Raw genomic sequence first — 115,343 nt, forward strand, 5'->3', positions numbered from 1 at the left:
ATCAAGCCCACTACTGCACCGATCGCATACACCAGATCACATCCCGTATCAAAATAACCCGACACCTGATCCGCCGCAGCCCTGATCCGTAGGATAAGAACCCAGCGCCTTTTTATATTTCTATAATAGGTTTCCGAGGTCTCTCCCCCAAACCGTACGTACACGTCTCCATGTATACGGCTCTCCACTAATATTCGCAGTCTAACCTCCGTGATGAATCTTTTTATGGCAGGGTATACACACTGCCATTGTCTTCCTTGCTCTGGCGATCATTTTAATTTGCCAAGGCGCTTTGCCTTGCTTATTAATGTCACTCATCTTTCTTATATGGTGCATCTGAAGTTCTCCTTCCGAACCACACAATTCACATTTTTGAGCTTTCAACCTGTCTATTAAACTGGTTGTAGAAAACATATCATCCCACTTTGGAAAACTATCCACACGGGATGTCATAGCTTCATCTTTCTTTTTGAAACCTCTGTTGTATAAGACTCTGATTCTGTTTTCACCTTTTTTATTTGTGTACCTTATGGTGAACTCACCATTAATTTTGTACTTCTCAATTACTCGTGGAATGAACAGTTGATGTTTTCTCCCGTAGGTTTTATACATACTGTATTCCATGAAGTATTTGAAGGTGTTAATCGCTCCAGCGTTTAACGCTATTGAATAGTAGTTATAAAACCCTATGATTTCGGAGTTGTATTGACTTATAATTTCCAGATCGTCATTATTAAATAACCTTGGTCTTGCTGATGGCTTCCACCGTTGTTCCCCTTGATACTGATCAAACTTGACAGCACCATATTCAATCAACTTGTCCCTCATCGCATTTTCAGGCATTTTTAAAACGACCCTTTTACTATAAACACGATCTAAACTTCTAGTCTTCTCATCCCTTTTTGCTAGATTGGATTTTCTTACAGTAATATTGTATGATAAGAATTTAGCAGGAGTTTCTGAATAGGTGATCAAAGTCTTTTCGTCTGATAGTTCAAGCTTCAGCTTATCATTGAGGAAGTCTTTAATTTCCTTTTTGATTTGCCTGCAATCTTCCAGATTACCAATTACACCGATCAGAAAATCATCTGCATATCTTACATATTTTAATCTTCTGTAATTCCCATCCATTTCATTTGCATAAGGAATTAGGGTTCTTTCTTTTTCAATAGTTCTTATCTCGCTGATAAGAGATAACTTTTCAGTTTCATCCTCTACAATTTTTAGTTTCTTGACCAGTAAAGCTCTTCTACTTTGAAGTTTAGCTGTTTCAGGATTTGCTTTCCGTTTTTTTCCTTTGTCGAATTTCTGGATGTATTCGTTCATATACTTGTCCAGTTTGTCCAGGTATATATTAGCCAGAATTGGACTAACAATTCCACCTTGCGGAGTTCCACTGTACGTTTTATGAAAAATCCAATCTTCAACATACCCAGCATTTAGAAACTTCCTTATAAGCCGAATGAAACGGTCATCTTCTATGCGTTCTCTCAGGACATTGATTAAAACATCGTGGTCGATGTTATCAAAGAAACCTTTAATATCGCCTTCAACAAACCATTTTACTCCACGGTAAGTAGTTTTAACTTGCATTAGTGCAGTATGGCAACTTCGTTTGGGTCTGAAGCCATGAGAGCAATGTTCAAATTGTCCCTCATAAATCGCTTCCAACACCAATCTGATTACCTCTTGTACCAATTTATCATCAAATACTGGTATCCCCAGAGGACGTTTTTTTCCGCTTTTTTTCTTTGGAATATATGTCCTCCTTGAAGGTTTTGGTTGGTACGATTCATCACGAATGGCACCGATTAGCTTTTCAATCCTTGCAAGGCTCATTTCGTCGACAGTACTGCCGTCAGAACCTGCTGTCATATTACCTGGCTTCGCATAAATACGTTGATAGGCAACATAGTACATCTCAGGATTGAATAAAATCCTGTATAGTTTCTCAAACTTATAGTTTGGAACCATACTGTGTCTTGTTAGACTGTTTAATACATTTTGCGGACTTCTCATAATGTCTCACACATTTTCCTTTATTAGTATTAAAAAATATTAGCTGTCTTCCTTCGCCATGTACAAGGCTTTCCCTTGCTCGGACTACTACGAAGACTCCGTTACCATACCGGATATTCAGAGACTACTCTCATAGCCACGCCAGTGGCATTCCGATTTAGGTAATCCCCATTTAGTTGTTAATAATTATGGCGCAACAGATTATCGGATATGACTTCCACCTTTTACTGCATATTGCAGTTGTGCTGTAATTTGTTCTAGCTCCCACGATAGGCAGGGAATCTGGGAGTATTACAGTATGACGATTTTAGTTATCTTACGTCATAAACACGGCAAAGAACACTCAGGCTATCATTCAATCAATCAGGACTTTATCCTTATATCTGTTTTTTCATCTCACTATTCAGTCGCAGTCTGATAACTAACTGACTTATAGCTTTATCAGCAGGCTATGTTTCCCGTTATTGGTTTCCCTCACGAGTTAGCTGATTAATGTTGGGTCTTTTGAACACTAACCCAATGCCTTGCCAAAGGCACATTTATTAACAACCCTATATGGGCGCACCAGCCTCTCCATCCTGCGCCCTGGCAACGACACTACTCAACACCCCATACACCGACAAACACATCGCCAGTAAAACGAACCGGCCTGATAATTTTCTTCGCTTCCCAAACTCCAAAGCATCACTGTTTTTTTTCTTCATACATCTTATTTAAAATTCCCTGATCAGCAGTCCAATCACCGCCATTACCTATGTGGCAGGGATTTCAAAAAAGAAGACTCAACAAGAACCTACGAAAAGAACCAACAAAACTACCTAGTCCAAAAGACCAGCCAGCTCATCCTCGGAAAGCTCAAAAGGCAAATGCTCCACAATAAATTCCGCCAGTTCAACCCTTACACCACCCTCAAACACCTTCGGGTACTTTTCTCGAATCATCGCAAACAGCGCAAAGAAATCCGCCCTGGTTCCATTCTCCATCTCCAACACCGAGCAAATGCCCTTAATTTCATCCTGCACATCCGCCAGATCACCCAAAGGATCTAAATCCCTATCCACAGACTCCCTGGGCACAAAACTGAACTCATCCGCTTCCAGCACACTCACCCCAGACTCCCCAGCAACACCACCCATCAGATCCAACTCCAGCTCATCCACCTGATCCTGCCAGCTATGCGCCAAAGGCTCAGAACTCTTTCCCCTACCCGATAAAAACCCCAAAATCTCCCCCCGGTAAAACAGCAGCCCAACCCCCGCATACCAGAGCACACTCAACACCAACGCAGCAATCAAAAACTCCTGCCAGGTAAACACTTGTAACATCATATCTTTTAATTTTTATCCGCCACGACATTGTAGCCGATTCACCACACAAAATTTCAAAAGCCCAAAATCACTTGGTCACTAGTAGAGATCAATAAATTGAAAAAAACAACCAAAATCCAAGCAAAACCCACCCAAAACCACCACCAAGCCCCAAAAATCAAACCTAACCCTCCAGATCATTATCCATATATTTCAGCAAAGCCTGCTGCAACAAATCCAAAAAATGCGTCCGGCTGATCCTTTTCCTGCGCTTAATCTCCCTGAAACGGTTCGCAGGAATCCCCACCTCCACCCCAAAACTCTCCTCCAGCCAGCGAAAAATCTCCGCCAGCGACACCTTACCATCCCCAATCTGCCTGGATACATACAGCGCATAACCCAACTCCACCAAATTCACCACCTCCCCCGTCCAGTCAAACCACTTCTTATCCCCATTCACAGACGAAACCACAGCAGCAGCCCTCACCTCCAACACCCGAAGCTCCCCCAGGATAAACTCCCGCAAACTCTCATACGCAATAAACTTGGAAAACAAATAATCCCCTGGCGTAGAAAACTCCCCATCCAGCTCCCAAAACTCAGGCAGCAACACATCAGGAACCATCCCATCCCTGAGAAACAACAACTCATCCATCTGCGTAAAACCAGAGCGGTAATACTCATACAAAAAAGCATACTGCTTAAAAAACCGAGAAATAAAAGCCAGTTCCTCCACATAATAATCCCGAAGCATCTCATCGGTACCCACCGGACGCTGATTCAGCATCGCAAACAAAGACACCTGGTAAATCTTTAGCGCATAATACTCCGGCTTTTCGAACTTAAAAAAATAGATCTCCTCCAGCTGATCCCGAAAAGCAACAGTCGTCACCCGCTCCCTAACCACAGCCAGAAAAGCATTAATCAAAGAAATCGACTCATTAAAACGAGACAGCAAAGAATAATCCCCACGAGAGGCAATCCCCTTCAACCTCAACCGGAGATCCCGGAACTCCTGCTTCGCATTATTGTTTTTACGCATAGCATTATAAATTTAGATAAACCCCACCGGCACCCGTTAACTGGCATTAATTCATCACCCCGGCAAGAAAAAATTAAACAAACCACATCAGCCTAAAAAAGCTTTAAGCCCACAATCTAGCCACACAGAAAAAAGAAAACGTAAGGGAAAAAACGTAAAATAAATAATACGGGATTACCCGTACAAACACCGAAAAAAAAGAAAGAAACTCCTGATCGATTCTCTGAAAATCACCATAATTTCAGGTTAATCAATAGAGAAATGACGCATTCACTGACAGCACCAAACCAGAAAAAATGGTAAAAATCTATTTATCAGTGTTTTTTACTATTTTTCTGAAAATTAGAAACTCCAGAACAGCACAAACCAAATAAATAATCGAGAAGCAAAACGGTATTATTAGCGGACCAGCAGGCGCAAGGCTATACTCGTAAAAACCCATCAAAACATTAACACCCAAAAAACCAACCCAAACCAAAGGGACTGCTAAAAACGTCAGTAAAGACAAAAAATAACTCCGCTTAACCTTTTCAATTTGATTTAGAAAAACAAATAAAGAACCCGCAATCATCACAGCAAGATAGATCAATGAATAACCCAGGTTTATCAATACATCCATAAAATTAAAAAACCTTTCTAAAAAACTAGTATCAGCAGGCACTAAACCGTCAATAACAAACCTGTACAGCATAAACAGCCCGAGACTTAGCACCACATTAACCAGCCAAAACCTAAATACAATTTTCCTCATATCTTATCCATAGCACCATCCAGATCGAGCAAGGCAATGCAAGTTGAAGATTCAAGCGCAATCCCTTCTTCCAGTAACCAAACCAGCCAACCAGTATGGGGAGCAATAACTTCAACCGAAACTTTGTCAGCACTTATTTCACATTCAGCATGTATTTTATAATAATCCTGCATAACATTGGCTAATCGAAGATAGATAAATTAGCGAATATTCATAACTAGGCCGGATCTGATGGTAGAATCAATTCACCGGCTTTCTTTTTTATGATCTCCTCTGATATTTTCCGAATCACTCTTAAACCTGATCCTACTAAAATCTCTGAACATTCTATACCTGGCCACTCAGTGATATGCGTTTTTAAATCGTAGCCCCAATACCTTGAAGCAATTCCCCACATATTGTCAGGATATCCCTTTGGAATTCCAACAGCATTAAAGTCACCTTTATGCATTGGCGCATGAGGATCGACAGCTTCTACCTGATAGATAAACCCCTCAGGGTTTTCCTTGACATGGTAACAAACCATCGTATCTAAATTATCACAAGCAAATGCACATTTTAATCTGGAGGGCTTTTCGGCAAAATTCCAGATCCTCATCGCCTCAATTGTCATTTCTCTTTTCCAAAGATGATGGTCAACCTTGGAGTAAAATACCATTTTCCCCCAATTACCAGGTGGAATAATATCGCCAGGTGCAAGATCATTATTTGATGAGTGATAAAGCGTCATTTTTGTAAATACCAATTCCTAAATGTACTAAACATATACATTGGATACTTAGAATTGAAAATAATTTTGTGGCATTCATTAGAATCTTAGCAATTCCACGGGTCGGATTACCCAGCCAAATAGCTCAAAAAAACACTCTAAACATCAAATCGAATTTCGACTTTATCTACCGATCCCCTATTGTTTTTTTGGTTATGGGCTCGATGCTTATAACTTCAGTCAACTTTTTTTTAGAGGTTGATCCATCCTTGTTAATCTTATTTGCTCTTCTCAGAGTTAATCTAATCTGATCGTATTTCGGGGTTTGCTTTGGTAGAACATCTTTAATTTCACATTCAAGTGCTATCGCTAAAAGAGGTAAATGGCGAATGCTGTACTTCGCTCGTTCACCAAAGGTTTCGACTTTTGAAACGAAACCATCAGCAAGTTTCATCCTCTGGGAAAGCTGTAATTGAGTTAATCCTTTTTGTATTCTAAGAGCTCGTACAAAACATATTAGAAGATAATCCATCTCGGATATCTCAACATAAATAATATCTTCTGTATTGTTTGCCATTTGATTGGCAATAGACATAAATAATTAACTTACATCAACTCCACTTGTGGATTTAGAATATTTTCATTATCTTAGCTAATAACAATCAATTAATTATAACTATTGTAAAAAGACATATATAAAAATATCATCCAGTTAACTGGAATGAGTTAATTACCGAAAGAACTTGTGACGAAAAGTAGGACGTTTGAACACAAGAGGTAGGTTAAAACTCATTTCCTATGTTATCTTTGCATAACATAAGGATTTGGGTCGCCTGCTTTTCTGTGTTCGGCCGCTGAAAAGCGGTGGCGGTCCTACGCCTTCGTCTCAGAATAAGCATTAAGGCGGCCCTTTCTTATTTTTCTGAATTTCAAATCTTTCGGTATCAAATCAAAATTAGATCATGATACTAAGTCCTTCCATATTTATTCTTTCAAAAGGAAACTTTAAAAGACTCCTATGGCTAAAAAATTCTTATTCCAAAATTTGTAAAACTACGTTCAATAACTGTGATCGATTCCTTAAAAACCTATTTAAGAACATCATAAAAGGGCCAGATTAAATCCCTTGCACAAAGAAGACAGCTCATATGTATTAGGGAGCAGACATTTCTGTCTCGCTTTACACCTCCACTTTTCTCGAAAAAACTAACCACTAATCATTCATAAAAACAGTATGAAAAAATCGATACCAATCATCGTAATGGCCGCGCTTTGCCTTTTTTTCAACGCAAACGCACAGCAACAAGCCACAATCCTAAACGGCAAAGTAACCGATCAAAAAGGCATCCCCATTCCGGGCAGTACTATCAGAATTAAAGACGAAAAAGTTACTGCCCAAACAAATACAAAAGGTGAATTCAATATCGTCTCCACAAAACAAACGGGCATCTTACAAATTAGTTACCTAGGTTATAATTCCATAGTAATCCCCTTCAATCCAGCAAAAAAAACATTTAACATCATCCTAACAGAAGATCAAAGCGAATTAAAAGAAGTTGAAATCGTTAGTACCGGTTACCAGACACTGCCCAAGGAACGCTCAACCGGCAGCTTTGTACTCATAGATAGCACCCTGATCAACAGAAGCCTTGGCACCAATATTCTATCAAGACTAGATGGTGTTGCAAGCGGCCTGATCTTCAACAGAAACAATGCTGTGGGAGGCGTAAAATCTGACCTATCCATCAGAGGACGCTCCACCTTATTCGGTAATCCCGATCCATTAATTGTACTGGATAATTTCCCCTATGAAGGTGACCTCAATAACATCAATCCAAATGATATAGAAAGCATCACCATATTAAAAGATGCAGCTGCCGCATCCATATGGGGAACCAAAGCAGGCAATGGGGTAATCGTAATTACCACTAAAAAAGGATCACGAACAGGGAAGTCCAACATTAGTTTCAACAATAGCATCACCATCGGGCAGAAACCCAGACTATTCACACAAACTCAATTAACCAGCAAGGAATACATTGAAGTGGAGCAATACCTTTTTGATAAAGGCAAATACAATTCCACCATTAACAATGGTTACGGATCGCTCTCCCCCGCTGTAGAAATCATGTTACTACACAGACAAGGAAATATCAGGATCGACAAACGAAACCAGTTGCTGGACTCCATCAGCCAATATGATTATCGAGAAGATCAGCTGGAATACTTATACAGGATTCCTGTGATACAACAACACCAGATAAACCTTTCCGGTAGAAGCGAACAACAAAAATACTACCTCTCTGCTGGCTATGATAAAAACCTCATGAACGACATTTCCAGTTCAAATGATCGCTTTACTTTCAACGCAAATCATACCTATGCATTTCTGGAAAATAAACTAGAACTTCAGACAGGCCTGTCCTTCACTAAAAGCAAATCCGGCTTTAACCACCAGTCAAAAAATGCCAGATATCCCTATGAAAACATCGCAGATGAAAACGGAAACCATTTAGCAATCACAGACGGAAACTTAAGTTTAAACTATGCTCAAAATGCAGGCAACGGAAAACTACTGGACTGGATGTACAGGCCGCTGGATGAACTAGATCAAACAGTCGTCACCCATCTGACAGACTACAGATTTAATAGTACCGCCACCTACAAGATCATTCCCGAACTTGATTTTAGCTTATCCTACCTCTATCAAAAAGGTAGCAATCAGCAAAATACGAATCACGACCAGTATTCCTATTATGCAAGAAATACCATCAACACCCTCACCCAGATCAATACTACAAGTGGAGAAGTCATCCGGCCAATCCCCCTTGGCAACATCCAATACACAACAGCAAGTGAATATAAAAGTAACTACGGTAGGGCATTGATCAGCTACCAAGATACTTTTGGAGAAGACCACTCCCTAAATGGAATTCTGGGTTTTGAAGTCCGCGACTACCAAAGTCTTAGTAATTCCAATATATTGTATGGTTATGATCCTGAAACAGGCATCAATCTCAATCAGCAGGTAGATTTCAGTAAAACGTTTCCTTACTTCTATAATTCCACAACAGCAAGAATCATTAACGGGGCAACTACCCGAGGAACCACAGACCGCAACAGGTCTTATTTTTTCAATCTCTCCTATACCTACAAAGAAAGATACATTTTAAGCGCAAGTGCCAGAAAAGATGAAAGTAATCTCTTTGGCGTAAAAGCCAATCAGAAAGGAGTCCCGTTATGGAGCGCAGGAGGTCTATGGAAAATCTCCAATGAACCTTTTTACAAACTAGATATACTTCCTAAACTCTATATCAGAACCACCATTGGCTATAACGGAAACGCAGACAAATCCACATCCGCCTACCTAACTGCCGCAGTAAGAGGCAATAGCTGGTTTGGAGGTCCCTTTTCAGCCATTGAAAATCCACCGAATCCCGCTCTGAGATGGGAAAAAGTCCGTAACATCAATCTGGCACTGGATTTCGCGACAAAAGAAAACAGAATTTCAGGAAGCATTGAATACTACATCAAAACCGGCCTTGATCTGATCGGGAACTCCCCCATTGCTCCCCAAACCGGCATATCAGAATTTCGGGGAAATTCAGCAAATGTCAGAACAAATGGAATTGATTTTAATTTGAACACTACAAATATCCGGGGACGACTTACCTGGAATACTATGATTCTTTTGAGTTTTGTCAAAGATCAGGTAACAGCCTATCACAAAGATCCCGGAAATAACTATAACGTCCTTGCAACCTTATACGACAACCCCATTGTAGGCTATCCCTATCAAGCCATTTTCAGTTATCCATACGCTGGCCTCGATCAACAGGGCAATCCACAAGGTTACCTGAACGGAATAATCAGTAAAGACTACACCGCAATCAGAAATTCAGAAAACCGCAATAACCTGATCTATCATGGATCGGGAACACCAACCTTTTTTGGCTCCCTTTTGAACACCTTTTCTTATGGACCATTGAGCCTTTCAGGTAACATCACTTTCAAAAGCGGTTATTATTTCAGAAGAGCCTCCCTTGATAACGGTACATTGTATAATGGCGCATTTAACATGCCTGATTATGGTAAACGCTGGCAGCAAGCAGGAGATGAGTCATTTACTTCAGTTCCCCGATTGGTTTATCCGGCGGTGGCAAACCGTACCAGCCTTTACACTTACTCTAAAGTACTTGTAGAAAACGGCAGCCATGTTAGGCTCAGAGATATCAGACTGGACTATGAACTAAAAAAGAATATCCCCAGTCTTCCTTTCAAAAATTTCAGATTATTCTTTATCGCTGATAACCTGGGCATCATATGGCGAGAAAACAAGCACCATATCGATCCTGACAGCAGGAACATAGCCACCTCAAAAACCTTCGCCCTGGGATTAAAAGCAGACTTATAACTAAAACATAGACATATGAAACGAAATTTATCTTTAACCATCCTACCAGTACTGGTATTAACCTGCAGCCTGATCAGTTCCTGTAAAAAAGACTTTTTAGATGCAAAACCAAGTACCGATATCATTGTCCCCCGTACCCTATCAGATTTTGAAAACTTACTCAACAATAATCAACTCAATCTGACCGCTGCACTGGGAAACCTTTCCAGTGATGATTATGAATTCAACAACTTTGCGAGCTGGCAGGCTGCAAGCGCAACAGAGAGAAACGCTTATATATGGGCAAAAGACATCTTTGAAGGTGAAATTGACAGAATGGATTGGAATAAACCTTATTCCTCGATCTTTTATGCCAACAATATCCTACAAGGGCTTGATGAACTCAATGATAAAAACAGTCCGACATTCAAACAGATCAAAGGCTGGGCATTATTCGTACGCGCCTATTCACTCTATGATCTGCTTCAGCATTTTTCAGAACCTTATGACCAAAGTAATTCAAATAAAGCCCTCGGCGTCCCGATCCGACTCAAACCCGGTATTGACGAGCTGTCTCAAAGGTCAACTGCAGCCGAATGTTACCAACAAATTTTCCAAGACCTCAACAGCGCCTTAAACCTGCTTAGTTCCGAATTCCAGATTAGCAACCGCTTTAAACCAAGTAAAGTCACGGTGTATGCCTTTCTTTCACGCATCTATCTAAACATGAACAATTATACCGAGGCAGAACGTTTTGCTGAACTCACCTTAAGTATATACGACAAGCTGATTGACTACAATTCCATCTCTCAAACCAGCACTACTCCTTTCAGCCGCTTGAATGAGGAAGCCATTTTTACCAGTTCACAAGTACTAACTTATAGCAGCACCAATACCATAAGCAGTAATACTTCCATACGTGTCAACCCGGAAATACTTAGCAGTTATGCCAAAGATGATCTGCGTCTACCGATCCTGTTTGGTCAAAACACGACAGGCAGCTATTTTAAAAGAGGGTATTTTGGTGGCGGGAGTTATCCTTTCTCGGGACTGGCTACAGATGAAATCTATCTAATCAAAGCTGAATGTCTAGCCAGAAGAAACCAAACCATCCTTGCTATGGAATGGCTGAACAAACTGCTGGTCATGCGATTTAAAACCGGAAGCTTCCAACCAATCTCAGCTGAAAGCCCCGAAGAAGCACTTTCCATCATTCTTTTAGAACGCAGAAAAGAACTGATCTGGAGGGGAATCAGATGGCAAGACATCAAACGGTTGAATAAAACCGGAGCTGAAATTACCCTGAAACGGACCTTAAACGGTCAGCAATATTTACTACCTCCAAATGATCTACGCTATACCTTTCCCATCCCTGAAGATGAGATCAGCAGAAGCAAAATCCAACAAAACATTCGTTAACAGCAGTCTAAAACTATAAAAATGAAGATTATACAAATCACCCTGATCTGGTTATTATTCATATCCAGCTTAAACAATTCATCGGCAAAGCAGCCTGCCATTACCATTAACGGAACACTGAAAGGAACATCTATCCTTAAAAATTCCAGCCTGACTATTAACCTGTATGCAGATTATATTCCCAGCGCATTAGCAGAATTTAAAAACAGTCAAAACTGCCTTATAGACAGCCTTGGTAAATTCAGTATCACGCTTAATCCATCAGCTGAGTTAGTCTACATCAGCTTTTCTCTGCAAATTCCCGGACAACAGCCTGTAAACGATTTAACCAGTAGTTTTCTGGTAAAACCTTTCCTGTTTTCCGCAGGTGATGTAGTCAATATGGATCTCAATATGAAAAGTGCAAAGATTCATTTTTCAGGAAAAGGCGCAGCAAAACTTAACTGTCAGGCACTGATCTCCAGTGTATCGTTACCTGCTGGGATAACTGATCGGGTGATGCAACTGCATAACCAATCAGCACATATTCCAGCTTACCAATTGTTGCACGAAAGCCTTGAAAATCTACTGGTACTAAAAGCAGGAATCTTAAACAGCTATAAAGACAGCCTTGCTGCTGATCAATACCAACTCATTGAAACTGATATGGCCGCCGAACAAAGATTTAAGTACCTGAAATCTCTCAGCATTTCTTATACTGTTAGCACAAAAGTTAAGAAAAATGCCATCAGCACGTTCTTTAATGACTATCTATTAAAATCAACTCAGCTGCCCATAACGTCAGATGAAACACTTTTAAAATCTGCTTTTGCATTAAATCTCGCTTACCAGATGGAATGGCTGACACTGAATTTTAAGTATGAAGGTCAGAAGATAACACTACAACAGATTTTTGATCATATTGTAACTAAATATAAAAGCCCGATCAGAGACCGGTTATTACTAATATGCCTGCTGACCCTGGCAAAAAAAGAACCAGCTGAAGTCTTTAAATATGCGGCTATCGCTTTAAAAACAATGGATCATTCAAAAGAAAAAGATTTGCTTATCAACTGGACCACAAAACATACAGCGGGTTCCAAAGTATACAACTTTACACTGCTGGATGAAAATGGCAAGACAGTCCGCCTAACGGATTTTAAGGATAGTATTTTATTAATTGATTTTTGGTTTCTAGGTTGCAAAGGATGCACACAAATGCCAAAAGCATTGGAAGGAATAATGGAAAGGTACAAACATAAAAAGGATGTAAAATTCATCAGTCTGAATGTCGACCGGTCCAGATCAAGTTGGATGAAAGGACTTGAAAGCGGTTTATATCATTCCAAAGGACAAATTAACCTGAATACCGGGACAATGGGTACTGATCATCCCCTGATCCGATATTACAACTATAACAGTTATCCTCAATTGTTGATAATCGGAAGGAACCAGGAACTCATTTCTTCAAACCCTATAGACCCCAGAATTGATCAGGGAGCAGAAATTAAATCACTGATCGATAAAGCGATATAATGTAAAGGGCGGAAAAATTATTCCGCCCTTTACATTTATTATAATCCCTGATATTCAGCAGGTGCTGAAGAATCATAAGCCTCCCATGAGAAATCATCCAGATCATCATAGCTGAAATTCGTTCCCTTGTTCACGTTTGTTTCAATGATACAATTGTGCGGACTGGTACCTCCACAACCATCAATTACTTCAGCATCGGATTTCAACTGGTAATCTGTGCCAGTATTCACATAACGATAAGTAAGCACATTTTTTTTACCTGATACTTCTGCTTTAAAAGCACTGAATCCAAACGCAAGAACTGTTACCAACAATCCTAAGGCGACTTTTCTAAAATTTTTCATTCTTTATTTTTTTAAATGTTAAGATTTAAGATTTGTATTCTTTATTTTTCACTAACCAAAGTGCCCATGCCGCAAGGCCAATAAAGACCATGTTAAATACCACATGCTCACCCCAGCTCAATTTTTCCACAATCAAATTACAGTGACAAGGAAGGTTTTCTGCCCATAACCACATACCAAGTATATAGATGGTAAACCCCACCATTGTTATCAGAAAAGCCCAAAGCCCAAACTTTTGGGTCGAAGGAACCAACAGCAATACAGCCACAATAACCTCTATCATTGGAACCAGCCAGGCAATCGTCCCGGCATAAGCACCAATTACAGGAACAGTGGCTAAGCCCTTAACAAACCTTTCATTGTCAGCAACTTTATCATATGCAGCAATTATAAAAAGTGCCAGACAGATCAAGCTAATGGCAAATGCTAACCACTCCTTTGTCTTGGGAGATAAGCTTAATGGGTGTATGCTAAGTGTTGAAATGTTCATAGCTTTAAAATTTGATCAATGGATTGCTTGCCCTTCAGGTGAGCATCCCGAGCCCATTTAATCCCTTGGATAAAATCTGCTCCTGTAGCTTTTCATTTGGTGCCACCTCGGTACAAAGCATTTTTGCGATCGTGTACAGCCGGTAGTCCGACAGCATCCTGGTTTCCATTCATAACATTGATATTTGGTTACCCTAAATTCTAAAATGAAAAACCGGAAAGGCACGATCCAGATCGCAAAAAAACACGATTCAGATCGTGTCTAAAAACTATCGCATCCGGTCATAATACTTCGAGCGTAAACGACCAAGGGTAGCAGGCGCCATCCCCATAAAATCCGCAATATAATTCAGCTGCGTTCTTAAAAACAAATAATCTAGCGTCGCCTCCAAATCCAGATAACGCTCATCCACACTCAGCAGCTTCATGTCTTCCATATGCTCAAAACGTAACTGACTATAATCCCCCCTGATCCGCTCAGTAATCACCTCCACCTCCACAAAAGCAGCTTTCAAAACCAGCCAATCTTCATAACTCATCAAAATCAAATCACAATCCGCCTCCGCCTGAATCGCCCTAAGGGAAGGCTGCTGACCAAAATACCCCGGATCTGTATACACAAAACTCCCGGGGAGCCAATACCAGCATGTTTTCTCCTTCAGCGTCACCTTATTTATCCTGATCTCCCTGAGCAAACCCGATAATATAAACCAAACCACCTGCTGGGTCCCACCAAAATTCAAAATCCGGGCATCCTTCTCATACCTGGTTTCATACAACATCCTTCTTAATTCCAGCTTAAACTGCACACTCAATACCATCACAGTTTCCAGTACCTTCAACAGCCGCTCAAAAGCAATATCAGAAACAGGTTTAATCAATTCATTCATCACAAAAGCATTAATTTGAAAAGCCCAGCACCTGCTGCAGCTCAATTTTATTTCTAACCTCCAACTTGTAATAAATCCTATGCGCATGTGTATCCACCGTCCTTGCAGAAATATGCAGCAAATCACCAATCACCTTATACTCAAAACCCTGACAAAGCATCAGCGCCACTTCTGCCTCTCGCAAACTCAAGCCCATCTGTAAACAAGTCTGATTAAAATCCGCCCGCTGCTTCTCCTCCATCGCCTCACGCTCCTCCCTATGCCTGCGCTGCTTACGTTCATACTTACCAGACTGAAACAAAAACAACACGGCAATCACCACAAAGCCAATATTGGCAAAAAGTACCCTGCCCCATTGATCCATTTGCAGATAAATAAAAAATGGCATAAAACCCCAGGGAAAAACAGCCCAATACACCGCCTGCATCTCTAAACAGGTAAAATCATCAGGTTGAGACTCCTTACTGGAAACCCTGAAACTAATCGCACGAAAAATCACTACCATTAAAACCAGAGAATACAGACCCGGAATCAAAACCCCATAACTGATTGCATAATCCAGATCCCCATGTAAAATGTGTAAAAACACAAAAAAAAACAAAAAAGGTAAGAGTAAAAAAATGGGAGCCCCATATAATGCATGAAAGCGCAGCGGAGAGAGGTCAAAGGAAATGTAAAAATAATATGGAAAGTAAGCTGCCATTAAAAAGGCCATACCATGAGCGATAATATTCTGAGCAGATAAGGAAAGCCATCCTATATCCCGATCGGGGAAAAAGCCTCCAGCCAGATTGTAAAAGATCAGTAATACCAGCAGAACCAGATAAGTAAACCGGCTACGGTGATAAGGCCAAATCAAATAAAAATATAATTGTACACTGAGCATCATCAGTTCCAGTACAATAATTACAGCAGTCAGCGGATGCATTTCTCCAAAATCCATCACCATATCAAAAAATAAGAACATGAAAGGTTAATTAATTTAAAGAAAACAAAAAGTATAGCCCATATCCAGGGCTATACACAATTACTTAATCATTTCCGCTAAAAAATGTTAGGCAATTGAACGACTCATACAGATACTATTTTCTGCATACTCGTAAGGAGGATAATTTGGCTCAATAGTATATCCTGCTTTTAAATAAAGTGTTATTGCCGCCGGAAAATTTCTTCCGGTTTCTAAAATCGACTTGGTAAATGACATTTCCAATGCCCAATTTTCCAACTCATTTAGTATTTTTAAAGCAATCCCCCTATTTCGAAATCGAGGTAAAACATACATCCTTTTAATTTCCACTACACCAACCCCGTATTTTTTTATCGCCCCACAACCAACTGCGATATCATCTTTGAATGCAATGACCACATGATCAACTTTCTCTATAGAATTATGTGATGCATAAAAATCATTAGCATTTCTATTCTTGGTTTTTAATTCAGCATCCAGCTTAATAACCAGTTCTTTGAAATCTACACTACTTGCATCTATCCTTGTTATTTTTAGCAAGTTCTCATTTGTATTAGACGCTATCATTTCTTATTTTTTTAGTTCATAAATCTGTGTTGTCTTCCCCGGTATAAGCAAATCTTTTTCAATTGAAAAAATACTATCGGTAATCACGTTCTCAGCCCGAGTAAAATCCCCTATCCGTTGGAAAAACCTATTCATTTTAAGCGTAACAGCATCAGCATTGGAGTTTGTAACGACCATAACCGTTTGGTCATCAGTATACCTGAAATATACATACATCCCCATTTCAGGTACATATTGCATTAAATTACCAAACTGAAGCGCCCTACAATTTTTCCTGAAATTGGCTAACTTTCTAAAATAATTAAAGGCTTCGTTCTCCATATCAGTACGACCTTCTGATACAAACTTATTATTGGGATCCCCCTTCCATCCACCAGGAAAATCAAACCTCACCAAACCATCAGGATCAGAAAAATTCTTCATCAATATTTCCATCCCATAATAAACCTGTGGGATACCACGCATCGTAAAAAGAAGTGCAAGTCCAGATTTATACTTATTAATGTCTTCTTTGATCATTGAGTAAAAACGGCTCATATCATGGTTATCCAAAAAAACCACGTTTTGAGTCGCATCCTTATAAATCACATCCTGGGAAAGTATTGAATAAAGGTGATTTACTCCGGTTGTCCAACCGAACTCACCGTTTAAAACTTCATAAATCGCATCTTTAATCTGTACATCAATCACTCCAGGCAAGTTAGTTTCTACTCCCAGGTTTAATCGGTCACCTTGAGTAAAGTAAGCCTGACTGACCACACTATTCACCAATGCTTCACCAAACATACTTAGCTTTGGAAATTCAGTTTTCATTTGCTTAGCCCATTTAGCCATATACCCCAGATCATTATAGGGGTAAGTATCTATTCTCAGCCCATCAATACCTGCATATTCGACCCACCAGATCAAGTTTTGAGTAATGTAGTTTTGTACAAATTCATTTCTTTGGTTAAAATCCGGCATTGTATGCGCAAACCAGCCATCCAACATTTTCTTCCTGTCATCCGATGCGGCGTAGGGATCCATTAAGGTCTGGTCTCTAAAACTGGTTTGCGTATACACCGGCCATTGATTCAACCAGTTTTTCATAGGTAGATCTTTAACCAGCCAATGTTCACTTCCGAGGTGATTGGGGATAACATCTTTAATTACTTTTATACCTCTTTGATGACATAAGCCAACAAATTCTTTATAAAGTTTGTTTGTTCCGAACCTTGGGTCAATTTTATAATGATCAGTAATGGCATAGCCATGATAAGAAGCCTCATACTGGTCGTTTTCTACCTCAGGGGTTAGCCATAACGCCGTTACTCCCAAATCATTTAAATAATCCAAACGGTCAATTAAGCCCTGCAGATCCCCTCCATGTCTGGAGATCAGCCCATTTCGGTCAATTTTTGCTTCCTTCATGCCAGGAACAATGTCATTGCCAGGATCACCATTAGCAAAACGGTCGGGCATCAATTCATAAATGAGATCTCCCTGATTAACACCAGATATTCGGTTAACATCCGTTGATTTTCGTTTCAGTTCATAAATATATTCCAGTTTTCTTTTCTTATCCTTGATAAACTTGATCGGAAACTTTCCCGGTTTTACATTTTCTGAAAGTTCAAGATCCAAAAACAAATAATTTGGGTTTTCAACCTGGTTTATCTTAATGATTTTAACTCCTGGATAGACAATTTCCACATCCATTGCCCCAATATCTTGACCATAGACCATCAACTGCAATTTGGGATTCTTCATACCCACCCACCAAAACATAGGCTCTACCTTTTTCAATACCTGGGCATTTGCCCAGGCATTGAAAAAAAGCAGCAACAAAACGGCTAAACTTCTCATATTTTATTTAGTTTTTAACCATGGTAATTTTCACTGCAGTTGGTTTTCCTGTATCATCCGTCTTGGTAACGTTCAGCGTAATGGTGTAATTACCTGCAGCAATCGGAACATTTCCGCCATTGAACACAAAATCATTCACACTACCTCCAAGGCTCACCCCCCAATCGTGTCCATACCTGATCTTAATTTCCCCGGCAAGCAAATCAAGCGTTAAAGTATGGGTCTCAGTACCATCATTTATAAATTTCAGATCGGTATCCCCCTCCCAGCCTTTAGCAGTTGAACTACCAATTAGTGACCAGGTTTTTGCCTCTGTCAATTCCCACTTCATCTTATTCATATCAATGGTAACTTTCTTTGCTCCCGGCTTTAAAACACTGAAATTATCCCCCGAAAGTCTAAAACTATTATTACCAGCATCTCCATACTCGGTCGTCCAGTTCTTCTTTGGTGTAATTTTAAACTCCAGTTTAGTATCCGGAAAATTGATAATACCTTCATAAACACCATTACTTATCGGAGAAAGTAAACTGTCGGCAGTCGCTGGCGACCAATTCTGATATGCAGCAGGAATATAGATCCAGCTAGAAGCCTTATAAGGTGTACCGGTCAGCATAATTATATTAGAGTAGGTTACTGCATTAGCTGCAGGCGCAGATTTCAATCTAACTTCCAGCTGACCAGCCTCCCCAATCTTCAAACCCAGTTTCAACATCATCGCATTCACTTCATTTACTGTAGGTGAAAAGGAATAGGAGCTTTGAACAAATTCAACCGGATTCGCAAAATTATTTCCCTTAACATCAAACTGAATTGTTGATTCCACAGGTATTATAGCGCCTTTAATTTCAGCTTTCGGAAAAGTTAAGGACAAGGCGGTTTTATCGCCATCTTCCAGCGATAGATTCAAAACCGTTGTAGAACTGCTTAATGTTCCGGCAGGGCTAACATCAGAGACCACTTGGTTTTCTGATTTTTCACAAGAGCTCAATCCCAAGCCAAGTATGCCTAAAAGGCAACTTTTAAAGATAAATTGTTTCATTTTAACTTTTTTTATGTAGTTAATAACCTTTGTTCTGAATTAAATTGGTATTGGAAATGATATCTGCAGTTGGAAGCGGGAATAACTTCCTTGTAGCCTCTACTTCTATACCTGATTTCGCCCCACCTTTGTACGGCCATAAATAAGAAGCCTCCGTGTATCTATTGTACCTGATCAGGTCCGTACGTCTGAAGCCTTCCCAATACAGTTCCCTTACCCTTTCATCCAGAAAAAAATCCAGATCAACGAAAGAGACATTACCTGAAGCATCTCCATATGCACGTCTGCGCAATTCATTTACATAATCCACCGCCTGACTTACTGACCCCCCAGTTCCACCACGAAGCACTGCTTCCCCATAAATCAGGTATTGTTCCGCCAGACGAAAAATTGCGAAATCTAAAGAACAAAAGGTCCCACCTGGCTCTAGCGATGGAACACCCAAAGAACTCACATTTCTAAATTTGATTGCTTTAAGACCATCCCCAAACTCAGCTAGATTATCATTTTGTATTTTACTTCCAAAAAACATAGCCCTTTTATCTGTAGCCCCACTATAGTCCCCGAAAATTGCCGGGATAGTACTCCTGACACGATTACCAGACCATCCGCCGCCTGGTATGCCAAATGAAGCAGCGTCCATAGTAGCAGGATCAATCGACGCATTGATGATATAGGTTGTTCCGCCATTATTCTGCGTTTTATTGGCATCATAATTAATGGTCAATATCATCTCATCTTTACTGGTGATATTATTATCTGTTAAAAACAGATTCTTATAATTTGCTGCCAATCGGTAGCCCCCGTTAATAACTTTTTGAGCATAAGTGATGGCCTCTGTATACTTCGGTATACCTGTATAAACCTCTGCGTTTAAATATAACCGGGCAAGTAGTGCCCAGGCTGCTCCTTTATCTGCTCTGCCATATTCGTTGGCTTTAACATCTACAAGATCGCCATCAATAGCTTTTAATTCTGATTCAACATATTTAAAGAGTTCAGACCTTTGGATTTGCTTAGGAGCCTGTTTCCCGATAACATCATTTTCAGTAACAAATGGCGGGTTACCAAAACCATCTAATAATACCCAATACTGAAACGCCCTGAGAAACCTTGCCTCTGCACGAAAATTTCGGATTTCTTCGGAATCGCTAACATTTCTGGAAGCTAGTTTTTCAGCAGTACTTTCCCTTAAAAACTCATTACAAACGGTTATCTGATAAATTGCTCTGGAGTAAAGCCCTCGTAGAAACTGATTATCAGCAGTCCACTTCATCTGAACAAGATCCGGAATTCCCGCATCCCCCCATCCACAAATAGCTTCGTCTGTAGTTAATTCCTGAGACAACCAGAACAATCTCAAAAAATCTACGAAACTTACATTAAGTCCCCCAATGTCACTTAACGCTGTTGCACCACTGGAGTGTCCCAAACCAAAACTAGCATAGAGTTTAGCTAATCCTGCTTTATAGCCTTCCTTCGATGTGTATACGGTCGCTCCAACCTTATCATTTGTAGGAACAAGGTCTAATTCTGAATGTTTACATGAGGAAATACAAATCCCTATCAAACTAAACAGAATTGTCAATCTATATATCTTTTTCATTTTCGTATATATTTTAATTAAAAACCAACATTAAAACCCAGACTATATATTCTTGGTCTCGGATATAGATTCAAATCAACACCGGAGAACACTTCCGGATCAAGCCCTTTATATTTTGTGATAACAAATACGTTTTGACAACCCGCAGATATTCTCAAATTACGGCTTTGATCCTTGAATAATTTACCTGCATCAAACGCCAGAGTCAGGTTATCCATTTTAAGAAAGGAAGCATTTTTCACGTAATAATCACTTTCGTAACGATTAGAAGTAAATTGTGTATTTAAAATGTCACGGGTTGCATTGTTTACAAAACCGAGGCTACTCATCACATTTGACTGCACCCCAAAATTGGAGGAAACATTGTCGTACATATAATTACCAATATTCGACCTTAGTACCGTTGATAGTGTCCATCTTCTAAAGTTTACCGAACTACTTAAGCCAAACACAAGATCAGGATCCGGTGATTTATAGAAATATGAATCATCTGCATTAGAAATGCCATCACCATTTAAATCTGCGTACATATTTTCCAATGGTTTCCCATTTCGGTCATAAATTTGTTTGCGTACATAAAATGACTGCGGAACCTGGCCAACACCGTTATATTTGATATTGTTTCCTGTACCACCTGTAATTGTACCAGCGCTGATCTTATACCTGGGATCTGGATTTAAAGAGAGCTGAGTTATTTTTCTATTGTTGTAGGAAGCATTAAAACCTATGTCCCAATTTAGCTTCTTACCCTGTATCAACGCCAAATTTATATTGAACTCGGCACCTTTCACCTCCATATTTCCAACATTTGTCAACAGGGTATTGTTAAAATTTGAACCTGAAGGAATATCGATAGTTGACAATAGGTTTTTAGTCTCCTTGTAATATACATCTAATGTGCCATTAATTCTTCCACCCCAGAATCCATAATCCAGTCCAGTATTATAGGTTGTAGTAGATTCCCATGTCAAATCAGTATCATAGTCTGAAGGAGAATAATAATCATAAAAATGATCACCTAGTTGATATTGCCCCGCTGGAGCATTTAAATAATATTTAGCCAGATAATTGTAATTACCGATCCCATCCTGGTTACCAGTCTGTCCATAACTTAAACGGACTTTAAGGTCAGATAAACTTCGATTGTCTTTTAAGAAATTTTCCTCGTTCAATTTCCAGGTAAAACCAACGGAAGGAAAATAACCCCAGCGTTTATCCTTGGCAAATCGAGAAGAACCGTCCGCACGCATCGTACCAGATAAAATATACTTATCGGCAAAAGTATATACTAACCTTCCATAATAAGATATTAATTTATTTCTGGGAATATCGTAAGGAAACGCAGGGGTAAATTGTACGGTAGTTCCTGTAGCATCATAATTCTTGAAATTGTAAGTCGTAGTCTTATTATCATAATAGCCATAACCAGCCGTAAGGTCTATTTTACTTTTTAAACTTTTTAAATTCTTGGTATAGTTTAAATAAAATTCTCCAACCTTGTTATTTTGCGATGATAACGACTTAGTCTGGAAACCGCCATTGACAAAATTAAGACCTGCGTTTGCGGGAACAAAAATGCTTCCATACCCGCGCGAAACATCATAGCCAAGATTTAAATTAGCATGCAATTCCGGAAGAAAATGAAAAGAATAATCGACTTGAACATTCCCAAAACTCCGCTCAGTTTTTCCATTATTATCCTGCATTAAGATCATGCTAACCGGATTTCTGGCGGCATTACGATTAAGCGAGCCTCCTCCAAGCCATTCATAATATCCACCAAATTCATCATTCTGAGTTCTGACGGCTTGGGTTGGATCAAATTGTATTGAATTAGCGATTGCACCTTGGTTTGCAAAATGCGCATCCGTTAAAGTACCCTTAAGATTTAAGTCAATTTTTAAATGACCGTCAAACAGTTTGGGCTGAAGTGCCAAGCCTCCGGTAGCCCGCTTGAAACGGTCAGTAATCAACATCCCTTTCTGATCCAGGTAACCAGCTGAAACACGATATGGAACTCCTTGAAAAGCGCCTGAAAGGTTTAAGTTGTTGTCTGTAGAAAATGCATTTTCATAGATTTCGCTCTGCCAATCTGTATTTGCGGTTCCCAATAGATTTTTAAAAGGTTCATTACCATAGGTCGCATTCGGATGAGCATCAAAATAGTCACGAATTTCAGCCGCTGAAAGCACATCCACCTTTTTAGCGATTGTAGAATAAGCATTATTGGTATTGAACTCGATCACAGCAGCTCCTGATGAACCTTTTTTTGTCGTAATTAAAATCACTCCATTAGAAGCTCTGGAACCATAAATGGCTGTAGCATTTGCATCTTTTAGAACAGTAAAACTTTCAATATCCGCAGGATTGATTAGCGCAAGCGGATTTGGTGCATTATTAATTGTATTTCCACTAAAAGGAACCCCGTCTATCACTATTAAAGGATCATTGCTAGCGTTTAAAGATGCTCCCCCTCTAATCCTGATCATACTTCCGCCACCTGGCTGCCCTCCATTGGAGACTACATTTACGCCTGCGACTTTACCCTGAATAAGCTGTTCAGGTGTAGTGATCGCTCCCTTCTGAAAATCTTTTGCACCAACAGTAGTAATAGATCCAGTTAAATCCTGTTTCTTTTGCGTACCATAACCGATTACTATTATCTCATTCAGGATTTCATTAGCCGGTTGTAATTTAAAATTTAGCACTATCGAATTTTGACTCAGGCTTATCGTGTTTTTCTGGGTCGTATATCCGACAAAACTTACGGAAATCGTCGCCAGTCCGGGTTTAATCCCTTTAAGATAATATTTGCCATTCGAATCCGTCTGGCTGGTTTGAGTAGTACCTTCTACACGGATCACCGCTCCGGGTACAGGTTTGTTGATTTCGTCTGTTACCAGACCACTGACACTACCTGATTGCGCATACACAGACAACATACCGGTACAGCAAAACAAAAGCAACATCATGCTTTTTAAGTAAAGGATTTTCATATTTGGTTGTTTAGGTTAATTATTGAACAGGTTTATTGCATAAAAGCAGCCACCCGCAGTATTTAAGTAAAGTGATTGATTGTGTATAACAGGTCTTGCCACAATGGGATCCAGCTGATGCAATAGACTCAACACTTCAACTGTTGTCGAGTACAACGATAAATCCATTTTCCCTGCTGCATATTGAAAGTCAAGCTTATCATCAGCGTTCAACAGTATGGACTTGTTTTTATTTCTACCCTCAGTTTCAAAAAAAACCATTGCACGTTCACCATTTACTGTATAAAGATTTCCCGTGAAATCGCCGAGGAACAAGCTATCTCCAACAATAGAAACAGAAGAAAAATTATAACCCTTGGTCTTAATTTTATACTTTTCCTTTCCACTGACTGCATCAAGCGCTATCATCAGATGAGAATCGGAAGTCGTAATAAAAACAACTCCATTTTTAACGACAGATGTACTGGAAATCCAGGATGGCCATGTACTATATTGCCATAGCAGATTACCATTTTTCGCATCTAAAGCATAAAAAAAACCATCTCTTGATCCAATATATACCCTTCCATTTTCTGCAACAACAGAAGCCTGTATCCCTTCCAACAAGTGGTTTTCATCATCAGCATTAGTCTTAAATTTCCAAATCAGCTTACCAGAATGTTGATCTACCGCATAAATAAACTGATCCCAGCTACCGAAATACACAATTCCATTATATAAACAAGGTGTACTCCTGACTGCCCCCCCCGTACTGAATTTCCATTTAAGTTTTCCATTGTCTGCATTTAGAGCATAAAGGTTTCCATCACTACTACCAAAATAAATGGTTTGTTGCACACCTTCTCTATCCACTATTGGTGAGGAAATGAAAAAGTCGAAAGGATCATCCATATAAAAAATATCTGGTTGCATTCCCCATAATCCTTTTCTTCCGATCTTCTGCTCGCCATCCGTCTTGAATTTCCAATGAAGCTTACCATTATCGGCATTTAGTGCATAATAAAAGCCATCCATACTACCGAAATACACGCTCTGATTGGCCACTGCAGGTGACGAGTTAATTGCACCCGAGGTTTTAAACTTCCAGACAACTTTACCTGTATTTCCATCCAAAGCGTAAAATTTCTGGTCCTCGCTACCGAAAAACACCTTATCATCGAGTACAGCAGGTGTTGAATAACTTTTCGCCTTGTTTTGAAATTTCCATTTTACTGTTGCATTTCGAGCGGTATCTGTTGATGGAACGGATATACGAGCTTTTGCATACCCTGTCCAAATAAGGCCACACAGAAAAAAAAAGCATGTTCTCATGATTAAAGCGTTATATAAGATCTGAAAAGACTAGTTGATTTCAATTATACTAATGGCATACCCACCACCTGGTGCACATTTTATTTTCAGCGACGAACTGCTGTTAACATGAAGTTTTTTAATTTGATATGCTTGTGGATTGTTACTAAAGTGTGCGCTTTTGGCATCACTATAAATTGTTGCCAAGTACTTTTTCCCAACATCCAGAAAATCAAATTTAATACTAGAGGTTCTTCCCTGCTCATCACACGTACTACCAGCAAACCAATTATTGGTGCCTTTTGCTTTTCTAACAATAGTGATGTAATCGCCGGGTTCGGCCTCCAATACCCTCGTATCATCCCAATCAACTGCAACATCTTTTATAAACTGAAAAGCATCTTCAAAGCGTTCATAATTTTCAGGCAGATCAGCAGCCATTTGCAAAGGTGAATACATTGTTACATACAAAGCAAGCTGACGTGCGAGTGTGCTATTTACTGACGAATTATTACCTGGATTAAGCTTACTTAATTTTGTTTCAAAAATACCAGGAGTATAATCCATAGGCCCACCGATTAAACGGGTAAAAGGCAAAATAGTAGTATGGTCCGGATTGTTTCCTCCAAATGCCTCATACTCTGTTCCCCGAGCAGATTCATTCCCAATCAGATTCGGATAAGTACGACTCAACCCAGTTGGACGAACAGCTTCATGGCCGTTTACCATGATTTTATAATCTGCAGCCTTTTTTACCGCATAAAGATAGTGGTTAACTAGCCACTGCCCTGAATGATGTTCTCCACGGGGAAGAATATTACCGACATACCCACTTTTAACAGAATTATATCCATTATCAACCATAAATTTATAAGCAGTATCCAGATGACGTTCATAATTCCTGACCGAGCCAGAAGTTTCATGATGCATCATGATCTTAACTCCTTTAGCTGATGCATAGCTACTTAGGTCTTTTACATCAAAATCAGGATATGGTGTTACAAAATCAAAAACATAATCTTTGGTTTGTCCAAACCAATCTTCCCAACCCTGATTCCATCCCTCTACCAATACTGCGTCAAAACCATGTTTGGCAGCAAAATCAATATAAGACTTCACCTTTAAAGTATTAGCAGCATGTTTTCCATTTGGTTTTGTCTTCAAATAATCAGTAATCCCCAATTGAACATTACTCAGATCAGTATAAGACCAGGTACTTTTACCTGTAATCATTTCCCACCACACCCCTATATATTTTATCGGTTTTATCCAGGACACATCTTTAAATTGTGTAGGATCATTCAAATTCAATACCAGCTTAGATTCCAGGATATCGGCAGCTTTGTCACTCACAATTATGGTTCTCCATGGGGATTGAAAAGGCGCCTGCAGATACCCCTTATTTCCTAACACATCAGGTGTAAGAACTGATTCCAAAACCATGTTTCGATCATCCAATTCCAATGACAAACAGGAATAATCCACCAACGCAGCTTCATGGATATTGATATACAATCCGTCTTTACTCTTCATCATTATCGGAGTTTGTACCGCAGTTGCAGATATAGGTGTTTGAGATACATTTGGTGTAATGGCAGCTTTCATCTTTTCCCTGACCTGAGAAAGATCCGAAGTGATAGTACTGTATTCCTGAGTATCATAGTCTCCGGGTAACCAAAATGCCTTGTGATCACCGGCGAGCGCAAATTGTGTACGCTCTTCTTTTATAGTGAAATAGTTCAGACTATCCTGAGCGGGAAAACCATAACGGAAACCCAATCCATCATTAAATAACCTGAAACAGATTTGAATCAAGCGCTTTGTTTTAGGTTGCCTTAAGGTAATCATGAGCTGATTGTAGTGGTTTCGAATTTCTTTAACCTCGCCCCAAACCGGTTTCCAGCTTTCATCAAAGGTACTTTGACTAGTTTCATTAACCTCAAACCCGCTCAATAAATCAGGGGCATCCTTAAGTTTAAAACCGAGCAAACTTTGTTTAATGACAGGTTTTGATTTATACCACAAGTCATATGCCGGCTCTCCAGAATCAGAGAGGCTAAAATGCGCTACAAGGTGACCATCAGGTGATTTGATTTCTTGAGCGAATCCAAAATTTGGATAAGCGAATGTATAACATATAAATAATACCTTGAAAATTCTGAGAAAGGTATCCCTAGAATAAAAAACGGACAAAATCATGTAAATGCTGTTAAGTTTAAATTTGGTTTTTGTTGTTGATCAAATGTAGGGTGCATCTGGTTTGATTACACTGCTACAAAACAAAAATGTAGACCAAAAAACAAATTAAACTAATGACACAGTGATACTTACGACAAATAACAGTGAGGATATTAGTAGAAACTGAAGTTATTTTTGTAACAAATTGATATTGTCTTTTACAAGGAAATCAGCTTGATTCTCATTTTTTAATTTAATTACAGATTGTTCTATTGAATGGCGTAAAAATTAATTTAGGATATAGATACATAACAATCAAAAGATATTTAGTCTGTTATGAGGCGTTTTCGACAAATTCACCTTTTTCAAGAACTGTTTGATTTCCCCATTGAGTGATCGCTTCCAGCACAGGTAATAAACTCTTCCCAAAATCTGTTAAGCTGTAAACTACCTTGATAGGGGGCTTTTTTCCAAAGACCTTTCGTGACAACAACCCATCTTTCTCCAAATGTTTTAATTGCAGGCTCAAAGTCATTTCAGTAATAGCAGGCATCGTTTTTCGGAGCTCATTATATCTTTTTTCACCATCCTTCAAATGATATAGAATAACCGCTTTCCATTTTCCACCCACCAAGTCCATAGTAAGGCTAACAGTACAAGGGTAAGTTTTATGGTTTAGTTTCACATAATTGCCTATACATTCTATTTTCATTTCGCAAGTTTTTTAGTCTATCATTTTTGATAGTTATTGCAAATGTAAACTGCTAAAATTAGTTTTGCAACTATAAAAATTATAGTATTAAAATTATGAAATATGGATAATAAAGAGTTGCTAATACTTAGAGAAAATGATGAAACATCATTGATTATTTACTGACATAAATAAAACTACACAACATGAAAACATTAATAATTTTAGCACATCCAGATTTCGATAAATCTCTGGCTAACAAAACAATTATCGAAGATCTGAAATTAAGCACGTTGGATATAGAAATCAGGAATATTCAAGACCTATATCCAAACTACAAAATTGATATGGCGGCTGAGCAAAACGCCTTATTACGTAACACGACTATAGTGTTTCAGTACCCATTTTACTGGTATAATATGCCAGCAATCTTAAAACACTGGTTCGATGTGACATTTACGCACCAATTTGCATATGGTTCAAAAGGAGATAAACTAAAAAACAAAAACTTTTTAGCCAGCTTTACAATAGGCGCATCAGAAAAGGAATACTTCACATTAGGTGAACATCATTTCCGGGTACACGATTTTTGTAAGAATTTGGAGCAAACAGCGTATTACTCACAGATGAATTACATTGACCCGATTTATTTTCACGGAACATCTTTAACTGCAGGTTACACAGAAGAAGATGTGAAAAAAAAAGCTAAGGATCATGCTCAAAAGTTAATAGAACGACTAACAAATTTGAAATAAATCCTCAGTAATACTTCAAAAATCAATGTCCTTTCGATATATTTTCAACCCTAACTTTTCCCAACTTTCTGGAACAGTAAAAACCGAAAAAAGCGATATACAGGTAACCTAATGCCGGCACAAAAAAAGAGCCTTGGATTCCAATTCTATCCGCAAATGCACCTTGGACCAATGGAAGTAATGCTCCACCTAAAATAGCCATTACCAGTAATGAAGAGCCCTGACTGGTATATTTACCCAACCCATGTATTGAAAGTGTGAATATGTTTGACCACATAATAGAATTGAACAAGCCTACACTTATAATCGTCCACATTGCAATAGAACCTACATTAATAATGGCAAGCAAAACCAATACTACATTGATCACTGCAAATACCAAAAGTGTTCTAGCCGGCGCAGTTTTACCTATAAAGAATCCTACCAAATTAACGGCCATGAATAAGAAAAAAGTCCCAATCTGCGCAAAACTAAGATCAACTATTGAAAATATAAGCAGAAAAACAGCTATCGCAGTAGTAACCATAAACCCAATTTTTTTAATACTAGGTACACCCTGATTTAAGGATATTGCACCAAGAAATCGACCGATCATTGACCCGCCCCAATACAGGGCCAGGTAATTTTTACTTACAGATTCTGGAATACCCATAATTTGCGGAAGGGAGAGAAAATTAATGATGAAACTCCCGATACAAACCTCCGCTCCGACATAGAAAAAAATACCCAGAATCCCGAGTTTCAGCTGAGGAAAACGTAAAGCTCCAAATCCCCTTTCCTCAAATTGTTCGGATTTGAATTCCGGAAGCTTAATCTGGTATAAACATAATGCCAACAATAAAAATATTCCAGTAAAAATAATATAAGGCATTTCAGTTGCTCTGGCCGTTATTTTTCCGTTTTCGGCGAAAAATTCGAAAATCAAATACCCCCCAATTACGGGGGCGATGGTAGTTCCCAAAGAATTAAAAGCCTGCGCCAGATTTAAACGGCTGGAAGCTTCCTCAGGCCGCCCCAATAAAGAGACATAGGGATTTGCAGCAATTTGTAATAAGGTAAATCCCAATCCCAATATAAATAACGCACCTAAAAAAAGACCATACACTGAATATACAGCTGCAGGATAAAATAAAGAACATCCAATTGCAGCGATCATTAATCCAAGTAGCATCCCATTCTTATAACCAATTTTGTTAATGGGATCACCCCATAAATAAGAGGAAAAAAAATAAATGACAGAACCAATGAAATAAGCTCCGAAAAAGCAAAACTGAACGAGCATCGAACGAAGGTAACTCAAGCTAAACAATTCTTTAAGATGCGGAATCAACACATCGTTCATGCAGGTGATAAATCCCCACATAAAGAAAAGCATAGTTAAAGTAGTAAATGGAACAGTAAATCTATTTTTAGCAATTTCGTTCATAAATTATTTTTAATCAGTGAATTAGTGAATGGACATTGTTCTTAAAAACTTCACTTTAGTGATTTTCAAATGTAAGCTTCATCAGAACATCTCAACTATCGAATGATTAAAAATATAGAAAACAAGACAAAACAAACTACTGACAAACAACGAATTAACCTATACACATTAAGTTTAAAATGTAGAAAACCACTTCCAAAAAATGGCATATTCCTATTTCAATGATTCAAAACAATAGGTTAGACAAATCCTGACTAACCCGACTTGACCTGATACATATTTGAAATCGTACCTATTTCCAATACAAACCGATCGAATTCCTCCCGTGGGACTGCAGCTTTATTTCTAACCTTAGTTCTGTAATTATAGATTGTGCTCATCGAGCAACGTAAAAATTCTGAGATTCTTGTACCATCTTGTATGCCCAGACGTACAAGAGCAAAAATCCTGAGTTCGGTATTCAATTCACCAGGCTTCAGCAAAAACTGCTCTCCTTCTACAAGTAATCCATTAAACTGCTCCACAAAGTCTGGGTACAAATGAAGAAAAATATCATCAAAATTACGGTACAGCAGTTTTAGCTCCTCATCAATCAAGTCTGAAGATCGCAGCATTTTAAACAATTCCTCTGTCTTACCCGATGTTGCTCTTTTATTTAATAATCTCCTGTAATCCTCCAGCTTGTTAACGTAATTGGAACATAAATCCAGAAAGTTACCGATATATTCTTCTTTTATTCGATTAGATTCCAACAACTTATTGTTCGCACCTGTTACCTCCTGATTGACCTGCTGAAGGTTTTGATTGAGTTCCTTTAAGCGTAAGTTTGCGTGAGTAATCTCTAATCGAGAGGATTTTATTTTTTTCATTTGTTTCAATGCATAAACAACAGCCACAATTAGGCAAACAGACAAAAAACTAATCAAAATTAAATATTTCCATAGCTGTCTTTTTTGCTGAGCGATTTTGGCCTGATGAGCAGCATCAATGATAGGAAACATTTTAGAGATCACCAAGGTTCTCAATGGAGCATTACAGAAAATCGCATCGTCCATAGAGTACTTTATATATTTGTAAGCATGATCCAGATCGCCCATTTCATATAAAGAGATCGCCAAAGCCTGTAATGATGTGTTTTCCTTCACGGCATTTTCTATATCAGAAATAGCTGAGATAGCAAAATACATCCTCTCCATCTCCTTATTACCTTCTGATTTACACAAAATACCTAGTGCAGAAGTAACCATAGCATGCTCATGACTTTTTAAGATGACACTGTCCAACTGAGCTAACAGTATTTTTCTGGCTTCTGAGAACCGACCTAATACGCGAAGCTTTTCAGCATAAACAGCATGAAATCGCTTAGAATCATTATCAAGAATATTTAATAAAGAATCCCTGTAAACAGTACTCAATTCATCGTACTCTTTTACCGCTGATGAATTGTAAGTAGCAATATTGCTGTAAAGATCCTTGCAAGATTGATAATAGTCCGCCTTCAACCATTGGTTCAATTCTTTACTATTAATACTTTTAAGCATCTTTTCTGCTTTAATATACATACCCGATACGGCATATAAGGATGCACGTTGCAACCTTGCTTCCGCTATCATCGTTTTATTTTTCAGTGTTTCAGAAATGATTAAATTATGTTCTATATAGCGAATGGCTGAATCAGTTTTATAAGGTCTGTATTCGTTACACAACAAAGTATTTAAATCATAAACTTCGTGCACAGACAATCTAGGTAACTTCAATTTATGTTTCAATTGAGAAATTTTCAGTTCCTTTTCTTTCATGTAGAAATCGCTGCGTTCAATCGTTTGATCCAATTCAGCTAAGAGTGATTTTAGTTTCGATTGTGAATAAGTGCCAGAAGACAGGAAAAACAATAAGGTTAGCAATGAGTATTTCTTTATCATGAGATTTAAGATAGTAAAAGTTAAGTAATCAAATGGCCTAATAACAACCGTATATAACTAAGAATTTCGGAACCTGTAACTGAAATATGAATACTTAAATTATTTGTCTTAGTAAATAAGAACCTGTCCAGATCTTAGGTCGTTACACTCATAGATATTTATTAACAAGTCTGATTTTTCTTAAAAAAGAACTTACCAAAAAGCTAAGGATAAAAGCGAAAAAAAATGTAAGTAGAAATTTTGACCATGCGGATGCGCTAACACTTAGAAGACAAAACTGAATCCAGATTACAAAAATGTAATGAAGCAAATAAATCAGATATGCATTCTCGTTCAACAAATTCCAACCGATGCTTTCCATATCCATAAAATTCCTAAATATTGTCAAAAAAGCGAGGTTACTCAACACACAAGATGCTACATAGACAGACCAATAAATAATATGTGCATTTAATACTGTCAACATTCCATCAGCAATCGCCTTGGTAAGGATTTCTTCTGATCTGATTAAAACAGCGTAGGTAACTAATGCTCCAAAGGCCCAAACTTTCCAATTCTTGACTATACCTGATTGAATCGAAAATATCCCCTTATTGAAATCTGAGTTTCCGATCAAAACTCCAATAGTGAAGTAGCCAAAATATAAGAGTATCCTACTTAATTGAAAATCAAAAGGGCCATAGCCAACCCAGATTCCCGGACCTACAAGCATGGTTAAAGGAACAAATACTACCCAGGTGAACAGATAAAAAACAACGAAAAAAAATAATGGCTTTTTTCCAAATGAATCAAAAACAACAGCGATCTTATCGTTTAACTTCTTAAAGTAAAATTGAAAAGGAATGCCAATTAAATTAAACAAGAAAAGAACCCAAATAAACCATGGAGGTCCAGAAGGCCATTTTTGATGATGAAAAAAATCGTATACAAATACTACAATGCCCGTTTCTTTATTATTGGCCACATAATATGAAGGAAAATAGGCAATTAACATAAAAATAGTACCCAGAAAAAAAAATGGAATCAATAGTCTGAATATTCGATCTCTTACATAATTTACAACCCCTTTCTTATCTATACTTTTAGAGAGAAATAGCCCTCCAATTAAAAACATCAATGACATAAAAAATACATCATTGAAATTTTGAAAAAGGTCTATCCCAACCCAACGCTGACTATCCACTATTGGATGGGTAGAAAAAATATAAGTTTTTTTATCGAATTTAGCAAAGGTTGTATAAGCCAATGCCGAGTGATGTGCTACTACCAGCACAGTTAGCGCGGACCTAAGGTAATCTACCCAAAAATTCCTTGTAAAAGAGTTATTGGCATTATTTAGCATATTTGATTGAGTTAATTCATATATAAGATAGCTCAGCTATCTTTTGAAGGATTGAGTTCCAAATCAAATATAAAACTAAACGTATACCAACTAGTGCCCTCTATATAAAATGTAGGCCACAAAACACCATAAAACACTACAGAACAGAAGATTAACACAAAACACACCTCATAAAAATGTAGATTTAGGGGTATGTAAAATAAAATGTGTCAAGGCATTGATTGATTAGGATTATTACCTTCGTTTTATACACCCTTTAACAAGGCAACAAAAGCTTACTCATTATCCTTTTTTGTCTGCAATATTCTCTGGGGTTTTTCTATTGTATTCCCTTCTAAACGAAACCTAAAAGTAAAGCCACAAAAATTAATTCCGATTTTCTTCGTAAAATCCCATAAAAGTGGTTTTAAGAGTTCAATGAACTTTATACAATACCTTTCAAAACCCGGTGAATAAACTTAGTCTTGTAACCTTCATTAAATTCAATAAAGGTTTATATAAATATCTTCGGCCTTATTTTCTACAAAACGTTTACAGTCATATATGTTGTCTCTCAGCCTAGGATTCAACCGTATAAAATTGAGGTTTTTTTCTTCGAGAAGTTTCACCACATCCCTATAGTCCTGTTGAAAACATGGCTTTTCAGTCGACTGTTGTCTATGTTTTTAAGTTGCTCCTTATAGGCCAATTGCCTTGCAGACGGCCAATAAAATTCATAATAAACGCTAATTCTTTTTGGTTTACCTCAATCTGAAGAAACCAAAGATTAATATTAGCTCACAAAGATAAGGTCTGCTGCTGTCCTTTACTCGTTCTCCCTTTAACAGCAGGGACAGACTTCCTGATCGGCCGTTTCCTGCTCCTTGGTTTCTTTTCTGTAACCGGCTGCTCCTTCTCCTCCACTTTCAATTCCGCCCTGACAATCTCCTGAATATCATTCTTGATCCTGATGTAATTCTCCTGCAAATCATCATAACTCACCTTCCTGATCAAAGGAATAGGCACATAAGCCCCCTCTTCCCTGGCAATCGCTTCATGATCATTCTGCAAACCTGCATGGAACATTTTTAAAGCAATCTTCTCACTGGGACTATCCGCCACAATCCCCACAAATTCTCCAGAAGATAAAGTCGCAATTTTAGAAGCCGGAATCGCATAATCCAGCTGCGTAGATTTAGAAACAGACGTTTCCGAGCTATTGATACTCACACTTTCCCTATCCTGCATGATCTTACCAAAAGTTTCTGAAAGCTTTTTTGCGCTATCACCTGTCACCTGACCACTAATGATATTACCCGAAATCCCAGCAATAATTTCCGCAAACTCAGCACCATACTCCTTCTTCAGCTGCTCAATAGACTGAATCCCCAGCGTACAACTGATCAGATTCGATCTGCCTGTACTGATCGTACTTACAATACCCGTAGCCACTAAGGTTGGAAACTCATCAAAGATCAGGCTCGACTTTAACTTCCCTTTTTTATTCACCAGCTTCAGTAACCTGCTCACGTATAAAGACAATACCGCCCCATAGGTTTCAATCTTCTGCGGGTTATTCCCCATACACACTACCTTCGGCGCATCAGGATTATTGATGTCCAGCGTAAAATCATTACCCGATAGTACATAATAAAGCTGCGGAGAAGACAACCTCGCCAGTCCAATCTTTGCAGAAGCAATCTGCCCCTCCAATTGCGCCATCGCATTGTTCCTATAAGCCGAAATAAAAGGATTGATCAAAGCCTTAATCTCCTCCTGCTGCTGCAATAAAGCAAACAAAGGATCATAATCAATCATCATCAGCTCAATCACATGCGGCAAAGTGCAATACTTCCCATTTTGATATTTGCGCAAATACCAGATGATCGCCGTTAAAAAGTTAATCGGACTTTCCACAAAGAAATCCCCCGTCTTTTTCAACCACTCCTTATTCAAGCCCAGCATAATCGTCCGGCTCGATTCAGTCGCATCGGTAATGTCCTCCATACTCTGAGGATCAAGCGGATTACAGCGGTGCTTAGGATTTTCCAGGTCAATCACAAAAAAACTTGGTTTAACCTTATAATTCTTCGCATACCTCAGCAACTTGTTATAAGCCATCTTACTCAGGTCATCAAACTTAAAATCATACAAAAACATGGAAAATCCCTTTTTCAAATGCTGGTCAATGATATGACGGATGACAAAATAAGTCTTCCCCGCACCCGCAGATCCCGACACCAGAATACTTCTAAAGGGATTCACCACATTGATCCAACCATTCCGAACTGCTCCCTTTAACCTGTACCTGGTTGGCAGGTTCACTGAGTACTCATTCTCCAAAAGCCTTTCCTCCTGGGGAAAAGTTTCATTTTCAGAATTGAAAACATCCTTACTTAAATTGAGCTTGATCAACCTGGACAACCAGGCTCCACCTGTTAGGATCAGTAAATACCCAATACCAGTTAAGCCCATATACAAGCCAGCTATGAGGGGAATGCTGCCGGGCAGGTAAAAAACCAGCAGGCTAAGCAAATAAACCAATAGGCCACCAAACAGGTAACAGATTATGCTATTCTTCTGGATCTTCTCCTCCTTTTTGCCTTTTACCCCCAATAAGGATATGCACAAAAACAATAAAGCAGCCAGCTTGGGCTTGAGTAACCCAGTAAACAGACCTGTCTTTGCAATATTAGCTGTCATACGGTCTGTAATTTCTGCCGTAAAGCCCCAATACCAGAAAGCCTGGTAACAAATGATATAAAAATGAATGATCAATATGGCGATGCTGATTAACCTGGTCAGGTCAATGATCTTACGTAAGCCCTGCACATCTTCTCCTGTATTCATAAAAAAAAGTTATAAAGTCAATTCCTGATTGATTTGTGGACGACGTTTTTTGCGTTTCTTCTTTCTGCGCGGCATACCTGTACCATATTCAGGATGCAATTTGGCCAATAACAGTTCCAGGAAATTGGTCTTTTCACCAGCGCTTAAATAGATATCCGGCTGTGAACTGGTATGAGGATTGGGTTTTAATTCCGGTTGTAAGAAAGACTTCTTCTCCTGAATGTTTGCTTTACTCATTGCCCTAAACCGATCGGTAATGGCCTTTGAACCATAGCCCTTACCCAGGTCACTCCCCTTAAACACCACCTTATTTCGGTGATCCACAAAAGTGATCCCGAAAACAAGCCCCCGATCATTCTGACGAAAAGCGACATCTATCCCCTGCTTTTTCAGTTCCAGCTCAAATTCCTCCCTTGAGATTTTAGCCTTCGCATTCAGCACCTGGTCAATCCTTTGCTTCAAATCCGCCCTATAAGCTTTCCTCCTTTGCAGATTCCTGGCAAACTTTTTCTCCAGGTTTTTCAAGGTAGGTCTGGCATAAAAAGAACTAGCCTTCACCGGCACCCCGACAGGGATTCCTTTTTGATCCAGCATGGAAAACATCAGCCCCTTATTCCTGTACATTAGTGAATCTTCCCCACCACGTAAGGCCACCACATTGAAACACTTCAGAATCGCGTTAAATTCAGCCAGTGAAGTAAACTTATAATCCCTGGTCACAGCCGTCAGGATATTGCTGATCGCTCTTTTGGTGGGCAGCTTACCATATTTTACCTTCTGTGGTTCCACGTTTTTGATACCAGCTTCCTTCTGGATGTTCTTACCTTCGGCCTTTACCAGGTTAAATTCCTCTTCAATTTCTTTCCTGGCCTCTTCTGACCGAAAGGCATTGTTATGTAACTCTATACGTTTCCCCTGGGCGGTGATATTGGTCGTCACAATATGGACATGCAGGTGTGCAGCATCATCGTGTCGGTACACCAGAAAAGGCTGATCCCCATAACCGATCTTTTCCATGTAACGGTTTGCAATCTGCTGTAAGGTGAAATTGTCCAGTTGCTCACTGGAATGGAAGTTAAGGGAAATGTGCAGGGTGTTGGTTCCCACCTCCGGCCTTAGTTCCAATAGGTGTTTAAATCGGTTCAGTTTCTGGTTAAAATTCATCTGCTCAATGTCTCCTGCAAAACCACTGGCCAAAATCAAACTGGCCTCCCCCTGGTCCACCTTGTTCTCATTATAGTGCAACGCCCCTCTGATGGTCTTGCCCGGTATTATTCTTGCAACCATTTGCCAGCGAGTTTGGAAATGATGATTAACAATTCGTCTACTTTTGCATCAATCTTTTGATATTGGTCAGCTGCTTTTAATACATAAAATGCCCGCTTGGTTTCGGTCTTGTCCTGGTTGAAACTGCGCGTGATCTGGTTGATGTTAACTCCAATTGCCCTTAATTCTTTACGGATCAGTGCCAACTCTTCCATTGCTGCATTCAGGGTGATATCCTTATAAAAGAGCGTGATCTTCTCCTGGCTCAGGATCTTTCTGGCCACTCCACCAACAGAATGACAATCGCTGTTCCGGCTGATTTTTTCCAGTCTGAGATAGACTTTTTCAGTTACCCGGGTTCTTACAAAGTGGGTCAAAATGGTTTCAGGGTTGGTTGATTTCTTTCTGGGCATAATCTGTTATTTACGAGATAAAAGAGGCAAGTTCCGCAGCCTTTAAAAAGGTTTTCGTGGACGAAAATATATCTTTGCTTAGACCACGCGGGCTACAATAAGCTCCTCACACAAGTGCTTTTATACGCTGGTTAGTGATTGAACTAGGATGAATGGATTGGCGAAAAATTACTGTGTGGACTGTTCAGATTTTAGAGGTGGTTTGAACTGTTCCAGGGGGACGAAGCTCCTTAAGAGTTGACGGATTTTGACACGTGGATCGGTCTTGACTTTCTTTAGTTTCAGGTAAGGTCTACCTTTATATTTTCTGCCCTTCAGATTCGGGTCTTTGGTTTTTCTTGAGGACAATCTTGTTTCCTCTAGTTGAGCTTTCAGTATGACTGTTTTGTTCATGGGTATATGATTTGATAGCCAAAGGTGGAAAGCCTTAAATTTCCCTTATCACTAGTAGAGATAAATAATTATATCGCTGATAAAATTATTTAGGTATTTTAAATTAAGAATTTTTATTTCTATAATTGCGTAATGCTTGTTGGCAAGCATGCCCGTTCGTGCAAAGATTTCATCAGCCAATAGTTTAATAATGCAAACCTACCTTCTTATTATCCAAACAAGATTACGAACGCAAAATTCAGGATAATTAGTTGGTACAAAAGGAATGTATTATTATGAAAACAATTGAGTATTTCAAACTCCAAGCAAAAAATCTCCACAAAGATTACAAAACTCAAAAATCTTACTTCGACAAAAAAGTAGGTAGTTATTCTTATCAGTATCATCCAAAGTACTTTGACGTGCATGGGATTATTCTGGACTTTAGAATTCCTGAAGACAAATTCAGCCTGATGAGTGCGCAACACGTCATTTCCAAATTCGCAGGCTTCAACAAATGGGCAGATATGGTAAAGGCTTCACCAATAGAACTGGAGCTTGCAAAGCTGCTTTTCGAGAATTCGCACAAGGTCAGCGTACAGGAATGGAAAGATTATATTGCCCATGGCGAAAAGGAAAATAACACCACATTTGATGACAAGACAAAACTTGAAATCTTTACCAATGTTTGGGTTCCTGCAGAGGATATCGAAAGTCTCCATTATGACTATCGCCTTTCCAATATCAATAAGAAAGTTATTGAAAATATGCAGCAGGGTAGCTACAAACCAAAAATATCGAAACAAATTACCTCTCTTCCTTTGACCGGTGCAGACCGAAAAGAATTTATTGAAACTGCGAAAAGTGCTTTCGAGCAGATCTTTGCAAGTATTGAACCAGAACATCCAGTGGAAACACGCAAATTATGGGATGCGGAGCGATATGTTGACGAAGAACTTTTGAAACCAGATATGTTGCCAATTAACACAAACTATGCTCTTTCTCTGATCGATGCCTTTTTAGTTAACCATGTTATCCAATTAGCAGCAAAAGCTGATGATCAGGCCGGTCAATCTAATTAAATGACTATAATTTAGAATTGGCTTTATCATAAGTGGTCACCGGATTACACCGAAGTGACCACTTTTGGTGACTTAGCACCTTTGTTCGTTAGCCTGATATTGGGACAAATGGCAGTATTAGGGATTCAGCATTCGCAAAAACAATATTGATAAACTAGGGCTTGGTGAAATTTACTAGTAATACGTACTCTAGATCAAATTACATCATCTGCTTTGTCAACTTTCTTCATCGCCCCTACCAAAACTTCAGCTGTTTCCATCGCAATTAGTGATATAAATTTTTCACTAGTAGAGATAAACGCAAAAACATTATCCATTACTTGCCTAAGTAAACTTTAACACCAATTCATATAACTATAAAAGTAACAATAAGCAGGTTTTAGATACCATATCTAAAAAACATACAACAATAGTATTTAACAATTATCAACCAGAACAAAGAAAGGAACGCATTAATTATGAAAATAGACATCGTGACAATGGAGGAATTGGAGCAATTCAAAACAGAGTTTATACGGGAAATGAGAAGTCTTATTATGGACAAAAAGCCTACACAAACGACTAAATGGCTAAGAAGTATAGAAGTGAGAAAGATGCTAAGTATATCACCTGGCACTTTACAAAACCTGAGAGTCAGTGGCACACTCCCCTTCAAAAAGATCGGAGGCAGTATGTACTACAACAAACAAGATATTGAGAAAATGATGAAAGGAGAATAACATGAGAAATTACAACATGGATTACTTGAATATACAGAAGCATAATTTAACCCATTATTTTCGACGTATGGCACTTGACGAAAGACTATTACCTACTCATATCAGCCTCTTTATGGCCTTGTTTTACTTTTGCAATAGCCAGGCGCCCGAAACACCATTTCAGGTAAGCCGACCTAAACTCATGAGGTTTTCACGCATCAAATCAATAGCTACCTATCACAAGAATATTAACGACTTAACAACTTACGGTTACATTGAATACAAACCATCCTGGCATCCTCAAAGAGGCAGCACGGTTAGGTTGATTGTTTAAACTGAAAACAATTGAGTTCATATTTGCCTTCGTTGCCAAATCAAGCGTCTGAAATACCAATGCTTCAGACGCTTCATGGGGATTTAGATAGCCTGTTGGAATTTATCTCTCAATAAAGCCATGTCCTCACTAACTTTAATATCCAGTATCTTGGCATAGATCTGCGTAGTTCTGATACTGGTATGCCCCATCATTTTTGATACAGTTTCTATTGGCACACCGTTTAATAAGGTAACAGTGGTAGCAAAAGTATGCCGGGCAACATGTGAACTAAGTGGTTTATCAATATCACAAAGCGTTGCAATTTCTTTTAAATATTCGTTCATTTTTTGATTGCTGGCAACGGGCATTGCCTTATCTTGGTTGATGCAATATGCAGTTTCACGATATCGGTCTAAAATCATTGTAGCAGTCGGTAACAAAGGGATAGCAGAACGGGTACCTGTTTTCTTTCTGTGGGTAAATATCCACCTATTGCCATCAATTCCTTTACTTATATCTGATAGTTTTAGTTTCTGCACATCTGCATAAGCAAGCCCGGTAAAGCAGCAAAACAGAAACACATCCCTTACCTGTAAAAGCCTTTGGGTACTGAATTGTTTTTCAGCTATACGCTGCAACTCGTCCTCGGTTAGAAATGGCCGCTCTACAGGCTTAGATTTGAGCTTATAGCCCAACATTGGGTCGGTATCCATCCATTTTAAGCTGATACAGATGCGTATGATCTTCCCAAAGTTTTTAAGGTATCTGATCGCTGTATTATTCGCGCAACTGTTTTCGGTTCTTAAATAAAACTCAAAATCGCTGATAAAGGCGTGATCTATTTTTTTTATGCTGATATCTGTAATCTTGTATTTTTCCAGCATAAACGCCTTAAGATGCCTTTCCAATACCTCAAATCGTTTTAATGTTCCCATTGCATATTCTTTACCAACCAAAGCTTTCATCTTTGAATTATGTTCTTTAACGGCTTCTAATAAAGTATGCGCTTGCTCTTGCTTTCCCGCAAATTTATTTTTGATGCTTTCCGCGGTAATCTCCACTCCTGCTAAGGTTAATAATTTATGTGCATGATAAACCATTGCTTGTAGATTGTCCAGATAAGCATTCAAACTTTTAATATCTTCCTTAGTTCCCTTCAGCCGTCCAGTTCTTGAGCTCCATTGTTTTGGCTCGCATACTCTACCTGTTGCCATCTCGGAACGTTTACCTGCTACGGTAATTCTTAAATAGATAGGTGCTCCACCAGAAAGATAGTTTTTTTGTTTCTTCATGTAGAAGAGCAGACTGAAATTGGTTTTCATAATCAAAGATTTAAGGTTAACAAAGTTAGCCTTGCAGTCTTTACGCATCAAGTCGTTCAAATTTTGAACTAATTGAATAACAAATAGTTATAAGATATTCGGTGAGTAAATCGGAACCTCAAATTACTCACCTAATCGCTCACCTATTTTTTGCGAATTTTTGAATATTTTGGGGTTTTCACTAAATGCAAAAAGCCTGCAATCATTTGATTTGCAGGCTTTTATACGTTTTGTTACTATTATCTGTGATCCCGCTGGGATTCGAACCCAGGACCACTACATTAAAAGTGTAATGCTCTACCAGCTGAGCTACGGAATCGTTTCCTTGTTTGAAGGAGTGCAAAAGTATAAAATTTTATCTAATTTCACACATCAAAATCAATTTATTATTAACATTTCTTTAAGTAATTGATTTATAGATACAAAATCATAGACTTTTCTTGGATGCCTGAATTGTTTTGTCTATTGCATCAGCTAAAACATCACGATACTTAATAAAACTATTCTGACGATCCTCTTCTCCTTCACTCTCCTTAAGTGATCTTTTGCATTCCTTTACCTGTTGCAATTCATTTTGATAAAGATCCATAAAAGTCTCAGCATCTTTATTTTTCAATATCCTTACCGTATGTGAATATTGCTCATACAGATCTGTAATCACGGTAAGACTTTTCTCATCATAATTATTCAGACCCCTAGTTTTTGTAGATAGCTTTTCTAGCTTTCCTCTTTCTTTTGCATAACCCATAATAGCGCGAAGATACAGCTTTATCGTTATTTACATTAAACCAAATTTCAAACCCATAAAAAATGTCCTTGGTCTTCCTGGTCCATATATATAATTACTATCTCTGTTTTTACCGATGTCAAAATCTTTTTGATACTGATTAAACATATTCTGTACACCTATATTGAATTGAAGATCCTGTTTTATACTCTTCAATGTAAACCGATATGATAACTTTAAATTGTTCTCCAAAAACGTTGGCGACCTGTAAAGTATATCCTGATCTACCCCCGGAGCACCTGCAACATGCGGTACTTCCATAGGACCAGTTAATACACCAGATAACACCGCATTAAACCTGCTTTGAGGCAGAAAACTTAATGTATAATAACCATAAACATCTGGCGAACGTAAGTATCTTTTGCTTCCAGGTAATTCGGCCGACCAAAGTACAGGATTTTCAAAAGTCGACTTCTGAAATGTTACACCTGTCTCTAATTGTACTATTTGATCATAGTTTACACGACCTTCTAAGGTGATTCCTTTTACCGTTGAATTGCCACCATTTTTACGCAGTAATTGTTTGTTCCCATTTGGATCTATTCCAAGATCTTCTAACACAAAAGTGTTGTACAAACGCGTAAAAAATCCATCTAATGTAAAACCATAAATGAAATGCTCTGATGGTTTATTAAAATCCAGAGATGCATTAAAGCTATTAGAAGTCTCTTCTGCCAGATTTGCATCCGTACTAATAACAGAAACACCACCACCAGCAAAAGCCATGTGCATATCTGTTTCTAATGCCTGTGGAGCTTTAAATCCTCTGGCATAAGATGCACGCAATTGTGTTTCCGCATTTAACTTATATAAAGTGCTCAATCGTGGAGTAAGAACAAGTTTGCTGATGCGGTTAGATTTGTTTAAACGCAAACCAGACAATACCGTAAATTTATTGGTTACCTCCCAGTCACTCTGTAAAAAGACACCAAAAAGGTTCACATTCTGATCTATCAGATAATCATAAGCCTTAATTTCATCAAATGTATATTCATATTGATTCTCAAAACCTGTAGTAAAGGTGTTTTTTCCCTTTAGAAAATTGTTAGCTGTATAATTATACTGTACCCCACCCTGTATAGAGTAGTTTTTAGTATTCCCCCAAGCATCAATCTGGTCTATTCCAGTATAATGTGTTCTTTTTGTATTCTGAGCAGAACCATAGATGCTAAATGAACTTTTATTATCTTTTGACTGATGTTCGTAATTGAAGCCCCCAACTAAAATATTATGTAACCTATACTCAGATTGATCAGCCTTATCCGCTGGCAGATCTAGCTTGTTCCCTCCTTTTCTCTCTTCATATATACTCCATCCATTTATTTCCAGCTTATCCTGAGTCGATAATTTAAAAAAGGAGTTAAAGCCAAAAGAGTTATTTTTTAACATAGGCATTTCCGAGTACCCATCACCGTTGGCATCAAAAGAATTGCGATCTCGGCGAGAGCCAAAAAAAGAAACTCCTGCATTTTGTGCTTCATTAACAGCTGTTAAATTGGCGTTAAAAAAATGATCCCAGGTACTGCTTCCTATTATAGAGCTGTTATTGGCTAATGTAAATGAACTCGTTTTAGGCTCTTTCGTTAATATGTTTACCGTACCTGCAATAGCTGATGAACCATATAAAACGGAACCTCCACCTCTCACAACCTCTACCCTGTCAATCATATTTGCTGGTATCTGCTCCAATCCGTAAAGGCTCATCAGAGAACTAAATACCGGGCGACTATTAATCAGCACCTGAGAATATGAGCCACCTAACCCATTCATCCTCAACTGAGAGTAATTACAGGTCTGACAATCTGTTTCCATTCGTAATCCGGGTTGAAAGCATAAACCATCTGCCAGGGTGTTAGACTGCGTATTATTAAAAGTTCTGCTGTCCAGGATATTTACTGCCACCGGACTTTCCAATCTTCTTCTATTGGTTCTGGTTCCTGTCACAACAACACTGTTTAAAGTATTTATTGACGAGGTTAATACCAGATCTAAAACTATAGGCTGAACGTCAGCAACCTTAACTTGTTTATATTTAGTATCATAACCGATGTAGCTTACTACCAACTGATGGGTTCCATAAGGAACATTTTTCAACTCATAATACCCCGCACTATCTGCTTTAGCTTTAATATTCGTTTTGGATATACTTATAGTTACCCATTCAACTGGCTGTCCGTTCTTATCGGTGATGTTTCCTTTTATTAGTGTTTCTTGTGCCCTTGCTGAAAAGGTAATCAAAGCTAAGGCAATTATTAGTAATGGTTTCATTTGATCTAAATTGATTTTATTAACAGCAAACATACAAAAGTTAGATTAATCTAACAATTAAATTAGATAAATAACATTAAAAAGATAACACTCTATTCAGTAGCTATTTACAATATTTTCAAAAATATTGTAACGTTTTGCTATACAGTACTGTCTTATATTCAAAATCAACGCACCCATCTACAACTATTTGATTTATAACAAAATGCGCTAAATGCGTAATGGAAAAATACTGTCCTATGAAAACGAAGCTATTCTATGTATTTCCTGTCATTTTCTGCAGCTTTCTGTTAATCTCAAGACGAGCAAATGCACAATCTACAGGCGAAATATCCGGTAAAGTACTGGATGAACAATATAAAGCATTTCCTTTTGCTTCTGTAAATCTGCTAAATGCCAAGGATTCAACTTCTGTAAGAGGAACTTTAACTAGTGATAATGGTCTTTACGAATTAAAGGGCTTAAATGCAGGCAAATACCTGATCGCCATAAATGTAATAGGCTATAAAAAAGCCATTAAAGGACCTTATGTGATCACAACTGACTCAAAACCTGTTACCGTAAGTGATGTACAACTTAGCGTTGATGCTAAACTTTTAAAAGGGGTGGAAATTGTAAAACGGAAACCTTTAATTGAGCGTCAGATTGATAAAACCGTGCTCAACATCGAAAATAGCATTCTGGCGACAGGAAACACCGCATTAGAAATTCTTGAAAAGGCCCCGGGGGTAACAGTTGATAAAGATGGAAAGATAAGCTTAAGAGGTAAGCAAGGTGTAAACATTATGTTAGATGGTAAACCAACGAACCTTTCTGCCGAACAATTGGCCAACCTGCTTCGATCTACAGAAGGTAACGCCATACAATCTATAGAACTCATTACCAACCCATCCGCTAAGTATGATGCTGCCGGAAACTCAGGAATCATCAATATTAAACTAAAGAAAAACAGCAATTATGGTCTTAATGGCACTGTAACAGCCGGTGCTGGATATGGCACTTTGCCTAAAGTAAATGGTGGACTCAACATAAATTATAGAAATAAGAAGTTCAATATCTACGGAAATGGTAATTACGGCTTTAATAAAAGTTTTAATGAAACTGATATTTCAAGGGTTAATGGCACCATGACCGATAAAACATATTTCGTACAAACAGGTCATAACGATAGAAAACGAACTAATCGCAATTATAAAGCTGGTTTAGATTATTTTATAAATGATAACCATACCATAGGAGTTTTTGTAAACGGGTACCATGGTAATGGTCCAAACAAGTCTAACATCCTTACACTTATTGGTAATGAACCGCTTAAGATAGATTCTTCTGTAGTAGCTTTTAATACCAGCGACTCAAAATATACAGGAATTACTTACAATCTAAACTACCGCGGCGTATTGGATACCCTGGGTCAGGAAATCAGCATGGATATGGATTACTCCCGCTATTTTGAAACTCAGGAAAGCATATTTAACAATGAGTACAAGAATGCTGCTGGTGGAATACTGAAGCCCGATTACATATTCAGAAACACCTCTCCATCTCTTGTTAAGATCTATGGCGCTAAGATCGATTATGTGATGCCCATAAACAAAGACATTAAAATGGAGTTTGGCGTTAAAACCAGCTTCGTTAAGACAGATAACAATTTCATTTTTGAAAACTACAAGAATGACAAATGGGAAAATGACCCAGCCAGAAGCAATCAATTTGTATACGATGAAAATATCAATGCAGCATACGCCAATTACAAGCAGAAATTCAAAACTACAACCGTACAAATCGGATTAAGGGCAGAACAAACAGGATCTAAAGGGAATTCCATAACCGAAAAAAAGGTAGTCAACAGAGATTATCTGAACCTATTTCCAAGTCTGTTCATCAACCAGGAATTATCAAAAAATCATGAAATAGGCTTTTCTTATAGTCGCAGGATAGACAGGCCCGATTATGGCTCCTTAAATCCTTTTATTTATTACCTCGACTTATACTCTTACAGATTTGGCAATCCTTTCTTAAAGCCTCAATACACCAATTCATTTGAGTTTTCTTACTCCTATAAAAAGAACTTAAATATTACCATGGGCTATAGTCATACCAATGATGTGATGACCGAGGTTTTACTAACAGATACAGCTAAGAAAACAATATTTATCTCCCAACAAAATCTGGCGACACAAGATTCCTATAACATGAATATCAGCTCTCCCCTTACCATTACCAAATGGTGGAGTAGCAATAACAACTTAAACATCTTTTATAATAGATTTGAAACACCTGACCTGCTAGGTTCTCCATATTCCAGCGGGCGACTAGCTTTCACTTTAAATACAAACCAAACCATTACATTGAACCCAAGTACTAAATTTGAATGGTCGGCAAATTACGAATCCAAGCAAGTATGGGGTACTTTGTTAATTGAACCCCGTTACCGCATTGATATGGGAGCCAGTAAATCCTTTATGGATAGCAAGCTGAATATTAAGTTTGCAGCCAATGATATTTTTAAACTGATGAAAAGTAGAATTACCAGCACACTACCCTCTCAAGACTATGTGGTTAATGAAAGATGGGAAAGTCAGGTTTTCCGCCTAACATGTACTTATCGCTTCGGAAGTAAGGAAATTAAAGCTGCACGACAACGTTCCAGTAGTTCAGAAAGTGAAAGCAAACGCGTAAAATCAGGAAATTAAAAAAAGCGAGACTCGTCAGAAGACAAGTCCCGCTTTCAATTAACGCTCTCTGCATGCAAGGTACATAAAACTCATTCAAATACAAATATATTTTTCATTTTTAAAGAATTGAGTTCTACACTACTCAGCTTTTAAACTATCATGGGTTGTATAAAATAGTATTGCAACACACCATAAATCATGCTTAGTAATATCAAATAAACAATATTGATCCTGAATTTAAACATCAGTAACATTGATACCAGTATCCATAATAAAGCCATTACATCAATACTTCCCAATGAAAATCCCTTATGAAAAAGCACATCCTTCCCTAAATAAAGCGTAAGGTTTAAGATTACCCCAACAACGGCAGCAGTTACAAAGCTGAGCACATCACTAATCACCGCATTTCCCCTGGAATGCTCTAAAGCTGGTCCGCCGACAAAAATGAACAGGAACGAAGGTAAAAATGTATAAAAGGTAGTCGCTAAGAGTCCGATAGTGCCCATCCATAATGATCCATCAAAGTGATTAAATCCGGCCATAAAACCAACATAACACACTACAATGATTAAAGGTCCGGGTGTAGTCTCTGCAAGTGCAAAACCATCTACCATTTGCGATTTACTTAACCAGTTAAACTTAGACACACTAAACTGCGCTACATAGGGTAAAACAGTATATGAGCCACCAATGGTAAAAAGTGCAGTCTGGGTAAAAAATAAGATCATGCCCTTCCAGAAGGAAAAATCATCACTCAATAGATAAAACAATAAGAAAGGAATCAGCCAGATCAGTAAAAATACCGCACTTTGTTTAATCAATAGCCAGGTGCTGAAATCTCTCCCAAGTCCTTCAGTATGTTTATTGATGTAATAGCTTTGTTCAGTATTCACCAGGTTATTTTCATCCTGATTCTGTTCATCCGTTTTTGTATTTTTTCTATACACCAGATCTGGCCAGAAATACCTGAACAATAAAGCAAAACCAATGGTTCCAAGAATTATATAAGGCATGGAAATGTTAAAGAAAAAGATGCTTGCAAAAGCAACCGCAGCCAACACATAGTGTAAAATCCCATGAAGTGCCTTGCCTCCTACGCTCCATATCGCATGAAAGATAATGGCTACCACCGCAGGCTTTAAACCACTAAATACAGCCTCCATCCAGGTCTGGTTACCAAAAGTGACATATAGTAAGCTAAGTCCGAGTAGAATAAACACAGAAGGCAGAATGAAGAATAAGCCAGCGAGCAATCCCCCGCGCTTACCGTGTAACTGCCAGCCAATGTAAATAGCAAGTTGCTGGGCCTCCGGTCCGGGTAAAAGCATGCATAAGCTGAGGGCATGAAAGAACCTGCTGCTACTGATCCATCTCTTCTTGTCGACCAGGAAATCATGCATGATATTGATATGCCCGAGCGTACCACCAAAGCTTATCCAACCTAATTTAAACCAGAATTTTATTGCGTCTTTGAAAGGAGGTTTTTGTACGGTATCTTCTTTTTGCATGAGGGGATTTCGTGTTCGACAGGGTAGTCCGAAGATACGAAAAATGGAGGGGGTGTGAAAGAAAATAGCCTGCGAATTTACATCCGTAGGCTATAAAATATTGTGATAAAATAAGAATGATTTTATCTAAAAAAATCACAAAACCAACTACGAGTAAACAATGGACTTGGTTTAATTAGGCTGGAACTTCGCTGATTTACTGCTTTGTTTGCTCATAAAAAAATTAAGTTTTCTGCATGTGTAACTTGTTCCTCAAAACTATAAAAGATTAATGTCTCACGTGAGATCAAAGGGAAGTAAGAGCCAATGAAAACTTACCATCCATTAAAATGGTTGCAAAATAGCTAAGCCCTTTGTTCTTACCACGGACTTTCTGATCCGAGAAGGAGAAAGTAATTCTTATGACAAAGAATTCGTAGATCGCATTCACTATATGCAGAAAATGGATGCAGAGATCAAAGCATTCTTTTAACGTCATTAATACATACATCCAAAACTTTAGGACCAAACAGGCCTTTTAGTAAAAACAACAAAGCCCGAACAATACCAGGCTTTGAGATTTAAGATTTCACTAAATCATATGCTTCTGGTGAATTAACACTTGTCACTAAACGCCAACCAGCATCTAACTTCTCTTCCGCACCTTTCCCCACATAGGATGTGCCAATGCGTTTAAACTCCTTCTTAACCTTTTTTGAAAAAGTATTATAGAAGTTCAATGAAGAAGGATCATCAGAAGTGATACCAATCCTTCCGCCCACGATGACATCATCTTTTTCAATATAGACACCTCCAAGTTTCAATTCAATCCCCTTGGGATTATTTAGAAGATCCACAGCATATTTTATTCCCCCTTTTCTTTGTTCGATTTCTCGAATATCAAGTGTAGTACTTTTTGGGATAACTAGATAACGATCAATAAGGTTCCAATCTCCAAAAGACGTCAAACCAAGTCTTGGATCATCAAATATTGAATTATAATGAACAATATCTGGGCTATCAAAAAGCCCCATTAAGAAATATTGAATGTCAAAAGCTTCCTCTATCTCTTTTAATATTGGTTCAATGTCTGATTTGGTTATAAAAAACATTACCTGTTTACTACTCATTGCTTCTTTATTAACATTAAATGTTCCGTTGGTTTTTGCAGTCTTATTCTTGCTGCATTAATAAACTCTCGAGAAGTTATAATCCCACTTTACATCGTTGTATCGGACATAATGAAACATTGCGTATATAAAAAAACAAATGGAAACTAAAAGATAGAATATTTGATTTTTATAATACATAAATTAAGTACTTTTCTCAACTATTTTTATACTGTCTACAAAAACACTTGCTAGTTTTTTATAAATGTTAACAAATTCAGAATAATCAAATGATGGCAGTTCTTTTTCTAACTCCAACCATTCCTCACCTTTCTTCCAAAAATATTTGTAATAACAATAATCAAAAAACATTTCCATATTTTTATCCTTTCTCAACAACAGGCATTCTTCATTCTTTGTTTGATAAAAGAAATCTGAAATTAGATTGTATACTTCAATTAATACTCCAGCATCATCTGGTCCTATTTCTTCAATTTTCGTATTTCTTAATAGAACATCTTCAACTTCTATAATAGAATAAGAATTGATTTCGCTTGAAAATAGCTGCTTATAATTAATCAGTTCATCTTTATTAAATGGAAAAGTCTCTGCATCATGTTCATTCATAAAATGCTTTATGCGTTCCAAGGAAAGAAAGCCACAAATCCTATTTCCTTTATCTACTAAAAAAAAAATCATCAAACTCATTTTCTCCCAAAATGATGAAAACATTTGACGACTCCAACAGACAAAGCCCTATTATTGAAAAATTCATATGTTAAATATCATTATGTTAGGCCTTTATCCCCTATCATTACTAAAATTAAATGAGAGCAAAAAAATATGTCATCTATTTAAAGTTTAAGATAGTTATCTTACTGGTTAATTTTTGTGTAATACCAAAATGCCGTGCCTGCCATGTAACTGTTTCATTTAATTCAATAAGCCCAGATAACCTCCCGGCAATTGCTTTTTCATTAGTATGTTTCGTAGAAATCTGGTGCAAATCAATACTACGGGCCAGATCGAAGACAGTTTGTTTGTCAGCATTTATATAGGTTTTGAGCGATATTATAGGCATACGTTAAAACTTAGATTTATCAATAGCAATGATGCTGATATCATAAAGAAAAAGAATTAAAAACTCAAATATTACTATTCCTTTAAACATCAAAAAAACACCATTTAGAATCTCATTATTGGTATTGAATGTCAACAAATAAATCCCAAATATTGCCATTAATTGAGCAGGTATTTGCAACAAAATATCTTTGACATTTAAAGTTCTTATTAAACGAATGCTTATAACATTCAACATATCCTTGATTATATAAATCGATAATACTATTGCTAAAGTCAAGAAAAGAAAAAAAAGTAATACAGGTCGTTCATGATTAAATAGCCCATAATAAACTATTAATACAGATAGCAATATGCCAGAGAATTGTGAGAGCTTCTTCATATTGTAAATATACAATACTAAATATATTCACGTAAGATTATAGAAATAAATTGATTCATTGAACCTAAAAGTATACGATTAAACTAAATTTTGTTAAATATTCATATTTCTAACATATCCTCGTTATGAAATTATGAAAAACCCTACAATCTACTATGACTACGATTTACTCTTCGCTTTAAAAGACGAAAGCAAGGATAAAGCGGCTTTGAAACAAATTCTAAAACGTTACAGTGTCTTATTACTTCCTTTTATCTACATCCGCATTGGCAATTTAAATGTATGTGAGACTTTAGTATCAGAAGTTTTTTTGGATCTATGGGATGAACGCCTAACCATCGACCCCTATATTAGACTAGATCTCTATCTTTTTAAAAAAACTAAAGATAAAGCCATAGCATACATTGAAAAGGAGAAGCCAAAAAAATTTATGGAGGGTTTTAAAGAATACAGGAAAACTACACCATTTAACCCTGAGGTTCTTGAGCCTAGTTACCTTGAAAAAATAATGAAAGAAGAAATTTCTAATTTAAGTTACATATTTCGTAAAGATTACGAGTCGAGCAGACTGGGGCAAACTTTACAAACGAAATCTACGTAACAAAAGAGGCTTATAGCATTGGTAATGCTATAAGCCTCTTTTTTAATCTACTTCAGCTTATACTAAAGATAACCATTGGTTGTTAGAACAGTTTTCCAACGCTGATAGCCATCTGCAGATAAATGTAGTCCATCATAAGTATAGATAGTATTCATTCTGCCATTAGTATCCACAAAAGAGTCATAAAGATTTACAAAAGTTACACCTTCATCTGCACAGATAGTAAGTAACCTAGCATTTATAGCTTGTATCTCTGCCCTTTTATTCACATGATTTGGAAATTTAACCGCCCCACTTGTTAAAACAGTTTCATTAACTGGTAACATTCCCTGAAAATAGATTTTAGTCTGCGGACTTCCTGCTTTAATAAGACGAATCATCCTGATATAGTTCTTTACGATATACTTTTCCGTTACTCCTCTGGCCAAATCATTAATTCCTATTAAAATGAAAACTTTGGCTGGTTTACCATTAATTACTTCCTGCATTCTTTCAATCACACCATAAGTTATATCTCCTGAAATACCTCTGTTTTTAGCAATAGTTAAACCTAATAAGGTATTCCAATCCGTACCTGCTGTAATGCTGTTCCCAATAAATACGATATCCGTAGCAGCTCTGGTCTGAGCATTAAATTCCGCTACTTTCTGCCTGTAAGTATCTGGTCTGTATGTACTATCGAATCCTACAACCTCAACTTCTGGTACATCCACAATTGGTTTTGATGGTGGGTAATCTGACAGCCCTTTTTTACATGCCGAGCATATCAACAATGCTGCTATAAAAGTTAAAATGATATTCCTTTTCATAAATTTAAGTTTAATCCTAATTCAAATCCTCCTTTAGCAATTCCTTTTAGTTCTTGTGAAACAGATGAATACCCTCCTATTAACGACAATAAAGAATTGGGTTTTAAGCAAATTCCTGTAGAAAAACTTTTAGAACTATGGTACAATCCGTAAACACTTACTTTCTCTCCTTTCATAGTGATATTTGCGCCCACATCTACAATACCATCCAAACCTTTAATCCCTCTATAAGCTACCTTAGGCTCTAAAGTGAATGGGAATGATTTTTGGCTAAAGTCGATCTTATAACTTACTGCTGTAAAAAAGATATTCCTGTTAACAAGATTGCTTTCTTCATCAGTACTTAAAAGATCTTTAAGATTTAAAAAAGAAGCTTGTATGTTTAATGAATTCGAAGTATAAGCAATGCCAAATTCGGCATCAAAATACTTATCTCTATCAATATAACCTGTTATATCAGGATCATTAGGATCACCTTGTACATTTAAAACATCGAAATCATCAGTTCTAATACCGGCCGACAAACCAAAGCTTAACTTCTTTTCTGTGCTGATTGGCAAATGATAAGCGTAAGTCCCCATAATATTGGTCTGACTAAAAAAACCTGCTTTGCTATTTAAAATTGTTAGCCCCAATCCGTTTTTATCATTAATACTAAAATCAGCAGATAATGCCTGAGAAACAGGTGCGTTTTCTATTGATGTACTTAGCTTTCTATAGTTTGCTGAGATCTTTAAATTTCCATTTAAACCTGCAAATGCCGGGTTTGCTAAATACTGGTTAAAAAAATATTGATTTGCAAAAGGTTCTGTCTGGGCAACGGCACTTAAGCTGGAAAGAGAGATTAGTGTAAAAAAGACTAATAACACTTTACTATATTTCATGTAATATATTTTCTTATTCATGTCTTATCCTTAATTATTTCCTTCTAATAATATTAAGCATCCCTTTAAGGACACCTTTACCATCACCTAAATCAACTTGATAATAATAAGCTCCTTCTGATAGATAACTTCCATTATAAGTTGCATTCCAGGTGTTATCATATGATTTTTGATAAAAAACAATACGGCCGGATTTGTCCAATACTTTTACTTCATTATTTGGATATTCATGCAGGTTGTTTATTACCCAGGTATCATTTATACCATCGCCATTAGGTGTAATGACATTGCTAACCACGTAACTGTTAGCAGATGGTTTAGTTAATGCTGTAGTTACCTTTGCCAATCCGGAATATGGGGATGCTCCAATAGCGGAAATAGCTTTAATACGATAGTAATACGCTGTACCCGCCGAAAGTCCTAAGTCATTATAGGTATTGATATTTATACCGTATACGGTTGCCACATTACTGAAATCGACCCCGTTTAAAGAGCGCTCGATCACATATCCGATCTCGTCATCTGCTAAATCTACCCAACTTAGTTTTACTCCTGATGTAGATAAAGCTACACCGAACAGTGCAGATGGTGTTGCAGGATAGATATTAGTTTTGATATAAGAGGTATTACTATAGAAAGAATATCCGTTAACACTTTTAGCTCTTACCCGATAATAATAAGCACCTAATGGAAGTGTTTTGTCGATATATGTGGTCACATCTGTTCCAACGGTGCCAATTAGGGTAAAATCGGTTCCATTTGCAGAGCGTTCTATTTCAAAAGCGGTCTCATTATAAGAATTATCTACCCATTTCAATGTAACATCTGCCAGATCTGTGGAAGCACTTGTCTGAAGACCATTAGGAGCTTTCGCTGCTGAATCGTCTATTGGTGCCAATGCAATGCTCCTAAACTCAGTATTTACAGGAGCACTGGCAATTTTGGTTAAAGCAGTACTTACTGTCAGGTCTACATCCTTTGTATTTTCCAGCATTTGTATAGTAGATGGAGTAGTCGTATTTCCCATGACACTGATGAACAATGTTGCTTTTCCATCTTTATAAGTACCTGTTATACCTCTTACATTTTCTGTTACACCTGCTTTATTAAGTACTCCTTTTGCGATCCACTTTGAAGTAGCTACATCATACACATGCTTCTGAACCTGTCCGCCAGCAACCTCATAATCTGCCACATACAAAAGATCTGGTTCACTATCCCCATCCGTATCAAAAAACACAAAATTATAGGGTCTACCTGTAGTGGCGTAACCTGGTAACTTGGTAGTAGTTTGAGTACCTGATGTGGGCAAGCCTCCACTAACCGTAGCAATGGAGCTGGTTGTAGAGATATAAAGTTGGTTGTTAAAAATAGCTAATCCAAAATTCCCCGCAGCTGCAATACCCAATGAAGTTCCATTCGACTGACCTAATTTGATATGTCTTAAATTACTTCCAGAACCAATTATCCAAAAATTTTCATTGTCGCTGGTTACTGCCGACCTGAATGTGGAATTAATATTATCAATATAAGTACTTGAATTTACGCTTCCATCTGCCGATACAAATCCTAATACTTTTTTAGCAGCTGAAGCATTAATTGTTTCACCAGGAGCCTGATTAAAGCCCATAACCATTAAATGACGTTTATCAGCAGAAATAGTAAGATTTCCTTCATATGCTGCACTGTTCCAATTCCCTGTCAGGGCAAAGCTCTTTCCATCTGCAGAAGCTGATACTGGAAGTGCGGCTATTGTTCTTACAAAAACACCCGATGGAGTATACTCATCAATAAAGGTTGCAGTAGCCTTTCCTGTAGATTGTACAGAGCCATCTCCATACCTGTAAACAGCAATATTGCTTTGGGCATGGGCATAAAATCCCCAACCCACTAGTATTAGTGATAAAATTCTTTTCATGATGCCAATTGTTTTATACTATCCTATTTGAATTTGAATGTTGCAACTACCGGTCTATGGTCTGAAGCATAAGAATTATTGATAACCTGATGTGTCAATACAGTTAAGTCATTTGATTTGTAAAAGATTAAATCAATAGCCTTAGTCGGCGCGTCTGATGGCGCACTTGGTGCACATCCGGTTGTACAGGTTCTCTTAAAAAACTGATCAAAATAATTGATACTTGTACTTCCTGGCTGGTCGTTATAATCGCCACCAACAATTACTGGCAGGGTTTCATTTTGGAAATAATCAGCAATTTTCTGTGCCTGTAATAGTCTGTGAGCCTCAGCATCCCAATGGGTACTGGCTACAATAACTTCTTTCCCGTTTGGCAATTTCACTTTTACAACGGCCATCGATCTTTGCTCATAATCTACCCCATCTTTATGAGGCAAAAGAACCGTAGATGATGATAGTATTGGATATTTAGAAAGAATGGCGACTCCGAATTCCCCACCTTCATAATCAATCGCCTTGGCAAAATAACTATGTCTGCCTGTTAAACTTCCCAAAAGTTTAGCCTGATCATTTCCTGTGCCCGACCTTAATGTATGTACATCAACCTCCTGCAAAGCTACAATATCAGGATCTGCAATATTTATAACAGAAGCAATTGCATTTAAGTCAATAAAAGTTCTGTCTTTTGTTGGTGGACTACAATGGTGGACATTATAAGTCATTATTTTTAAATCGGCAGTACTACCAGTTGGAGGTGGGGTAATATCTCCCTTATCACTTCCCCCTTTGCTACATGCCAATATTGGAAGAACAGCAATTAACGCTATTAAATTTAAGATTCTCTTTTTCATCATTATATTTTTTAAATTTTCATCTTTTTTACCATCCTGTATTCTGACCTAATGCAGGGTTACGTGTATATTGAATAAATGGAACCGGCCACAGATAATGCTTGGGAGCAACAAAGGTTCTACCACTCAACGCAATGATGTAGCCATTTTGATCAGTTGTTTTATTGGAGACAGTAGAAGATACCAGTGCCCAGGATTTTTTCATTCCTTTCATATCTTCCGCCAGAAGATTTCCTTGTTTCCATCTTAAAATATCAAAGTATCTTTGTCCTTCTATAGCCAATTCTATCCTACGTTCTCTTCTGATCTCATCTCTCACATTCAGACCATTTGCAGTTAACTCAGCAATTTCCATATGCTTCATACCAACCCTATCTCTTAATAAGTTGATGCTGATATCAAGATCGTTCTGACTTAATGCTCCTTGCTCAGCTGCAGCCTCTGCATAAGTAAGTAATACCTCGGCATAACGCATGATATGAATATCGTTGGCATCTCTATTGCCCGTTGCAACTGCGGGTATTTCTACATACTTATTAAAGTAATAGCCCGTTAAGGTTACACAGCCTTGTCCATCGGCATTAAATTTTGGTGCGGTAAAAATGCCCGGATTTGTATTCGCAGGATTGCCATCTTTCATTCCTCCCCATGCCGATCCTGGTTTTAGAATAGTTTGCGTCATCCTTGGATCTCTGTTTTCGAAAACATCATTGTAGTTATTTTCTTTGTACAATGGGGATATGTTAATCGGCAATCCATCTGAACACAAATAAGCATCAACCAAAGATTTAGTAGGACTCCATCTTGAATTTTCATTCGGAACCTGTATAAGTCTGCTCAGATTGTGCATACTTACATCCTTCAAGTTTAACCTGGCAATAATGGTTTCTCTGTTTTTCCCATTGGCAAGTTTTCCATTATAGGTAAACAAATCAGAATAACTGCTAGCTGGATTACCATTCGTATATAAAGCATATACGCCTAAATCCATTACATCTTTCGCGGCTTTTTGCGCAACATCAAATCTGTTGTTATAAAGTGCATATCTTGCTTTTAAAGCTAATGCTGCCCCCTTATTTAACCTACCTAACTTTACACCAGTATTGATCGCTGCATCTAACAAATCGGCTGATTCCTGCAATTCATTTAAGATAAAATCTACTACTTGTTCTTTAGGATTTCTGGGCTCATATAATTCATCTATATCCAGCACTTTTGTAACCAAAGGAACATCACCATACAGACTTACCAGGTGACCTAACAAGTAAGCTCTAATCACACGAGCTTCAGCAGCTAAACGGTCCTTTGTCTCTTGTGGAATACTGGCTTTATTGTAATTTTCAAGAAAGACATTGCATCTTCTGATACCTGCATAATCACCCACCCATTCAGAATTAATTAATCCCAGATCTGTTGCAAAAGTTCCACTACCAACTAACCTTCTTTGAGCAGATGTTGGGTACAACGAATTATCACCCTGCATTTCCTCTTCAATAAGGTTAATATTCCTTAAACTATTGTAGCAAGTATTTAAAGCAAGTACCAGTTGTTCTTCATTATTCCAGAAAGATTCATTTACAATCTCGTCTGGTGATACCACATCTAAGAAGCCCTTGTTACAAGCAGAAAGCAGAAAAATTGATAGTATATAAAATATTTTTTTCATGGTTAGATCTATTTAAAAGTGATATTTAAACCAAACACAAACGTTTTTACCTGGGGGTAATAACCACCTCCACTTACCGGTGTTTCCGGATCATAACTGTAGTAGAAATTTGTTGCTGTAAATAGATTATCTGCCGAAGCATAAACCCTTACCCTGTTGGCTCTGAACTTACTCGTGATTTTTTCTGGTATAGTATATCCCAACTGGATATTCTTTATCCTTAGATAAGAAGCATCCTCCAACCAGAATGTCGATAATCTCTGGTTATGAGACTGACCAGCTGTTAACCTTGGATATGAGGCGTCAGGATTCTCTGGCGTCCATCTGTCTAAATGTACTCTTTGAGGAGTCGGATCATTTCCTATATTCACAAAAGCATGTCTGGCTGCTCCTTTAAGATAACCATTTACTTTTCCAACACCTTGCAGGAAGAAACTGAAGTCGAAGTTATTCCATGATAAATCTCCCATAAAACCGTAAGTATATCTTGGAATCGGACTACCTATAACAGAACGATCTCCATCTAATGTAATCCTGCCATCGTTATCCAGATCAGCATACATGATATCACCAGGTGCAACAGGATCACCACTGATATAAGGGAAATTTGGGGTGTATTTATTATTGGCAGCATCATAAGTAAAATCTGATAACTGAGCTATTCTCAAAGCCGTTAAGCCATAAAAGGCATCAATAGGCTGACCTACTATTCGGATTTGATCTCCTAAAGATGCCGGAGCATTACCTAAACTTAGTACTCTGTTTTTTACATCAGATAAATTAGCTCTTACACCATATTTTACAGATTTGATTCTGTCGCGCCAGCCAATTTGCAATTCCCAACCTTTGTTTTCTACATGTCCTGCATTTTGTGGAGGATAACCAGCACCCAATACATCTGGCAAGGAAACATTTAACAGAATGTCATTGGTTCTGTTTTTATAATACTCTGCTGTAAAATCCAGTTTACCTTTGAGGAAAACAAGGTCTAAACCTACGTTTTGCTGAATTGCAGATTCCCAGGTTAAAATTCTATTTACTACACCAGATTCACCATAACCAATAGTTATCTGATTACCAATTGGCATCGTGCTAATTTCAGTAAGAGAAGACATATAACCAAAATCTCTGCCCACTTTATCATTCCCTAAAGAACCATAAGAGTATCTTAATTTAGCAGATTCTACATGTGATCTTAACTTCTCGAAAAAGGCCTCTTCAGAGAAAACCCATCCCACAGAACCAGATGAGAACAACTGCCATCTTGATTCTTTAGCAAAACGAGTTGAACCGTCATAACGAAAATTCAACTCTGCTAAGTACTTATTCTTATATGCATAATTGCTGCGCCCAAACATAGATGCCAATGCATTAACTGTAGCCCCACCATTATTTACCTGGTTATCTGTTCCCAAATTAATAGATTCGATATCCTGAAGTGGTAAATGGGTTCTGCTGGCCGAAAAATCGTTGGTTACGGTTTTCTCTTTTGATGCCCCTACCAGTACCTTAAAATTATGATCTTTATTAAATGTTTTCTGGTATTCTGATAAACCAATAAATGTATGATAAGAACCAGAATAGGAAGTTACACTTAGCTTATTAGGGTTATTGGCCTGATAAATCAAGGAGTTATCGTACGGACTATAATAGTTTATTGTCTTAGAAAAAACGCTTCTTCTGGAATTGTATTTATTTAAAACATACTGACCTTTAATGGTCCAGCCATCTAGAACTTTAAAATTCAAAGAAAGATTGGCATTTACCTCTTGCGAAGTATAAGTATTGGTTCCACCATCTGTAGTTTGAGCAATTGGGTTACTCACATTTACATACGCCCATTTCCCGGTTGTAAATCTGACAGGACTTAATGGACTAATCACATGAAGCGTATGTAATGGTCCAGACTCTGAGCCTATGTCCTGAGCTGAGCCAATCGATTTTCTATCAGTATAACCAAAGTTAGCATCAACATCCAGCCTATCCATCAATTTGGTATTGATGCGGAGTCGCGCATTATTTCTATCTGCAGAATAGTTGTCTCCCGTAATTAAACCTTTCTCATTTAAATTACCATAAGAAACAAAGTAATTGATGTTTTTAGCATCTCCACTTAAGCTTAAATTATGCGATTGTTGTGGTGTATTCTTTTTAAGAATCTCTTTAACCCAGTCGGTATCGCCAAAATAGTTGGGGTTAGATTTGTTTTTAACAGTTTCAACATCATAAGATGTATAAGTTGGCGTTTGTCCAACGTTAATTTGTGCTTCGTTCAGCAACTGCATATAATCTACAGAACCTACTAACTCCGGTAAAGCTGTTGGTGTTTGCACTCCATAATATGTACTATAAGTAAGCGATGGCGCATCTCCGGTCTTACCTTTCTTTGTGGTAATTAAAATTACACCATTAGCACCCCTTACACCATAAATAGATGCAGAAGAAGCATCTTTTAATACCGAAATACTCTCTATATCATTGGGATTTAAAATATCTATACTTCTGGTTGGTGCACCATCAACTACATATAAAGGGCTGGAATCTCCTAAAGTACCAATCCCCCTGATCCTTATACTTCCAGAGTTTGCACCGGGCTGGCCACCAGGACTTTTAACTGTTACGCCAGCCATTTGTCCTTGCAAGGCATTACTTATAGAAGTAACGGGCCTGCTTTCCAAATCCTTAGCCTGTAAAGTAGCTACTGAACCGGTAAGGTTAATTTTCTTTTGAGTACTGTAACCAACAGTTACAAATTCATTTAAAATAAAGGGAGATTCCTTTAATACAACATTTATATCCGTTTGTCCGGCAAGAGCTTTTTCTACAGATATAAAGCCCAGATAATTAAACACTAATATTGCCTTATCAGATTTTAATTTAAGGCTGTAATTACCATTGGCATCAGTCGTAGTACCTATTGGCATAGCTTTAACCTGAACGGTAACACCTACTAAAGGAATATTTTTTTCATCTGTTACCTTACCTTTAACAACAATAGTTTCCTGTTGTTGAAATGCACTTGAAGGTAAAGTGTTGCCGACCTCCTGTATAATAATTGCCTTATTTTTAATGGTAAAAGTCAGCGATTTTCCAGCTAAACATTTCTCTAAAACCTCCTCTAGCTGACCGTTAAAAACCATGTCGACCTTACCAACTTTCTTTATAACGTTTACGTTATAAAAGAAATCGTAGCCCGTTTGATTTCTAATGTCTTTAAATATTAGTTCTAATGAAGAATTTGGTCTGTTTAAAAAGACCTTTTGAGCAAAACTTGCGCCCTGAACCTGGAATATTAGTGTAAATAATAAAAGAAAAGAAAGTTTCATAATAAGTATAAGCTTTGGCGAAAGCATTATACTTAGCCTAAACTTAATAAAAGCATAAAAATCCATACATTTGAGTATTAGGTTTAAATTTGTTTGATTCTATTCACATTGGGAAAAAGCAGGATTTGTCTAACCTAAATTTATTATGCCGGGAGTGTTTGCAGCACTTCCGGTTTTTGATTTAAGGGACAATAGAGAGTAATTATTTATGCATAACTAAGAGCCTCCTGTTCTCGATTTTAAAATTCACATTGCCGGTTAATTTCATAATATTTAGTACTTCAGATAAATTTCTTGAGCGGGATATAATTCCCATAAATCTGAGTTTCTTTAATTCCGGGTTCTCGTAATCTACTTCTACATTATACCATAAGGCTACTTTGTCCATGATGCTTTCTAAAGATTCATCAGCAAAATTGAAATAACCATTTTTCCAGGCTATCACTTCATCAGTATTGACCTGATTAATATCAATAGATTGTTGTCGAACGCCAACAGAAGCCTGCTGACCTGGCTTAATGACCACTGCTTTATAAATATTAGAAACCTTTACCGATCCTTCCAGAAGAGTTGTTTTCAAAAGATCATCGTAAGCATTCACATTAAAATGCGTACCTAAGACCTCTACTTTCATTCCATTAATTTCTACTTCAAATGGTTGTTTTCTATTCTTAAAGACTTCTAAATAGGCCTCTCCTTCAATTTTAACATTTCTCTTAACTCCATTAAAAGAAACAGGAAAAGTAACGGAAGAAAGCGCATTTAACCAAACTTTGGTTCCATCAGGTAACACCACCTGGTATTGTCCGCCTCTAGGTGTTTTTATCGTATTGTAAACAGGATGAGCATTTCTTTCAGAAGATCTATAGGTGATCTTTCCGGATTTGAGATCATTCACTACATCCTGACCTAAAGTACTATTAGTTTCATTTTTATTTAAATCAACAACAGAGCCATCTGAGAGAACTAAAACTGCAGAATTACCTCCAGATGGAATATCATGTTGTACAATTGTGTGTGTTGATTTATTTCCGTGTTCAGGTTTAACATAAAACCAGATGGCAACAGCGCAAATCAGCAAAGCCGCAGCCGCTGCAATGCTTCGGATCGGTATTAAACGCTTGCGCTTAGGCTCCTGATTGATATTTAGTCTAGCGAACAGACTGAGCTGTATCTCATCTTTTAAACGACTTTCAGCAAAGGGATTACCCAGGTCTGCTTCTTTACCTTCGAGGCTTTCATACCATGCTTCTACCTGTTCTTTTTCAGCGTCAGAAGCATCTCCATTATTATATTTCTGTAGTAATTCTTTTATATTTTTTAATTCCACGGCAAAGTACCTTTTAATCATATCCGATTAAAAGAGAAAAAGTACTATATGAATCAGAAAAAAATATTAGATGGTATACAACAATAAAAAAACAGAGAACAATAAACTGGAATCATATGCTATAATGCTCTTTTTTAATCGTTTTGTTGCACTTTGCAATTGGTTTTTAACCGTCTGTTCGGAAATAGAAAGCTTTTTTGCGATCTCTTTAATTGAAAGACATTCTTCTTTTTGAAGACAATAAATCTCTTTCATCCTGGTTGGCATAAGATCTATTTCTTTATTAATAATTACATCAAGTTCTTTTTTTATGAAAATCTGATGAGAAGAAAGCTCCTCATTTTCTGGCATAGCTGCCATCTTTACAGCATGACGCAATCGTACTTCATCCTTTTCAAATAACTTTAAGGTTCTATTTCTTAAGACCATGTAGAGATATGGAAGAAGGTGATCGTAGGCTAATATCTTATCAAAGTTATTCCATAATACAAGAAATGTTTCCTGAACTAAATCTTTAGCACTATCTTCTGACTGGACTTTCTTATAGGCATGCTGATAAAGCTTTTTCCAATATTTATCGAAGGCCATATTAAAAGCTTTCTCCGGATTGGTTTGGGCCATTTGAAAAATTAAATCGTCATTTATCTCTGCCATATTGTTGTTAGCACCACGCATTACTCAATTTTTGTCGACTTATCTTCAAGGTTAAGCATTGAAAATGATTTAAAAGAAACATTACAAGATTTCGTTCCTGTAAATAGCTATATAATCAATTTCAAAGGTCGATAAGTTCCGCGAAATAAACAAACGTATATCTTTCACCCTGGCATATTTAGCCAGAAAAAACCTGCTTTTAGTAAGGAATAGGTGGTAGTTTACATTAAGGTAACTTTTTCTTAAAAATGCTTTAACAACATAATCACTAAAGCTAGACAATAAACAATGTATGGACTCCCCCTATATTTTCAGTATCACTTTTAATAAGGAGTTATTTGAATTTTAGAATTTATTGCTTTACTTTATAAGTAGCTCATTTATAACAAGCAATCAAAAAAATACGATTTAACATAGAATAAAACAATATAGTTGTCTATTTGCCTAGCATCGGGTACGTACACTAATAGAAATATAAAGAAGATAAATATGATTAATAAGTTTATTTTAGGAAAATGCATCCTGCTACTAAGCATCGTGAATCTGTGCTTTGCACAACAAAAGAATTACAAGTTTGAAAATTTAGGAAAACCTATCAGATCCCCCCTGACTATTGATTTTGTTACAAGAGATGAAGTAACCGGCCCCATAGCATGGGGAGCTTTAACAAACGCTGAAAACAATGCATTGATAGGTGTAAACATGAAAGATGGCAAATTGATTGAAGTCAATTTAGAAAAATACGGAAAGGCAAATGCCCTTTTACTATTCAAAGCTTCTGAACGTTACATTTATATGTTTACAGGTAAGAAAGGTCGGTTTTTAAAGTATGACATTCGTTTAAATGAGCTCAAACCAATAGGTAATGAAAGCAAAGCTACTTACTGGATGAAAAAGAGCTTTAACATAGCTCCTGATGGTAAAATTTATATAGGTACCTACCCTCAGGCTGCCGTGGCCATTCTTAACCCTAAAACAGATGAAGTGAAGGTGATTGACAGAATCTCAGCAAATGACGGAAGTGAATATGTGATTAATCCGGCATCGGATAAAGGTGGAATTGTATATTTCCCGACAGGGATGAAACATGGAGAACTTTGGTCTTATAACCCTGCCACAGACACCAGAAAGCAGATTTTGCCTGAAAAAATGATGACATACGGCCCAGCCATAATCTGGCGTGCTGATGATGGAAAAGTTTATGGTAAAAAAGGAAGTGTAACTTTTCTGTGCAAGGAAGATGAAATAGTAGAAGGAAAAGCTCCCGCAGCATCTGTTAACACACCGGATAATCTATATGGAGATATTGAGGCCTTGTATCTGAATATGGATGGGAACCTGGTGGTTAAGAATCAAAAAACTAAAGAACAACAGATCATAAAAAGTACCTTTGAGCCAAGTGCACACGAAGTATTTAGTGTCGGCGATATTTATAACGGTAAATTGTATGGGAGTGCAATGAAACCTGGTAATATCTTTACCTATGATACAAATACCGGCCAGACAAATAACTTAGGAAACCTAACCCGGGGCACAACACAGACTTATGCTTTCATGGCATACAAGGATAAACTGTTTACCACTAGTTATACTGGTGGGTATATAGATGTTTTTACAGTAGATGCAAATGGTTTACCCATAAATAGAAAGCCTGTTGCCCATTTACATCAAATGGCTAAGCAAGAGCGTTTATTGCAGTTAAGACTTGCCGCTGATGGCTATATATATAGTCCTACCGTACCAATAAAAGGCTTTTTAGGTGGAACATTGGTTCAGATAGATCCGGAATCACTGAAAACAAAAGCTTTTAAGGATATTGTTTATAATCAAAGTTTTATGTCTGTAACACCTGTAAAAGAAACAGGTGAGCTTTTTTTAACATCATCTATCCAGGGCGGCTCTAGTTCAAAGCCAACAGAGAAAGAAGCTGTGGTTGTTTTATGGGATCCTGTTACTGAAAAAGTGACTTATACCGGAAAACCTGTTAAAGGTGCTACTTCTTATGAAACGTCTGTCCGCGGAAACAACGGGTTGATATATGGATCAGCCTTGGACACAGTTTATATATTTGATCCTGTGAAAAAGAAAGTAATCAGTAAGACTTCAATTGAAAAACCACTTAATAAAGCTGCAAAAATTCTATTAAGTGAAAACTTAGATAAAAATGGAGTTGTATATGGTATTGATAATAGGAATGGGCAGTTATTTAGCATAAACCCATCATCAAATAAAATAACTGTATTGGGTAAAGATGCTTCGCTAATAGGAGCTCGTTTTGCTAAAGTTCAGAAAGACGGATATTTATATTACCCAAGCCACTCTAAATTAATGAGAGTACGGGTGGTTGATCTTTAATTTTCAACACAAAAAAGAGAGGCATATCAAACGATAATGCCTCTCTTCTCATCTATATTTAATCAACTAGCGATTGATTTCAATCCGTAGTTCTTCCTGCATATGCCGTGTAGTGCCATTCAATGTATACTGGTACGATAATAAAAAGACATTGAATTTCCGGCCAAAAGACTCCTCTACCCTGAATACGTTAGGATATCTTTCATCTCCATCCAACTGTGTCACTATAATATTTTTATAAGGCTTAATTGTAACCCTATTGTCGGCTCCCACTTCTAATACAATGGAGGTTTTATTGATATGATCCTCTTTACTTTCAAATGATTCCGTTCCGGCGATTACCCTTACACTGTTATGTGTTAAAGGAAACAACTTCTTATTCGCTGCTGTCACCATGCCGTTTGCCAGTCCAGTCATGGAGTAAAAAGTATTTTCTGCCTGAGATGCATAATCGTTTTTGATAAGTACCTGGTAGAGAATGGATTTTTTCTTCGCATTTATTTCAACGCCAGAAACATCTGTAGCTTTTAACTCAATAAAATAAGTTGAATCCGGCGATAAACCATCCGGGCGTAACTTAACCATAGTGCGTCCGGTACGCTCTCCGGCTTTGATCAGGATTTTATAATCCATGATTTCATATTTATCCTTATGCAATAGTTTGGCATACAGTTTTTCATCGGCGTCAAAAAGCGACCGGTTGTAAAAATCCAGCTGAGTGTCATCTTCTTCCAGCTGGATAACCATATCCTTTGTTGGCGAATGTGTCCCCCCCGCAGAAGCAGCTATATATCCGGTAACTTCATTACCAGTTAATGGTACGATTTCCTGAAAAGTATTGTAATAGTTACTGCTGATTAAAGCAACCTCATTTTTGTACATTTCCTTTTCAAATATTTCATTGTCTTTGCACGATGAGAGCGCTGCAGTTAGTGCCAGCATCGTTATATACCTTATTTTCATGTTTCTACTTTTATGGTTTAACCTAATAACCCGGGTTCTGATCCAGAGAAGGTAACCTTCTCAACTCGGCACGCGGTATGGGTACAAAAGCTAACTTTTTGTTGACTACACGTGTCATGAATGATGATGTTCCAGGAATGACGCGTTGATAATACGTTTCTTTGGTAGCACCATCCGGATTCATACCACGGATAGGTTCACGTTCTGTTTCTTCATAAATTCCCCAGCGACGTACATCATAAAAACGTCTGTTTTCCCATAGCAATTCTACCATGCGTTCACGTTCGATCTGTTTTTGAACATCCGTTGTACTATTGAGTTGAGTAGCAGTTAATCCAGGCAAGCCAGCACGATAGCGTACAAGATTAAAAGCAGATTTTATCTCATCCAGATTTCGGGACATCGTATATTGCTGATCTCCAAGTTGTACCGTGTGACTACTTGTTAGGTTATTAAGTGCCTCAGCATACGACAAAAGGATCTCTGCATAACGGATGATGGAATAAGCTTTTTTGATGTGGCGGGCACCAGTACCTTGAAAAGCATCCATCGGGTGGTTGTATTTCTTAATTACGTAGCCCGTGATCGGGTAGTTGGGTGAAGTAGCAGTTACTCCGCCACGACCATCGGCATCCTGATAATAGTATTTGGCGGTATGATTATTAACCGAAGAACTAGACTGGGCCTGCCATACCGCTTCGTTAAATCCAATAGATGCATAGAAACGCATCTCACGGTTAGCATACATTTTATATACCCCAGAATTAAGTGGATATCCTGAAAAATTGCGAGGCTGTGTAGTAAAACCAGTTTCTGAATAATATCCGTTAACTGCAGCCTCTTCTTTGGTACGACCATCGTCCATCAGATAAGCATCCACCACTTTCTGTGTTACGCAGAAACGGCCCCAACCACCAAGAGAAGGAGGCATAGATCCTTGACTAATGGTTGTCACCATATAACCTGTATTTCTACCCCAGATAATCTCTTTATTAATTTCAGCAACAGCTTCACCGTTAAAAACATCTGCATAGGATCTTAGTGGGTCTATCCCCCCTGCTCCATTGGGATAATTATTGTAGAAGTTAGGATCTGAGGTAACCCCTTGAGGAAGTGCTGGCGTTTTATCATCATTCATTACAGTATAAAGCCTGTACAGCCCCATATCCATCACACGCTTAGCTGCTGCAGCAGCTACTGCCCATCTTGCTTCGTCATACTGTTGTGATACGTAATGTACATTATCAGTCTTACGTCTCCAGTTACCAAAATATGAACTAGCTACCGGTCCTCCATTAAAGAGCGGACTTGCATGAATCAGACGTAAGCGTGCTACTAAAGCAAATGCAGCACCTTTGGTAGGGCGGCCAAAATCTAAAAGAGACACTTCTCTTGGGAGCAACTGTGCAGCTTTTTCAAACTCCTCACAGGTATAGTTCATCGTCTCATCGTAGGTAGCCCTTGGACGATCGTAATATTCGATAGGTTCGTTGGTATTGACTACTTCATCGCCCAATAGGATGGCAGGGCCATAATCCACTAAAATATTGTAATAGGCATAGGCACGGATAAAGCGGGTATATCCTTCGATTCTCAATCGATCGGAATTGGTCATCCCCTTAGGACGATCCAGGTTCTGCAGAATGCTATTGCATTTACGGATGATCTTGTAATATTTCCCCCATTGATTTAAGTTAGGGCTACTGTCTCCGAAGAAATCGGGAGAAGTACGTCCTGTGGCAAAGTCCATTCCATAATACACATTGCTGGAACCACCTCCGGTAAGTCCGTTCAAACCTTCGTCAGTAGCCATTGGTCCGGGTGTATAACCATACCTGATGGTATTTGATTCATCGGGAAACATCGCCGCGGCACCCCACATATAGGCCTCTATATTCCTGGGATTGGCAAAAGCTGAATCAATGTTAAATTCATCGTCAAAATATTCATCGATATTTAAATATTTCTTACAGGATGATGCCATTACAATCAACTGGATCATAAAGGCTACGAGGGCTATTCTTTTTATGATTGATGTTTTCATATCATTAAATTAGATCTGCATTAAAAATTGACGTACACTTGAAATGAATATGTAGTCGGTATTGGGTATTTACGCCCATTCCAGGCGGCTTGTTCCGGATCAAAAATCTTGACCTTATCCCATACATATAAATTGCTTCCTACAAATTGAAGATCCATAGAAGAAACACCGATACGTTTCAGAAATGAAGGGTTTATATTATAGTTCAGTGTGATTTCCTCTAAACGGATGTAACTTGCATCACCTTGCCAAAAGGTTGACAACTGACTATTATTACTATTATTGCCATATTGGAGGCGTGGGTAGCGGGCATTCGGATTTTCAGCCAATGCAGGGTCTATACCGTTGGCTATAGCATAATCCTTTGGAATCCATCGGTTTTTTGGATCTGCTGCCATAGTAAGTACGTTGCCATAATTGCCTTCATAGAATGGCATATAGCCCATTCCGTTAACCACTGTCACATCATCTATCTTCATCGGCTGTCCAACATAGAAAAAGGATGTTTTACCCGTTCCTTTAAACAACACGCCCAAGGTCAATTTTTTGTAGCGAAATTCTCCACCTAACCCGTACATCGCCAATGGATAATTACTATGTGTTAGCGGCACCATATCCAGTTTATCGATAGTACCATCCCCGTTCACATCTTTATATTTGATATCACCAGGCAATACTTCTCCAAAAGTCTGCTGAGGACTATACTTGATGTCATCTTCGTCTTTAAAGAGCCCCATTGCCTGATAACCTCGTATTGAATTATACGGGAAGCCGTTGTACTCAAGATAAGGATACTCCAGATAGGCTTGTTCCCAGTTCTGTACGATATTTTTAGAATAGGTAAAATTACCTCTCAAAGTAAATCCTAAATCTTTAGTGAGATTACCAGTATAGCTTATATTTCCATCAACTCCTGAACTTTTCATACGGCCCACATTGGCAAATGGATTAGAAATAACACCCACGTATTCAGGAACCTGTACCCGCTGTTGGAAAATACCGTTACGTTGATCTTTGAAGATGTCTACCACAAAATCTACCTTATTATTAAAGAGTTTACCTTCAATTCCTAAGTTAGATTTGATGGCCTTTTCCCATTCCAGATTATCAGCTCCGATCCGTGTCTCATTAATTGTTTCAATATCAGGTACACCCCAAACACTACCATTGCCCTGATTCACTTTCGTCAGGTAAGGAAAGCGGATAGTAGAGATCCGGTCATTACCTACGGTACCATATGAAGCTCTGATTTTAAAATAATCAAGCCATGGTGCAGCTTCTTTTACAAATTTGTATCCTGTAGGTACCCAACCCACAGCTACCGATGGAAAAAAACCATATTGTCTGCCGGGTTGAAAATTTTCGGAACCGGTATATCCAAAATTGACATCCAGGAGGTAAGTATCCTTATAACCATAGGTCAGCCTGCTGGATACACCTTGATAGCGTAATGGAATGGCATCCATGTTACTGGTAGCATCTTTGGTATCTTTGGCATCACTGATATAGTAATAGACCAGCGCTGATGTCCGGTGATCCGTTCCATAAACCTTATCGTAATTGATAACAGATTCAAAGTGGTATTTACGGTATTGTCTGGTGGCTTTACTATAACTTGCTTTTTGCTCCTGCACTGTTTCCTGCATAATCAGGGAACCATCGTAAGCCCGGCCTAAAGCTTTATAAAGAGATGGTTGTACACGTCTGCGCTCTTCAAAGTAACTATATATATCGTAAGCACCCTGAACGCGGAATTTAAGTCCATCCAATATGCTGGAAAGATCCTGATTAAGGGCCAGTGTGGTTTTGCCTTTATAGACCTCATCCGCTGCTTTACCTGTACGATTGATCATGACATATGGCGATGACTGGCTTCCGTTTCCAAGACCTGGAAGCAAGCCATTGGAATAACGCGTAGGAAGAACCAGCGGAGTAAGTTGTGCCTGCGCAGCCCATATGTAGTCGGTATTTGCCAATCCCGGCTGATTCAATCTGGATAAAAATCCATCCGCACCCAGGTAAACTTTCGTGGTTTTGGTCAGATTGACATCAAGATTGATCCGGTAATTGTAAGTATTAAAACCCACATTAGAGCTGTATACACTATTCTTATCCACCTTATAAGCTGCACTCTCGCTTTTACCACCAAGACTCAGGAAATAGCGTGCAACCTCAGACCCTCCGCGACCACTCATATAATAACTCTGGCGCCAGGAATTCTTATTCAAGATCTCGTCTTGCCAATCTACATCAGGATACATATCCAAATCCAGACCATCACGGATAATGCCCATCTCGGTTTGGTTGTATAAAGGGCTCTGGCCTCGGACAATACTTGCCTCATTCGCCAGATTCGCATAATCATAAGCACGTAAATATTCTGGCAAGCGGCTGAGGCGAGATAAAGTTGTATTAGCACGTGCAGTAATCTGTATCCGGTCTACCTGGCCTCGTTTGGTAGTAACCAACACTACACCATTGGCTCCCCTAACTCCGTATACTGCAGTGGCAGATGCATCCTTAAGTATCGAAAAACTTTCGACATCCGCAGGATCAATAGTATTGAGATCGCCCTCTAAACCATCGATGAGCACTAAGGCGCTGCTATTTGCACCAAATGTACCGATACCACGAACCCAGAACTCGGAAATATTCTTCCCTGGTTCACCACTACCTAGCCTGGAGATAACACCAGCTGCCCTTCCCCCAAGGAGATTTGCAATTGATGGTGCCGGAGACTGAAGATCCTTAACATCTACAGTAGTGATGGCGCCTACTGAACTTATTTTCCTTTGTACATTCCCCAGACCTACTATGATCACTTCATCAATAGTCTTAGAATTCTCGGCAAGTGTAATGGTTAAATTGTTGTTTGATTTAATAACTAAATGTTCTGTAGGATCAAAACCCACATAACTAAAAACAACTTTATCTCCGTAGACAGCTTTAATGGTAAATTTTCCGTCGCTGTTAGTTGATGTACCGATAGACGGTTTATCTTTAACATATACAGATACGCTTGGAATCGGCATATTATCTTTATCCACAACTGTACCTGCAATTGTTAACTCTTTCACTTGTTGTGCAGACGTCGAATTGAGCGATAAGCACAACGATAGTATGCACATAATCTGAATGAACTTCATTTTAGATAGATTTTATTATTCAATAACTAATTTGCGTATACGTGCATTACTCCAATCGGCGATATAGATATCACCTTGCTCATTGACAGCTACTCCCCAGGGTTGGTTGAACAGCGATTCCACCGGACCGCCATCTTTATAGCCTGGAGTGCCGGGCTGGCCTGCTACCGTGGTGACTATATTATCAGCCGATACCATTCGGATACAATGATTGCCATAGTCAGCAACAAACATGTTTCCATTGTTATCGAACTTAATATCTTTAGGATAGTTAAATAGTGCATCTGCCACTGGACCATCCCGGAAGGCACTGCCACCGGGTGCATTGATGCGTTTAAAACCTCCTGATCCATTAGGATCACGAAGATCCAAGACCGAAATACCTTGTCTGAATTCGGTTGGCGTAGCATTTGAATGGAGCGTAATATACAGGAGCCAAGGCTTTGCTGGATTGATTGCCTGACCATATTGAGATCCATAAGGTCCCTGATGAACAATTTTCGCCTCTAATGTCTCAGGATTTATTTTAGCGATCTTTCCATCTCTATACCTTGTATAAAGATGCCCATCATAAGGACAGTAAGTCACAAAATTTTTGTAGCGGTCCGCTTCTACGATCGAGTTGAAATCCGCCGTAGAGTATTTAACGTTACGCTGACGAGGATACCAGGCTTCCCGAGGGTCGAAAGTAAAGATCACTTCCTTAGTGGATTCATGAGCTGCAGTCAGCATACCAGTAGCTCGATCTACAGTCAGGCCATTAGCAAATAAGATACGACCGGTTGCAATTGATTCGATTAATGGAGTAACTATGTTTTGCTTCTCATTTATTCTGGCAACTCCGAATGTAGCGGGACTACCTCCATCCCGCCAGGACATAAATATATTACCCTCGGCATCCAGTTCCAGGTATTTACCATAAACTTCGGCTTCAGAGAGTGTTCCTGGTTTAAAGTTTTTTTGACCGTTGCCTGTAACTGTGCTTACCTGAGCTTGAATATGATAGGTAAACGTACCTTCATAGGTTACCGAATCGGCACCTACAACTACAGAAATTCGAGGATTATCGCCTGGAAGACGGGGTACAATGGCATAAATTCTATTGCCACTCGATGAGATAACTGAAGCTTTTGCATTATTGAAATAGACCTTGACTTTACCCGGGTCAGTTCCAAAATTTTCTCCGTCCAAAAGGATCTTATCCCGGGCTCCTCCCTCATTGGGAAAAAAAGATGTAAGAACTATTGGTTTTGAAGGATCATGGGTTTTACTTGGACCTTCCTTTTCACTTTTACAAGAAAAAAAGCAAAACGAACTGAAGCAGACCAATAAAAAGGCGACAAAACACCTTTCAGTACATTTTCGGTGATTTTTCATTTAAAAAAGGTTTAAATTTGGGATTGCATTACTTTAAATTTGATTGCATTTAGTTTATAAAAATGAATATATAAAATAAAAAACAATAAAATGAAATAAAATAAAAGAAAAAGAAGTTACAATAGTCATAATTAACAATTAGATGAAAGAAATAACAAGACAAAGTAAAGACTTCGTAAGTTATCTTAACATTAACATTTAATCAACTTAAAGATTTAAAGACATTTGATCTGTTAGAACTTTAATCAAAGTGATAAGCTACATTTAACATTATGTACATATGAGTATAATAACTTCGCAAAAAAACAAGTCAGGGCAAATTAGCCTCCATAAAAAATTTATGAAACGAATTAATTTAATTGTAGCTGGCATGCTGTTAACTTTTGGAAGTTATGCACAGGAAACCGCAAAGGGTTATATTTACAACGACCGTAATTTAAACGGAAAACGGGAAAAGATGGAAGTAGGTATTCCCGATGTAGCCGTAACAAATGGTATCGATGTAGTTTTATCAGATAAGAAAGGATATTATGAACTTCCGATAAGTAACGATCAGATCATCTCAGTAATTAAACCATCCGGATATAAAGTAAGGATTAATGAAGACCAGCTCCCTCAGTTTTTTTACAATCACAAGCCTGCAGGTTCGCCTGCACTAAAGTATAAAGGGGTATCTCCGACAGGGAAACTACCTGCCTCAATTGATTTCCCTTTAAGTCCTGCAAAAGAAGATTCAAACTTCAGAGCGCTGATATTTGGCGATCCTCAACCATACACCTTACAGGAAGTCGATTATTTTGACAAAGGAATAGTAGCAGAACTTAAGGATATTAAAAACGTGGCTTTTGGCTTAAGTATGGGTGATCTGGTAGGAAACAATCCAGATCTGTTTATGCCTTATATTAAAGCTATAAAGAAAATTGGTATTCCATGGTATAACCTGATGGGAAATCATGATATTAACTTTGATGTTAAAGAAGACAAATATTCTGACGAATCATTTGAAGCCCATTTCGGCCCGACTGATTATGCCTTTAATTATGGGAATGTTCACTTTATCGTGTTAGATGACATTCTATATCCTGATCCAAGAGATGGAAAATCATATTGGGGAGGCCTGCGAAAGGATCAGCTGGAGTTTGTTGCCAATGATTTGAAATTTGTACCTAAAGATAAACTTGTAGTTATAGCATTCCATATTCCAATTGGAAAAGCCGGAAATAATGAAGGGTTTAGAGAAGATGACAGAAAGAAACTCTTTGAGCTTTTGGCAGATTTTCCTAATACCTTATCTCTTTCAGCCCATACACACAATCAAAGGCAGATTTTCTTCCATAAAAAAGACGACTGGAAACAGGAAAAGGCACATCATCACTATAATGTAGGAACTACCTCCGGAAACTGGTATTCAGGTGAGCTTAATGATCTTGGGGTACCTGTATCAACAATGAGCGATGGCACGCCTAAGGGATATGCATTCATTAATTTTAAAGGTAATCAGTATGATGTAGATTATAAAGTGGCAGGAAAATCAAAAGAATATCAGATAGAGATTTCTGCCCCAAAAGTTGTCCAACATGGTTTAAAAACATCAGCAGGAATTTATGCTAATTTCTTTATGGGCTCGGAAAAAGATGAGCTTGTATACAGAATTGACGGTGGAGCCTGGAAAAAAATGACCTATATACCAGAGAGTGATCCCTCCTTTTTAGACATTTTACATAAGTGGGATCATACTGAAACATTGTTATCAGGCCGACGCCCGGGTGCGGCTTCAGATTGTCATCATTTATGGAAAGCCGCAGTTCCTGTAAATTTGGCTCCGGGTGAACATACGATTGAAGTTAAAGCAACCGATATGTATGGTAAGACCTTTACTCAAACTAAAACATATAAAATTCTGGAGAAAGGCAGTAACTAATATAATTTAAACAGAAAAGCCGCTCTATTAAGTAGAGCGGCTCTGTAGCCCGTAGGGGAATCGAACCCCTGTTTCCAGAATGAAAATCTGGCGTCCTCACCCCTAGACGAACGGGCCATTATTGCTTTTCAGCGCTGCAAAGGTAATATTCTCATTTAATGACACAAACTTTTTTTAAAAGTTTTTTGATGCATAATCACATCAGATATGTATCATTCAGATACTGTTACATTTACAGTAAAAATGAGTCTTAGCTCATCTTTAATTTCTTTTCAATATCATTCACGTAAGCTCTGAATTTCTTATCTGTCTGAATCAAATCTTCAACAGTCTGACATGCATAAATTACTGTCGAGTGATCTCTGCCGCCAAAGAATGCGCCAATGGTTTTCAATGAACTTTTGGTCATTCCTTTTGCAAGGTACATGGATATCTGACGAGCCTGCACTACTTCACGTTTACGTGTCGGCGCTTTAAGTAAATGAACAGGCACTTCAAAGTAATCACACACCAGCTTCTGGATATAATCCATTGAAACCTCTTTAGTTGTGTTCTTAATGAAGTTCTTAAGCATTGATTTAGCCAATTGTAAATCAATTTCTTTTTTGTTCATGGTCGATTGAGCTAATAAGGAAACCATTGCCCCTTCCAGTTCTCTTACATTATTATCTATATTGTGTGCAACGTATTCAACTACCTCGTCTGGTAAGTCGATACCATCAGCATACATTTTCTTTCTAAGGATTGCAATCCTTGTCTCCAGCTCAGGAATCTGAAGATCTGCTGAAAGTCCCCATTTAAAACGACTTAACAAACGTTCTTCCAGTCCAGACAGGTCTTTAGGAGCCTTATCTGAAGTAATAATGATCTGCTTACCTGACTGATGTAAATGGTTAAAGATGTGGAAGAAGATATCCTGTGTCTTTTCTTTCCCTGCAAAGTTGTGAACATCATCCATAATAATCACATCCATAGCCTGATAAAAGTTCACAAAATCATTGATGGTATTATTTTTCAAGGACTCAACAAACTGCTGGCAAAATTTCTCGCAAGAAACATAGATTACCAGCTTATCTGGTAAACTTCTTCTGATCTCGTTACCAATGGCCTGAGCAAGGTGGGTTTTCCCTAAACCCGAAGCACCATAAATCATTAAAGGATTAAAAGATGTTGCCCCTGGCTTTGCCGCTACAGCATGTCCGGCTGAGCGTGCCAGACGATTACAGTCTCCCTCTACATAAGCCTCAAAAGTATAAGTTGGATTCAACTGAGGGTCTACATTCATCTTTTTCAGCCCTGGAATTACAAAAGGATTTTTAATATCCCTGTTGATGTTTACCGGAACTGGCATAGATTGCTTTCTGTTAGTTGATCCATTACCATTTGACGGCATGTTAGTCGTGTATGGTAAAGCGCCATTAGTCGACTTATCAACAACAATATTATATTCTAGTCTGCCTTCATCTCCAAGCTGTTGCTTTACTGTTTTACGCAACAAGCCAACATAATGCTCTTCCAGCCACTCATAGAAAAACAAACTAGGTACCTGCACAGTTAAAACTCTATCCTCCAACTTTAGGGCTGATATCGGTTCGAACCAAGTTTTGAAGCTTTGGGCCGGGATATTATCCTTTATAATTTGGAGACAGTTATTCCATACTTGTGTACAAGTGATATGCATATTATTCTTTAATCTTTTAAGGTTTCTTAATAAAAAAACGACGAATTGACCCGCCGTTTGGGATTGCGAAGATGGCAATTTTTACTAACATTTGAAGAGAAAATCTAACCTTTTCTATAACTCATTCAGCAGCAAAAGAATAGAAAAACAACTAACAAGATTTACTGTGGATAACTTGAAAGATTGTTAAAAGTTGTCACCATTTCATAAGTTCATTTACCCTTAAAAACTCAGATTGTACAGAACAGTTCAGTTTTATTTCTTGTTTAGTCACCGGATGCATAAAGGCCAGTTCTGAAGCGTGAAGCAACATTGTGGTCATTTCCCACTGCTCCTTAAAGAATTTATTCTGCTTGTTGCAACCATGTTTACGATCGCCGATAATCGGATAAAAGATATGGGCAAAGTGTCTGCGCAACTGATGCATACGTCCGGTTGTAGGCTCCGCTTCAACCAGAGAATATCTGGATGTCTGGTGCTTGCCAAATGGAATATCAAGTTCTGCTCTTTTTAAAGTCACAAATGAAGTAAACGCTTCCTGCATAGCCCCGTTCTCTTTACGCAAGGGATAATCAATATCCAGCTGATCAGGAGCATGTCCACGCAACACAGCAAGGTACTTTTTTTTAACTTCTCCATTTTGAAATTGCTGATGCATTGCGATCTCTGTTTCCTTATCAAATGCAAACAAAAGCAAGCCACCGGTTTTCCTGTCTAAACGATGTACCGGACTCACAAAACGATCTACCTGATCTCTTAACATCTGCAAGGCAAATTCTGTAGCATCATTAGCGATACGTGAGCGGTGAACCAACAAACCATGGGGTTTATTAATAGCAATTAAATAATCGTCCTGATATACAATTTCAAGCATTTGCAGTTTTTGTCGCGAAGGTAAGGCTTTTGTTTTCTATTTCGCAATCCAGGCTTCAGGATTCAGTTTAGTTTGCCCACGCATAATTTCAAAATGCAGTATCGGGCCATCTTCTTTAGATGCTACAACACCTAAAGTCTGATTTGTTTCAACTTTAGCACCTCTGGCAACATTTACTGTCTTTAAATTCTGGTAAATTGTGAAATAATCCCCGTGGCGCAATGCAACAATATAAGTTCCATATAACTCCCTGACAAACAATACATCTCCCTCGAAAACAGCCTTAACCGCAGCTCCCTGCTCTGTTAAAATATTGATACCATCATTGGTATAACTAGCTTGTCCTTCGGTATGGTTACCAAAACGCTCTACAATAGAATAACGACCTACAGGCCATGGCAGCCGGCCACGATTATTTTCAAAGCCAGCAGATAGCTTAGCCAGTTCTGGTGAAGCAGTTAAATAGTTGTTTGATGTCTTTTCTTTTACGACAGGTACAGGTCTGCCTTCGGCAAGAGCCTTCTGGGCAGCCAGCCGTTGCTCTTCTTCAGCTTGTTTACGAGCAAGTTCAATTTCACGTTGAATTGCAGAACGTATAGCTCTGTCTATTTCCGCTTGTTTACGCTTACGTGCAGCAATATCCTGACGGAATTGCTTCTCTTGTTTACTGATCTGATTAAGCATTTGACTCTGCTCAACTTTATTCTTACCCAACTTAACTTTTTCCTGCTCTTGTTCTGTCAGCAAATGACTTTTCTCTTTCAGATTCTTATCGAGGACAACGATATTATATTCAATCTTCCTTTTAGTTCCCTGAATATAGTCGGCCTGCTTTTTTCGATATTGGCCAAACTGTTGAAAATACTTAATTCGTTTATATGCCTGATTAAAGTTATCAGAAGAGAATATAAACATCATTTTGTCGTAAGAATTCTTATTTCTTTGCGCAAAACGAACCATTCCTGCATACTCGTTTTTTAATCGCCCGAGCTGACTTTTCAAAGAATGTACTTCATTTGTATTCTCATGAATCTGGTTGTCCAGATTTTTCACTTCTGAGTTAATGATCGAGATTTTATTTTGCATGAGTCTGATCTTGCTATTAATAGCTCTGATTTGGCCCAATGTTAACCTTTTACTACTCGAAGTTTCATTAAGATTCCGTTGTAGCAGGTCTATCTCACGCTGTATTGCTTCTTTGTTCCTTTTCAGTTCTGAACTGGTTTGAGCAAATGCATTAGCCGTAATGGAAACAAAAAGTATGGATAAAAATAATCTGTTCAGCTTCATTGTGTACTCAAAAATAATACATTAAAGCTACCCAAACAAGTCGCTGCTTAAATACCTGTCTCCTCTATCACAGGCAATGAAAACGATAAGTCCAGATTCTAATTCTTCTGCTAGCTTTAAAGCACAAGCCAAAGCACCACCACTGCTCATCCCCGCAAATACCCCTTCAACTTTAGCCAGTTCACGGGCTTTTAGTGTAGCCTCCTGCTGAGAAACATCCATCACCCGGTCTACCCTGCTTGGATCAAATATCTTAGGCAAATAAGCTGCTGGCCAGCGACGGATACCAGGAATAGAAGAATCTTCGGTAGGCTGGCAACCCACAATCTGTATATCAGGATTCTGCTCTTTTAAAAACATGGACGTTCCCATAATGCTTCCTGTAGTACCCATTGAACTCACAAAATGAGTTACCTTTTGTTCTGTATCACGCCATATTTCAGGACCTGTAGTTTTATAGTGTGCAAGGTAATTATCTGGATTAGCAAATTGGTCTAATAAAAAGTACCCGTTTTTATCTCGCTGTTCTTCAGCATAATCCCGACAAACCTCAATTGATTCCAATAAAGTTACTTTAGCACCGAAAGCCTCCATAGTTAAGGTACGCTCACGTGTAGAACTTGCGGGCATGACCAACTCAATCTCAAGATTATAAATACTGGCGATCATAGCCAGTGCAATACCGGTATTCCCACTTGTAGCTTCAATTAAACGTGTTCCTTTCTTAATCTCTCCACGTTCTATTGCACTGCGAATCATGTTTAATGCTGCCCTGTCTTTTACACTACCACCGGGATTATTACCCTCCAGCTTTGCATACAATTTTACATTGGGATTTGGATTTAACTTGCTGATCTCTACTAATGGTGTATTTCCTATAAATTCTACAATATTACCCATTTTACTTGTTGTCTTTTGTTTCTATAACTTTAACGGAAGATTGATGATAAACTGTTGAGCCAGCAGGAACACTTTTCGTGAGCCATACGTTACCACCAATAATTGAATTGGCACCTATAATGGTTTCTCCACCCAGGATTGTAGCTCCTGAATAGATAATTACATGATCTTCAATAGTCGGATGACGCTTAATATCTCTCATGTACTTCTCTACGCTTAAAGCACCTAAAGTTACACCCTGATATAATTTAACATGATTTCCAATCACGGTAGTTTCCCCAATAACCAATCCTGTTCCATGATCTATATACAAGTATTCTCCAATCAAAGCTCCCGGATGAATATCTATCCCTGTAATTGAATGTGCATACTCCGTTAATATCCTTGGTATAATTGGAACTTCGCTTTTTAATAAAGCATGGGCAATACGGTATAAAGCAATAGCTAGAAAACCAGGATAACTTCTGATAATCTCAAACTCGCTTTTTGCTGCAGGATCCCCTTCCAAAATGGCCTGAATATCAGTATTCATCTTCCTGTACAATTCGGGAACCCCCTCAAAGAAGTGTTGAACGATATGATCATTGTTAAAACTTTCACATGCTTTTGTAGCATTAAGCAACCTCGTCAGTTCCTTTTCCTGTTTCAAAAACATACGTTTAATCTCGTTGATCGAATAATCAGGCGTAGTTAAACGTTCTGGATACAATAAGTTCATCAAACTAATTGCCCAATCAGCAATTTCCTGATTAGATGGGACAGGCTCAATACTGCCCTGCTTCTCAAAAATATGAAGATAAAATTCCTCGTTCATTGGATGTTGGTTAAAGCGTTAGTTTAGATATTACAAATAAAAGAAATTAATTGCTATTTACCTCGCAGGTATCTCCTCTAATACATTTAACAGGTAGTGCCAGAATTTATTTACAGATGAAATCTGCACACACTCATCCGGAGAATGTGCTCCATGAATAGTGGGACCAAATGAAATCATATCTATGCCGGGCAAATGAGCACCAAGTATACCGCATTCCAATCCGGCATGACAAGCATTTACAATTGGTTCTTCTTTGAAATTTGTTTTATAAAGTTTTCTCATCAGAGAAAGAATTTCCGAATCAGCATCTGGCTTCCATCCCGGATAATCACCACTGGTTGTTACTGTACCGCCAATAATTTCAAAAGCAGCACCTACAGCTATAGAAACATCTTCTTTAGTACTTTCAACACTACTTCTCTGTAGGGATAAAGTAATAAATTCTCCATCCTTAATAATCACTTTAGCCAGGTTAGTAGAAGCTTCAACAAGATCTGGAATATCCGGGCTCATTCTAAAAACACCATTGGGCACAGCATATAAAACATTGATTATTTTATGGCATTCATCTTTGTCTAAAACTTGCAATGGAAGATCTGTATCTTTTGCATTGATAATTAATCCAGGTTCTACTGACTGAAATTCAGCTTTTAATAACTCTGAGAAATCATTAATAAAAGAGATAAAAGCTGCCTTTTGATCTTTAGCAATTGCTACAATTGCCCTAGCTTCTCGTGGTATTGCATTTCTTAAACTTCCACCCTCAAATGAACTCAATTGCAGGTCTAATACTTTATATCCATTATAAAGCAAACGGTTCATTAATTTATTAGCATTAGCTCTTCCTTTGTGAATATCCGTACCAGAATGTCCGCCTTTTAAACCTTTAATAGTAACTTCAAACGCTACACTATCCTTAGCTACATTATCTTGTTTATATCTATAAACTGTAGTTGTATCAATACCTCCAGCACAGCCAATCGTTAATTCATTGTCTTCTTCGGTATCCAGATTTAATAAAATAGTACCCGATAAATTAGAAGGATCAAGCTGTTTAGCACCAGTCATTCCAGTTTCTTCATCAATAGTAAACAAAGCTTCTAATGCAGGATGTACAAGATCATCAGCGGCAAGAATAGCCATTATAGTTGCAACGCCAATACCATTATCAGCGCCTAAAGTAGTTCCTTTTGCTCTTACCCAGTCTCCGTCAACATACATTTCAATACCCTGATGTTCAAAATCGAAGTTAGAATCGCTGTTTTTCTGATGAACCATATCCACATGCGACTGCAGTACTACAGTCTGCCTGTTCTCCATACCTTCAGTAGCAGGCTTTTTAATCACCACATTGCCTACATGGTCTTTTATGGTTTCCAAGCCAAGCTGTTTACCATAAGCGACCATAAAATCTATTACACGCTCTTCCTTTTTCGAAGCACGGGGCACAGCATTTAATGCTACAAAATTATCCCAAAGTGCCCTGGGTTCTAAATTCTCAACTTTCATTATTGTTCCTGTATTTAAAACAAAGCTAAAAAGTTAATTGAATTTAGGATTTAATATAAACTAAACATGTTATTAAAATGGCAAAAAAAAAGATTAACTCATAGATGGAAATGATATTCCCTTGATTTTTCTAAATAATTCAACTGCATAAATATCGGTCATCCCTGAAACAAAATCCAATACACTCTGTATTTTGGAATAAACATCTTCATTTTTGGTTAAAAACTGCTTAGGTATTAACTCTACTAGTTTTTTGTGATATTTCGATTCGTTCAACAAGTATGCAGGTATAAATTCTTCCAGTAAACCACCCATTACTTTATAACCAGCGACTTCAATCTGCACTACAGATGAATAATTATAAATCTTTTTAATAGATACTCTTTCGATATTTTTCATAACAGAAAGAAAAGGCTCTTGAATGGTATCCATCAAACTCTGATTAAAATTACCATTCAAAATAGCCTGCTGCTCTTTAAAGAACACATCAGAGCACAAACCGATCAGGGTACTGATAGATTTTGCACGCATCAGTGTAATTTTTGCATCTGCATCGTCAATTTCAGCCAAACGGGCAGGCATTCTATCGTCATTGCACAAAGGCAGCAATAAGGTCTCTACCTCCTGGTAAGAAAGGATTTTTAAACGATGTGCGTCTTCAAGATCTATAATGTTATAACAGATATCATCTGCCGCCTCTACCAGATAAACCAAGGGGTGTCTCTTATAAATCAATGGCGATTCCTGAACTTTGATCAAATCCATTTCTAAAGCGATCTTTTCAAATCCTGATTGCTCAGATTGGAAGAAACCATATTTTTTAGTGAAAATATTCTTCTTGTTATGTCCGGCCAAAGATTCACATGGATATTTTGCAATCGCTGCAAGGGTAGCATAAGTTAGGGCAAAACCACCAGTACCTTTACCTGCAAAAGGATGTGTTAATATACGCAAAGCATTGGCATTTCCCTCAAAATGAATCAGATCTTCCCATTGAGCATCAGTAACTTTATCACGGTAAAATTTACCGTCACCTGAAGTGAAGTAATGGGAAATAGCAGATTCGCCAGAATGGCCAAAAGCCGGATTTCCCAGATCATGTGCCAAACATGCAGAAGCTATAATATTTCCGATTTCACAAAGCAAGGGACAAGTATCATCAATGGTAGCATCATTATCTTTTATTTTATTATAAAAAATAGTACCAAGGGATCTGCCTACGCTGGCAACCTCTAAACTATGGGTTAGACGATTATGCACAAAAACACTACCCGGCAAAGGAAATACCTGAGTTTTGTTTTGCAATCTTCTAAATGGTGAAGAAAAGATAATCCTGTCATAATCTCGCTGAAATTCAGATCTTGACTCTTTTTGATTACCAACAAACCTGTCTTCATTTCCCCAACGTTTAGAGGATAACAACTTTTCCCAAACCATATTCAAATTCCGTTTATGTTTATTTTAGATAAATAAACCGCGAAGTTAAATAATTACGGTTAACATAAGTCCTAGGAAGGCTTTTTTCTAGAAAAGTCGAAGTTGGACTTCATTAGGAGGTTTAGCATCTCCAAAAACAGTTTTACCACCATATTTCCATGAATGCTGACGTTCCTTTTCTATCAAGGCATCAAAATTATCATTGGCTACAAAACCCTGCTCTGCTTTACGGGATAAATTACTTAGCTGCTGGATGGCGTGTAGCTTATCGCTCTGTCCGACTTTAGCCTGTTGTACAGCTTTACTAAGTACTGTAATTGTTTCATCGTATATTTTAACAGGCACTGGAAAAGGATGACCATCCTTACCTCCATGTGCAAATGAAAAGCGTGCAGGATCCGAAAATCGGGATGCAGTACCATAAATCACTTCACTAACCAGGGCCATTGACTGTAATGTTCTTGGCCCCATTCCCTCAAGTAATAACAATTCTTCAAAATCAGCTGGTTTCTTTTCCTGAGTTAACCAAAGCATGGCACCCAAACGTTTCAGATCTACGTCTTTTGCTTTTACCTCATGGTGATCAGGCATAATCAATCGTCTTGCTTCAGCAATCATTCTATCCGGACTTTCGGTAGTCATGCTTAACATGGCTGTTCTTGAAGGTTTCGCTGCCTTTGCAACAAGATTTAGTATCTGCCCCTGGTTTTTACCACATATTCCGGTATGCGGATCTTCGACAAATGAGGTTAAACCATCTGAATGCCAATGATAGCGACGTGCAGTAGAACTGCCATTACGCATCCCTTGCTGAACTACAGTCCAAAGTCCATCAGTATTGACTACAAAACTATGAGTATATAATTGGAAACCATCCTGTAAGGCTGTGTTATCTACTTTAGCACTTAATTTACTACAACGTACAAGTTCGTTACCATTCAAACCAGTAAACTCCCCATATCTGAGTAGTTCATCTGGTGTATTACGTGATTTCTTTCCTTTGCCTCCACAAATATAAATACCAAGTTCTTTGTAATGCGGATTAATGGCAGCCTTTAGTGCACCCATTACGGAAGTGGTTATACCTGAGGAATGCCAGTCCATCCCCATTACAGCCCCAAAACTTTGAAACCAGAATGGATCACTTAATTTGCGTAATACCTCGGCTGATCCATATTCTGCAATGATAGCTTCTGTAATAGCCAAACCAAGTCTAGACATCCGTTCTGCAAGCCATTTAGGTACATAGCCATAATGTAAAGGCAAATCAGCTGTTCCGGATCTTTTCATTACTAACAAAATTAGTAATAAAAACTGATTTATTTAATTCGCTCGCATAGAACGTAATGAAAAAGCTGTCCCCGTCCCCAACAATGCGCCCGCAGCAACATCCGTGGGATAATGTACACCAAGATATAATCTGGAATAACCAACAGAACCTGCCCATAAATATGAAGGGACAACCACATACCATTTAGGATAAGCCTGTGAAAGTGCAGTAGCTGTAGTAAAAGCCGTGGAAGTATGTCCGGACGGAAAAGAATACTGAGCAGGTTGATAAACAGCACGAATTTTAACATTAGCAAGGAATGGCCTTGGGCGCTTTACTATTTTCTTAATCAGCAAGGTGGCCAATGCATTGACAGCAGAACTACTAGCCACATAAAGTGCATTTTGGCGCATCTGTTTATCGTTTCCTATAATTCCTCCTGCAAGTAAACCTACAGGTACACCAATATTAACCCAGTCATTATGGTTTGATATGAATAGAAAGAAGCCTGTCTTTTCGGGAGTCCTGCTTTCAGAAAGATTAATTAATATTTGATCATCCAACTGCTGCAATTTAGATTGGGCTTGTAATTGCACCGGTAAAGACACCCCATAAATGAAAGTAAACAACAACAAGTGTCTAAAAAAAAGGCATTTCATAACCAAACTGTTTTTCGCAAAATACTAAGTTTTAACTACAGTTTACATTTGTACCTATAAAACACCTGAAAAATTACACAAAAAAGGAAGGAGCGGTTGTGACCACTCCTATCCAAACTTAAACACTATTTTTTTAATCCTTCCCTTAAGGCCTCCCACAAAGGCTGCTTAAGTCGGTTATATTGTGGTGCATAAACGTGTACTACATCAAATAGCATAACCCCACCAGATGCATTTTCTCTTATGTATTTAATGGTTTTACTAATGGCCTGTTGATTTGGCCAATCGACATTCCCCATATCTATACTGCCATATAATGGCATTTTATTACGTGTAATGTATTTACCACCTCTTAAAGAACCTTCCACACTCCACCAATGGTAAGTCAAGTTAGCAGTAGCCGCATTATCTGCCAACATCAACTGTGTAAAATAGTTACCTGTCATCAACAAATCAAGTTGCTCTGCATAACCTGTTTTGTTGTAATCAGGGTAAGACCAGTCAAAACGTAACTCTTCATCATTAAACGGATCATAATCCTGACTTGCCCAGTTTACCCCTACCGAATAATAACTGCTATACCATGCCCCAACATATACACCGAATTTCATATTTGGTTTAACACTTTTAACCGCAGCTCTTGCCTTTACAAAAAAATTATGAATTACAGTAGCACGATAAAGCAACCAGCGTTTATAATACTTACCTGTAACATTTGGTGTAACTACCCCACTCACAATTTTCCAGCTTTTAACAATATCGGCAGGAAATTCCATTCGTTTCGCCTGCGAATCACCGTACTTTTCTTCAAGGAACTTTATAAAATCGTTTTTACTAAAATCCGAGAAATCAGCATCAATATCAGTATATCTAGCATAATCCAATATCATACCGTCAATGTTATATTTACTAACAATCTCTTTAACAATATTGAGTGCATGTTCCTGAACTGCAGGAATGGAAGGATTAACAAAGCCATTTCTACCGGTTGAAACCACTGGTACACGTCTGCCTGTTTCATCACAAACGATAGACTGGTACTGATCTCTCCATAATGGGTCTTCGTATACTTTACCTTTACCCGCTGATCCCTCTACGAAAGTGATTATGGAAGCATAAATCTTAAAGTTACGCTTCTTAGCTTCTTCAATCATAAATCCAACATAATCTACACCAGGTGTAAAACTCTTTCCGTCAAGGGTAGTTACTTGTATACTGTAATTACTAGGATACATGGTGTATCCATTTGAGCCTTTAACATCGAGTACAAGACCTGTTACCCCAACTTGTTTAAGGGTATCAAGTACACGTCTGATTTTAGCAGTATCACTAAACCTGCCATAAGTACCAAAAACATTTGAACGGGCATCAACCCATGCAATAGCTTCGTTTCTACGCATGGTATCAGGCAACATCGTTGTTTTATCACCCGGCAAATCACCTTTTGCAACGTTCGACTTTTTGCAGGCTATAAAGCCCGCAAAAAGTAATGCTGATATCATGGTTATTTTTATCATCTTTTTCATAAGATTTCCAATTAAATTCAATAATGGTTTAAGGGGTGTATTTTGTAAACTCATGCGCTATTATACCGCCATTGGTTAGCAACATAAATACCTGCATACGCTCTTTATCTGGTGTTAAAGCAATACAGACATCACCTGTTCCACTCGAATTAGCTGTCGCACCAAGGAATTCCTCAGAATTATAAATATTAAAGGTTTTGTACCTTGGATCTGCTGCAGATAAATTGATTTTAGAGCTTTCTGTTACATCATAAAGTCCTAATACGGCATTATTATAGCTGAAAGTTTTTACAAATTTCTGTATAGCCAGGAACTTCGCATTGTTAAATACAACGTAATCAGTAGCGAAGTGGAAAATACCAAAATTAGCTGTTTCATTTGCAAAACCTATGCTTCTCTCATGGCTTGTTCCATTAACCAAACCAATTTCGAACTGATAATTGATAAAGTAATCAGTATTCGCATTTGTAGAGACAGGTTGTGCATCGGCATTATATCCCATAAAGCTTGCAGCACCGCCAACAACTGATTTGTAATTGATTACTTCCGGTGTATTGCTTACCAATACACCATTTGCAATTCTCCATTTGTAAATAATGGTCGACTGTCCGCCTGTAGTCATCAATACTGCATTTGTATTCACATCACCATAAATATTCAACCTTCTGCCTACTCCACCATCACCAGTTATTGCAGCAGGATTGTTATTTGTCCAATCAATCAATTTAACCGGTGTGGCATCGATATCACTCCATTTGTAAACCAGGAATTTACCATTTTTACCTGCATAGGTTGCACCTATAAGGTTACCCTCAGAATCATTCACCACCTGCATAGCCAGGGCACTAAATGGTAATGCCATATTCTTAACAAATGCACCTGTGTTTCTATTGAATACCCTGTAAACTGCTGGATTTGTACGAACAACTGTAACCACATAATCACCTGTTATTGCAATAGAAGTCTCATTATTAGTAGTAAATCCTAATTCAGCAGCGGTTTTAGTCCACATTCTCCTATTTATCCCTACACCATAATCCAGTTTAACTGGTTCTGCTACTTTTATCTTGTAGGTTTTCTTTAATCCATCTATACCAGTAATAGTTAATGGCACTTCCTGAGATAAATTAAGGGTAGATCCACTTGCCAATGAACTTGTAGAATGGCTATTGATTTCAAGATCAAAAATCGCAGCTGTCACATCAGCACCTGGTAAAATATAAAAGATCACTTCATTATCTTTAACTAACGCTTCCACTTCTTGTGTAGAAGTGCCAGCCTGATATCTAACTTTGGCTTTTGTAATGGACACATCCCCAACTTTTTTTGATACTACTACATAAGATCTGACTTCCCCAGAGCCTGATGTAATGCTTAAAGTAAAGGGCTTGGAGACATCTCTTACTGTACCTAATGCTGGAGTAACGATAGCGTCCGAAGGTACAACAGACCTCAAAATAATTTTGGAAAGGTCTACAGGATAATCAGAATTAACCGGGTAAAAATATGGAATATCAAAATAAATGGTGTCCTTATTCGCACTAAACCGTGGTTCAAAGAGTCGCTGCTGGAGACTACCCATCCCCTCAATTGTACCATATATATCTGCTAGTTCATTTTTTGTATTAGGAACTATCTTTTCTGCTTTTTTGCAGGAGTTAAACACCAGACCGACCAGTGTAAAAACTATAAAAACCAATGATAATCTCTTCATCATTAAAAGCTTAATATTATAACTAAATACTACCATCCTTTGATCTGGGTAATTGCATCATTTCTCAGAATTTCATCCTGATGAATGGGGATATAATAAAGTGCAGGAGTAAACTGACGATTGGTATTATCTACAGGTATTGTTGTATACTTTGTAGAGGCTCCATTCGGTTCTCCTTTGTGACCTGTAAAACGAATGTTATTCAGCACCAGGTGCGCCTTTCTCCATCTTCTTAAATCCCAGTAACGATGTCCTTCAAAAGCTAATTCTATAATGCGCTCATGCTCTATGGCAACCATCATTTCTGCCGGTGTCTGAGAAGGTGTATTGGGCAACCCTCTTTTATTTCTCAGGGCATTTAATGATTCTTTAGCTGCTGAGATATTATTAATCTTTGTTTTTGCTTCGGCATCAATTAACAACACTTCTGCATAACGTAACTCTATCCAACTCTGGTCACTTTTATCTACCCAGGGATTAATATTTAAAGGATCAAGGAATTTTTTAGCGTAATAGCCTGTTACGGTTCGTTTAGGATCAGCGCCACCATATTCAGCAATACCTTCAATAGCATCACTGGTGGTGGTATTTAAAGTACGTCCTTTCCAAGACGAACCATTAAATAATATGGTAGCATTAAACCTTTGTTCGCGATTGGCATAAGGGTTTGCTGCCATTGTGGGATTAGACCAGGAAAAAGTTGAGCCATCATTCATTTCAAACTCATCTACCAGCTCGGCTGTTGGCACACCATATACTATGGCATTATCTACCTTATCTTTTGGAGGCATAAAGCCTAAATCATACTGATGGGTAACCTGAGGGCGAACGAAATCTAGTTTAAAAATAGCTTCTTTGGTATTCTTATTCGTAAAAATAGAAGCAAAATTAGCTTCCAATTCATACAAGCCTTCTGCTGCCAGCTTTTTCACCTCATCAGCAGCATTTGAAGCATTGGTGTAATATGCTGTAGCTTTTGCTGCAGGTACGCCAGTCAATTCGTCAGCATTAAATTGTTTTTTATCATATTCTGCAATTGATGCCGCATATAACCATGTCCTGGCTAGCATAGTATAAGCTGCTCCTTTCGTTGCTCTTCCTTTATTTGCGGCATCCCAGGTTTTATCAAGATATTGTGCAGCAAAGGAAAAATCAGCTGCTATAAAATTCCAGCAGTCGTCTTCATTTGAACGTTGTTTGTCTTTCCCTTCTGGTCCAACGAGTTTATCATGCAATACAACGCTGCCATGCAACTTTACCAACCAGAAATAAACATACCCCCTTATAAATCTGGCTTCTGCCTGAAATTTAAGTTTTGTAGTCTCATCTAGCCCCTGAGCTTTTGTTTCTAAACCCTCTAGAAATTCATTAAGCCTGCGGATTCTGGAATATCCTGCGTTCCAATAATTTAACATTGGTCCGGAAGCACTTACTCTTGAGGCATCAGAAGCAAGTATATTTACTGTTCCATTACCCGAATTTGCGGATGTATATTTCATTATATCAGTTAATGCATCTGTAGCATTATCTGAACCAATAGGAAATGTACCAAACTTAAAGGTATTGAACTCATTGTACATACCAATCAAGTACAGTCTGACATTAGCTGGATTCTGATAAACAGCAACATCAGTATACCTGTCAAGTGGGTCTGTATCAATTTTACAACCACTCATAGCCAGAATTGCACCTGCTATAAGAGCGGATTTTTTTAGTGCTTTTATATATGTTTTCATAAAGCTATTAGAATATTAGGTTAACACCACCTGAAATCATCTTTTGCTGTGGATAGAATCCGTTGTTTACGTTTGGCATTTCAGGATCAAGGTATTTCAGCTTATCCCATGTAAACAAGTTAAAGCCGGAAACATAAAACCTCATTTTTTCAATTTTCGACTTAAACAATCTTTTTGGAAGTGTGTAGCCTAACTGAATAGCCTTTAATCTTAAGTAATCGTTACTGATGATAAAACCAGAGTTTGCATTGGCATTATGTGGAGATAATGATAAATTACCTGATGTTAAACGCGGATATTTTGCACTAGGATTGTCTGGTCTCCATGCCTGTTCTACCAAATAGTATGGTGAATTTCCATATCCATAGAAAGTTTTGGTAAAGGGACTATTATCTTCAATACCAGAAGTACCTGAAGATCCTTCGTAAACGCCTGCTAAAGCAACGCTTGATTCTGCTGCTCCTTGAAATAAGAACGAAATATCGAAACCAGCATATGCAGCCTCAAAATTTAAGCCGTACATAATCTCAGGCATATTACTTTTCCCCACAAAAGTCATATCAGCATCCCTGGTAATTCTCCCATCACCATTCAAGTCTTTATATTTAAAAAATCCCGGAGCGATGATCCCACTGCTTGGAGATGAACCATTACGTGCCTCATCCCAATTCTGATAAAATCCATCTACAACAAAACCCATCTTTTGACCAATTGGCTTACCCGTTCTCTTTTGCCATGAAGGCAGGTTCTGGCTTTCATTAATTAAGATGATTTTGTTTCTGGCCCAATTAAAATTACCAGTTACAGAATAACTGATTTTACCTATCATATTACGGTGCCTTAACTGTAAATCAAAACCTCTGTTATCTGTAATACCATCATTAAATGTAGTTGGATAATAACCTCCGATTGAATATGGGTATAAGGCTGATCTTGGTGTTAAAATATCAGTGACTACTTTATAGAAGTAGTCAAAATCTACGCCTAGTTTACCATTCCACAATTCAGCCTCAAAACCTATGTTTGTTAAACGATGACGTTCCCATGTCAGATTTCTATTAGGTGGCGAACCTGTAGATAAAGCATTAATAGGTATACCCCCAATTACCACTACCGGATCTTTAGTTAAGCTAAAACTAGGTAGGTAGGCAAATGAGGTTGATGCCTCTTTACCCAATACGCCCATAGATGCTTTAACTTTAAAAAAGTTAACCGTTTCTTTAATTTTACTAAAGAATGCTTCATCACTGGTCACCCAGCCTAATGCTACACCAGGAAAATAACCCCAACGTCCTTCTTCCGGAAATGTAATGGAAGCATCTGCTCTAAATGCAGCTTCAAATAAGTATTTATTTTTATAGGCATAATTTACCCTTGTCACATAACCATTTCTTGCTGTATTACCACTTGAACCTGTAGATTTAATAATGTCTAATGGCGCATCACTACCAAAGTCTATATCATGCAACTCTGTAAGTGCAAAATTTTTGGCTCCTGCAGAAAATACATTGTTTCTATATCTAGACCATTCATATAAAGCCAATCCAGTAACGGTGTGGTCACCAAATGTTTTTGAATAGTTTAAACTTGGCTGAAAAGTTAACCGGTTATTCTGACTATAACTTTGTCTTAACGTATTTAAAGTTATGCCCGGAGGATTATCCACTGGAATAAAACTCCCTGTAGGTCTCGATCTGGTTCTTCCCATCATCTTATAGGGCGTTAACCAACTCTTATTTTCGGTAGCATTCTTATCAAAGGAGGTTTGCACTTTTCCTGATAAACCATCAATCCATGGAACTTTCACGTTAAAGCTTAAACTAGTTTGAAATACATTAGTTTCACCACGCTGATATCCTGACTGCATAACTGATGCAATTGGATTAACATAACCTGCATTACTTAAATAAGCTGTAGGAAGTCCATTTTCTGCATACATAGGCATATTTGGGATCATCCTAACCGCTTGATAAAATGGATTCATATAGGCACCATTGTCAGGTGATATACCTGGAGTATTTGTTTTTTGCATCCTTGCATTGATATCAAAAGCAACAGAAAGAATTTCATTCAATTGAACATCAAGATTGGTACGCAGGTTAAATCTTTTATAATTTGTGTTCGCTACTACTCCTTCCTGATCCAGATATCCTAGATTAGAGAAATACTTAACTTTATCGGTCCCACCTCTAACGGTTACACCATGACTTTGAGAAGCGGCTGATTTACCTAGAAACTCTCCTATCCAATCTGAGTTTCCTAATAATGGATTCGTATTGGTCCCATTTCTTATTGCGTTGATTTGCGATTTATTATATGTTAATGGAATAGGATCAGAATCAATGCTTATCCTGTACTCATTATCCATTTCTTCTGCTCTTGAAAACCATTCCATGTAGTCCGGGCCATCTAAAAACTTAGGAAATCGGGTATTCGAGTTTACAATTACTGCTCCATCATAGCTAATGTTAGGTTTTTGTGCTTTTCCTCTTTTTGTAGTGACAAGGATAATTCCATTTGCTGCCTGTAAACCATATACAGAAAGGGCAGCAGCATCTTTTAGAATAGATATACTTTCAATTTCATTGGGATCCAACTGAGCAAATGGCCTTTGAACACCATCTACAATCGCGATTGGACCTTGCGGTCCTTCATAAGAAGATGTCCCTCTGATCCTGAGTGATGCATCATCAGCACCTGGCTGACCAGATTGCTGCCAGCTGGTGATTCCTGGTAAACGACCTGCTAACATATTCGTAACGTTCATAGTAGGCATTTGCTTAAGATCAGCGCTATTGATCTGCGCCACAGAACCAATTACATTTCTCTTTTTTTGCGTACCATAGCCTACCACAATAACTTCATCAAGACCTTTATTTGCTTCAATCAGTGTTACATTAATAACAGGGTTATTATTCGCATCAACTTCTTTAGTCTGAAAACCAATGTAACTAAACACCAGCGTTTCATCTCCTTTAGGCAGTTTAATGCTAAACTCACCATTACTATTGGTACTGACTGCTAAGGTTGATCCCTTAACCCTGACACTAACACCGATCAGAGGAAGTCCCTTTTCATCCAATACACGACCTCGGACATCAGCCACAGAAAAGTAATCAATCACCTTATCAATAATGCCCTGTTCCTTTTCTTTAACAATTACTGTTTTATTTTCAATGCTAAAGCTTAACGGCTGTCCTTTAAAGCAAATCTGGAGTGCTTTTTCCAGGCTCACATTTTTAAGGCTCAGATTAACTGGCTTCGCATTGCTCATTAATTTGTCGTTATAAAAGAAATCATAACCAGTCTGTAGTCTGATTTCTTTAAACACGCTTACTAATGCAGCATTGTTATACTTTAAAGTTACATTCTGACTGAAACTACTGGCACTCAGGTGTAAAATTGAAGTAGTTAATAATACTATAATCAGGTTAACCCTCATAATAATCTGTCTTTTAACTGTCGGATCAAGCCGTTTCAGCGGATTTATCTTCGACAAAAAGTTGGTTATACAGGCAGGTGGCCTGCATAGGCTTTTAATGTAAAATTTCATACATTTGAATCTGTTTATTCTGTGAAGTGCTTACTTTTCAAGGGAAAACACGTTCACATCATTCATTAATAAATTGGTTAACAATGCCCAAATCTTATTTGGGTTTAATGGACAAAGCATTAAACAACTACCGGGTGTGTTCCACCACTCCCGGTATTTTTAATCTTGTCAGGCAGACTGCCTAAGTACTGTTTCTGTAGTTTTTATTCATTTTGTTTGGTTTTAGGCAAAGCCTTGTATGGTTCCTGGGGCTCTGTTGTGGTTAATTATATGTGTTAATTATTCTCTACGATTACCTTTTTTCCAATAACATTAAATTTCAGCTGACCGGCAGCTTGCATAATTTTCAATACTTCAGAAATGTTCTTTGATCTGGATACTAATCCACTATAGGTCTGACTTATATCTACTTCGTCTCCATACTCTACATTTACATCATACCAACGACATACTTTCCTCATAATGCCATCCAGACTCTCCTTTTTAAACATGAAGTCACCATTCTTCCAATCCAGCACCTGATCGATGTCTGCTGCAACGACATTAAGATCTTTAGTCCCTTTAGAAATAGCTTGCTGACCAGGTTTAATCACACTATAATTATGATTCATTAAAGCTTGAACCTTAACAGAACCTTCCAGCAATGTTGTGATTGACTTTTGCTCGTCCAAATAGCTACTGATATTAAAGTGAGTTCCCAGAACTTCTATTTCCTGCCTGCTTGTTTTAACAATAAAGGGATGTTCCTGATCTTTTTTCACTTCAAAGTAAGCTTCCCCTTTTAGCTCAATATTACGCGCCTTTACATTAACAAAAGACTCTGAAAATCTGATGGATGACGCTGCATTTAACCAAACCTTGGTGCCATCCGGAAGTATAACCTGATGCTGGCCTCCTCTGGGTGTTTCTATGGTATGATAAGCCTCATCTTTAATTCTTGATTTTTTATCTCTCTCAGTGATTTTATAAACTAGCTGTCCATCTGCAGTTTTGGAAACTACAATCCCTGATTCTTTTAAAATTTCTCCGTTCCTGGCATCAGTAATTGAGATTTTAGCACCATTTGCAAGCGTTAAAATTGCTTTATTACTACCTGGTGCAATGTCTTTATAAGCTGTAGTTATTCCTGATTCTTTTTTTGCATCAGTATAAAAGTAAAAAGTAAGACCAAAGCAAATCAAAATGGAAGCAGCTACTGCTACGCGCGGCCATAGCGTTTTACGCTTAGGAGCGATAGTAGTGTACAATCTTTGTTGTAAATCCAACAGATCTTCTTCAAGTTCATCATCCGACAAATTAAACTTTGTTACTTCACCTAAGATTAGCCAGTTCTCTACAATGGCCTTTTCCTCAGGGGTACATGTTCCTGCCTGATATTTATTTATTAAACTTTTTGCGCTCTGTTCGTCCATTGTTCTGTGCTATTTAAGTACATAACGATTTACTAAACCAGAGGGGTTAAATAAAAATGAAAATAATTAAGGAAAGCTTATCAGTATAAAAACAATTAAAGCACCAAGCTTTGTTTTTAATATCCTAAGTGCATGATGCATATGGCTCTTAACTGTTTGTTCTGATAGATTTAATTCGTTTGCAATCTCTTTGCGCGATAAATTAGTTTTGCGGCTAAGTTCAAAAACTTCACGCATTCTTGTAGGAAGACCAGCAATTTCTTTTTCAATAAGAGCACTTAGATCATTATGTCTTATCAAATAATCAGTCGCATTTTGATTTGTATCAAGATAATTTTGAAAAATATCCAGATAACGCTGAGATACTTTTTTATGTTTATATAAATCAAGTATCTTGTTCTTAATGATGGTAAAAAAATAGGCAGGTAATGCCCCGGCAATATGTATTTCCTCACGTTTCTCCCAGAGTGTAAGGAATAATTCATGAATAAGATCTTTTGCTTCTTCCCGCTCTCCAATTTTTTTATAAGCGAATATATAAAGCAGGGATTGGTAGCGATTAAAAATTTCAGTAAATGCAGTTCTGTCTCCAGACTTTAATAAGCCTATTAATTCAGTATCAGAAAATTCTCTATACAGCACCATAAACTATATAATCCAGGTCATACTTGGTTAGTCCCTTATCTATAATTCTAAAACAATTAGTTTTAAATTTATTTTATAAAGATAATGCCAATATTAAAAAAATATTTTCAAATATTGGCATCGGATTACATGAATCTAGAAGAATTAGGCTTTAAATACTTCAGCCATTATTTCATACGACCTTAATCTTGCTTCATGATCAAAAATATGAGAGGTAGCCATAATTTCATCTACACCAGTCTGATCTAAAAATTGTTGTAAATCTGTTTTCAATGTCTCTTTGCTACCTACAAAAGTGCAAGCCAGCATCTGGTTAGCTTGCTCTTCCTCGTATACGTCCCAGATGTCATTCATATTATTTACAGGTGGTTGCAGCAATCTTCGCTTTCCAGTAACAATACCCATAAACAATTGATAAAGTGAAGTTACCAGATAATCTGCCTCCTGGTCAGTATCAGCACCTACAACGTTTACACAAGCCAGGACATAGGGTTCACTCAAATGTTCAGAAGGTGTAAAGTTCTGCCTGTATATATTAATCGCACTCATAAATTGTGCTGGTGCAAAATGACTGGCAAATGCATAAGGCAAACCAAACGCTGCAGCTAATCGGGCACTTTCTGTACTGGAACCTAATATCCAGATTGGAATATCTAGGCCTTCTCCTGGAATTGCCCTTACGTGACTGGTACTATTATCGGCTGATAAATAGGCTTGTAATTTTAATACTTCCTTTGGAAAATCCTGTGCAGCCTGAAAACGAAGATCACCCCTTATTGCAGCTGCAGTAACCTGATCCGTGCCTGGTGCTCTCCCTAATCCTAGATCAATCCGACCCGGATATAAAGACTCTAATGTTCCAAATTGCTCTGCTATAATTAATGGAGAATGATTTGGTAGCATAATGCCTCCGGACCCAACCCTGATTTTTTCCGTTCCACCGGCGATATGTCCGATTACAACAGAGGTTGCCGAACTCGCTACACTAATCATATTATGATGCTCAGCAAGCCAATATCTATTAAAGCCCCATTTTTCCACATGTTGAGCTAAATCAAGACTGTTCTTAAAAGTATCGGCAGGGGTTTTCCCTTCTATTACAGTGGCCAGATCGAGTACAGAAAATGGAATGGAGTTAAGCAGTTTTTTCATTATATCTATTTTGATGGTTTCATCTAAACCAAAACTACAACCTATAAACAACAAAACTTAGCCACCTAAAGTGATATGACTTTAAATCCACATGCTTTTGAAATTCAAATGAAATTAATAGATATATTTATGCTGAAACTATTTTGTAATGGAACCCAGTGATGTAAAAATATCCCGTAAAAAACCGATTTTTCCGGTTTCTCCTGCTTTGCAAAAATACCTTAAAAAGTATCAGAGGGAATCAAAGCTACCTATCGGCTATAATGATCTGTTGATGTTCGATGAGTCTTATCCGATAATGGATAAATACGGTAAAGACTCTTTATGGAGAGGGCCTATTTATTCGGCTGATAAAATTGAGGAAATATACAATGGATTAAAAGTAATTTATGCCAATTTAAAGGCTTCTGGAAATCTTCGGATTGTTCAACATAAATACATTGATAAAATTGAATATTGTACTTTTGGTAATACTCACCCCTTTCGCGTTAGAATTGTAAATCGATTAAATGATGTGTACGATTATTTTTATGTTAAAAAAGCCGATGCATCTAGAATTTATGGTTTGGAATTAGAAGAAATCCTATCTCCAAATCAAGTTAATTACCTGGTAGATAGGGAGACTCTTATCGAAGAGCATATTGCTGGAATACCAGGTGATGTTTTCGCAAAAAACTATTTGCATAACCCGGAATACAATCCAACTCGTATTGCAAAAGAGTTTGTCAAGTTTAATGAACGCTGCCTGGTGATGTTACTTGGTGACATGAGAGCATACAATTTTGTGGTACAAATTACTCCTGATTTTGATGATATTCAATTTAGAATCAGAGCTATCGACTTTGATCAGCAGTTTTATGAAGGGAATATCAAAGTGTACTTACCTCAATTCTTCAAAGAAAACTATGCCTATGTAAAGATAGGTATGGATCAATTGACAGATAAAACTTATCTGCAATATCAACAAGAGGAAAAATCTTCTCTTTTACATCGGGTACGGAGTGAGCGGCACAGACTTACAGATTTAAGGGATGTATCTAACACTGAAGTCTTGACAACTGTAGAGAATATAAACAGACTTAAAAAAGGAATGGCAGAATATTTTGAGGACGATCAGTACCTTGAATGTAATAGTATGACGGACATTATTGAGCTAAATATTAAAAACATCATTAGGCAGGTAAAACTCTAAACTTCAGGCATTTCCAAAAAAAAAAGCGGAGGCTAGTCAGAATGACTTGTGCCCCCGCAAATTAACGCTCTCGAAGTAAAAGTATAAAAAAAATATGAATTCTTCACAACAAAAATGTCATAAAGTCATATTAGACTAAACATCAACTATCTCCATTAAACACACTCAATATTTTTATGGTTTTAAAAATATATTTTTTAATTATTACACATAATTTTTATGCAAAAAGACATAATAAAATATATCTTTTTACATAAATATTCTCATAAAATACTTACTTTGCATCAAAAAAATATGTCTTTAAAAGCAATTGTAGAGGAGATTTTAAAAGAACAAGGTAGATCTTTAACCTGGCTTGCCGAAAAAGTTGGTAAAACAGTTGATGGCCTAAGACTTGGTCTAATGAATAAATCTGTTAAGTACAAAGACCTTTTGCTTATGGCAGAAGCACTCAATGTATCTCCATGTTACTTCTTCAAAACAGATAAAATATCAGTAAACACTAAAAAAAGTACCCTTGCTGAACCACTGGTAGAATATGGTGATAGTTTAAAAAACTGCAAAGAGCTTAATGCTACATTAAAAGATCAGCTTAAAGACAAAGAAAGAATCATATCTTTATTAAACGAGGCTAAAGGTACTGATCGTTCTAGATAAATGTTACATATGAAAAATGGTAAATAATCGTATTTTAGATTAAAATTCCTATTAACGCTTTATTAACTAATCATGACTTCCTTCTTTGAGACAATTAGTGGCATTTTCAGCAAATTAGTGATCAAAGAAAAAGATCCCATAAACCAGGCACGCATTAAAATGCTTGCTTATATTTTGGTTTTATATCTTTTATTTACAGGTATATTGATTTTTGCTTATGCTATTGGGGGTGAATCATTACATCTCATGAGGGTAAGTATTGTCTTTATAGCAACAATAGTTTTAATAGCTCTAACCTACTATACGCATGCCTGGAAAACTGTTTCACATATTATTCTTTGGTTTCTAACTTTGGCAGTTTGGTCAAATCTTTCAATTTACGTTCAGGATATTAATGTAGAAACACTACAATTCATATGGATAGCTTGTGCACTCAGTTTTTATATGCATGGCTTAAAATGGGGATGGTTTTACTCAGCAGTAAATGTTATTCCTATATTATTCTTTACAGCGATAGATAATAAAAATTACTTTTATTTAAGTAATGAGCCACATGAAGTTAGTCAAATCACTTATCTTTTTGTAATTACCTATAATTTTTCACTCATCATATTTCTTCAATACTACTTTTTTAAGGTGTTTAATAGAAATATAATTAGCCTAACAGATACAAAGAATGAGCTTAATGAACTGAATGGAAAGCTTACATCAACATTAACTGATGTTGAGAATCTTTCAAATTCCAGAATGGAATTCTTGTCAACCATGTCTCATGAATTACGTACTCCTCTAAATGGTGTAATTGGAATATCAAATGCTCTGTTACTTCAAAACCCACGTCAGGATCAGGAAGAAAACCTTGCAGTACTTAAATTCTCTGCTGAAAATCTACTTTTATTAATTAATGATATTCTTGACTTCAATAAATTCGATGCAGACAAAGTACAATTAGAGCGCATTAACTTTGATCTTGCAGCATTAATTAAAAACAACTTCTCGAGTCTAAAGCTAAAAGCAGAGGAGAAAATGCTAGAATTAAATCTTCATATTGATGATCAACTAAATGGTAAACATGTAAATAGCGATCCTACACGTCTAACACAAGTCTTGTTAAACCTGATGAATAATTCTATCAAATTTACTGAGAAAGGAAAGGTAAGTTTGCAAGTGCAGATTCAGAATTTAACTGACGACCAGGTGATTGTTCGTTTCATTATTGAAGATACTGGTATAGGGATTGATTTAAACAGGCAGATAAATATATTTGAACCCTTTATACAGGCTTCAACAAGTACAAGCAGACATTATGGAGGTACCGGCCTTGGACTAGCCATTGTTAAAAAGGTGCTAATGATGTTTAAAAGTGAGGTCCACTTGATAAGCACACCTGATATTGGTACCAGAGTTTTATTTGATATTGATTTTAAATATCAAAATTTTAATGGCACTCCATCCCCTACCTCTATAAACCACAAGCACGATTTAGCTCATCTTAAGGTTTTAGTCACCGAAGACAATCAGGTAAACATTTTGGTGATAAAAAAGACCCTCGAACAATGGAATATTGTTCCTGTGATAGCAGAGAATGGAGTGGTTGCCTTAAAAAAATTAGAAGAAGAAAGTTTTGATGTCATATTGATGGATCTATATATGCCAGTTATGGATGGATATGAAGCCGCAGTAATGATACGTAAACTTCATAATAAGGCTAAAGCAAATACCCCCATTATAGCACTTACTGCGAGTGTTAATAACAATGTTGCTCAAAAAATATTAAATGCTGGAATGAATGATTATTTATCTAAACCATTCAATCCAGATCATTTGTTTCAAAAAATAAAAGATCTTACAACATAGAGTTACCTATTGTAGCTATCAGTTATACATATTAATATTTATTGAAGGCTCAGGATTATATATTAAAAGTTATATGCTCTTGTAATTTGCCAAATCATAATAATTAGCAATACACCAATCAGAATATAAGTTACTGTATACAGTTTTCTTACCACACGCTTTGAGAGATTCATATTTTAGTAGATATGTTGTTAGCAAATAGATCAAATATGCACAATACTCCTTTTAATGAGATAGTTCATCTTGTTCATTATCAACTATTCATAAAAAATGACTGACATAGCATTAATGAGCCAAAGTTTTAAATGTTAAATTTAATGCGGAATTGAGCATCAATTTCAACAGATATACATTTAGTATGAAAATCAATCAAATTTTAAACGAAATCTACCCACTTCCTCCAGAAACATGTGCTGAAATCTGTAAGTATATAAAGGAAGTTCGATTTGAAAAAGGGCATATATTGTTAAAAGCTGACAAAGTAGAAAGACACCTGTATTTTATTAAAAAGGGTATGGTAAGAGCCTTTGCACCTCAAGGAAAGGGTGATATCACATTTTGGTTTGGTGAAGAAGGTGAAACTATCCTGTCTATGAAAAGCTATGTGGAGAATCAGAAATCATACGAAAACATTGAACTCCTGGAAAATTGTGAGCTGTATGAATTAAAGGTTGAATACCTGCGCGAGCTTTATAAGAAGGATATCCATATTGCTAACTGGGGAAGAAAACTAGCTGAAAAAGAACTTCTAAAGATTGAAGAAAGAATCATTTCAAGAGAATTGCTCTCTGCAAAACAACGCTACGATGAATTATTAAAAAATAAGCCCAGTCTTTTACAACGTGTACAATTGAAGTTTATAGCTTCTTATTTAGGGATTACCCCGGTAAGCTTAAGTAGAATCCGCAAAGAAAAATAGCTATAGCCCCAATATTAATTATCATAGGATAAATTTAAAAATCTTTATTAAGCATAAATTTGCGCCATGATTAACACAATTATTCCAACCTCAACAAAAATCCGATTGGCATTAGTATGGCTAATTGTCGGCCTATTTTATACCGTAGGTTCTTCTTTACTAGGCGAAGATATGACACAAAATGCAGCCATATTTGGTTTCATCATACTATTAGCCACCATAATTGCTGCTTCATTTGGTGTAGTAAAAGAAGCAGATGCACTTGCTCATAAACTGGGAGAGCCTTATGGAACATTGATCTTAACACTTTCCATAGTATCAATTGAAGTCATACTAATCTCAGCAGTAATGCTTGGACCCGGGGAGTTTCCAACCATCGGAAAGGATTCTATTTTCTCTGTAATGATGATTATCATGAACCTGGTAGTTGGCCTCTGTATTTTATTGGGTGGTTTAAAATATGGAGAACAAGAATATAATGCCCAGGGAACGCTTACTTATATTTCTATGATTATATTATTAGGAGGTATGTCTTTACTTCTCCCAAATGTAATTATCGGTTCGGGCAATGGAATTTTCACACATACACAAGCCGTCATATTATCTACTTTGATTGTGATTTTATATGTTTTTTTTCTGGCATGGCAAATGAAAGGTTACAAACACCTTTATGTACAACCTGTAACAGGAGCCATGGAGATTCCTTTTTCTCAACGTAATATGGATTTATCAGAAAATACACAACAAATAAAATCAACTGGAAACAATAAAGAAATCATCATCCGTTCTATTATACTGATTGCTATGATATTACCTATTGTTTTATTGTCGCACAATATGGCTAAAGTTGTTGATTTTGGAATAAAAGCTGCTAATCTTCCGCCCCTGCTTGGCGGAGTATTGATTGCTATTATTGTGTTTACTCCTGAATCTATTACTGCCGTAAAAGCAGCACTAAATAATGAAACACAAAGAGCGATAAACCTTTGTCATGGTGCATTTGTTTCTACTGTAGGATTAACTGTACCAGCAGTTTTGATCATTGGATTGATCACAGGAAAAACTGTTATTTTTGGTATCTCTCCTACTGAAACCATTTTGTTCCTTATAACTGTATGTCTTAGCTTCCTTACGTTTTTTGGTAAGCGCACAACTCCAATATCAGGGGTTATGCATTTAGCTGTATTTGCTATTTTTCTAATGTTAATTTTCAATCCTTAGATTATCTCTACAGTGAAAAACGCAAAACAGGCTGTATTATCATACAGCCTGTTTTGCGTTTAAAGTATTGTTTATTCCAACAATCGGATTATTTTTTCCCAGGCATGTTATTTTCATTAATACTTAATGTCTTTAAATTAGACACCTTACCTGGTGTTATTTTATATGTAGAGCTAGTACCGATGAAAAAGATGGTATTTTCTCCTTCTTTTACATTGGTGTTAAATTTCACTTTTCCATCTGAACTGATTACATTCCAGTCGCCGGCTTTCATGCCTGCAAGAACAACCTGATAAGAGCCTTTAGCAGGAATTTTAAATGAAAATTGCTGATTGATATAATCCAGGCCTTTATTCAAGCTTAGCACTCTATCAGCTAAAACAATAACATCACTTACAGGTGTAACTAAATGTGTAACAGGAAGTGGCTTAGTTTCACCAGAAGTTAACTGAACTACACTTAAAAAATGATCATTATTGCTTTCTTTATTTGGTGTAAGCATAATACGATGTCCTTTTCCTTCTGCAAGAGAACTGACAGGTGCATCATACTTAAATTTAAAAGAACTGTTTGCATCAGCACCGCTAAATACTTCTAATTTTCTTGCATCAGCAGATGGAACCAGGATATCTACATGCGCTTTACCTACCAAATCGCCCAACTGATTTTGCAATACTACACCACTTTCCGTAAGCAATGGCTTATTATGTGCATTGATTTGCCAATACTTCTTAAACTCAGGTTTAGCAGTTGACATATCGTCCGTTAAAATTATTGCAGCAGGCACATCTTCCCTATCCAGATTTAAAAACATCATACTTCTATTATAAGCACTTATTTTAGCAGAATAAGCACCCTTTAGGTCTACTGAAAAATAACTGAAAAATGGCTTAAGTTTAGATGGACCAAAACTGGTTGATAATACTTTTCCATTGTAAAACAACGGATTAGCTTTAACCTCTTCGGGTGTTACAGGATGACGTTGAACAAAACGCGTCCCCCCGTCATTAGACTCAGAAGTAAGGAATTTTTCTGAAGGGTCTACTGCCAACATCATGCTATGAGCTACAGACCTTTTATTAAAGTTCAAGTCATAAGGTGTTCCATAAAATTTATATAGTCCTAAATCTCCAAATTGGAAACCACGATAATATAATTGTACGGACCCTGCATCACTGTGCTGGTGATTCCCAAATATATAGCCACCTCCTTTAATTTCGGCAACTACATCACTACTATTTGGACCTATATTCCAACCTGTACGAGCAACCATTGATCCGAGTACTTTCCCAAAATCTTTTGTTAAAGGAAGTGATTCACGACTCGGTTCAGCTTTTAGATCCGGATCATTCAACAGGAGAAATAATACCGGGTTATTTGGCAGTGAACCTTGGCGCTGAAATTCGGCCTTGAGCAGAGGATCGGCTGCATAAGCATAACACAATAACATAGTTTGAGCTGCAGACCAATAGTACGGCTTGCCTCCAGAACCAGATCCAAAACCATCTCCATCGCGAAGCATTTGTCCATCAGGTGTACGCATATATTGCCAGTAATTACGAACATCTTTAATGTTATCGTCAAAAACAGGTTTACCAGTCATTCTATAAAACAACCATGCAGCATGCATATCCCAACCAAAACGATAAGAACCATAGTTTACTCCCTGATTATGTCTTGGCGACTGGTATTCAAACTTCCTCATTGGAACTAGCTCTTCTAAAATAGCATAAGAAGTATAACGGTATGGAAGTGGGTTCTCATCATAAATAGCTATACTCATCGATAATAAATCACGACACACCTGAGCTTCATTACCGTGACCATTTACTACTTTTTGAAGAAAAGGCGGCCAGCCAATCTCCATATCATCAGCCAATCTCATTAGGTTTTGACAATATATCTTCTTTTCTTCAGGACTTAATAAATCGTAGCACCAATCATAAACTTCTGAAGCAGCTGTAATGGCACGCCCAATTTCACGTGTAATGTCAAGTAGATTTCCAAACTCTACATGTGAAAGATAATCTTTCATTAATGTAATTGCTTCACGACCCACTTTTTTATCACCAGTCATTAAATAATAAAAGGCTTTACTTTCAGCTGCAGTTTCGAGCTTTGCATCAAAACTCATTTCTGCATTAGGATCAAATTTAAAATCAAATGAAGTAAGCGCAGCTTTTTTAACCTTTTCCCAAGCCGGAGTATTTTCACCCTTGGTTAATCCTGCTTTTACAACCTGCAAAGATTCTTGATTTACCCACAAACGAGGGTGTCCGGATAAAGGAACTACTTTAGGGCGATAAGCTTCAGCTTTAGCTGGGACAGCTGGTGGAGTATATGGAGTAAGTTCAAGATATTCAAATCGAACACCTTTTGGCAACCAGATTTTAACTTGTTGATCCTGCCCGTTGAATTCAAACTTGCCTGAAGTTTGTAAAGGCCTGTCCCAAGGTACGTAAACTACTCTTTTAGTTGGGCGTAAATCATCAATCTGAATCCTGATATACATAGATTCATATTTAGTTTTCGCCTTTTTCATCAGCTTTGCACCCTCTTCATCTGTTACGGCATAAGTACGCATTACATAGCGTCCAGCAATAGGTAATTTTACGTTAAAAGTAAGGTCAGCTTCAGGGCGTTCACCATCAATCGCCGCCGTAACCTCAGCTTTTAGACTCATGCCTTTTCCATTGCTCAATCTCTTTTCTGATATGATTTCGCTAGTTGAGGAATTAATCTTTACTGTTTCAGCATTATATCTGACCTTTATAGGCTTCTCCTTATTGGAAGTCTGAGCTTTGATTTCTGTTATCAAAGAGAAAGGTAGAATTAAGAGTAAACAGAACAATAATGATTTCTGCTTAAGTACATTTGTTTTAAATGGTTTCATCTGTGGTGTTATTTGGCTAGAATAATTGTTTACTTATGATTTAAAATGTTAATTAAATAAAAACGGGTACGTCAACAATATATAAATAGACAAAAAAATATCCAATAAAACAAAATTTATAGTAACTGAATATATTAAAACAGCAGGCAGTAATCAGTATTTCAAAATCTGATTGTGGGCTAAAGAGTCCTTATAAGGGCAATAAAATAAAGAAAAAAACTTAGCTGGGGTACTCAAACAGTTGCCCCCTGCTATATCCTCTAATTTTTTAATGTAAATTCAATATGCTGTACCAAATAAGCCTTTCCAAATTTGGTGAGATCATGTTTTACTGTCGCCTTTATAGACCTCCATTTAGGGGTAGGTGTCTGTTTGGTTTCTTCCCATTTCTGACGCATTTCCAATGAATGTTGCCAAATCTCCTCTAATTGATCTTTCACCGTCTGACTAGCATAAGTTAGCTCTAGCTTATCCTTTATATATATGTATTGATCATCTATTTTACCCATATCAATAAATGGCCCACCTGGTATATACGATTTAATCAGTAAGATATCGAATGATTCATCCCCTATATACCTTTCTTCGCTGATTACTTTTGTGAAGTTAAACCACCTATCTGATGCATCTTGTGGTGGATTTAGATTAATATTAAATTTAGCCTTAACACGATAAGTATAGCCTGGTTTTCTTTCAGGAAATCCATGCAACGACAGTCCTATCACTTCATTTTGTGGTAAAATTAACAGGTTATCATTGGCTGATCCATAACGATGATCAACCACAAGCTCAACTTCCTGTCCGTTTTTAAGCTTAAAAGGGCCATACACTTCTTCTTTTGAACATGAAGAAAAAAAGAGCATGGCAAAGAGTAAATAAAGATACTTCATAGTAATAAGATTTATTTACTGCTTAAACGTAAACTAAATCTCAAACGCTACATCTTATTGTATTTAAAATCTTAGTTCTACCCAGCTCATCTTTCTTGGTAAATACCTTAATCCATGACTGGGTTATTCATAATCTCTAGCTTAGCAAACTTTTTAACTTCAATGCTTGGATAACCAAAATCTTCCACAACTTTCCCCAAAATCAAGTAACAACCCGAACCTCTAAAAGGATATATTGGTGTATTATTGGAAAAATGTGTAGTATCAAAAAAATTGCCCTCAACATCCAGAAATGTACCAAACCACATCCTGTTATTGTTTTTAGTATGCACCGTTTTCTCGCAAACATATAAACCTACCATTTTTACTATCCGCCCCAGATTATTCATCAATTCATTAGCCTGAAGTTCTCCCCGATATTCTGTTTTAAGTAAATCAAACATTGATAAACTGAGTGGAAAACCAAGCAATTCCAACTCATGATAAGCATCTTCTAGCTTAGTATTAACTAAATCTGGTAAGATATAGTGTTTGGTTTGTACATGAAACAACTCGGCATGATTACTTGGTTTTACTTTATGACCAAGTAAAGTATGAACTTCCCACAACAATATCTTTTTGCTTTTTCCAGTAAAACGCATAGCTCCGCAGCGAATCAAAATTATAACCTGCTCCAGGCCAATTTCCGTACGCTTTACAAAATCTTCCAAATTCAGATATTTCCCATTTTGTTTGCGCTCATCCGGAATCAGCTCTACAAATTTTCCTTCAAGTCCTTGTATCCCCACAAAACCTAAATAAGCATCAATACCACTAATAGACACCACTGCCTCACTCCTGTTTACACATGGCAGATGCACTTTTGCCCCTACTTTTTTTAGTTCATGTACATATAGCCATCGGGTATAAAAACCACCATAATTATTGAGCACTCCAACCATAAATTCAATGGGATAATAGGTTTTCAGATACAAACTCTGGTAACTTTCTACAGCAAAACTTGCAGAATGTGCTTTCGAAAAACTATACCCAGCAAAACTAGATACCTGCCTCCATACCTCCTTAGTTATCTCTTCTGGCCGGCCTAGCAGCTTAGCACCATCATGAAATTTCTCTACAAGCCGGTCAAATTCAACCCTGGAGCGGTATTTACCACTCATTCCTCGCCTTAAAATATCAGCATCAGTTCCATCCATTCCACCATAATAGATACAGATCTTAATCACATCCTCCTGGTATACCATCACACCAAAAGTTTCTTTTAACTGCTCTTCCATCACCGGATGCAAGTACCTCACGTCTGTGGGATGATGAAAATTATAGATATAGGTTTTCATCATTCCAGATTGTGCAACTCCCGGACGAATAATGGAACTGGCGGCAACCAATGTTAAATAGTTGTCGCAGGTCAGCTTAGCGAGTAATTGTCTCATAGCTGGCGATTCAATGTAAAAGCATCCGATGGTATTGCCTGTTTTCAACCTGTTATTGAGATTAGGGTCTTTCATAAACATTTGAACCTGATGAATATCCAATCTTTTTTGCTGATTCTGTTGCACCAGTTTAACGGCTTCTTTAATATGCCCAATTCCTCGTTGAGAAAGGATATCATATTTGTCATAACCAATTGCTTCCGCTTCGTACATATCCCACTGCACAGTGGGCATTCCTTTAGGTGGCAGATCTAAAGCGGTATAATAGGTGATTGGTTCTTCAGATATCAATACCCCACCAGCGTGAATACTTCTTTGGTTAGGCATTTTGGCCATCAGATTCTGTATAGCAAGTATCTTTTTAAAAGTATCATTATCGCGATTTACCACAGCACGAGCAGGGTCGGTAAAGCCATCAATTTCCGATTTAGGTAAGCCCATAACTTTACCGATCTCTCGAATTACCGAACGGTCTTTAAAGGTAGACATCGTTCCCAACAATGCTGTATGTTCTTTTCCGTAGCGTTTAAAAACATAATCCTGAACATCTTCCCGTTCGTCCCAGCTATAGTCAATATCAAAATCGGGTGGTGAGGAACGTTCTACGTTTAGAAATCTCTCGAAATACAAATCGAGTCCGATAGGATCAACATCTGTAATTTGCAAGCAGTAAGCTATAATACTATTGGCCCCAGAGCCTCTACCTACATGATAATAGCCCCTACGCATAGAATACTGAATAATATCATTAGTAATCAGAAAGTATGCACAAAAATTCATCTCGACGATTACTTTCAGCTCATTCTTTATTCGTTTTAAAGCCTCTCTGTTTTTACTACCATATCGATAAAGCATTCCTTCCATGGCCAGTTTTTCGAGAAGTGCCATATCATCTTTTTCATTTCCGGTAAAGGTCTTTTTGTTGAGTTTTAATTTCCCTTCCGGATAATTCATGGTACAACTATCCATCAGTTTACGGGTATTATCAAGAATAAAAGCATACCTGGCAAACTTCGCTTCCAGCTCTCCCGGCATTAGAAACATATCCGTTTCCCTGCATTTATCATCTTTCTCGACCATTGTAAGTAAGGTATTCAGATCAATCCCCCTTAAGTATTCATGCAAACGATAACCGATTTTATTGGCTACAAAAACAGGTTGCAAAACCAACAACTTATCCTGATAATCTGTTAAATCCTTATTATAAAGCTGATACAGTTCATCGAAACGGATACCAATGTATTCATTTCTTTTCAATTTGGCTTTATATCCATAAGGATATACCACATAAGCATGCTCAAATACACATGGCTCATCGGGCAATTCCTTTTGCTTTAGGTTATGCTCGCTAAGGAAATCATTAAGTTCTTTCATTCCCTCTTTATTTTTTGCGATGCCAATATAAAGCAGCCTTTTATCCCTTCTGAACTCCATACCTCCAATGGGTTTGATTTTGTTCTTACGACACTCCCTCATGAACTCCATCACTCCGGTAGAATTATTGATATCTGTTATCACCATCTGCGTAATACCACGTGCAGAGGCCTCTTCTATCAAGTTTTCGATAGACATAGTGCCATAGCGCAGGCTATATTGGGAATGGACGTTCAAATACATGATTATAGTTTAATATCTAATACCGAAGCTCTGGTTACTGCATCTTGTCCGAAACGATTCCGAATTTTATCCAGAGCCTGTACCAGACTATATTGCTCCTGCGACTCACTGTACATATCAATCTGTTCAAATCCAGTTACCAAGCTAGATAAGCGTACCCCCACCAGTCTGAGTAGCATCCTGCGGTTATACATCTTTTTAAAAAGGTCTTTTGCAGTCGCAATTAATACACTATCCAGCGAGGTATAAGCAATGGCAGCTTGCTTTGTTTCAGTTTCGAAATTGGCATAACGGATGGTAACTGTTACACATGCAGTCAATTTTTTCTTCTCCCGAAGCTGATAAGCGACATCCATAACCTGAGCTATCAACAAGTTATTAATCATTTCAATATCTATAGAGTCCGCATGAAAAGTACATTGAGTACCAATAGATTTTTGTTCAGCATAGGGAATAACCGGACTATTATCTATCCCTTTTGCTTTTTGGAGTAACGACAATCCGGATTTACCCAACAGAAAGTTCATCTGATCTGGGTGAATCTGTGATAAAGTGAAGATTTTTTTAATTCCCATATCACTCAACTTTATGAAAGTCTTCTCTCCAAGGCCGGGAATTTTACGGATAGATAAAGGATTTAGAAACGGTTGCACTTCAATCTGTTCTATTTGCTTTTCTCCACCAGGCTTACACTCATTGGTTACCATCTTCGCAACGGTCTTGTTTACGGAAAGGCCAAATGAAATAGGTAGTGTTAATTCTTTCATAATGGTTTCACGCAATTCATGTGCATATTTCATTACCCCATGAAAGCGATCCATACCTGTCATATCTATATAATGCTCATCAATACTAGCCTTTTCAAAAAGTGGTACTCTTTCTTTTATGATATCGGTAATTTCATGCGACGCTTTTGAATACTCCTCCATGTTACCTTTGATAAATACAGCATGGGGACATAGCATCTTCGCCATGCGCGAGGGCATAGCTGAATGAACACCAAACTTCCTAGCTTCATAACTACATGACGCTACAACACCACGATCCGATGTTCCACCAATAATCACAGGTTTACCTTCAAGGTCTTTGTTTTTTCGTACCTCACACGATACAAAAAAAGCATCCTGATCCATGTGAATAATATGCTTTCCCTCCCCCATGATAATGAATTTATTATATGGCAAAGTTATACTAATATTTTTAGTATTTTAAAATAAAAACCAAATAAAATAGCAATAGCATATTGATTATTATAATAGAAAAAAATGATTACATCATTCAAAGGATCTAACTTCCTACCTCTTCCCCAACAAACACTTTACTCAAATGTGCTTGATATCTTTTCAAATCGACCTGTATATCCGCATTTTTTTCTACGTCATGAAAATGAATACTCTCTAAAGGCATCATACCCGTAAACGCATTCATCCGATGAAACCCAAATAATGGTCCATCATCTACACTTGTTTCATTAAAAAACTCGCCAGGCATTGTAAATGCTTCTTTAGGCGCATTCCATGAAGTCGTCAACATATATTGTTTACCATGCAACATTCCTCCAGTACCATAATTGATTGCCGGATCAACAGATGAACGCCCATCATTTTTATAAATTCCAGTTTGGTGTCCTTCAGTAAAAACAACATCTATATATTTCTTAAATTCATGAGGGACCTGAAACCACCATATTGGAGTATGATAAATAACAACATCTGCCCATTTGTAATTCTCTACTTCTTGTTTAGGATCATAAGGTTGATTAATATCTGTGTACCGTAAATTAAAATCAAGTTCCTTTTTAAAGAAATCTATTGTAAAATCTGAAAGTGTTTTATTAAATAAACCACCAGAATGACCAAATACCTGTCCTCCGTTTATTACAAATATGTTTTTCATATAAATATGTTTTTTATTTTATCTTCTATTAATTATTACACTACAAATTTACCTGCAATCATTATCTCATTAAAATAATATAAATCATACATTTGTATCATAATTATAATAGATAAATCATGACAAACTTAGAATGGTTTAGAACCTTTAAGGCAATTTATGAAACAGGATCGCTAACAGGAGCTGCTGAATCCTTATTCATATCACAACCCGGAGTAAGCCTGCACTTAAGCTCCCTGGAAGCTTATGTAGGATATAAACTATTTGATCGTACATCAAGAAAAATGGTTTCGACCGAACGCGGAAAAATCTTGTACAATTATGTTCAGGAAGCAATTTGCAAATTAGAAGAAGCAGAAAGACATTTTCATAAAAGTACTGAAAAGGATGTACCTACCATTAGTATAGGTATGTGTTTTGAAACTTTCCAATTTACCTTAGAGCCTTACCTCCCAACCCTTCCCTTTAATGTGATCATTAAATTTGGGGAATATCCTCAAATGTTGGGCGACCTGGACAACGGCATTCTTGACCTAATCATTACTCCACAAAAAGGCGATTATAAAGGATTAGAATACAAGCCGTTTTTCACGGAGAAAATAGTCTTGGTAGCAGGTAAGCACACTCCTATTGAGGAAATAAAAAAACTCATTAACAAAAACAGTCTTCCCGAAATTCAAACCTGGCTTAAAGATCAAACCTGGTATGGTACAGCTGGCGACATGGAGCATTTACGTCGATTCTGGCATCAGAACTTTGGGAAACGTCCTGACTTCAAACCTAACTTTATCGTCCCAAATATCAGTTCGATTATCAGATGCCTGAGCGGTGGAAAGGGAGTAGCTGTAATTCCTGACTTCCTTTCTAAAAAAGAATTAGATGCTGGTGATATTAAAATTATCTGGGAAGGTAATAAGGTTATTGAAAACACCCTATACTTTGGAACACGAAAGAAATCTATCTATGCAGAGCAGATCAGCATGGTCCAGGAAATATTTGAGCGCGAAATGATTTAGCCTAACCTCTGGTTTTTGATGGGATTATTTTATCCCACCAAATGCTGCGAAATTAGAATTCTTATGCAGTATTTCAGTTGTTGAAAATCCTACTTTGTGCAATAAAGAAAGTTGATAATTTAAGGAACGTGGAGTATCCTCATACTCCACATAATCAAAAACTTTTTGCGCATATTCAGGTCCACCCAATGACTCAAGATACCCCCTATACTTATGCTCAAAAAGATTAGTAATCGGTACCGAGTTATGTTTAATTAAATCAGAGATCCACAAACTACCACCAGGTTTTAAAGCTTTATAGATTTTAGTAAAAACAAGTTCCCAATCGGCATCATCACGTAAGTGATGAAATGTAGCAGCAGCCAAGACAATGTCGAAATGATTATCCGGCAAGTCCAGATTACGCATGTCATTATGCAGAATAGTTATTTTACCATTCGTCCACTCAGAAACACGTTCTTTTGCCCGCTCCAACATCGGCATACTCAGATCATTAAGCGTACAATTCAAATCTGGAATCTTACTAAGCATGGTCAAGCTGTAATTACCTGCACCACATCCTATATCTAACAATTCTTTTGCCTGTGGATTAACGTATTTTGCCGCTTCTGTACATAGCTCCATAGAAATTGGCGCATCAATAGTCGACAATTGCCCCGTTTCCAGGTTAGAAAAACGTTCAACATCATTATCAAACCTTGCTGCAATCTCTTCGTTAGTCGCTTTATGGGAATAATCTGTTTTCATTTACTTTTAATATTTATCCGCATTTAGATGAACCACAATCTTTACAAGTAAGACAACCTTCCTGATAATGCAGATTGGTAGAATTACAATTCTGACATTGTTGTTTTCTAGCTTCTGTTCCATCTGGAACGTAACGTTTTAATGCACGTGCAACTCCATTTTTCCAGGTATTTATGGCTTCATCCAGTTGCAAACTATTGATTAAATCTACAACCTTTTCAATAGGCATACTATGCCTTAATGTACTCGAAATCAATTTAGCATAATTCCAGTATTCCGGATTAAACTTATATGATAGTCCCTCTATAGTGGTTTTATGACCACGCTTATTTTTATATTGGAAATCATATCTCGAACTACCATCTGCCTCACGACTTTTGATAATTACCCCATCATTCACCCATCTTGGCAATAAGATCCCATCCTCATCATCAGCAAAACCAGTAAAGATCTCGTAAGGTTTTCCATCTATTAAACCAATAAAGGCAATCCATTTATCTTTGCTATTCTGAAAACGTACTACATCCGCTTCAAGAACTGCAGGTCTTGTTGTTGAGAAAACAGAATGACCAGCCGTCTCTTCCTCTTCAGCCTCTGGAGTATCATTAGAAATCAACACACCTGAGCGTGAACCATCTCTATAAACAGTAACTCCTTTACATCCAGACTTCCATGCCTCCATATAAACAGCTCCAACAAGCTCTTCAGTTACATCAGATGGCATATTAATAGTTACACTAATAGAATGGTCAATCCATTTCTGAATCTCCCCCTGCATCTTAACCTTTTTCAGATAATCAACGTCGTTAGAGGTAGATTTATAATACGGAGATAACTCTACCAGCTTATCCAGGTCCTTTTGTGCATAGTTTTTAGTAAGGTCATGCCCGTTCACTTCCATCCATTGCTTAAAGCGCGGGTGAAAAACGACATATTCTTCCCATGAATCTCCTACCTCATCCACAAAATCAACCCTTGCATCTTTATCATTCGGATTTACTTTTCTACGTCTTTTATAAACCGGCATAAATACAGGCTCAATTCCAGAACTGGTTTGGGACATCAGACTGGTTGTTCCCGTAGGTGCAATAGTCAGCAAAGCGATATTACGTCTTCCATATTCCATCATATCATTATACAGACCTGGATCTGCCGTTTTAAGTCTATTGATGAAAGGATTGTCCTTTTCACGTGATGCATCAAATATGGTGAATGCACCTCTTTCTTTTGCAGTAATCACTGATGAACGATATGCCTCTAATGCAATGGTCTTATGAATTTCTACCGCAAATGCAGTTCCTTCATCACTACCGTAACGCAATCCCATAGCCGCAAGCATATCACCTTCAGCAGTAATACCTATCCCAGTTCTTCTTCCCTCTTTAGCCTTA

Annotated in this window: 84 protein-coding genes, 2 tRNA genes and 1 pseudogene (1 of these 87 running past the window's edge); 17 read left to right on the top strand and 70 right to left on the bottom strand. The window is 37.6% G+C overall.

Annotated elements, in window-relative coordinates:
- From ABDJ41_RS16050 to ABDJ41_RS16080, 7 genes and pseudogenes are all read right to left on the bottom strand, one after another.
- Window positions 1–188: pseudogene (locus tag ABDJ41_RS16050) on the bottom strand (hypothetical protein); the annotation flags it as partial.
- A 13-nt stretch (window positions 189–201) separates the two neighbouring features.
- Window positions 202–1,974: a reverse transcriptase domain-containing protein gene (locus ABDJ41_RS16055; RefSeq protein ID WP_502930341.1), complete on the bottom strand. Its 1,773-nt coding sequence runs from the start codon at window positions 1,972–1,974 to the stop codon at window positions 202–204.
- A gap of 863 nt (window positions 1,975–2,837) precedes the next feature.
- The gene (locus ABDJ41_RS16060) at window positions 2,838–3,347 is read right to left on the bottom strand and encodes a hypothetical protein (RefSeq protein ID WP_349787090.1); all 510 of its coding nucleotides are present in this window, start codon (window positions 3,345–3,347) and stop codon (window positions 2,838–2,840) included.
- Between the two features lie 163 nt (window positions 3,348–3,510).
- Window positions 3,511–4,368 carry an RteC domain-containing protein gene (locus ABDJ41_RS16065; protein ID WP_349787091.1) on the bottom strand — a complete coding sequence of 286 codons (858 nt, stop codon included), beginning with the start codon at window positions 4,366–4,368 and terminating at the stop codon, window positions 3,511–3,513.
- A 747-nt stretch (window positions 4,369–5,115) separates the two neighbouring features.
- Window positions 5,116–5,292: a hypothetical protein gene (locus tag ABDJ41_RS16070; RefSeq protein ID WP_349787092.1), complete on the bottom strand. Its 177-nt coding sequence runs from the start codon at window positions 5,290–5,292 to the stop codon at window positions 5,116–5,118.
- 44 nt (window positions 5,293–5,336) lie between these two features.
- On the bottom strand, window positions 5,337–5,849 hold the full coding sequence (locus ABDJ41_RS16075; RefSeq protein ID WP_349787093.1) for a hypothetical protein: 513 nt from the start codon (window positions 5,847–5,849) through the stop codon (window positions 5,337–5,339).
- Between the two features lie 166 nt (window positions 5,850–6,015).
- A complete protein-coding gene (locus ABDJ41_RS16080; protein WP_349787094.1) occupies window positions 6,016–6,405 on the bottom strand; it encodes a helix-turn-helix domain-containing protein in 390 nt (129 codons plus the stop codon).
- 657 nt (window positions 6,406–7,062) lie between these two features.
- Here ABDJ41_RS16080 and ABDJ41_RS16085 point away from each other — a divergent pair.
- Genes ABDJ41_RS16085 through ABDJ41_RS16095 form a run of 3 tightly spaced genes read left to right on the top strand, consistent with a single transcriptional unit; the run spans window position 7,063 to window position 13,155 of the window.
- Window positions 7,063–10,242: a SusC/RagA family TonB-linked outer membrane protein gene (locus ABDJ41_RS16085; RefSeq protein ID WP_349787095.1), complete on the top strand. Its 3,180-nt coding sequence runs from the start codon at window positions 7,063–7,065 to the stop codon at window positions 10,240–10,242.
- Between the two features lie 15 nt (window positions 10,243–10,257).
- Window positions 10,258–11,640, top strand: a complete 1,383-nt coding sequence (locus ABDJ41_RS16090; RefSeq protein ID WP_349787096.1) for a RagB/SusD family nutrient uptake outer membrane protein — start codon at window positions 10,258–10,260, stop codon at window positions 11,638–11,640.
- Between the two features lie 21 nt (window positions 11,641–11,661).
- Window positions 11,662–13,155 (top strand): TlpA family protein disulfide reductase, encoded by a 1,494-nt coding sequence (locus ABDJ41_RS16095; protein WP_349787097.1) that lies wholly within the window; start codon window positions 11,662–11,664, stop codon window positions 13,153–13,155.
- A 38-nt stretch (window positions 13,156–13,193) separates the two neighbouring features.
- Here ABDJ41_RS16095 and ABDJ41_RS16100 read toward each other — a convergent pair whose 3' ends face one another.
- From ABDJ41_RS16100 to ABDJ41_RS16155, 12 genes are all read right to left on the bottom strand, one after another.
- Window positions 13,194–13,499: a hypothetical protein gene (locus ABDJ41_RS16100; RefSeq protein WP_349787098.1), complete on the bottom strand. Its 306-nt coding sequence runs from the start codon at window positions 13,497–13,499 to the stop codon at window positions 13,194–13,196.
- Between the two features lie 25 nt (window positions 13,500–13,524).
- Window positions 13,525–13,989, bottom strand: coding sequence for a MauE/DoxX family redox-associated membrane protein (locus ABDJ41_RS16105; RefSeq protein WP_349787099.1), 465 nt, complete (start codon window positions 13,987–13,989; stop codon window positions 13,525–13,527).
- A 268-nt stretch (window positions 13,990–14,257) separates the two neighbouring features.
- On the bottom strand, window positions 14,258–14,878 hold the full coding sequence (locus tag ABDJ41_RS16110; protein WP_349787100.1) for a Crp/Fnr family transcriptional regulator: 621 nt from the start codon (window positions 14,876–14,878) through the stop codon (window positions 14,258–14,260).
- Window positions 14,879–14,888: 10 nt separating this feature from the next.
- Window positions 14,889–15,845, bottom strand: a complete 957-nt coding sequence (locus ABDJ41_RS16115; RefSeq protein ID WP_349787101.1) for a helix-turn-helix domain-containing protein — start codon at window positions 15,843–15,845, stop codon at window positions 14,889–14,891.
- 87 nt (window positions 15,846–15,932) lie between these two features.
- Window positions 15,933–16,412 carry a GNAT family N-acetyltransferase gene (locus ABDJ41_RS16120; protein ID WP_349787102.1) on the bottom strand — a complete coding sequence of 160 codons (480 nt, stop codon included), beginning with the start codon at window positions 16,410–16,412 and terminating at the stop codon, window positions 15,933–15,935.
- Window positions 16,413–16,415: 3 nt separating this feature from the next.
- Window positions 16,416–18,257, bottom strand: coding sequence for a glycoside hydrolase family 13 protein (locus ABDJ41_RS16125; protein ID WP_349787103.1), 1,842 nt, complete (start codon window positions 18,255–18,257; stop codon window positions 16,416–16,418).
- A 7-nt stretch (window positions 18,258–18,264) separates the two neighbouring features.
- The gene (locus tag ABDJ41_RS16130) at window positions 18,265–19,299 is read right to left on the bottom strand and encodes a SusE domain-containing protein (RefSeq protein WP_349787104.1); all 1,035 of its coding nucleotides are present in this window, start codon (window positions 19,297–19,299) and stop codon (window positions 18,265–18,267) included.
- 19 nt (window positions 19,300–19,318) lie between these two features.
- A complete protein-coding gene (locus ABDJ41_RS16135; RefSeq protein WP_349787105.1) occupies window positions 19,319–20,905 on the bottom strand; it encodes a RagB/SusD family nutrient uptake outer membrane protein in 1,587 nt (528 codons plus the stop codon).
- A 17-nt stretch (window positions 20,906–20,922) separates the two neighbouring features.
- The gene (locus ABDJ41_RS16140) at window positions 20,923–23,901 is read right to left on the bottom strand and encodes a SusC/RagA family TonB-linked outer membrane protein (protein WP_349787106.1); all 2,979 of its coding nucleotides are present in this window, start codon (window positions 23,899–23,901) and stop codon (window positions 20,923–20,925) included.
- Between the two features lie 15 nt (window positions 23,902–23,916).
- Window positions 23,917–25,212 (bottom strand): outer membrane protein assembly factor BamB family protein, encoded by a 1,296-nt coding sequence (locus tag ABDJ41_RS16145; RefSeq protein WP_349787107.1) that lies wholly within the window; start codon window positions 25,210–25,212, stop codon window positions 23,917–23,919.
- Window positions 25,213–25,242: 30 nt separating this feature from the next.
- Window positions 25,243–27,390 carry a glycoside hydrolase family 97 protein gene (locus tag ABDJ41_RS16150; RefSeq protein ID WP_349787108.1) on the bottom strand — a complete coding sequence of 716 codons (2,148 nt, stop codon included), beginning with the start codon at window positions 27,388–27,390 and terminating at the stop codon, window positions 25,243–25,245.
- A 313-nt stretch (window positions 27,391–27,703) separates the two neighbouring features.
- Window positions 27,704–28,081: a winged helix-turn-helix transcriptional regulator gene (locus ABDJ41_RS16155; RefSeq protein WP_349787109.1), complete on the bottom strand. Its 378-nt coding sequence runs from the start codon at window positions 28,079–28,081 to the stop codon at window positions 27,704–27,706.
- Between the two features lie 185 nt (window positions 28,082–28,266).
- Here ABDJ41_RS16155 and ABDJ41_RS16160 point away from each other — a divergent pair, with 185 nt between their 5' ends.
- The gene (locus tag ABDJ41_RS16160) at window positions 28,267–28,815 is read left to right on the top strand and encodes an NAD(P)H-dependent oxidoreductase (RefSeq protein ID WP_349787110.1); all 549 of its coding nucleotides are present in this window, start codon (window positions 28,267–28,269) and stop codon (window positions 28,813–28,815) included.
- Between the two features lie 22 nt (window positions 28,816–28,837).
- On the opposite strand, the gene ABDJ41_RS16165 is transcribed toward ABDJ41_RS16160, so the two are convergent.
- From ABDJ41_RS16165 to ABDJ41_RS16190, 6 genes are all read right to left on the bottom strand, one after another.
- Window positions 28,838–30,241 (bottom strand): sugar MFS transporter, encoded by a 1,404-nt coding sequence (locus tag ABDJ41_RS16165; RefSeq protein ID WP_349787111.1) that lies wholly within the window; start codon window positions 30,239–30,241, stop codon window positions 28,838–28,840.
- Between the two features lie 254 nt (window positions 30,242–30,495).
- Entirely contained in the window at window positions 30,496–32,163 is a 1,668-nt protein-coding gene (gene susR / locus ABDJ41_RS16170; RefSeq protein WP_349787112.1) for a SusR family glycan utilization regulator, read from the bottom strand.
- Window positions 32,164–32,311: 148 nt separating this feature from the next.
- Window positions 32,312–33,505, bottom strand: a complete 1,194-nt coding sequence (locus tag ABDJ41_RS16175; protein ID WP_349787113.1) for an acyltransferase family protein — start codon at window positions 33,503–33,505, stop codon at window positions 32,312–32,314.
- 777 nt (window positions 33,506–34,282) lie between these two features.
- Complete coding sequence (mobC, locus tag ABDJ41_RS16180; protein ID WP_349787114.1) at window positions 34,283–36,334, bottom strand: conjugal transfer protein MobC; 2,052 nt, start codon at window positions 36,332–36,334, stop codon at window positions 34,283–34,285.
- 9 nt (window positions 36,335–36,343) lie between these two features.
- A complete protein-coding gene (locus tag ABDJ41_RS16185) occupies window positions 36,344–37,621 on the bottom strand; it encodes a relaxase/mobilization nuclease domain-containing protein (RefSeq protein WP_349787115.1) in 1,278 nt (425 codons plus the stop codon).
- On the bottom strand, window positions 37,606–38,013 hold the full coding sequence (locus ABDJ41_RS16190) for a plasmid mobilization relaxosome protein MobC (protein ID WP_349787116.1): 408 nt from the start codon (window positions 38,011–38,013) through the stop codon (window positions 37,606–37,608). The genes ABDJ41_RS16185 and ABDJ41_RS16190 overlap by 16 nt, the downstream gene beginning before the upstream one ends.
- 668 nt (window positions 38,014–38,681) lie before the next feature.
- On the opposite strand from ABDJ41_RS16190, the gene ABDJ41_RS16195 reads away from it, so the two are divergent.
- The 3 genes from ABDJ41_RS16195 to ABDJ41_RS16205 all read left to right on the top strand — a co-directional run bounded on the left by ABDJ41_RS16195 (window position 38,682) and on the right by ABDJ41_RS16205 (window position 40,499).
- Window positions 38,682–39,467, top strand: coding sequence for a hypothetical protein (locus ABDJ41_RS16195; RefSeq protein WP_349787117.1), 786 nt, complete (start codon window positions 38,682–38,684; stop codon window positions 39,465–39,467).
- A 458-nt stretch (window positions 39,468–39,925) separates the two neighbouring features.
- Complete coding sequence (locus ABDJ41_RS16200) at window positions 39,926–40,186, top strand: helix-turn-helix domain-containing protein (RefSeq protein ID WP_349787118.1); 261 nt, start codon at window positions 39,926–39,928, stop codon at window positions 40,184–40,186.
- Between the two features lies 1 nt (window position 40,187).
- Window positions 40,188–40,499 (top strand): hypothetical protein, encoded by a 312-nt coding sequence (locus ABDJ41_RS16205; RefSeq protein WP_349787119.1) that lies wholly within the window; start codon window positions 40,188–40,190, stop codon window positions 40,497–40,499.
- Between the two features lie 83 nt (window positions 40,500–40,582).
- Here ABDJ41_RS16205 and ABDJ41_RS16210 read toward each other — a convergent pair whose 3' ends face one another.
- The 4 genes from ABDJ41_RS16210 to ABDJ41_RS16225 all read right to left on the bottom strand — a co-directional run bounded on the left by ABDJ41_RS16210 (window position 40,583) and on the right by ABDJ41_RS16225 (window position 44,858).
- A complete protein-coding gene (locus ABDJ41_RS16210; RefSeq protein WP_349787120.1) occupies window positions 40,583–41,803 on the bottom strand; it encodes a site-specific integrase in 1,221 nt (406 codons plus the stop codon).
- A gap of 246 nt (window positions 41,804–42,049) precedes the next feature.
- A tRNA-Lys gene (locus tag ABDJ41_RS16215) sits at window positions 42,050–42,122 on the bottom strand.
- A 108-nt stretch (window positions 42,123–42,230) separates the two neighbouring features.
- Window positions 42,231–42,551 carry a hypothetical protein gene (locus tag ABDJ41_RS16220; RefSeq protein ID WP_349787121.1) on the bottom strand — a complete coding sequence of 107 codons (321 nt, stop codon included), beginning with the start codon at window positions 42,549–42,551 and terminating at the stop codon, window positions 42,231–42,233.
- Window positions 42,552–42,581: 30 nt separating this feature from the next.
- A complete protein-coding gene (locus tag ABDJ41_RS16225; protein WP_349787122.1) occupies window positions 42,582–44,858 on the bottom strand; it encodes a TonB-dependent receptor in 2,277 nt (758 codons plus the stop codon).
- A gap of 239 nt (window positions 44,859–45,097) precedes the next feature.
- Between ABDJ41_RS16225 and ABDJ41_RS16230 the strand changes: the two genes are divergently transcribed.
- On the top strand, window positions 45,098–47,551 hold the full coding sequence (locus tag ABDJ41_RS16230) for an outer membrane beta-barrel protein (protein ID WP_349787123.1): 2,454 nt from the start codon (window positions 45,098–45,100) through the stop codon (window positions 47,549–47,551).
- Window positions 47,552–47,682: 131 nt separating this feature from the next.
- Here ABDJ41_RS16230 and chrA read toward each other — a convergent pair whose 3' ends face one another.
- From chrA to ABDJ41_RS16255, 5 genes are all read right to left on the bottom strand, one after another.
- The gene (gene chrA / locus ABDJ41_RS16235; protein WP_349787124.1) at window positions 47,683–49,044 is read right to left on the bottom strand and encodes a chromate efflux transporter; all 1,362 of its coding nucleotides are present in this window, start codon (window positions 49,042–49,044) and stop codon (window positions 47,683–47,685) included.
- A 560-nt stretch (window positions 49,045–49,604) separates the two neighbouring features.
- Window positions 49,605–50,153: a hypothetical protein gene (locus tag ABDJ41_RS16240; protein WP_349787125.1), complete on the bottom strand. Its 549-nt coding sequence runs from the start codon at window positions 50,151–50,153 to the stop codon at window positions 49,605–49,607.
- Window positions 50,154–50,336: 183 nt separating this feature from the next.
- Complete coding sequence (locus ABDJ41_RS16245; protein WP_349787126.1) at window positions 50,337–50,759, bottom strand: hypothetical protein; 423 nt, start codon at window positions 50,757–50,759, stop codon at window positions 50,337–50,339.
- Between the two features lie 223 nt (window positions 50,760–50,982).
- Window positions 50,983–51,213: an SRPBCC family protein gene (locus tag ABDJ41_RS16250; protein WP_349787127.1), complete on the bottom strand. Its 231-nt coding sequence runs from the start codon at window positions 51,211–51,213 to the stop codon at window positions 50,983–50,985.
- Between the two features lie 3 nt (window positions 51,214–51,216).
- Window positions 51,217–51,594 carry a hypothetical protein gene (locus tag ABDJ41_RS16255; RefSeq protein WP_349787128.1) on the bottom strand — a complete coding sequence of 126 codons (378 nt, stop codon included), beginning with the start codon at window positions 51,592–51,594 and terminating at the stop codon, window positions 51,217–51,219.
- A 133-nt stretch (window positions 51,595–51,727) separates the two neighbouring features.
- On the opposite strand from ABDJ41_RS16255, the gene ABDJ41_RS16260 reads away from it, so the two are divergent.
- A complete protein-coding gene (locus tag ABDJ41_RS16260) occupies window positions 51,728–52,195 on the top strand; it encodes a sigma-70 family RNA polymerase sigma factor (RefSeq protein WP_349787129.1) in 468 nt (155 codons plus the stop codon).
- A gap of 62 nt (window positions 52,196–52,257) precedes the next feature.
- Here the strand turns inward: ABDJ41_RS16260 and ABDJ41_RS16265 are convergent, their stop codons facing one another.
- From ABDJ41_RS16265 to ABDJ41_RS16300, 8 genes are all read right to left on the bottom strand, one after another.
- A complete protein-coding gene (locus ABDJ41_RS16265; protein ID WP_349787130.1) occupies window positions 52,258–53,004 on the bottom strand; it encodes a GDSL-type esterase/lipase family protein in 747 nt (248 codons plus the stop codon).
- Entirely contained in the window at window positions 53,001–53,909 is a 909-nt protein-coding gene (locus tag ABDJ41_RS16270; protein WP_349787131.1) for a PorP/SprF family type IX secretion system membrane protein, read from the bottom strand. The genes ABDJ41_RS16265 and ABDJ41_RS16270 overlap by 4 nt, the downstream gene beginning before the upstream one ends.
- A gap of 13 nt (window positions 53,910–53,922) precedes the next feature.
- Window positions 53,923–55,806, bottom strand: coding sequence for a T9SS type B sorting domain-containing protein (locus ABDJ41_RS16275; protein WP_349787132.1), 1,884 nt, complete (start codon window positions 55,804–55,806; stop codon window positions 53,923–53,925).
- Window positions 55,807–55,829: 23 nt separating this feature from the next.
- Window positions 55,830–56,660 carry an endonuclease/exonuclease/phosphatase family protein gene (locus ABDJ41_RS16280; RefSeq protein WP_349787133.1) on the bottom strand — a complete coding sequence of 277 codons (831 nt, stop codon included), beginning with the start codon at window positions 56,658–56,660 and terminating at the stop codon, window positions 55,830–55,832.
- Window positions 56,661–56,685: 25 nt separating this feature from the next.
- Window positions 56,686–58,323, bottom strand: coding sequence for a RagB/SusD family nutrient uptake outer membrane protein (locus tag ABDJ41_RS16285; protein ID WP_349787134.1), 1,638 nt, complete (start codon window positions 58,321–58,323; stop codon window positions 56,686–56,688).
- A gap of 8 nt (window positions 58,324–58,331) precedes the next feature.
- Window positions 58,332–61,649 (bottom strand): SusC/RagA family TonB-linked outer membrane protein, encoded by a 3,318-nt coding sequence (locus ABDJ41_RS16290; RefSeq protein ID WP_349787135.1) that lies wholly within the window; start codon window positions 61,647–61,649, stop codon window positions 58,332–58,334.
- 202 nt (window positions 61,650–61,851) lie between these two features.
- Complete coding sequence (locus ABDJ41_RS16295) at window positions 61,852–63,000, bottom strand: FecR family protein (protein ID WP_349787136.1); 1,149 nt, start codon at window positions 62,998–63,000, stop codon at window positions 61,852–61,854.
- Window positions 63,001–63,045: 45 nt separating this feature from the next.
- Entirely contained in the window at window positions 63,046–63,633 is a 588-nt protein-coding gene (locus ABDJ41_RS16300) for an RNA polymerase sigma factor (protein ID WP_349787137.1), read from the bottom strand.
- Between the two features lie 489 nt (window positions 63,634–64,122).
- Here ABDJ41_RS16300 and ABDJ41_RS16305 point away from each other — a divergent pair, with 489 nt between their 5' ends.
- Window positions 64,123–65,988 carry a hypothetical protein gene (locus tag ABDJ41_RS16305; RefSeq protein ID WP_349787138.1) on the top strand — a complete coding sequence of 622 codons (1,866 nt, stop codon included), beginning with the start codon at window positions 64,123–64,125 and terminating at the stop codon, window positions 65,986–65,988.
- A gap of 66 nt (window positions 65,989–66,054) precedes the next feature.
- On the opposite strand, the gene ABDJ41_RS16310 is transcribed toward ABDJ41_RS16305, so the two are convergent.
- Genes ABDJ41_RS16310 through ABDJ41_RS16325 form a run of 4 tightly spaced genes read right to left on the bottom strand, consistent with a single transcriptional unit; the run spans window position 66,055 to window position 73,518 of the window.
- Window positions 66,055–66,951, bottom strand: coding sequence for a BT_3044 domain-containing protein (locus ABDJ41_RS16310; RefSeq protein WP_349787139.1), 897 nt, complete (start codon window positions 66,949–66,951; stop codon window positions 66,055–66,057).
- 22 nt (window positions 66,952–66,973) lie between these two features.
- Window positions 66,974–68,995, bottom strand: coding sequence for a RagB/SusD family nutrient uptake outer membrane protein (locus ABDJ41_RS16315; RefSeq protein ID WP_349787140.1), 2,022 nt, complete (start codon window positions 68,993–68,995; stop codon window positions 66,974–66,976).
- Window positions 68,996–69,015: 20 nt separating this feature from the next.
- Complete coding sequence (locus ABDJ41_RS16320) at window positions 69,016–72,141, bottom strand: SusC/RagA family TonB-linked outer membrane protein (RefSeq protein WP_349787141.1); 3,126 nt, start codon at window positions 72,139–72,141, stop codon at window positions 69,016–69,018.
- Window positions 72,142–72,156: 15 nt separating this feature from the next.
- The gene (locus tag ABDJ41_RS16325; RefSeq protein WP_349787142.1) at window positions 72,157–73,518 is read right to left on the bottom strand and encodes an IPT/TIG domain-containing protein; all 1,362 of its coding nucleotides are present in this window, start codon (window positions 73,516–73,518) and stop codon (window positions 72,157–72,159) included.
- Window positions 73,519–73,858: 340 nt separating this feature from the next.
- On the opposite strand from ABDJ41_RS16325, the gene ABDJ41_RS16330 reads away from it, so the two are divergent.
- Window positions 73,859–75,439 carry a calcineurin-like phosphoesterase C-terminal domain-containing protein gene (locus ABDJ41_RS16330; protein WP_349787143.1) on the top strand — a complete coding sequence of 527 codons (1,581 nt, stop codon included), beginning with the start codon at window positions 73,859–73,861 and terminating at the stop codon, window positions 75,437–75,439.
- Between the two features lie 45 nt (window positions 75,440–75,484).
- Here the strand turns inward: ABDJ41_RS16330 and ABDJ41_RS16335 are convergent.
- From ABDJ41_RS16335 to ABDJ41_RS16415, 17 genes are all read right to left on the bottom strand, one after another.
- A tRNA-Glu gene (locus ABDJ41_RS16335) sits at window positions 75,485–75,556 on the bottom strand.
- A gap of 133 nt (window positions 75,557–75,689) precedes the next feature.
- Window positions 75,690–77,120: a chromosomal replication initiator protein DnaA gene (dnaA, locus tag ABDJ41_RS16340; RefSeq protein WP_349787144.1), complete on the bottom strand. Its 1,431-nt coding sequence runs from the start codon at window positions 77,118–77,120 to the stop codon at window positions 75,690–75,692.
- 196 nt (window positions 77,121–77,316) lie between these two features.
- Entirely contained in the window at window positions 77,317–77,994 is a 678-nt protein-coding gene (locus tag ABDJ41_RS16345) for a pseudouridine synthase (RefSeq protein WP_349787145.1), read from the bottom strand.
- A gap of 36 nt (window positions 77,995–78,030) precedes the next feature.
- The gene (locus tag ABDJ41_RS16350; RefSeq protein WP_349787146.1) at window positions 78,031–79,284 is read right to left on the bottom strand and encodes a murein hydrolase activator EnvC family protein; all 1,254 of its coding nucleotides are present in this window, start codon (window positions 79,282–79,284) and stop codon (window positions 78,031–78,033) included.
- Window positions 79,285–79,311: 27 nt separating this feature from the next.
- A complete protein-coding gene (cysM, locus tag ABDJ41_RS16355) occupies window positions 79,312–80,184 on the bottom strand; it encodes a cysteine synthase CysM (RefSeq protein WP_349787147.1) in 873 nt (290 codons plus the stop codon).
- A 1-nt stretch (window position 80,185) separates the two neighbouring features.
- On the bottom strand, window positions 80,186–80,998 hold the full coding sequence (gene epsC / locus ABDJ41_RS16360) for a serine O-acetyltransferase EpsC (protein ID WP_349787148.1): 813 nt from the start codon (window positions 80,996–80,998) through the stop codon (window positions 80,186–80,188).
- A gap of 57 nt (window positions 80,999–81,055) precedes the next feature.
- The gene (locus tag ABDJ41_RS16365) at window positions 81,056–82,510 is read right to left on the bottom strand and encodes an aminoacyl-histidine dipeptidase (RefSeq protein WP_349787149.1); all 1,455 of its coding nucleotides are present in this window, start codon (window positions 82,508–82,510) and stop codon (window positions 81,056–81,058) included.
- A gap of 93 nt (window positions 82,511–82,603) precedes the next feature.
- Window positions 82,604–83,947 (bottom strand): deoxyguanosinetriphosphate triphosphohydrolase, encoded by a 1,344-nt coding sequence (locus ABDJ41_RS16370; protein WP_349787150.1) that lies wholly within the window; start codon window positions 83,945–83,947, stop codon window positions 82,604–82,606.
- Window positions 83,948–84,034: 87 nt separating this feature from the next.
- A complete protein-coding gene (locus ABDJ41_RS16375) occupies window positions 84,035–85,237 on the bottom strand; it encodes a DUF763 domain-containing protein (RefSeq protein ID WP_349787151.1) in 1,203 nt (400 codons plus the stop codon).
- A gap of 33 nt (window positions 85,238–85,270) precedes the next feature.
- The gene (locus ABDJ41_RS16380; RefSeq protein WP_349787152.1) at window positions 85,271–85,876 is read right to left on the bottom strand and encodes a phosphatase PAP2 family protein; all 606 of its coding nucleotides are present in this window, start codon (window positions 85,874–85,876) and stop codon (window positions 85,271–85,273) included.
- A gap of 125 nt (window positions 85,877–86,001) precedes the next feature.
- A complete protein-coding gene (locus ABDJ41_RS16385) occupies window positions 86,002–87,402 on the bottom strand; it encodes a family 10 glycosylhydrolase (RefSeq protein ID WP_349787153.1) in 1,401 nt (466 codons plus the stop codon).
- A gap of 28 nt (window positions 87,403–87,430) precedes the next feature.
- On the bottom strand, window positions 87,431–89,119 hold the full coding sequence (locus ABDJ41_RS16390; protein ID WP_349787154.1) for a DUF5018 domain-containing protein: 1,689 nt from the start codon (window positions 89,117–89,119) through the stop codon (window positions 87,431–87,433).
- A gap of 26 nt (window positions 89,120–89,145) precedes the next feature.
- Window positions 89,146–90,852 (bottom strand): RagB/SusD family nutrient uptake outer membrane protein, encoded by a 1,707-nt coding sequence (locus tag ABDJ41_RS16395; protein WP_349787155.1) that lies wholly within the window; start codon window positions 90,850–90,852, stop codon window positions 89,146–89,148.
- A 7-nt stretch (window positions 90,853–90,859) separates the two neighbouring features.
- Window positions 90,860–94,405 (bottom strand): TonB-dependent receptor, encoded by a 3,546-nt coding sequence (locus ABDJ41_RS16400; protein ID WP_349787156.1) that lies wholly within the window; start codon window positions 94,403–94,405, stop codon window positions 90,860–90,862.
- Between the two features lie 275 nt (window positions 94,406–94,680).
- On the bottom strand, window positions 94,681–95,817 hold the full coding sequence (locus tag ABDJ41_RS16405) for a FecR family protein (protein ID WP_349787157.1): 1,137 nt from the start codon (window positions 95,815–95,817) through the stop codon (window positions 94,681–94,683).
- Window positions 95,818–95,883: 66 nt separating this feature from the next.
- Window positions 95,884–96,462, bottom strand: coding sequence for an RNA polymerase sigma factor (locus ABDJ41_RS16410; protein WP_349787158.1), 579 nt, complete (start codon window positions 96,460–96,462; stop codon window positions 95,884–95,886).
- 144 nt (window positions 96,463–96,606) lie between these two features.
- A complete protein-coding gene (locus tag ABDJ41_RS16415; RefSeq protein ID WP_349787159.1) occupies window positions 96,607–97,614 on the bottom strand; it encodes an LLM class flavin-dependent oxidoreductase in 1,008 nt (335 codons plus the stop codon).
- 148 nt (window positions 97,615–97,762) lie between these two features.
- On the opposite strand from ABDJ41_RS16415, the gene ABDJ41_RS16420 reads away from it, so the two are divergent.
- The 5 genes from ABDJ41_RS16420 to ABDJ41_RS16440 all read left to right on the top strand — a co-directional run bounded on the left by ABDJ41_RS16420 (window position 97,763) and on the right by ABDJ41_RS16440 (window position 103,460).
- Window positions 97,763–98,806: a hypothetical protein gene (locus ABDJ41_RS16420; RefSeq protein WP_349787160.1), complete on the top strand. Its 1,044-nt coding sequence runs from the start codon at window positions 97,763–97,765 to the stop codon at window positions 98,804–98,806.
- Window positions 98,807–99,025: 219 nt separating this feature from the next.
- Complete coding sequence (locus ABDJ41_RS16425; RefSeq protein ID WP_349787161.1) at window positions 99,026–99,463, top strand: hypothetical protein; 438 nt, start codon at window positions 99,026–99,028, stop codon at window positions 99,461–99,463.
- Between the two features lie 72 nt (window positions 99,464–99,535).
- Window positions 99,536–101,320: a response regulator gene (locus ABDJ41_RS16430; RefSeq protein ID WP_349787162.1), complete on the top strand. Its 1,785-nt coding sequence runs from the start codon at window positions 99,536–99,538 to the stop codon at window positions 101,318–101,320.
- A 358-nt stretch (window positions 101,321–101,678) separates the two neighbouring features.
- Window positions 101,679–102,239, top strand: a complete 561-nt coding sequence (locus ABDJ41_RS16435) for a Crp/Fnr family transcriptional regulator (protein WP_349787163.1) — start codon at window positions 101,679–101,681, stop codon at window positions 102,237–102,239.
- A gap of 66 nt (window positions 102,240–102,305) precedes the next feature.
- On the top strand, window positions 102,306–103,460 hold the full coding sequence (locus ABDJ41_RS16440; protein WP_349787164.1) for a calcium:cation antiporter: 1,155 nt from the start codon (window positions 102,306–102,308) through the stop codon (window positions 103,458–103,460).
- Between the two features lie 88 nt (window positions 103,461–103,548).
- Here the strand turns inward: ABDJ41_RS16440 and ABDJ41_RS16445 are convergent, their stop codons facing one another.
- From ABDJ41_RS16445 to ABDJ41_RS16465, 5 genes are all read right to left on the bottom strand, one after another.
- Window positions 103,549–106,353 carry a hypothetical protein gene (locus tag ABDJ41_RS16445; RefSeq protein ID WP_349787165.1) on the bottom strand — a complete coding sequence of 935 codons (2,805 nt, stop codon included), beginning with the start codon at window positions 106,351–106,353 and terminating at the stop codon, window positions 103,549–103,551.
- Window positions 106,354–106,613: 260 nt separating this feature from the next.
- Window positions 106,614–107,243 (bottom strand): hypothetical protein, encoded by a 630-nt coding sequence (locus tag ABDJ41_RS16450; RefSeq protein WP_349787166.1) that lies wholly within the window; start codon window positions 107,241–107,243, stop codon window positions 106,614–106,616.
- 107 nt (window positions 107,244–107,350) lie between these two features.
- On the bottom strand, window positions 107,351–110,293 hold the full coding sequence (locus ABDJ41_RS16455) for a DNA polymerase III subunit alpha (protein WP_349787167.1): 2,943 nt from the start codon (window positions 110,291–110,293) through the stop codon (window positions 107,351–107,353).
- A gap of 2 nt (window positions 110,294–110,295) precedes the next feature.
- Window positions 110,296–111,453, bottom strand: a complete 1,158-nt coding sequence (gene dinB, locus ABDJ41_RS16460) for a DNA polymerase IV (RefSeq protein ID WP_349787168.1) — start codon at window positions 111,451–111,453, stop codon at window positions 110,296–110,298.
- Window positions 111,454–111,580: 127 nt separating this feature from the next.
- Entirely contained in the window at window positions 111,581–112,189 is a 609-nt protein-coding gene (locus ABDJ41_RS16465) for an NAD(P)H-dependent oxidoreductase (RefSeq protein ID WP_349787169.1), read from the bottom strand.
- Window positions 112,190–112,308: 119 nt separating this feature from the next.
- Between ABDJ41_RS16465 and ABDJ41_RS16470 the strand changes: the two genes are divergently transcribed.
- Window positions 112,309–113,205, top strand: coding sequence for a LysR family transcriptional regulator (locus ABDJ41_RS16470; protein WP_349787170.1), 897 nt, complete (start codon window positions 112,309–112,311; stop codon window positions 113,203–113,205).
- A 24-nt stretch (window positions 113,206–113,229) separates the two neighbouring features.
- Here ABDJ41_RS16470 and ABDJ41_RS16475 read toward each other — a convergent pair whose 3' ends face one another.
- Window positions 113,230–113,952, bottom strand: a complete 723-nt coding sequence (locus tag ABDJ41_RS16475; RefSeq protein WP_349787171.1) for a class I SAM-dependent methyltransferase — start codon at window positions 113,950–113,952, stop codon at window positions 113,230–113,232.
- Window positions 113,953–113,965: 13 nt separating this feature from the next.
- Window positions 113,966–115,343, bottom strand: partial view of an adenosylcobalamin-dependent ribonucleoside-diphosphate reductase gene (locus ABDJ41_RS16480; RefSeq protein WP_349787172.1) — the 3' portion only. It continues 1,178 nt past the right edge of the window; the window shows 1,378 of its 2,556 coding nt (coding positions 1,179–2,556); its start codon lies beyond the right edge, outside the window; it ends in the stop codon at window positions 113,966–113,968.

Origin of the sequence: Pedobacter sp. ASV1-7 (assembly GCF_040203335.1) — a bacterium.
Classification (GTDB): Bacteria; Bacteroidota; Bacteroidia; order Sphingobacteriales; family Sphingobacteriaceae; genus Pedobacter.

What these genes read in the sequence shown, in the direction of transcription:
- ABDJ41_RS16055 (WP_502930341.1), bottom strand. Translation starts at nt 1,974, where the DNA reads ATGGTTCCAAACTATAAGTTTGAGAAACTATACAGGATTTTATTCAAT.
- ABDJ41_RS16060 (WP_349787090.1), bottom strand. Translation starts at nt 3,347, where the DNA reads ATGATGTTACAAGTGTTTACCTGGCAGGAGTTTTTGATTGCTGCGTTG.
- ABDJ41_RS16065 (WP_349787091.1), bottom strand. Translation starts at nt 4,368, where the DNA reads ATGCGTAAAAACAATAATGCGAAGCAGGAGTTCCGGGATCTCCGGTTG.
- ABDJ41_RS16070 (WP_349787092.1), bottom strand. Translation starts at nt 5,292, where the DNA reads ATGCAGGATTATTATAAAATACATGCTGAATGTGAAATAAGTGCTGAC.
- ABDJ41_RS16075 (WP_349787093.1), bottom strand. Translation starts at nt 5,849, where the DNA reads ATGACGCTTTATCACTCATCAAATAATGATCTTGCACCTGGCGATATT.
- ABDJ41_RS16080 (WP_349787094.1), bottom strand. Translation starts at nt 6,405, where the DNA reads ATGGCAAACAATACAGAAGATATTATTTATGTTGAGATATCCGAGATG.
- ABDJ41_RS16085 (WP_349787095.1), top strand. Translation starts at nt 7,063, where the DNA reads ATGAAAAAATCGATACCAATCATCGTAATGGCCGCGCTTTGCCTTTTT.
- ABDJ41_RS16090 (WP_349787096.1), top strand. Translation starts at nt 10,258, where the DNA reads ATGAAACGAAATTTATCTTTAACCATCCTACCAGTACTGGTATTAACC.
- ABDJ41_RS16095 (WP_349787097.1), top strand. Translation starts at nt 11,662, where the DNA reads ATGAAGATTATACAAATCACCCTGATCTGGTTATTATTCATATCCAGC.
- ABDJ41_RS16100 (WP_349787098.1), bottom strand. Translation starts at nt 13,499, where the DNA reads ATGAAAAATTTTAGAAAAGTCGCCTTAGGATTGTTGGTAACAGTTCTT.
- ABDJ41_RS16105 (WP_349787099.1), bottom strand. Translation starts at nt 13,989, where the DNA reads ATGAACATTTCAACACTTAGCATACACCCATTAAGCTTATCTCCCAAG.
- ABDJ41_RS16110 (WP_349787100.1), bottom strand. Translation starts at nt 14,878, where the DNA reads ATGAATGAATTGATTAAACCTGTTTCTGATATTGCTTTTGAGCGGCTG.
- ABDJ41_RS16115 (WP_349787101.1), bottom strand. Translation starts at nt 15,845, where the DNA reads ATGTTCTTATTTTTTGATATGGTGATGGATTTTGGAGAAATGCATCCG.
- ABDJ41_RS16120 (WP_349787102.1), bottom strand. Translation starts at nt 16,412, where the DNA reads ATGATAGCGTCTAATACAAATGAGAACTTGCTAAAAATAACAAGGATA.
- ABDJ41_RS16125 (WP_349787103.1), bottom strand. Translation starts at nt 18,257, where the DNA reads ATGAGAAGTTTAGCCGTTTTGTTGCTGCTTTTTTTCAATGCCTGGGCA.
- ABDJ41_RS16130 (WP_349787104.1), bottom strand. Translation starts at nt 19,299, where the DNA reads ATGAAACAATTTATCTTTAAAAGTTGCCTTTTAGGCATACTTGGCTTG.
- ABDJ41_RS16135 (WP_349787105.1), bottom strand. Translation starts at nt 20,905, where the DNA reads ATGAAAAAGATATATAGATTGACAATTCTGTTTAGTTTGATAGGGATT.
- ABDJ41_RS16140 (WP_349787106.1), bottom strand. Translation starts at nt 23,901, where the DNA reads ATGAAAATCCTTTACTTAAAAAGCATGATGTTGCTTTTGTTTTGCTGT.
- ABDJ41_RS16145 (WP_349787107.1), bottom strand. Translation starts at nt 25,212, where the DNA reads ATGAGAACATGCTTTTTTTTTCTGTGTGGCCTTATTTGGACAGGGTAT.
- ABDJ41_RS16150 (WP_349787108.1), bottom strand. Translation starts at nt 27,390, where the DNA reads ATGATTTTGTCCGTTTTTTATTCTAGGGATACCTTTCTCAGAATTTTC.
- ABDJ41_RS16155 (WP_349787109.1), bottom strand. Translation starts at nt 28,081, where the DNA reads ATGAAAATAGAATGTATAGGCAATTATGTGAAACTAAACCATAAAACT.
- ABDJ41_RS16160 (WP_349787110.1), top strand. Translation starts at nt 28,267, where the DNA reads ATGAAAACATTAATAATTTTAGCACATCCAGATTTCGATAAATCTCTG.
- ABDJ41_RS16165 (WP_349787111.1), bottom strand. Translation starts at nt 30,241, where the DNA reads ATGAACGAAATTGCTAAAAATAGATTTACTGTTCCATTTACTACTTTA.
- susR (WP_349787112.1), bottom strand. Translation starts at nt 32,163, where the DNA reads ATGATAAAGAAATACTCATTGCTAACCTTATTGTTTTTCCTGTCTTCT.
- ABDJ41_RS16175 (WP_349787113.1), bottom strand. Translation starts at nt 33,505, where the DNA reads ATGCTAAATAATGCCAATAACTCTTTTACAAGGAATTTTTGGGTAGAT.
- mobC (WP_349787114.1), bottom strand. Translation starts at nt 36,334, where the DNA reads ATGAATACAGGAGAAGATGTGCAGGGCTTACGTAAGATCATTGACCTG.
- ABDJ41_RS16185 (WP_349787115.1), bottom strand. Translation starts at nt 37,621, where the DNA reads ATGGTTGCAAGAATAATACCGGGCAAGACCATCAGAGGGGCGTTGCAC.
- ABDJ41_RS16190 (WP_349787116.1), bottom strand. Translation starts at nt 38,013, where the DNA reads ATGCCCAGAAAGAAATCAACCAACCCTGAAACCATTTTGACCCACTTT.
- ABDJ41_RS16195 (WP_349787117.1), top strand. Translation starts at nt 38,682, where the DNA reads ATGAAAACAATTGAGTATTTCAAACTCCAAGCAAAAAATCTCCACAAA.
- ABDJ41_RS16200 (WP_349787118.1), top strand. Translation starts at nt 39,926, where the DNA reads ATGAAAATAGACATCGTGACAATGGAGGAATTGGAGCAATTCAAAACA.
- ABDJ41_RS16205 (WP_349787119.1), top strand. Translation starts at nt 40,188, where the DNA reads ATGAGAAATTACAACATGGATTACTTGAATATACAGAAGCATAATTTA.
- ABDJ41_RS16210 (WP_349787120.1), bottom strand. Translation starts at nt 41,803, where the DNA reads ATGAAAACCAATTTCAGTCTGCTCTTCTACATGAAGAAACAAAAAAAC.
- ABDJ41_RS16220 (WP_349787121.1), bottom strand. Translation starts at nt 42,551, where the DNA reads ATGGGTTATGCAAAAGAAAGAGGAAAGCTAGAAAAGCTATCTACAAAA.
- ABDJ41_RS16225 (WP_349787122.1), bottom strand. Translation starts at nt 44,858, where the DNA reads ATGAAACCATTACTAATAATTGCCTTAGCTTTGATTACCTTTTCAGCA.
- ABDJ41_RS16230 (WP_349787123.1), top strand. Translation starts at nt 45,098, where the DNA reads ATGAAAACGAAGCTATTCTATGTATTTCCTGTCATTTTCTGCAGCTTT.
- chrA (WP_349787124.1), bottom strand. Translation starts at nt 49,044, where the DNA reads ATGCAAAAAGAAGATACCGTACAAAAACCTCCTTTCAAAGACGCAATA.
- ABDJ41_RS16240 (WP_349787125.1), bottom strand. Translation starts at nt 50,153, where the DNA reads ATGAGTAGTAAACAGGTAATGTTTTTTATAACCAAATCAGACATTGAA.
- ABDJ41_RS16245 (WP_349787126.1), bottom strand. Translation starts at nt 50,759, where the DNA reads ATGAATGAACATGATGCAGAGACTTTTCCATTTAATAAAGATGAACTG.
- ABDJ41_RS16250 (WP_349787127.1), bottom strand. Translation starts at nt 51,213, where the DNA reads ATGCCTATAATATCGCTCAAAACCTATATAAATGCTGACAAACAAACT.
- ABDJ41_RS16255 (WP_349787128.1), bottom strand. Translation starts at nt 51,594, where the DNA reads ATGAAGAAGCTCTCACAATTCTCTGGCATATTGCTATCTGTATTAATA.
- ABDJ41_RS16260 (WP_349787129.1), top strand. Translation starts at nt 51,728, where the DNA reads ATGAAAAACCCTACAATCTACTATGACTACGATTTACTCTTCGCTTTA.
- ABDJ41_RS16265 (WP_349787130.1), bottom strand. Translation starts at nt 53,004, where the DNA reads ATGAAAAGGAATATCATTTTAACTTTTATAGCAGCATTGTTGATATGC.
- ABDJ41_RS16270 (WP_349787131.1), bottom strand. Translation starts at nt 53,909, where the DNA reads ATGAATAAGAAAATATATTACATGAAATATAGTAAAGTGTTATTAGTC.
- ABDJ41_RS16275 (WP_349787132.1), bottom strand. Translation starts at nt 55,806, where the DNA reads ATGAAAAGAATTTTATCACTAATACTAGTGGGTTGGGGATTTTATGCC.
- ABDJ41_RS16280 (WP_349787133.1), bottom strand. Translation starts at nt 56,660, where the DNA reads ATGATGAAAAAGAGAATCTTAAATTTAATAGCGTTAATTGCTGTTCTT.
- ABDJ41_RS16285 (WP_349787134.1), bottom strand. Translation starts at nt 58,323, where the DNA reads ATGAAAAAAATATTTTATATACTATCAATTTTTCTGCTTTCTGCTTGT.
- ABDJ41_RS16290 (WP_349787135.1), bottom strand. Translation starts at nt 61,649, where the DNA reads ATGAAACTTTCTTTTCTTTTATTATTTACACTAATATTCCAGGTTCAG.
- ABDJ41_RS16295 (WP_349787136.1), bottom strand. Translation starts at nt 63,000, where the DNA reads ATGATTAAAAGGTACTTTGCCGTGGAATTAAAAAATATAAAAGAATTA.
- ABDJ41_RS16300 (WP_349787137.1), bottom strand. Translation starts at nt 63,633, where the DNA reads ATGGCAGAGATAAATGACGATTTAATTTTTCAAATGGCCCAAACCAAT.
- ABDJ41_RS16305 (WP_349787138.1), top strand. Translation starts at nt 64,123, where the DNA reads ATGATTAATAAGTTTATTTTAGGAAAATGCATCCTGCTACTAAGCATC.
- ABDJ41_RS16310 (WP_349787139.1), bottom strand. Translation starts at nt 66,951, where the DNA reads ATGAAAATAAGGTATATAACGATGCTGGCACTAACTGCAGCGCTCTCA.
- ABDJ41_RS16315 (WP_349787140.1), bottom strand. Translation starts at nt 68,995, where the DNA reads ATGAAAACATCAATCATAAAAAGAATAGCCCTCGTAGCCTTTATGATC.
- ABDJ41_RS16320 (WP_349787141.1), bottom strand. Translation starts at nt 72,141, where the DNA reads ATGAAGTTCATTCAGATTATGTGCATACTATCGTTGTGCTTATCGCTC.
- ABDJ41_RS16325 (WP_349787142.1), bottom strand. Translation starts at nt 73,518, where the DNA reads ATGAAAAATCACCGAAAATGTACTGAAAGGTGTTTTGTCGCCTTTTTA.
- ABDJ41_RS16330 (WP_349787143.1), top strand. Translation starts at nt 73,859, where the DNA reads ATGAAACGAATTAATTTAATTGTAGCTGGCATGCTGTTAACTTTTGGA.
- dnaA (WP_349787144.1), bottom strand. Translation starts at nt 77,120, where the DNA reads ATGCATATCACTTGTACACAAGTATGGAATAACTGTCTCCAAATTATA.
- ABDJ41_RS16345 (WP_349787145.1), bottom strand. Translation starts at nt 77,994, where the DNA reads ATGCTTGAAATTGTATATCAGGACGATTATTTAATTGCTATTAATAAA.
- ABDJ41_RS16350 (WP_349787146.1), bottom strand. Translation starts at nt 79,284, where the DNA reads ATGAAGCTGAACAGATTATTTTTATCCATACTTTTTGTTTCCATTACG.
- cysM (WP_349787147.1), bottom strand. Translation starts at nt 80,184, where the DNA reads ATGGGTAATATTGTAGAATTTATAGGAAATACACCATTAGTAGAGATC.
- epsC (WP_349787148.1), bottom strand. Translation starts at nt 80,998, where the DNA reads ATGAACGAGGAATTTTATCTTCATATTTTTGAGAAGCAGGGCAGTATT.
- ABDJ41_RS16365 (WP_349787149.1), bottom strand. Translation starts at nt 82,510, where the DNA reads ATGAAAGTTGAGAATTTAGAACCCAGGGCACTTTGGGATAATTTTGTA.
- ABDJ41_RS16370 (WP_349787150.1), bottom strand. Translation starts at nt 83,947, where the DNA reads ATGGTTTGGGAAAAGTTGTTATCCTCTAAACGTTGGGGAAATGAAGAC.
- ABDJ41_RS16375 (WP_349787151.1), bottom strand. Translation starts at nt 85,237, where the DNA reads ATGAAAAGATCCGGAACAGCTGATTTGCCTTTACATTATGGCTATGTA.
- ABDJ41_RS16380 (WP_349787152.1), bottom strand. Translation starts at nt 85,876, where the DNA reads ATGAAATGCCTTTTTTTTAGACACTTGTTGTTGTTTACTTTCATTTAT.
- ABDJ41_RS16385 (WP_349787153.1), bottom strand. Translation starts at nt 87,402, where the DNA reads ATGAAAAAGATGATAAAAATAACCATGATATCAGCATTACTTTTTGCG.
- ABDJ41_RS16390 (WP_349787154.1), bottom strand. Translation starts at nt 89,119, where the DNA reads ATGATGAAGAGATTATCATTGGTTTTTATAGTTTTTACACTGGTCGGT.
- ABDJ41_RS16395 (WP_349787155.1), bottom strand. Translation starts at nt 90,852, where the DNA reads ATGAAAACATATATAAAAGCACTAAAAAAATCCGCTCTTATAGCAGGT.
- ABDJ41_RS16400 (WP_349787156.1), bottom strand. Translation starts at nt 94,405, where the DNA reads ATGAAATTTTACATTAAAAGCCTATGCAGGCCACCTGCCTGTATAACC.
- ABDJ41_RS16405 (WP_349787157.1), bottom strand. Translation starts at nt 95,817, where the DNA reads ATGGACGAACAGAGCGCAAAAAGTTTAATAAATAAATATCAGGCAGGA.
- ABDJ41_RS16410 (WP_349787158.1), bottom strand. Translation starts at nt 96,462, where the DNA reads ATGGTGCTGTATAGAGAATTTTCTGATACTGAATTAATAGGCTTATTA.
- ABDJ41_RS16415 (WP_349787159.1), bottom strand. Translation starts at nt 97,614, where the DNA reads ATGAAAAAACTGCTTAACTCCATTCCATTTTCTGTACTCGATCTGGCC.
- ABDJ41_RS16420 (WP_349787160.1), top strand. Translation starts at nt 97,763, where the DNA reads ATGGAACCCAGTGATGTAAAAATATCCCGTAAAAAACCGATTTTTCCG.
- ABDJ41_RS16425 (WP_349787161.1), top strand. Translation starts at nt 99,026, where the DNA reads ATGCAAAAAGACATAATAAAATATATCTTTTTACATAAATATTCTCAT.
- ABDJ41_RS16430 (WP_349787162.1), top strand. Translation starts at nt 99,536, where the DNA reads ATGACTTCCTTCTTTGAGACAATTAGTGGCATTTTCAGCAAATTAGTG.
- ABDJ41_RS16435 (WP_349787163.1), top strand. Translation starts at nt 101,679, where the DNA reads ATGAAAATCAATCAAATTTTAAACGAAATCTACCCACTTCCTCCAGAA.
- ABDJ41_RS16440 (WP_349787164.1), top strand. Translation starts at nt 102,306, where the DNA reads ATGATTAACACAATTATTCCAACCTCAACAAAAATCCGATTGGCATTA.
- ABDJ41_RS16445 (WP_349787165.1), bottom strand. Translation starts at nt 106,353, where the DNA reads ATGAAACCATTTAAAACAAATGTACTTAAGCAGAAATCATTATTGTTC.
- ABDJ41_RS16450 (WP_349787166.1), bottom strand. Translation starts at nt 107,243, where the DNA reads ATGAAGTATCTTTATTTACTCTTTGCCATGCTCTTTTTTTCTTCATGT.
- ABDJ41_RS16455 (WP_349787167.1), bottom strand. Translation starts at nt 110,293, where the DNA reads ATGTATTTGAACGTCCATTCCCAATATAGCCTGCGCTATGGCACTATG.
- dinB (WP_349787168.1), bottom strand. Translation starts at nt 111,453, where the DNA reads ATGGGGGAGGGAAAGCATATTATTCACATGGATCAGGATGCTTTTTTT.
- ABDJ41_RS16465 (WP_349787169.1), bottom strand. Translation starts at nt 112,189, where the DNA reads ATGAAAAACATATTTGTAATAAACGGAGGACAGGTATTTGGTCATTCT.
- ABDJ41_RS16470 (WP_349787170.1), top strand. Translation starts at nt 112,309, where the DNA reads ATGACAAACTTAGAATGGTTTAGAACCTTTAAGGCAATTTATGAAACA.
- ABDJ41_RS16475 (WP_349787171.1), bottom strand. Translation starts at nt 113,952, where the DNA reads ATGAAAACAGATTATTCCCATAAAGCGACTAACGAAGAGATTGCAGCA.